The organism is Rhizobium sp. H4 (genome assembly GCF_003013335.1).
Classification (GTDB): Bacteria; Pseudomonadota; Alphaproteobacteria; order Rhizobiales; family Rhizobiaceae; genus Rhizobium; species Rhizobium sophoriradicis.
In genome coordinates this window covers 56,155-170,407 of record NZ_PSOW01000007.1, presented here as the reverse complement: position 1 = coordinate 170,407, position 114,253 = coordinate 56,155, and the positions used below count along the sequence as shown (strand labels likewise).

Below are 114,253 nucleotides of genomic sequence, written 5' to 3'. Positions count from 1 at the left end.
ACCGAGTTCGAACTGCTCACTCCTGAACCGCGAAATGCCGGCGCGGCCAATGAACCGGCCGTCCTCCCCGAGAAGCTTGTATTTGGTCGTGCCATCGCGCGCCTGTTCCTCAAACCAGCCCCGCACCCGCTGTTCCGCCTTCTCGAGGCTCCATGGCGTGTTCCCGGGCAGATATCGCGTCGTCGCCATCGTCGAATGCAGCCGCTGTACCAACGGCGCATCGGCTTGGTCCCACATGACGAAGGTGAGCCGCGGCGTTCGGAGGATCACCCTATCCTCATTCATGGCCTTGCCAGCAAGCCGCCGCTGACCGGGATCTCGACCCCGGTGGTGCCGGGAAAGGTCAACGGCAATCCATCCAGCGAGCGGACGGCGAGATAGGCCCAGGCCTCGGCCTCCATCGCGTCGCCGTCAAAACCCGCCTCCTCCGCGGTCAAAACCTTCGATCCAAGCGCTTCGGCCATGACTGAAAACTCAGCCATCAAGGTGGCGTTAAGCCGCCCGCCGCCGCAGACAATATAGATCGACGGCTTCTCAGGCAGGAAACCGGCGGATTTGACGATCGAGGCGGCAGCGACATGAGCGAGTGTGCGGGCGCCGTCTTCGAGGCTCGCGTCGCCCTGATGAAGCGGCGCGAAATCGCCGCGGTCAAGCGACCGGCGGACATTGCCGCGGAAGAACGGGCTCTCCAGATATCGCTGCGCCAGGGCGGCGACCACCTTGCCGCGTCCGCCGATCTCGCCGCCGGAATCATAGGTTTTGCCGGTCTGCATCTCCACCCATTGGTCGATCAGCGTATTGCCCGGGCCGCTGTCGAAGGCCGATATGCGGCCGTCAGGGCCGATCGAGGTCAGATTGGAGATGCCGCCGATGTTGACGAAGCACACCGCTTCCCCCGCCTGCTGGAATTTTCCCGCGAGTGCGGCGTGATAGGCCGGCACCAGCGGCGCGCCCTGCCCACCATGGCGCACGTCGTTGGCGCGCATGTCGTAGACCACCGATATGCCGGTTCGCCGGGCGAGGTCGCCGCCGTCGCCGATCTGAATCGTCAGTCCTTCGTCGGGCCGGTGAAGCACGGTCTGGCCATGAAAGCCGAGAACATCGACGGCATCGGCTGACAGCCCGAAACGCTCAAGGAATGCCGTAACGGCAATTGCATGCCGCTTGGTCAACTCAAGCTCGATGTCACGAAGTTCCGCGGGTCGCTCGCGCCTATCGGTTAGCGGACGCGCCAGGTCCAGCGCCCGCTTGAGCCGCTCGCGAAATTCGGCCTCATACGGCACGCCCAGGAATGGCCCGCGCTCGATGAAGCCGCGGCCGTCTGTCTTGACTAGCGCGACGTCGATTCCATCCATCGACGTGCCGCTCATCAGGCCGATCGCGGTTCTGATCACGTCCATGAGGCTTGCCTCCCATGCGATTCACGGATGCACTTTTGTAAAAACAGTGCTAAACGCGCCGCGACAGATCAACAACAACGAAGTTGCGCAAGGCCACACGGGACCGAACGCAGACACCAAGAGACGAAAGCCATGTCCGAGTTCAAGTCCGATTTCCTCCGTACGCTGAAAGAGCGCGGCTTCATTCATCAGATCTCTGATGAGCGCGGCCTCGACGACCTGTTCGCCAAGGAAACCGTGACGGCCTATATCGGCTACGACCCGACCGCATCCAGCCTCCATGTCGGCCATCTCACGCAGATCATGATGCTGCACTGGCTGCAAGCGACGGGCCACCGGCCGATTTCGCTGATGGGCGGCGGCACGGGCATGGTCGGCGATCCCTCCTTCAAGGAGGAAGCGCGCAAGCTGATGACGATCGAGACGATCGAGCAGAATATCGCCTCGATCAAGAGCTGCTTCTCGAACTATCTTGATTACGACAAGCCCGGAAACGCCGCGCTGATGATCAACAACGCCGAATGGCTGCGCTCGTTGAATTACCTCGAATTCCTGCGCGATGTCGGCCGCCATTTCTCGGTCAACCGCATGCTGTCCTTCGACAGCGTGAAGACGCGCCTTGACCGCGAACAGTCGCTGTCTTTCCTGGAATTCAACTACATGATCCTCCAGGCTTATGATTTCGTCGAACTGGCCAAGCGCTACGATTGCCGTCTGCAGATGGGCGGTTCGGATCAGTGGGGCAATATCGTCAACGGCATCGATCTCGGTCACCGCATGGGGACGCCGCAGCTCTATGCGCTGACCTCGCCGCTGCTGACCACCTCGTCCGGCGCCAAGATGGGCAAGTCGGCCTCCGGCGCGGTCTGGCTGAACGCCGACCTGCTTCCCGTTTATGACTTCTGGCAATATTGGCGCAACACCGAGGACGCCGATGTGCCGCGCTTCCTCAAACTCTTCACCACCCTGCCGATGGATGAAATCGCACGGCTTTCGGCAATCGGCGGGTCGGAGTTGAATGAAGTCAAAAAGATCCTGGCAACCGAAGTCACCGCGATCCTGCACGGCCGTCCGGCAGCCGAACAGGCTGCGGAGACGGCGCGCAAGACCTTCGAGGAAGGCGGGCTCTCCGAAAACCTGCCTTCCGTCGAGATCCCGGCCATCGAACTCGACGGCGGCATCGGCCTGCTGTCGCTGATGGTCCGCGCCGGCCTTGCCGGCTCCAACGGCGAGGCCCGCCGCCACGTCCAGGGCGGCGCGGTGCGCATCAACGACGAGGCGGTCAGCGACGAACGCCGCCTGATCGGCAGCGACGAAATCACCGCCGACGGCGTCATCAAGCTGTCGCTCGGCAAGAAGAAGCACATCCTGATCCGCCGCGCGGCGTAAGCGGCGGCTTAAATAAAACAGAGACAACGGCCGGCGATTGAGCCGGCCGTTTTCGTTTCGCTGAAGCCGTGGCGAGTCAGAAGATCACTCAACCCCGGACCGAGATATCGCATCCGTTCGTTCGACCACTTGAAAGAAATAGGGTGGCGGATTGACGTCTGTAGCGGGCGGCACGCGTGACCACCAGCTGATTGAGAAGACCGGCGGGGTGACCGTCGCGTCGAGGGGAACCATGAGGATATGGTCGGAGCGGACGGGCGCCGGCCTCAGTCGCGCTCCCTTCTCTGCGGCATAGGAAAACTGGTGGCCAGACGTGATCGCGATCACGGCGGCAAATGCGAAAGAGATTGTCCGAGCACACAGCATGGCATTCTCCGCCGGCCGTCGATTTCCGGCCGAACCCTATTTTACATCAGAACTTGCTAAAATGCTCAAGCGTCGATCACGAATTTGTCGGTCGCGGTTGCGCACCAGCCGTGAACCCTCACCACCCTTCCGGAACCTTTTCCGTCCGGCGGGATTTGCGACCAGATGGATTTGGAGCGCCGGCATGATCAATGACCTCTGGTACAAAAACGCCGTCATCTACTGCCTGTCCGTCGAGACCTTCATGGATGCGAACGGTGACGGCGTCGGCGATTTTCAGGGACTGATGCGCCGTCTCGACTATCTCTCCGGCCTCGGCGTGACAGCGATCTGGCTGATGCCGTTTCAGGCGTCTCCCGGTCGTGACGACGGTTACGACGTCTCCGACTATTACAATGTCGACCGGCGCTACGGTTCGCTCGGCGATTTCGTCGAATTCACCCACGGCGCCAAGCAGCGCGGCATCCGGGTGCTGATCGATCTGGTGATCAATCACACCTCGAAGGATCATCCCTGGTTTCAGGACGCCAGAAGCGATCCGAATTCGCGCTATCGTGAATGGTACGTCTGGTCGGACAAAAAGCCTGCGAATGCGGATCAGGGCATGGTTTTCCCTGGCGTCCAGAAGACCACCTGGACCTATGACGAAAAAGCCAAGGCCTATTATTTCCACCGCTTCTACGATCACCAGCCCGATCTCAACACCTCCAACCCAGAGGTCCAGGCGGAGATCCTCAAGATCATGGGCTTCTGGATCCAGCTCGGCGTCTCGGGCTTCCGGATGGATGCCGCCCCTTTCATCATCGCGACGAAAGGTGCCGAGGTCGCCAAGCCGGTCGAGCAGTTCGACATGCTGCGGAAGTTTCGCGAGTTCCTGCAATGGCGCCTCGGCGACTCCATCGTGCTGGCGGAGGCCAACATCCTGCCGAAGGATAATTTCGAATATTTCGGCGACGATGGCGACCGCATGCAGATGATGTTCAATTTCCAGGTCAACCAGACGCTGTTCTATGCACTCGCGACGGCCGATACCCGCCCGCTGAAGAAGGCGATGGAGGCCACCAAGCCGCGCCCGGCAACTGCCCAATGGGGGCTGTTTCTTCGCAACCACGATGAATTGGATCTCGGTCGTCTGACGGATAAGCAGCGCAACGCAGTATTTGCCGCGTTCGGACCCGAGAGGGACATGCAGCTTTATGACAGAGGCATTCGTCGTCGCCTGGCGCCTATGCTTGGCGGCGACCGGCGCAGGATCGAGATGGCCTACAGCCTGCTATTCTCGCTGCCCGGAACTCCAGTCATCCGCTACGGCGATGAAATCGGCATGGGTGATGATTTGTGCCTGCCGGAGCGCAATTGCGCGCGCACCCCGATGCAATGGTCGACGGAGCCGGAAGGCGGCTTCACCAAAAGCCAAAAACCCATTACGCCGGTCATCAAGGACGGCCCCTACGGCTTCGAACATATCAACGTCGCCGTCCAGCGGCGCGACCCGAACTCGCTCCTGAACTGGACCGAGCGAATGATCCGAATGCGCAAGGAGGCTCCCGAAATCGGTTGGGGCGATTTCTCGGCGGTCGACACAGGCGACGACGGCGTACTGGCGCTGCGGTATGACTGGCGCGGCAATTCGGTGCTGATCCTGCACAACCTGCATCCGCACCCGTCGGAAATAAGCTTCGATCCCGATGTCGGTGAACAGGGGCGAAAGTTGATTGATATTGCCGAGGGTGCGAGCAGCGAGGCGGACGACAAAGGGTGCCATAAGGTCATGCTCGATGCCTATGGCTATCGCTGGTATCGCGTCGGCGGTCTCGACTATCTCCTCAGGCGGAAGGACATTTAGAGCCCTGTCTCACTGGAATTCGAAGATCTGCCGGAAGACGCCCGGCGCGATGATCGACAGCGGATTGATCTGCAGGTTCGGCTGGTCGAACTTGCCGGTGAGCTTGAAGGTGATGCCGATCAGGCCGCGATCGCTGCCGTTGCCGAGGATGACGCCGATCAGCGGCAGTTCGGCGAACAGGCGATTGAGGCCGTAGGCCGGCATGAATGTGCCGGTCATATCCATATTGCCCTTGCGGTCGCGCACCACGCCCTGGAACGTCGCGCCGATCTGGTCGCCGCGCAGCACCCCGTTCTCGATACCGATCATGCCACCGCGCGAAACGATGCGGGCAAAAGCGCGCTGGAAGCGTTGCGACGAAGTGTCGATGTCGCGTTTGACGGCCTCGTTGAGGCTGCGCTGCTCGTTTCCGACGGGTGTGGAGACGATCGAACGCAGGCGCTGTTCGTTGACGATCGAGAAACGGCGCACATCGAGCGAGCCGTCCCAGCCGCCCTGCGCACCCAAGCGGATCGCCAGATTGAGCAGGCCGCCCTGCATGTGCTGGTAGAGATCGGCGAAGCGCGAAACCGCGCCCGCATCACCGCTGGTGATGTTGATGACGCCGCCATCCTTCATCTGGCTGACAACGGCCTCGCCGCTGTCGGTGATGCCGGAAAAATTCAAGGCCTGCAGCTTGTCGCCGCGCAGTGACACCTGCGCCTGGAAATTGCCGACCTTTTCGTCGTTGAAACCGACGACGTTTTTCAGCCTGGCGCGCACCGACACGCCGGTGTTGTCGGAATCGCCGCCCTCGTCGTCGCCCGAGCCCGATTTCAATCGCGCGATGACCGGCCGCGCATCGGCGCTGGTTCCTGAAACGGAGACGTCGAAATTGCCCTTGCTGCGCTTCACCGACAGGGCGAAATCGTCGAGCGAGGAGAGCCTGACGCTGTCGAAATCCGCGGAGATCAGGCCCGTCTTGCCGACGTTCAGCGATCCAGTGGCGCCGAAACCGTCACCCTTCAGCCGGAAATTCTTGATCTGAGTATTTTCGGGCGGACCGGACATCTCGAATTCCGCGGATGCGGCAATGCCGCTGCCTTTCGACCAGCCGATCCAAGGCAGGTCGAGCATCGATTTGGTGAGGTCGAGCTGAACGTCTTGCCGGTCGTCGTCTATCCGTGTCAGCACCATCTTCAGGTTACCCCTGACGATATCGGAAAGCCCGGGCATCACCTTGCTGCGCTGATCATCCGAGAGCGTCGCCGTGATCACGCGCTGCCGCTCCACGCCAGACGACGCTTCGACCGGCTCGGTCAGATCGATATCGGCGGGAATGCCGTCGATCTCGCCCTTGGCATCGAGCGTGATCTGCTTCGGATCGCCATTCAGCATGCCGCTGACATTGCTGATCGTGCGGCCGGAAAACGGCTTGGCCAGATCGACGTCGACGAGCTTCATGGCAGCCTTCCACTCGGCCGGCGGCGGGTTCTGCGACGACAACAGGCCGAAATGCGCCTTCACATTCGCGTCGATATGTCCTTTGAAATCGTCGGGCGTAAAGCCGGCGCGCTGCAGCACCCGGATCGGTTTGTAGGTCAGGAGCTCGCCGACGGCGTCCGCTGCACCGGAGACTGCAAGATCGATATCGGCCATCAGCGGTTTGTCGTAGGCGGAAGGTATGACGAAGGTTCCCTGCCCGAGACCGACGGACCGGCCGGAGGGGAAATAGGAGGTGCCGCTCTTGATCGAAATCGTGGCAACCGGGCCGGTCAGATCGAAATGCGCCGCCGTATCGCGCACCGGCGGAATGTCGCCGGCCACGTTCATCCGCGCGCCGGCAATGTCGAAGCCGATGCGGATCTGGTTGGCGTCGAGCTTCAATCCCTTGCCGCCGGCTGCCTCGTCAAGCCGTCCGAACGGAATGAAGACGGATATGGCGGCGTCGGTGACGGTGCCGCCGAAGAGATTGCCATGCACCCATGTGCGCACCTTGGGCGCCATCCAGAACGGCCAGAGTTGCTTGATCGCCGTCGTCTGCAGCTCTCTGGACTGCCCGGCAAAGCTGATTTCCGGCGACTTATCGCCGAGCCTGACGTGCAACGCCCCGTAAAGCGCGCCGAGCGGGCTGGAAACGGTCATGTTGGGGAACAGGAATTCCCGGCCGGCGACCATATAACGCCCGGTCGCCTGAATATCGAAGGAGAGCGGCTGTTCGCCGGAGCCGCCAGGCGCGGCGGTACCGCCGCTGACAAGCAGGTCGATGCCGAAGCCCTTGCCGGCCTGCGGGTCGAGCTTGTCGAGATCGATCAGCGCGCCGTTGATGGGAACCGTGGTCGCGCCGAACCGGGCGTTCGACTTGGCGATCTCGAGTGTCTGCTTGGCGAAATCATAGGCGAGGTTGATCTGCCCGCCCGAAAGCTCCTGCGGATCGCCATCCGCATAAATCAGGCCGGGATCGATATCGACCGTTGCGGCAAGCGCCGGCTGCACGCCCTCGCGTTGCCTGGTCGCCGACACTGTCAGGTCGACGAAGGCGCTGAGCCCCTGCCGTATTACGCCCTGATCGTTGCGTTTCAAAGCGAAGGGCGTGAGGTCGGCGTGCTTGAGCGTCGCCATCACCTTCGACACCTGGCCGCCTTCCTTCTCGGCCAGAACGTCGAGCTCCGCCGCCTCGCCGTTGAGCGCAACCTCACCTCTCAATTGCAGCGAGGATGGCCCGGCATGCGCAAAGACGAGATTGTCGACGACGAGCGACAAGGGGCCGTTTGCGGTATCGGCGAATTTGATGTCGATCCCCGAGATGCGCACGGAATTGGTCGAGCCGCGTGTCACGATGCTGTCGAACATGTCGAGCTGCGAGAAGATCCTCTCCATCGCCGCCGGCATGGCGTCGATGCGCAAATCGTCGAGCTTGACGGGATTGCCGGAGGGCAGAAGCGCGGTGTCGAGGGCGATATCCTCCGCTTCGATATCGGCGACGGCGATACGGCCGCGGAAAAGCTGCAGCGGATCGAGCCCGAGCCGCACCGAACCCGTCGTCGACAAGTGCTGGCCGCTCTGTTGGTCGATCATATTGACGTTGCGCGCTTCCAGCGCCAGCCGGAAGTCAGAGGTGAAGCGGATGACGGTGGAGCCGACCTCGGCGCGGTAGCGCGGTCCGGCCACACCGTTCAGCGCCGCCTGCGCCTGCTGCGACAGCGGCTTGTCGAACATGCCGCTCTCGACGGTGAAGACGATGGCGCCGAGGATCAGGAGAATCAGTCCCAGAAATCCCAAGGTCACCTTCGCCGTGCGCCGCATCGGCGAACGCGGCGGCGGGCAATGAACAATGATCGGATCCTCGGTCTGGGCGGACGGCAAGCGGTCCAGCGCAACGATATCCTTCTTGCGAAACGTGACCTTTTCGCCGCGGATGGCTGACATGCGCCTTCGGGCTCTCCCTAAATCGAAAGAATTGAACCCGGCCATGCTGGACGGGTTTCCGTCCACTATATAATTCGGGGAGAGACAGTGTCATCCACAAACCCGGCAAAAGAAAGGTTTTCCCAATGGCGGTTCCCGGCATCGGTGCCCTGGCCCCCGATTTCAATCTCCCCCGCGACGGAGGCGGCCGTATCTCGCTTTCCGATTTTCATGGCAAGCCGCTGGTTTTGTTCTTCTATCCGAAGGACGACACCACAGGCTGCACCGCCGAATCGCTGGCCTTCACGGCGCTGGCGCCGGAGTTCGAAGCAGCCGGTGCTGCCGTGATCGGCATGTCGCCCGATTCGGCCGCCTGCCATGACAAGTTCATCAGGAAACACCGGCTTTCGGTGGCGCTCGCCTCGGACGAAGAAAAGACGACGCTGCAGGCCTATGGCGTCTGGAAGGAAAAGAGCATGTACGGCCGCAATTTCATGGGCGTCGAGCGCACCACTTTTCTCATCCGTCAGGATGGTACGATCGCCACAATCTGGCAGAAGGTGAAGGTGCAGGGCCATGCCGAAACCGTGCTCGAGGCCGTCAGGAATCTGGCCGCGTGAGCAATGATTTCGCGATAAGTTCGCTGCGCGGCGGCGCCGTCGACGCCATCCGCTCGGCCGATCTCGACCGCAAGACGGCCCTGGCGCAGGAAAGCGCCACCCGCTGGTTCGCCCGCCGGGTGTCGCTGCGCTCCCCGCTCGACGACGCCCTGCCGGAAAGGCCCGGCCGTCCTGACAAACCGGTGCTGACGCCGCCGACCCAGGTGGAGAAACGGTCGCTGCACACCCTCAAAGGCCGGATCGCCCTGCTGCATGCCATCGCCCATATCGAACTCAACGCCGTCGACCTGGCGCTCGATATCGTCGCGCGGTTCGCGACCGAACAGGTGCCGAACTCCTTTTTCGACGGCTGGATGCAGGTCGCCTTCGAGGAAGCGAAACATTTCCGCATGGTGCGCGCCCGCCTCAACGATCTCGGCGCCGATTACGGAGATCTTCCCGCCCATGATGGGTTGTGGCAGGCGGCCCATTCGACGCGCAACGACCTGACGGCAAGGCTCGCCGTCGTGCCGCTGATTCTCGAAGCCCGCGGCCTTGACGTCACGCCGTCGCTGCAGGCGAAGATGCGCGAGACCGGCGATCTCGAAAGTGCCGCCGTTCTCGATGTCATCTACAACGACGAGAAAGGCCACGTCGCCGTCGGCGCCAAATGGTTCCGTTTCCTCTGCGCCCGCGAGAAGCGCGATCCGGCAAAAGCCTTCCAGGAGCTGGTGCGCGCCAATTTCCGCGGGCCGCTGAAGCCACCCTTCAACGATCTCGCCCGGGCCGAAGCCGGATTGACGCCATCCTTCTACCGCTCGCTGGCGTCGATCAGCCACGCCTGAAACGACGCGCATTTTCGACACGGATGGCGAGAAGGAAAGCATTCATTAACCATAACCGTGTCTAATTTTCCGAAAGAGGCGAAGAGCATCATCGGGAGAGCCTGCGTGAACATCGGACATCAGCACCGGGTATTCGGCAGGCGGGCGCAGGAACACATCCTCATCCTGGCAAGCGGCGACAAGGTGCGCCACATGACGGTCCGGCCATGGATGGCGGCGCTTGCCTTCTGCTTCGTCGGCGTGTTCTCGATCGGCTATCTCCTGGCGACCTCCTACCTCGTGCTGCGCGACGACCTGATCGGCGCCACCATGGCGCGCCAGGCCCGCATGCAGCACGACTACGAGGACCGCATCGCCGCCCTTCGCGCCCAGGTCGACCGCATCACCTCCCGCCAGCTTCTCGACCAGCAGGTGGTCGAGGACAAGGTCGACAAGCTGATGGAGCAGCAGATGGCGCTGACCTCTCGACACGGCAAGCTCGACAATCTGCTCGACCGCGCCGAAAGTTCCGGCCTGACGGAAAAGAACGGCGCCCTGCCCGCGCCGTCATCACCCGTCCAGTCCTTTGCCCCCGATATCAAGGACAAGCGCGCTTCACTCACCGGCGGCATCGAGGCGATCGAGAGACAGCTGGCGAGCGGCGCGCCCGCCGACGCGACGCCCGATAATTCGACGCTTGCCTATGTGCCGTCCGCCGAGACGGTCGGCGACCGCGCCGACCGGATCTTCTCCAAGGTGACGCTGTCGCTGAAGGATGTCGAGCAGGACCAGCGCAACCGCGTCGAGCAACTGACGAGCGACGCCGGCCACGCCGCCAGCGCCATCGAGACCGTGCTGACCCGCTTCAAGATTCCTGTGCCTGAGGAGACGGCCGCCGCCAGGCAGGAGGAGGAGAGCGCCATCGGCGGCCCCTATCTGGAACCCGAGAGCAACGACGACTTCAACAATTCGCTGGCTGCCCTCGACGGCGCGCTGACCCGGCTGGAGGCCGTGCGCAGCACCGCCGAGTCCCTGCCCTTCCGCAATCCCGCCATCGGCAAGGAAGTCACCAGCCCCTTCGGCAACCGCCGCGACCCGTTCCTTGGCCGCCTGGCGCTCCATTCCGGCATCGACTTCCGCTTCTCGCCGGGCGAGAGGATCCGCCCGACGGCGCCCGGAAAGGTCATCGCTGCCGGCTGGACGGGCGGCTACGGCAATATGGTCGAGGTCGACCACGGCAACGGCATCTCGACGCGCTACGGCCATATGTCACAGGTTCTCGTCAAGGTCGGCGACACGGTCGGCCGCAACAATGTCATCGGCCTTGCCGGCAGCACCGGCCGCTCGACCGGCACCCATCTGCACTATGAAGTGCGCCAGAACGGCCAGGCGGTCGATCCAGTATATTTCATGAATGCCGGCCTTAAACTCGCCAGCTATATCAAGTAACAGCCATCAGGTAACCATCGCTTCACTCTGCACGGCGTGCCGCCTCTCTATTTCTTGACTTGCCGGCCATTCGGGGCTATGTCGCGCTGCATTGCGGCATGCAATCCCGCCGACTCGTTCAGAGCTCGGCCGAACCGGAACGGAAACAGTTTTCCCTTTGACGACATTCGCTGACCTTGGCTTGAGCCAAAAAGTGTTATCCGCTGTTACCGACGCGGGCTATACGATCCCCACGCCTATTCAGGCGGGGGCCATTCCCTTTGCGCTCGAACGCCGCGACATTTGCGGCATTGCGCAGACCGGAACCGGCAAGACCGCATCCTTCGTGCTGCCGATGCTGTCGCTATTGGAAAAGGGCCGCGCCCGCGCGCGCATGCCCCGCACGCTGATCCTCGAGCCGACCCGCGAACTTGCTGCCCAGGTCGCCGAGAATTTCGAGAAGTATGGCAAGAACCATCGTTTGAACGTCGCCCTGCTGATCGGCGGCGTGTCCTTCGAAGACCAGGACCGCAAGCTTGAGCGCGGCGCCGATGTGCTGATCTGCACGCCTGGCCGCCTGCTCGACCATTTCGAGCGCGGCAAGCTCTTGATGAGCGGCGTCGAGATCCTCGTAATCGACGAAGCCGACCGCATGCTCGACATGGGCTTCATCCCCGATATCGAGCGCATCGCCAAGCTGATCCCCTTCACCCGTCAGACGCTGTTCTTCTCGGCGACCATGCCGCCTGAGATCCAGAAGCTCGCCGACCGCTTCCTGCAGAATCCGGAGCGCATCGAGGTGGCCAAGCCGGCATCGGCCGCCAAGACGGTGACGCAGCGCTTCGTCGCCTCGCACAGCAAGGACTACGAGAAGCGCGCGGTCCTGCGCGAACTCGTCCGTGCGCAAACCGAACTGAAGAACGCCATCATCTTCTGCAACCGCAAGAAGGACGTCGCCGATCTCTTCCGTTCGCTGGAGCGCCACGGCTTCTCCGTCGGCGCCCTGCATGGCGACATGGATCAGCGCTCCCGGACAATGATGCTGCAGAGCTTCCGTGACGGCAATCTCCAGCTGCTCGTCGCCTCCGACGTCGCCGCCCGCGGCCTCGACATTCCCGATGTCAGCCACGTCTTCAATTTCGACGTGCCGATCCACTCCGAGGATTACGTCCACCGCATCGGCCGCACCGGCCGTGCCGGCCGCTCGGGTGCTGCCTTCACGCTGGTCACCAAGCGCGACACCAAATTCGTCGATGCGATCGAGAAGCTGATCGGTGAAAAGATCGAATGGCTGAACGGTGACCTGAACGCGCTGCCACCGGCCGAAGAAGGCAAGGACAGCGAGCGTCCGCGCCGCAATGGACGCGAGCGCGGCGACAAGGGTGAGCGGGGCGAGAGGGATCGTGGGCGCGGACGCGGCAATCGCGGCGCCGCGAGTCATAAATCTGATAACGACATACAGGATAATGACGTCCAAGTGATCGAAGCAGCACCAGCAAGGGCCGAAGTCTTGAAGAACGAGCGCAAAGCAGAGCAGAAGCCGCAAAACAACGCGCGCAACAATCGGCCCTACCCGGCAAATGACGACAGCCGAGACCGCCGCCGTCATCGCGATCACGACGACGGCCCGACTCCGGTCGGATTCGGCGACGACATCCCCGCCTTCATGCTGATCGCCGGCAGCGCCAAGGTCTGAACATCCAATGGGCAGGCCCGGCCTTGACTTCCCGGGCCTCGGCGTCGGTCTGGTGATCCTGCGAGACGACCAGATCCTCCTCTACAAACGTCTGAATCCACCTGAAGCCGGCTACTGGAACATCGTCGGCGGCAAGGTCGATCACATGGAGCCGGCTGAAGAGGCTGCTCGCCGCGAGGCGGAAGAGGAAACCGGCCTGACGATCGGCCGGATCGAACGCATCGGCGTGACCGAGCAGATCATCGACGCTGACCGCCAGCACTGGATTTCCATCCTCTATCTCGCCCGCGACGTCGAAGGCGAGCCGCAATTGACCGAACCGGACAAGCTTTCGGATTTCGGCTGGTTTCCGCTGAATGGTTTGCCTGAACCGCTGTCCGCCTTCACCAGGGCGGCAATATCGGCCCTGCCCGCCAAGGAACGCGCTTAGCCCTCGGCGCGAAGCGCTGCCTCATAGGCCAGCCTGACCCATTTCGCCATCAGGTCGGGATCGTCGTAGGCCTCTTCGGGAATCGACCAGTAGGGCATCTTCACCGGCTTGCCCTTCTTGCCCTCATAGGCCCATTGCGTGGCGCCGGCGGCGGCAAATTCCGGGGCGCTTGTTTCGTCGGCCTTCAGCAGCATCTCGTCGCGCACTTCGACTGCAACGATGCGCCCGAGGTGATAAATGCCTTTGCCGCCGAACATGCGCTTGATCGTGACAGGGCCGAGCCCCTGAAACATTTCCTCGATCCCGGCATTGTCCATTCTCAGTCCCTCGAATTCCCTGCCAGACGGATCACAGCGTGTGATAATCCCGGTTCATGTAAATAAGCGCCGGGTGCTTCTCGCTGAAGCGGACGGCCGCGACTTCGCCGAAGATGACGTTATGCGTCGGCATTTCCTTGATGTCGGTCACCCGGCAATCGAAGGCGGCAAGCGCATCGGCAAGGACCGGCGCGCCGGTGACGAGCGTTTCGAAACGGGTGCTGGCGAAGCGTTCGTCATCGGCAAGCGACGTGCGTCCGGAGAAAGCGTCGGCGACGCCCTGGTGGTGAGCGCCGAGCGTATTCAGCACGAAGATGCCGCTGCGGAAAAAAATCTCGTTCTTCGGATTGGTGTTGTTGAGGCAGATCAGCACCGAGGCCGGATTATCCGAGACCGAGCAGGCGGCTGTGATGGTGACGCCCCGGCGCATGCCTTCCATCACCGTCGTCACGAGTTGCACATGGCCGGCATAACGGCTCATGGCATCCCGATAAAGGCCGGGGTCGATATGCTGCCTGTTCAACACCTGCTTCTCCGTACGCTTTTCTGCCGACTGCATACATCCATAAATCGGAATCGACTTGAGGACCAAATTACGCGGCTATTCAAAGTGCTGCAGCGTCCTTTGCGTCACCGAAAGGACGCGCTGCGCTGCAGTTCGACTTTCCATCGCGCCAATATGGCGAGCATGGGTTACCTTTTCTACAATAGGACCGCTGAAAAGCATGGAGTTACGCTTGTTTTTCTTTGACGATCGCGGCCTTGCGGATAAAAGGGCATGGACGATGGCTAGGGATCTCCGCCTTTCATGATCAACCTGCGTGGCATAGCAGCCGTTCTGATGCTGCTGGGAGCGGCGGCGCAAGGCCATGCGGCCGGCGTGACGATTGGCGTCGTCGCGCCCCAGAATGGCCCGCTCGCCCTGCTCGGCGCCCAGATTGCCGCCGGCGCCGGTTTCGAGATCCAGCAGTCCGGCAATACGCTCGTCGCCGTCAACGAGCCCTGTGAGGACAATAGCGGCGCGGCAGTCGGCGATGCGCTTGTCGCGGCCAAGGTGCAGATCGCCGTCGGCTTTCTCTGCAGCGACACGCTGGAAGGCGCCCTACCGAAGTTGAAGGATGCCGGCATTCCGGCGATCACCGTCTCCGTGCGCTCCCGCATTCTGATGGAGGATGCGCTGAAAAACGGCTGGCCGCTCTTCCGCATGGCGCCCGCCGATGGCGCCGAGGCGGCAAAGATCAACGAAGTGATCTTGAAGAACTGGGCAGCCGATCCGATCGCCCTGATCGAGGACGGCACCATTCACGGCCGCGAACTGACGGAAGCGGTGCGCAATGCGCTGGAACAGAACGGCCTGAAGCCGGTCTTCACCGATACCTATCGCCCGGGGCAGGAGCAGCAGATCGCTCTTGTCCGCCGCCTGAAACGGGCCGGGGCCACCAGGGTCTTCGTCGGCGGCGACCGCAACGACATCGCCGTCATCGCCCGCGACGCGGAAGCCGAGAACATCCCGCTCTCCATCCTCGGCGGCGACGCCATGCGCGCCGCCGATCAACCGCTGCCGCTCGGGCCCGGCGTGCGCGCCGTCGCCCTGCCCGAATATGCCGTTCTGCCGGAAGCCGCGGGGGCGGCCGAAGCGTTGCGCGCCAAAGGGATCGAGCCGGAAGGTTATGTCCTGCCGTCGCTGGCGGCGGCATTCATTGCCGGCCAGGCAGCCGAAGCCGCGGCTGCGGCCGGCAAGCCCCTCCAGGAGACGCTGCTCGGCACGACTTTCCAGACCCCGGTCGGTGCCGTCGCCTTCACCGGCACGCATGAACTGTCGCAAAACCCGTACCGCCTGCTCGAATGGCGCGGCAACGGCTTTTTTCCACCGGCTGCGCCGACGCAATGAGCGGCGGCCAGCCTTGATTCCGGCGCCGTGCTCGGCTGGCGCCCATACGGAGTAAGACTTGATGACGCTGCCCATTCGCATTGCCCCCTCGATCCTCGCGGCGGATTTCGCCAGGCTCGGCGAGGAAGTACGCAATGTCACCGCGGCCGGGGCCGACTGGATCCACCTCGACGTGATGGATGGGCATTTCGTGCCGAATATCTCCTTCGGCCCCGATGTCATCAAGTCGCTGCGCGCCTATACCGACGCCACCTTCGACTGCCACTTGATGATCTCGCCGGTCGACGACTATCTCGAAGCCTTCGCCAAGGCCGGCTGCGACCGCATCACCGTCCATGCCGAATCCGGGCCGCATCTGCACCGGTCGCTGCAGACCGTCCGTAATCTCGGCAAGAAGGTCGGGGTGACGGTCAATCCGGCAACCCCGCTGAGTGCCATCGAGAACGTGCTCGACGATGTCGACCTCATCCTCATCATGTCGGTCAATCCCGGCTTCGGCGGACAGAAGTTCATTCCGGCGATGGCCGCCAAGATCGCGGCGGCAAAGTCGCTGATCGGTGACCGGCCGATCGAACTTGAAGTCGATGGCGGCGTCACGGTGGAGACGGCGGCGGCAATCGCACAGGCCGGCGGCAACGTCCTCGTCGCGGGCTCGGCGATTTTCAAGGGCGACACGGTCGAGGATTATCGCCGGACGGTTGCCGAGCTGCGACAGGCAGCCGAGGGGGCACGCGCATGAAGAAGCAGCTTTTCATCGCCGGTAGCCTGCTCGTCGCCGCACTCGCCGGCTTGCCCGGTCTGTCACTTGCCGGCGACATTGCCAGCATCCAGCCGATCGGCTTTTCCGCCGACGGCAAGGTCTTCGCTTTCCAGGAGTTCGGCATCAAGGAGGGCAGCAATGTCCCCTATTCCAACACATATTTCATCGATACCGATAAGGGCCAGTATCTCGAGGGCACGCCCTTCCGCACCGAGCTGACCGACCAGGACGCCAATCTTTCCAAGGCGCGGCGGCAGAATCTCACAGCGGCGCGCCGCCAGATGGACAAATACGATCTTCTGACCAACCCCGGCCTGATTGCCGCCTTCAATCCGCCGACCGAACTCGGCTCTCCCGCAAAGACGCTGCGTTACACCACGCTTGCGACCGACGGCCCGCCGAAATCGCCCTATACGCTTTCGCTCGGCGAGTTGCCGATAGCGGTGCCGAAGGACTGCGCGGCGATCGCCAAGCGGGTCCTCGGCTTCAGCCTGCAGATGATCGAGAAGGAAGGCGCTCCGAACCGGCAGGCAGCGCGCCAAGTGCAAACGGTTCCGGCCGAGCGCGCATGTTCGGTCGAATACAGGATCGGCGGCGCCGTCGTCTATCAGCCGGAAGCCGCAAACCAGGTTCATATCGCCCTGGTCCTCGCCTTCGATGCGCAAAGGAACGGCCGCTGGATCGCCGTTCCGGTTCATCCCTGAGGCTGGTTTCCCGACATGAAGCGCCTCAGGGCGGCATGGCCGCCCTACTCCCATCTGATCCTCGGCGCCTTGCTTTGGGCCGTGCAGATGCTCGTCTCCGCCATGCTGGGTCTCTATCTGCGCAACGGCCTGGAGACGAGCCGGCTTGCCGAAGTCGCCACGCTCTATTTCCTCGGTGGCCTGCTCGCCTGGCCCTTCGCTTTGCCGGCCGCCCGCTTCCTTGCCAATGGCAAGCCGCCGGAGGCGCGTTTCGCCGCCTTTTTCGTCACGCTGATCGCTGCCACGATCGCGATGACTGCCTTCCTCTTCGCGATGGAATATCGGATCTTCTATTCGCGCTGGCACGCGCCCTTCGGAAGCGGCATCTGGGTCTTCCAGTTCATCTTCACCAGCATCAGCGCCGTCTATCAGTTCCTGGTGATCGGCCTGCGCCTTTTCCTGCCGCTCGGTCTCGTCTGCCTCGTCGTCAGCAGCTACTATCTTGCCAAACGCATGCGTTGAGATTGCCGCCCGTCTTTGCTACAGGGGCGCTGAAGCAATTCAGCAAAGACGCTAGGCGGCTTTCCCAGGAATTGCGTGAAAACAGAACTTCGACGCTCAAACCTCTTGAAGTGAAGGCAGCCGCCCATGATCCCGCGTTACTCCCGGCCCGAAATGGTCGCCATCTGGTCTCCCGAAACCAAGTTCCGCATCTGGTTCGAGATCGAGGCGCATGCCTGCGACGCGCTGGCCGAACTCGGCGTCATCCCGAAATCGGCGGCAAAGACCATCTGGGAAAAAGGCGGCGCTGCCACCTTCGATGTCGCCCGGATCGACGAGATCGAGGCTGTCACCAAACATGACGTCATCGCTTTCCTGACCCATCTTGCCGAGATCGTCGGCCCCGATGCACGCTTCGTCCATCAGGGCATGACCTCGTCCGACGTGCTCGACACCTGCTTCAACGTCCAGCTGGTGCGCGCCACCGATATTCTGATTGCCGATCTCGACCGTTTGCTCGCGGCACTGAAAACCCGCGCCTTCGAACACAAGGACACCGTCACCATCGGCCGCTCGCACGGTATCCACGCCGAGCCCACAACCTTCGGCGTCAAGCTGGCGCTCGCCTATGCCGAATTCGAGCGCTGCCGCCAGCGTCTCGTCGCCGCCCGCGAAGAAGTCGCGACCTGCGCCATCTCGGGCGCCGTCGGCACCTTCGCCAATATCGATCCGCGCGTCGAAGAACATGTCGCCGAGGCCCTCGGCCTGAAGGCCGAGCCGGTCTCGACCCAGGTGATTCCGCGCGACCGCCACGCCATGTATTTCGCCACCCTCGGCGTCGTCGCCTCCTCGATCGAGCGGCTCGCTACCGAGATCCGCCACCTGCAGCGCACCGAGGTTCTGGAAGCCGAGGAATATTTCTCGCCTGGCCAGAAGGGCTCCTCGGCCATGCCCCACAAGCGCAACCCGGTTCTCACCGAAAACCTCACCGGCCTCGCCCGGATGGTCCGCTCCTACGCCATGCCGGCCATGGAAAACGTCGCCCTCTGGCACGAGCGCGATATCTCGCACTCCTCGGTCGAGCGCATGATCGGCCCCGACGCCACCGTCACCCTCGACTTCGCCCTCTCCCGCCTCGCCGGCGTCATCGAAAAGCTCTTGGTCTATCCGGAGAACATGGAGAAGAACCTCAACAAGTTCCGCGGTCTCGTCCACTCCCAGCGCGTCCTCCTGGCGCTGACCCAGGCCGGCACCTCCCGCGAGGACGCCTACCGCCTGGTGCAGCGCAACGCCATGAAGGTCTGGGAACAGGGCAAGGACTTTTTGGAAGAGCTACTGGCGGATGCGGAGGTTCGCGCTGCGCTGTCCGAGGAGGATATTCGCGAAAAGTTCGATCTTGGGTACCACACCAAGCACGTGGATACGATTTTCCGGCGGGTGTTTGGGAACTCCTGAGGGATCTTCCATGAGGCAAGCGGCGCCCTATGACGCCGCTTGTCGATATATTTCCTACTTGGTTATCCGACGCTCCGCCTCAGCCGCAGGCTGATCGCGACCGGGAAGTAGATGCATGTAACAAGGAGAGAAGGCGCAGACACCATCAAGAGGATTTCCAGCAATGCCAGATCATTCCGTGTGAAATCATCAACGCCGCCTCGCAGCGAAAAGAATATCACGACAACCAAGACTAAAGTCGCAATAAAGATGATGAACCCCCATAAAAATGGTCGCGAATTTATTGAGACAAATTTAATGCGATAAAAGACGAACAATACAAAAACGATTGGCAGCGAATAAAAAAACTTCGCTAACAGCAAACCAAGGCCCAGGTCACCAGATAAAAATGGCAAATGGCCCAATAGCAGTCCTATGAGATAGGCCTGAAAAAACAACTCGACCTGCGGCTCTCTGAGAAAGGAATCGCGCATTTTCCCGAAAAAATAGATTAGACCTGATATGCGTACAAAGCGTAATGAAGAATTCAGCTTTTCTCAAGCGGCCGTTGTTTCATCTTCGAGGCTTTGGCACTCCCAGGGCGTTTGCGCGCCTCGGTCTTTTTCGGCGTAACGGTTTCTGCGGCATCCGTCGTCCTGCACGCCTCCGTCTCGCCCCTGCCCTTGGCAGCCTTGGCGACAAGTCGGTCGAGATGCTTCAACTCATCCTCGTCGAGGTTTTCGATGCCGATGAAGCGGTTTTCGGCGTGGCTCGTCAGGATGATTTCGTTGAGCTTGGCCTGGATCGCCCGCGTGTCGCGCGTCTGGGCGTTCTGCAGCACGAAGACCATCAGGAAGGTGATGATCGTCGTGCCGGTATTGATGATCAGTTGCCAGGTTTCCGAATAGTCGAAGAAAGGCCCAAGCAAAGCCCAAATGATGACGACACTCAGCGCCAGGATGAAGATGACGGGCTTGCCCGCCCATTCCGATGTCTTGGTTGCGAAGCGGGTGAACAGATGTTTCATCGTCACCTCTGAAATCCTCCCTCGAAGCCTACGCTAAGAACTCCGAGGCAGGTTTGAGGTTCCCGGGGAAATCGGAATCGACCCCCGGGAAATAAGGCTCTGTTTAGGCGATCTCCCGCGCAACCAGCTTGCGGTAGAGATGCCAGGTCGCATGGCCGAGGATCGGCATGACGAGCGCAAGCCCGGCAAAGACCGGAATCGTGCCGATGACGAGGAGTGCGGCGACGATCAGACCCCACAGCAGCACCGGCACCGGATTGGCGACCGTGGCCCGGATCGAGGTCACGACGGCGGCGACGGCCCCGACATCGCGGTCGAGCAGCAGCGGAAAGGTGATGACGGAGATAGCCAGCACCACCAGCGCGAAGACGAAGCCGATGAGATTGCCCCAGATGATCAGCTGCAGGCCTTCAGCCGTACCGAAGACCTGGCGGGTGAAATCCGCCATGGTGCGCGGAAACACGTCTCCGAGAAGATTGGTGTAAAGCGTCTGCGCAGTCACCAGCCAGACGACGAAAAGGGCAAAAAGCATCAGCCCGACCGCGACGATCGACGGCAGTGCCGGTGAATGGCGCACTTCGAGTGCATGCGTCCAGGACGTATCCAGGCCTTCTTCGCGCCGGCGGCTGATCTCATAAAGGCCGATCGCCGCGATCGGGCCGATCAGCACGAAACCGGACATCAGCGGGAAAACCATCGGCAGAAGATTGGCGCCGGAGGTCCATAGCGTCAAGAAGATGCCGGCGATCGGATACATCAGGCACAAGAACACATAATGCGAAGGTTTTTCCTTAAAATCGTCGAGCCCGCGCTTTAACGCGTCGAAGACGTCAGCAATGCCAATGCGATTGACGACGGGCCGCGCCAAGCTTTCGCTGGCACCGGTCATGACATGAAATGCCGCCATGGCTTTCTCCTCCTCAGCCGAGACTTAATCGGCGGCGGCACGCATCGGCGGGCAAGCCGATACGAAATCCGCAACCGGCACTGGAGCAATATAACAAATATCAATGCCCGTGTCGCTCTCTCCCTTGACCGCCTCTTGACATCTTCGTCAGGCTTTCTCACATCGGCGGCACTATGAAAGCCTCAGACGCAGATATCCTCATCATCCCCGGCTACACCAATTCCGGCCCCGGCCACTGGCAAAGCCGCTGGGAAGCGAAGCTCAGCACGGCGCGGCGCGTCGAGCAGGCGGAATGGACGAAGCCTGTCCGCGAGGACTGGATCGCTCGCATCGCCGAGGAGGTGAACGCCTCGACCCGCCCCGTCGTTCTCGTCGCCCATTCGCTCGGCGTTCCCTCGGCGATCCACGCCATCCCACTTTTCCGCAACCGGGTGGCGGGCGCCTTCTTCGTCGCCCCGCCCGATGTCACCAATCCCGACATCCGCCCGAAGCATCTGATGACCTTCGGCCCCTACCCGCGCGAGCCGCTGCCCTTCCCGTCGATCACGGTGGCGAGCCGCAACGACCCGTTCGGCAGCTACGACCATGCCGACGATATCGCCAGCAGCTGGGGCTCTTTTCTCGTCGATGCCGGTGAAGCGGGACATATCAATGCCGATTCCGGTCACGGACCCTGGCCCGAGGGCACGATGGTCTTCGCCCAGTTCCTGAGCCGTCTCTCCGCTGCTTGAGGAAAACCGCCTTCTCGTTAATTCAGCAATTGCTTTCTAAGTCTTTCTTAATGGAAAGGCAGCAGACTGCGCCCGAGATGAATAAGCGAGAATGCCCGTGAAGAATGCCCACCCAAAGGCCGAGAACCCGCATGGCGATGCCACAGCGGCTGAGGCCGGCGTCGGCGGGGCAGCCGGCGGTTCCGAGCTGGCGGAACGGGAGAGCCGATGGAACCATGCGCTGGTCGGCTCCGGCCTTGGCGTATGGGATCATAACTACCGCCTCGACCGGAAATATTACTCGCCCACGTGGAAAACCATCCGAGGCATGGCCCCCGACGAGGAGGTCGCCGGCGATTACAATGCCTGGCTGCAGCTCGTCCATCCCGACGACCGCGATTTCGTCGCCCATGCCATCGAGCGCCAGAACGCCGGCGATCCGGATTACCAGGTCTTTCAATACCGCGAGCGCCACAGGGACGGCCACTGGGTCTGGATCGACTGCCGCGGCGCCTGCGTGGAATGGGACGAGAACGGCGTGCCGACGCGAATCGTCGGCACGGATGTCGATATCACCGCCCGCAAGGAAGCCGAGGAGACGCTGTCGCGCTTGTCGCGCCGGCTCGATCTGGCGCTGGAGATCTCCCATATCGGCGTCTTCGAGGCCGATATCGAAAATGATACGGTCGAATGGGACGATCGCCTCATTGCCATTTACGGGCTGAAAGGCGCCCCGCATCAGATCGCGGCCGACGCCTGGGCCAAAAGCCTGCATCCCGACGACCGCGAACGCGTACTGGGCCTCGCCGGCCGCAGCGTTGAAAGCGGCAGCGATTTCCAGCAGGAATATCGCATCATTCGCGGCGACGGCGCCGAACGTATCATTCGCGCTCGCTCCGCCTTCTTCGTCGACGGCAACGGCCACCGCAAGCTCATCGGCGCCAACTGGGACGTCACCGAGGACGTCGCGCTGCGCAATGAGCTGCAGCGCGCCAAGGATCTGACCGAGGCCCGCAACCGCGAACTCGAAGCCGCCAAGGAGAGCATCGAGCGCTTGGCGCTGCATGATTACCTCACCGGCCTTCCGAACCGGCGCTATCTCGACAAGATGCTGGACGAGCGCTCGGCCGAATGCCGCGCCAAGAGCTTTGCGCTTGCGATCCTCCACATCGATCTCGACCGTTTCAAGCAGATCAACGACACGCTCGGCCACCGGGCCGGGGACGCCATGCTGCAGCACGCGGCGAATGTGCTGAGAAACTCCGTCCGTGCCGCTGATTTCGTCGCCCGCATCGGCGGCGATGAATTCGTTATCCTCTGCACCGTCGATCCCGCCTCGAAGAAGATCGGTGGCCTTGCCGAGCGCGTGATCCGCGAATTGCGCAAACCTGTCAGATATGAGGGACACGACTGCCGTTTCGGCGCCAGCATCGGCATCGCCATCGACAGCGGTCCAAAGCTCGACGCCAAGCAGACGCTGCTCGATGCCGATATCGCGCTCTATCGCGCCAAGGGCCTCGGCCGCAACCGCTTCGAATTCTTCTCCGCCTCCGACCGCCGCGACATCGTCTTGGCCAAACATCTCGCCGACGAGATCCTGATCGGCCTCGAACGCAGTGAATTCATCCCCTTCTATCAGCTGCAGTTCGATGCCCGAACCCTCGACGTTACGGGCATCGAAACCCTGGCCCGCTGGCAGCATCCGCGGCGCGGGCTGATGACGCCCGACCTTTTTCTTGATATTGCCGAGGATCTCGACGTCGTTTCGACCATCGACGCGCTGATCCTGGAGCGTGCGCTGGCCGACCGCCGTGCCTGGATCAAGGACGGCTTGTCGATTCCGAAGGTATCGGTCAACGTTTCGGCCCGCCGGCTTGCCGATCCCGATCTCGGCAAAAAGCTCCGCGCCCTGAAGATAGAACCCGGCGCCATCGCCTTCGAACTGCTGGAATCGATCTCGCTGGACGATTGCGACGCGCTGGTCGCGGCCAATCTCAAGAAGCTCCGCAAGCTCGGCATCGACATCCAGATCGACGATTTCGGCACCGGCCACGCCTCGATCGTCAGCCTGCTGCGCCTGAGCCCGACGACGCTGAAGATCGACCGCGAGCTGATCCGCCTGCTGCCGCAATCGGCCGAGCAGCGCAAGCTGGTCGGCTCGATCATCGATATTGGCCGCTCGCTGAACATCCGCGTCATTGCCGAGGGCGTCGAAACGGCGGATCACATCCGCATTCTCGAAGAACTCGACTGCGGCACCCTGCAGGGCTACGCCCTCGCCCGGCCGATGCCGGCGATGCAGATCCCCTCCTTCATCCGTGCCGGAAGCTGGCGCCAGGGGCAGACCACTGCGCGTGCCCTGCAGACGCGTCTTCGCCGCGCACTGCCGGAAAGAGCCGCCAAATAAAACCTGTATAAGCGGCCCGCCATTTCGCCTTCATTCCACCCTATAGGAAAAGGCGCTAGGCTCGTCCTGCAAATTCATTCGATTCTCTTGGCGGTATTCCGTAAAATCCGGAAACCGGGACCGGAAATCCCGAAACGGGGGAAGGAGCGACAGGCGGATTGTGAAACTCACTCTTTTCCTTTAAGGGGACGCCACGAGATCGATCCACTCGCGCCATCCCAAGAGCGCCAACAACAGAGAATGACCACGATGAACCGTCGCCGCCGTATCTACGAGGGCAAGGCAAAGATTCTGTATGAGGGTCCGGAACCGGGCACCTTGATCCAGTTTTTCAAGGACGATGCCACCGCCTTCAACAAGAAGAAACATGAGGTCATCGACGGCAAGGGCGTCCTCAACAACCGCATTTCCGAATATATCTTCAGCCATCTGAACAAAATCGGCATCCCCACTCATTTCATCCGCCGGCTCAATATGCGCGAGCAGTTGATCAAGGAAGTGGAGATGATCCCGCTTGAGATCGTCGTGCGCAACGTCGCCGCCGGTTCGCTGGCCAAGCGCCTCGGCATCGAAGAAGGCGTCGTGCTGCCGCGTTCGATCATCGAATTCTATTACAAATCCGATGCGCTGGACGATCCGATGGTCTCGGAAGAGCACATCACCGCCTTCGGCTGGGCCAATCCGGCCGAACTCGACGACATCATGGCGCTTGCCATCCGCGTCAACGATTTCATGACCGGTCTTTTCCTCGGCGTCGGCATCCAGCTCGTCGATTTCAAGATCGAATGCGGCCGCCTCTTCGAAGGCGATATGATGCGCATCATCCTCGCCGACGAGATCTCGCCGGACAGCTGCCGGCTCTGGGATATCGAAACCCGCGAAAAGATGGACAAGGACCGCTTCCGCCGCGATCTCGGCGGCTTGCTCGAAGCCTATTCCGAAGTCGCACGCCGTCTCGGCATCATCAATGAAAACGAGCCTGTGCGCGGCACCGGCCCGGTTCTCGTCAAGTAAGGCAGGATAGACAAAGTGATCAAGGCTCGTGTCACCGTCACGCTGAAAAACGGCGTTCTCGATCCGCAGGGCAAGGCCATCGAAGGCGCGCTCGGCGCCCTCGGCTTCTCGGGCGTCGGCCACATCAGACAGGGCAAGGTCTTCGACCTGGAGCTCGAGGGCGCCGACAAGGCGAAGGCCGAGGCCGACCTCAAGGCGATGTGCGAAAAACTTCTCGCCAATACGGTGATCGAGAACTACGCGATCGCGATCGACGGATGATCACAGACCTGCCTGCCGGTAGATTTTGAGGATTTAGCGTCATGACGAAAGCAAAGCTGGAGACGGAAGTCTCCAAATATATGAGCTATGTTTTGCGTCATGCGCCGGAGGCCGCAGGCTTGACACTCGATCCGGAGGGCTGGGTGTCGTTCGAGGCGCTCGAACAAGCGGTGGCGTCGAAATATGACGTTTCCCGCGCCGACATTATCGAGATTGTCGAAAACAATCCGAAGAAGCGCTTCACGCTGGCCGACAACAGAATTCGCGCGAACCAGGGTCACAGCGTCGACGTCGATCTCGCGCTGACTGCGGTCGAACCGCCTGCAGCTCTTTTCCACGGCACCTCCGCGATTGCCTGGCACTCGATTGAGCGCGAGGGCTTGAAGAAGATGCAGCGCCACCACGTGCATCTGTCGGCCGATGTCAAAACGGCGAAAATCGTGGCGATGCGCCGCAAGGGCGAATATGTCATCCTGCGCGTCGACGCGGCCGCTATGTTTTCCGCGGGTCATTCTTTCTTTGTCTCCGACAATGGAGTATGGCTCACCGAAAGCGTTCCAGTTCAATATATTTCGCCAGACGCAGGGACCCCATGAAATCAGCTGTCGTTCAACTTCCGGGCCTTAACCGCGACCGCGACATGATCGCAGCCCTGACCAAGATCTCCGGCCGCGAGCCGATGACGATCTGGCAGACGGAAGCCGAAATCCCTGAAGTCGACCTGATCGTCATTCCCGGCGGCTTCTCCTATGGCGACTACCTGCGTTGCGGCGCGATCGCCGCCCGCATGCCGGTCATGCAGGCGATCATCGACAAGGCTGCAAAGGGCGTGAAAGTGCTCGGCGTCTGCAACGGCTTCCAGATCCTCGTCGAGGCAGGCCTGCTGCCCGGCGCGCTGATGCGAAATGCCTCGCTGAAATTCGTCTGCCGCGAGATCAAGCTTGAAGTGGTCAATGCCGAGACGGATTTCACCCGCGCCTACGCGCAAGGCCAGGTCATCCGGTGCCCCGTTGCCCATCATGACGGCAATTATTTCGCCGACGAAGCCACGCTGGCGAAAATCGAAGGCAATGGCCAGGTTGTCTTCCGTTATGCCGAAGGCACCAACCCCAACGGCTCGCTCAACGATATCGCCGCGGTCATGAACGAAAAGGGCAACGTGCTCGGCATGATGCCGCATCCGGAAAACCTGATCGAAGCCGCCCATGGCGGTTCGGACGGCCGCGGCCTTTTCGCCTCGGCGCTCGACGTCATCGCCGCCTGAGCCCCTGCTCGTTGCCTAAAAGCGCGCGCGGTCTTGGGCAACGGCATGCACACGAAAATTCCGTCTGGATCGGAGCAAGATCGATGCGCCATCGCCTCGCAAACCCCGCTTTGTTGACCGCTCTCGCAGCCATGCTCGCAGCCTGCCAGACGCCGGCGCCGACGACAGGCCCCAACCGCGCCGCGCTGCCGACGATGGAACGCGTGGCGCTCGGCGCCAGTGCATGCTGGTTCAAGTCAGGTGACCCCGCTTTTGCAGCCTATAAACTCGCCCCGGAGCTCAACTCCTTCACCGGCCGGCCCCGCATCCTGCTCGTCCACAAGGGCAGCCCGGAAAGCCGGCCGCTGCTTGTCGTTCAGGCCGAGGGAAGCCCGTCGCGTCTCCAGGCCTTCGGTCCGATGATGTCGGAACCGGTCGCCGACCGCATCGTCGCCGACGTCAATCGCTGGTCGGGCGGCAACAAAGCCTGCAGCTGATCGCAGCCGGCGATCCCGATAACGCATTCAGTCCCAGAAGAACGACTTGCCGACTTCGCGTGCGGCTTCGGACTGCGACACGCCGATATCCTTGAGCTCGCTCGTCGTCAGGCCTCTCAGCGCCCGCCGGCCTTCCCGCTTCTGATGCCAGAGAAGAATTGCGGTCCAAATCCGCCCCAAACGCGTCGTCACCTCAGGAGGCGCCGCGGGAAGGACGACCTGCCTCCTATCTTCATAAGAGACAATCGGTACAATTGGCATTTTGATCTCAGGCAAGGCAGACATTCCAGAAATCCTCTCGGTTTGCCACTGGAATTGACTCATACGCTTGACCGATACAATGTGCCAATATATACAATTGTCACCATGACAAATTGGCTTCCTGATCTTTCCCGCGGTTCCGGGCCGGTCTATCTCCGGCTTGCCGACAGCATTGAATCCGCCATCGCGAGCGGCGCCCTACCCGCCGGCAGCAAATTGCCGCCGCAACGCAACCTCGCCTATGATATCGGCGTGACCATCGGCACGATCGGCCGCGCCTATGCGCTGGTGCATGAGCGCGGCCTGGTCGCCGGCGAGGTCGGGCGCGGCACCTATGTGCTGAACCGCTCCGAGACGCAGCCCGGCGAACAGACCGACCCGCTGACTGTCTCGCTCAGTGGCACCCGCGTCCAGGACGCGCCTGCCGACAAAATCCGCTTCGATACCACGGCCGCACCAGATCTCGGCCAGGGCAAGATCATATCCGGCATCCTAGCCGAGATCGGCGAACAGCATCTCGCCGAGATTTCGTCCTATTCCCGCACGTTTCCGCGCAACTGGTTCGAATCCGGTCGTCTCTGGCTTACCCGCAGCGGCTGGACGCCGGATGTCGAAAACATAGTGCCGACGCTCGGCGCTCATGCGGCGGCGGTTGCAGCCATCGCCGCCGTCTCGGCGCCGGGCGACAAGATCGTCTTTGAGGATCTCACCTATACGCAGGTCAGCCGCAGCGCCCGCCTTCTCGGACGCCGCACGCTGACGGTCGATTCAGACGAACAAGGAGTGATCCCGGACGATTTCGAGCGGCTCTGCCAGCAACAACATCCAAAGATCGCCTTCCTGATGCCGACCGTTCACAATCCGACGGTGACGATCATGCCCCTCGAGCGGCGCGCGGCAATCGCCGCGATCGCCAGGAAACACAGCGTCTGGCTGATCGAAGATGATCTCTACGGCGGCATGTCCGACGATGATACGCCACTGCTCGCCTCACTTGCCCCCGATCGCACCTTCCTGGTCAACGGGCTGTCGAAATCGGTCGCCGCCGGCGTACGCGGCGGCTGGGTCGCCTGCCCGCCGCATTTTGCCCAGCGCATCCGGGTGACGCATAAGATGATCACCGGCGGCCTACCCTTCATTCTGGCCGAGACCTGCGCACGCCTCGTCGAAAGCGGCACTGCCCACGAGATCCGCAAGCAGAGCGTCGAGGAACTCTCCCGGCGTGTCCGACTCGTTCGCGAGCAGCTGCAGGGCTTCGATTTTGCGTCACACCCGCATGCGCCCTTCCTCTGGCTGAAATTGCCGGAGCCCTGGATGTCGGGCACCTTCAAGAATGCCGCTTTCCGGGATGGTGTGCTCGTCGACGACGAGGACGAGTTCAAGGCAGCCCGCGGGGAGAAATCCTATCATCGAGTCCGCATTGGTTTTTCCTCGCCAAAGACAGGGCAGGAACTGACCTCCGGCCTGATGATCTTGCGCCGGCTGCTGGAAAATGGCGGATCCGCCTATGATGGTGAAATCTGACCTGTTGCAAATACACGTCATAATCTACAAAAAATGCCTGGGGCTATTCGCAGCCGTTTACCGACTCAATCTGCATGCTACCTCTTCGATATTCTCGCCTGACGCGAATCAAGGGACAGCAAATGAGTGCGGACTTTGGAAGCATCGTGTTGCGTTTTTTGACCACGGCGTTATTCGCAGCGGTAGCCGGCACCGTCGCAGGCTCGGCATCCGCCGGCGAGCAGATATTTGATGAACTGCGTTTCGGGGTCTCGACCTCGCTGCAATCGGGACATTCCCGGGAAGATGGCGTCTTTCCCGAAATCACCGCTCTCTTCGACCCTTTCGGATACGAGCAGGCCGTCGGCTGGCAGCAACAGTTGCTGCGTCCCCGTGTCCATCTCGGCACCTCGATCGGCACCGCGGGTGAAGCCACCCAATTCTTCACCGGCTTCACCTGGACTGTCGATCTCAACGAGAAGCTCTTTGCCGAAGCCGGCTTCGGCGGCGTCATCCACACCGGCGACCTGGACAACAATGATGACGGCCCGGACCTCGGCTGCCGCGTCCTCTTCCACGAATATGCCGGCGCCGGCTATCGTTTCACCCCGCATTGGAACGTAATGGCCCAGATTGCCCACTCCTCGCATGCCAATCTCTGCGACGGCCCGAACGACGGCATGACGCGCGCCGGCATCCAGATCGGCTACAAGTTCTGAGCAATTGCCGCCTTCATGAAAAAAGCCTGCCTGCCCCTGTGAACTGCCCCCGAAGTTGGGTGTCCAACTTTCGGGAGTCAGTTCACTGTGTTGACGGCAGGCTTTTTTCTGTCGCGCGCCGCCGCTACTTAAGCTAAAGACAGCGCAAAACGCGCCAGGGACTTTCCGCTCATGACCATTCCAAACACCATCCCGATCACGCCGGAACTCATCGCGGGCCATGGCCTGAAGCCGGACGAGTACCAGCGCATCCTGGATTTGATCGGCCGCGAACCGACCTTCACCGAGCTCGGCATCTTCTCGGCCATGTGGAACGAGCATTGCTCCTACAAATCCTCGAAGAGATGGCTGCGCACGCTGCCGACCAAAGGGCCGCGCGTCATCCAGGGGCCAGGCGAAAATGCCGGCGTGGTTGATATCGATGACGGCGACTGCGTCGTCTTCAAGATGGAGAGCCACAACCACCCCTCCTACATCGAACCCTACCAGGGTGCTGCGACCGGTGTCGGCGGCATCCTGCGCGACGTCTTCACCATGGGTGCGCGCCCGATCGCCGCGATGAACGCCCTGCGCTTCGGCGAGCCGGATCATCCGAAGACCCGCCACCTCGTTTCCGGCGTCGTTTCCGGCGTCGGCGGCTACGGCAATTCCTTCGGCGTGCCGACGGTCGGCGGCGAGGTCGAGTTCGACGCCCGCTACAACGGCAACATCCTCGTCAACGCCTTTGCCGCCGGCATTGCCAAATCCAACGCCATCTTCCTATCCGAAGCCAAGGGCGTCGGCCTTCCGGTCGTCTATCTCGGCGCCAAGACCGGCCGCGACGGCGTCGGCGGCGCCACCATGGCGTCGGCCGAATTCGACGAATCGATCGAGGAAAAGCGCCCGACCGTTCAGGTCGGCGACCCCTTCACCGAAAAGTGCCTGCTCGAAGCCTGCCTGGAACTGATGCAGACCGGCGCCGTCATCGCCATCCAGGACATGGGTGCTGCCGGCCTCACCTGCTCGGCCGTCGAAATGGGCGCCAAGGGCGATCTCGGCATCCTGCTCGAGCTCGACAAGGTGCCGGTGCGCGAAGAGCGGATGACCGCCTATGAGATGATGCTGTCGGAAAGCCAGGAGCGCATGCTCATGGTGCTGCAGCCGGAGAAGGAAGAGCAGGCCAAGGCGATCTTCGTCAAATGGGGCCTCGATTTCGCCATCGTCGGCAAGACGACCGACGACCTGCGCTTCCGCGTCGTGCACCAGGGCGAAGAAGTCGCCAATCTGCCGATCAAGGATCTCGGCGATCAGGCGCCGGAATATGATCGCCCCTGGCGCGAATCCGGCAAGCCTGCCCCCCTGCCCGCCAACCTCGTCGCCGCACCGAAGAATTACGGCCAGGCGCTGCTGCAGCTCGTCGGCTCGGCCAACCAGTCGAGCCGACGCTGGGTCTATGAGCAATATGACACGCTGATCCAGGGCAATTCGCTGCAGCTTCCGGGCGGCGACGCCGGCGTCGTGCGCGTCGACGGCCATAAGAGCAAAGCGCTTGCCTTCTCTTCCGACGTGACGCCGCGTTATGTCGAGGCCGATCCCTTCGAAGGCGGCAAGCAGGCGGTCGCCGAATGCTGGCGAAACATCACCGCGACGGGCGCCGAACCGCTCGCCGCCACCGACAATCTCAACTTCGGCAATCCCGAAAAGCCGGAGATCATGGGCCAGTTCGTTCAGGCGGTGAAGGGCATCGGCGAGGCCTGCCGCGCGCTCGACTTCCCGATCGTGTCGGGAAACGTCTCGCTTTACAACGAGACCAACGGCGTCGCCATCCTGCCGACGCCGACGATTGCAGGCGTCGGCCTGCTGCCGGACTGGCGCAAGATGGTTCGCATCGGCAGCGCCAACGCCGGCGACAAGGTGATCATGATCGGCCTCGACGGCAGCCATCTCGGCCAGTCCGTCTATCTCAGGGATGTGCTCGACAGCCGCGAAGGTCCCGCCCCCGAAGTGGATCTCTTCGCCGAACGCCGCAACGGCGATTTTGTCCGCTCCGTCATCCGCAACGATCAGGCAACCGCCTGCCACGACATTTCCTCGGGCGGCCTTGCCGTCGCACTGGCTGAAATGGTCATGGCATCCGGCAAGGGGCTGACGATCGATCTCGGCGAATGCAAGGGTGCGCCGCATGCGCTGCTCTTCGGCGAAGATCAGGCGCGTTATGTGCTGACGGTGCCGGCCGATGTGGCGGATTTCGTCTGCGCCAATGCGGAAGGCGCCGGCGTCCCTTTCCGCCGCCTCGGCACGGTCGGTGGCGATGCGCTCGTCGTCGGCGATCTCATTGCGCTGCCGATTCAGCAATTGCGCGATACCCATGAATCGTGGTTCCCTGATTTCATGGAAGGCCGCGGCGAACTCGCCGCGGAATAATGCGCAAGGAGTAACGATCATGGCCATGAAACCCGGCGATATTGAAGACATGATCAAGGCTGGGATTCCCGGTGCCAAGGTGACGATCCGCGATCTGGCGGGCGACGGCGATCACTACGCCGCCGAAGTCGTCGCCGAAGCCTTCCGCGGCAAGAGCCGCGTGCAGCAGCACCAGATGGTCTACGAGGCGCTGAAGGGCAATATGGGTGGCGTATTGCACGCGCTCGCACTGCAGACCTCGGCGCCTGATTGACATTTGCGGTAGCCCACCCTCTCCACATTCCTGTGACGAGCACAGGTGGTAAGAGAGGGCGAATCTGTGCCGGCCTATGAAGCAATGCTGTGATTTGTCTTTGTACACTGACAGCGAGTTTGGCGAGAACACCAACCACGCTCTCCGTCATCCCAGGCCCTGAGCCTGGGATCCATGCGACTGCTGCTGATGCGGTGTGGATGCTCGGCTCAAGGCCGAGCATGACGGAGGGTGGGTTCGGGGCTGTGGTGAACGCCCATTGATCCCGGCACCCTGCCGGCTGGAATTAAGTCGAGTGCCCAAAAAGAAGCCACCAACGCACTCGACGTAAACGCCATACGTCCATCGCTAACGAGGTACTCGGGCCTTCAAGCCGGCAACCTGTCCTGCTCCGGATAAGCAAACACCGAAGCCGGCATCGGTCCTGATGTCATCAGCGTGAAGTCGAAGGGCGCCTTGAGATCCGGCCCCAATACATATTGCCGATGGACGCGCAGCTGATCCTTGCGGATCTTGCGGTAATGTTCGCGCGCCAGCATCTGCTTGACGCGGATCAGGAGCATCTTCGCCGGGGGCGCCTCCGCATGACCGCAGACGGTGACAACCGGCACTTTGTAGAAATTGATCGAATCCGTCAGGCACTGCACATCGAGCCAAGAGATCTCGGGACAGCGGGCGATCAGACCGACACGGGCGCGCAGCAGGCTCGCAGACGATAGCAGCGCGCATTGCAGAATGGCGCTGCCGAGGGTTGCAAATACCACACGTTTGCCCTTGAAGATCTCCGGCTCCCTTTCCAGCAAGATGCCGATGACATGGGCCGCCACATTCGATCCCATGCTGTGCGAGGAGATCACATATTCATCCGCCTCCTCCTCAAGCGCCTTGCGCACCGCGGTGGCCCGGTCTTCCAGCCAGTCGTTGAAATCGGCACGGTGCATGCGGCCGAGCGCCACCGCCATTGCCCAATCGGCAAAGAGATGCAGCGTATGGAAGCGTTCGGAAAACGGCAGGAAAGCGAAGATGAAGAAGCAGAGCGCCAGCGGCCCGCTCCACAGCATGTGCCATAGCGAAAAACCGAGACGATAGGGCGCGACAGCGATCAGCGCCGTCAGCGCAATCGCCAGCCCCGTCAGCAGAAATGGAAAGAGGAAGAACAGGCCGAAGCGCCAGGCATGACGGAAATATCGCCGCATGCCGCCTTCGAGCATGATCTGGGCGCAGCTGCGAAAACCTGCAGCGATCTGGCTCAGCGTATTGCCACTGCGCAGCCTGCGCACGAACATGTCGTGATCGACCATGTGGATTCGGCTCTTCGTCTGCCAAGTGGCAGGAGCAGGGTCTTCCCCGGGCGCCGAACCGGCTGCCCCGGGCGCCATCTCGGCTGCCCCGGGCACCTCGCCGCTGGTCGTAACCTCGAAACTGAGGGGATCGCTGCCGCCGTCCGGCGTCCCGACCTCGAGCGAGTAGCCCCAAACGGCGGAACTCTGCCTGGCTGAGCGCTCGTAGCGCGCCCGGTGGGCAGCGCCGTCAAGCGGCTCGAAGCCCGGAAAATGCAGGACGACCCGCTTTTTTATCAATCTCATTCCGCTCTTTCGGCCGGGCGAATGGCCGGCATGTTCGTGCGATCCGGCTGCTGTGCCGCCGATCTCGGCGAAAAAGCAGGTATGATCTCGAAGGCGTCTTGCTAACCGAAGTCATCAGGAATTCAATAGCCGCCATGTCGTTTCCACCGTGAGCGGAGGGGTTTTGTGGCCGATCTTGTCAAAGAACTGATATCAGGCGTTGTCGACAGCGTATTGAAGGAAATCCTGAAGAAAACCAGCGGCCGCATCACGACGAAGCGCAGGAGGCGTAAGACGCGCCCCGCTGCGACAACTGCTGCCGCCCGAAAGACGACCTCCGCCAAGCGCAAACCCGCCCGCAAACAGGTCAGCAAGCGACGCACAGCCGCCGGTCGCAGCCGCCAACGCCGCAGCTGACGCAACTATCCGACCGCTGAACCCCGACCCTCGGCGACGTCGGAATTGACCGGATGCAGGCCCATCTAGCCCGACAACCGTAACGTGATAGCAACATCGCCGAAGTGGCCTGACCAGATTGGTCTTTTTTTGGTTTAGGCGTCTGGAATTCCTGCTGTCACATGCTATCTAAGGACAACGATTGAAACGGTGGGCCTTTAACCCGCCCGTTGAAAGGATCAGGTCCCATGAGCGGCATTCACGAATTCATCGACAACGAAATCAAGAGCAACGACGTCGTCCTCTTCATGAAGGGCACGCCGCAGTTTCCGCAGTGCGGTTTCTCCGGCCAGGTCGTGCAGATTCTCGATTACATCGGCGTCGACTACAAGGGCATCAACGTGCTCGCCGATTCTGAGATCCGCCAGGGCATCAAGGATTATTCCAACTGGCCGACGATCCCGCAGCTTTACGTAAAGGGCGAGTTCATCGGCGGCTGCGACATCGTCCGGGAAATGTTCCAGGCCGGTGAACTGCAACAGCATCTCCAGGAAAACGGCGTCACCGTTCGCGGCGCCGCCTGACCGGTCACCGGACGTCCGCCCGGTTTCCAAATCTGTTTCTCGAGTCCGAGGCGCTGCGTTGAGCAGCGCCTTGGCCTGTTTATGGGAATTTCATTGTGACAGATTCATCGCAAGCCGTGTCCGCGGGCCGCCTGCCCATGGGCAAGCGTGAATTCATCGCGCTCGCCGCGTTTCTGATGGCCGTCAACTCTCTGGCGATCGATATCATGCTGCCGGCGCTGCAGCAGATCGGGGCGAGCCTCGGCGTCGAGAGCGAAAATCATCGACAATTCGTCGTCTCTACCTATCTGCTCGGTTTCGGCTGCGCTCAGCTGTTCTACGGGCCGCTCTCCGACCGCTTCGGCCGCCGCACGCCGCTGTTGATCGGTCTCGTCATCTACATTCTCTCCGCCATCAGTATCGTTTTCGTCCCCTCTTTTGCCGGGTTGCTCGCCCTGCGCTTCCTGCAGGGCGTTGGTTCGGCCGCAACCCGCGTCATCACCGTCTCCATTGTCCGCGATATCTATGGCGGCCGGCAGATGGCCGAAGTGATGTCGCTGATCATGATGGTCTTCATGATCGTGCCGGTGATCGCGCCCGGCGCCGGCCAGATCGTCATGTTCTTCGGCAACTGGCACCTGATCTTCCTCTTTATTGCCGCCATGGCGACCGGTATCGCCGTCTGGGCTTACATCCGCCTGCCGGAAACCCTGCATCCGCAGAATGTCCGCCCCTTCACCGCCCGTTCGATCTTCGGCGCCTTCAAGCTGGTGCTGACCAATCGCGTCGCGCTCTGCTACACCATCGCCAGTACCTTCATTTTCGGCGCACTGTTCGGCTTTATCAATTCCGCCCAACAGGTCTATGTCGGCATTTATGATCTCGGCGTCTATTTCCCCTTCGCCTTTGCCGGCGTGGCGATCTTCATGTCGTTGTCGTCCTTCTTCAACTCGCGATTCGTCGGCAAGCTCGGCATGCGTCGCCTGTCGCATGGCTCCCTCATCGGCTTCATCGCCATCAACACCATTTGGCTCATCGTCCAGATGGCGAGTTCCGAGCCGATGCCCTTCGCCCTGTTCATCAGCTTTTTCGGCCTGGCCATGTTCCAGTTCGGCTGGATCGGCTCGAACTTCAACTCGCTCGCCATGGAGCCGCTCGGCCATGTCGCCGGCACCGCCTCCTCCGTGCTCGGCTTCATGAGCACGGTCGGCGGCGCCTTGATCGGCGCCGGCATCGGCCAGGCCTTCGACGGCACTGCCCTGCCGATGGTCGCCGGTTATTTCATCGTCTCGATTGTCGGGCTGATCTTCGTGCTGATCGCCGAAAAGGGCCGCCTCTTCCAACAGCAGAACCCGGCCGTCTGAACGGCCGGCCTCGTCTGCATCCGGGATTTCACCACATGACGCCGCATAAACCGCACCAGGAAAACCAGGGCTCCCGCCGCATCGGCATGGGTTTCGGCGAGTTCGTCGTCACCATTGCGATCATGACGGCCAGCATCGCCATGGCCATCGACAGCATGCTGCCGGCATTGCCCAATATCGGCCATTCCCTCGGCGTCACCAATACCAATGACGCCCAGCTGATCATCGGCGTGTTCTTCTTGGGCTTCGGCGTCTCGCAGATATTCTTCGGCAGCCTTTCCGATACGTTCGGCCGCCGCAACATCCTGCTCGGCGGCCTGGTTTGTTACATAATTGGAATGTTTGCCGCCGCAGCCACCGGCAGTTTCGAAATGCTGCTCCTGATGCGTTTCGTTCAGGGCGTCGGCGGTGCAGCCGTACGCATCACCACCATGGCCATCGTCCGCGACTGTTTCGGCGGCCGCGAAATGGCCCGCGTCATGTCCTATGTCATGATCGTCTTCATGATCGTGCCGATCGTCGCCCCATCGGTGGGCCAGCTCATCATCCTATATACCGACTGGCACTGGATCTTTATCCTGCTCGGCGCCGTCGCCACCATCCTGTTCCTCTGGGCTCTTCTGCGGCTGAAGGAATCGCTGCCGCCGGAAGAGCGCCTGCCGCTGTCAGTCAGCTCGGTCACCGACGGCTTCAAGACCGTGCTCACGAACCGCATCACCTCAGGCTACATGATCGGTCTCACCATGTTTACCGGCGTCATCAGCGCCTACGTGATCTCGGTGCAGCAGGTCTTCGGCGAAGTTTACGGCCTCGGCGATTGGCTGCCGATCGCCTTTGCGGCTACCGCCGGCGGCATCGCGGTGGCTAATTTCGCCAACGGCTTCTTCGTCCGCAAATTCGGCATGCGCCGCATTTCGCATGCCGCGCTGCTGATCTTCACGGCACTGTCGGCAGCAGGCTTTCTCATTGCTCTGGCCGGCAAGGCGGATTTCGCCACAGCCTACGGCATCTTCACCATCGTGCTGATGATGTTTGCCGTGATCGCCACCAATTTCACCGCCATCAGTCTTGAGCCGATGGGCAATCTCGCCGGGACGGCGACCGCCATCACCGGCTTCGTCTCGACGACGGCAGGCGCCATCCTCGGCGGCCTGGTCGGCCAGATGTTCAATGGCACGGTGCAGCCTCTCTTCGGCGGCTTCGCGCTCTTCGGCCTGGTGACGATCGCAGCCACCCTCTGGGCCGAGAACGGCAAGCTCTTCACCCATCCCGGAGACAGCCCGCAGCTGGATCCGGGTGCAGCGCATTTCTGACATCGAAATCATTGGCGTCAGCGCGACAGGCATATTCGATGGACGACCGAATTCTGATCAGGCCTTACGCGCCAAGCGATGCAGACGCGACGATCGAGATTTTTCTGCGCGCCATTCGGGAGGTTTCATCGAAAGACTATTTGCCCGCTCAGATCGAGGCTTGGGCAAAGGTGGAAGATCGCAGGCTATGGGCGCAGCGCCGGATAAGCAGACCTGGCTGGATCGCGGAAATCGATGGAGCGCCGGTGGGGATTTCCGACCTGACCGATGACGGATGCCTGGACATGATGTTTGTGCACCCTGAATTTCAGGGGCTCGGTATCGCAAGCCGCCTGTTGAGCAGGGTCGAGAAGGAAGCTCTGAACCTCGGATTCACCCGAATCTATACGGAGGCGAGCCGAACCGCCCGGCCGTTTTTCGAGCGCAGGGGTTTCCGCGTGATAACCGGGCAAACCGTCGAGAAACGCGGGCAAAGCCTGGAAAATTTTCTGATGGAAAAGCTCTACGCGAAGTAGGGTCGAACCGCCGATCCGCGTCGTCGAACGAAGCCGGCATTCCCCGTCGAAGGCTACGGCCGCAAAACAGTGTTCTGCGGCCGGTTTTCATGCGTTCAAACGGTAACCACCTCACGGCGCAGCACCTCCCACGAGGCCTTGTCGGGGGCAATCAGCAGCCCGCCGTCGAGATGGTGTGGCAGATAGGAAGAACCGTCGAAACGGGCGGCATGGGCGCCGGCCTCCTGGGAAATGAGCGTGCCGGCGAGGTGATCCCAGGGCATCAGCTTGTTGTACATGAGGTAATGCACATGGCCGCCCGCAAGGGTGCGGTATTCATGGGCCGCGCAGCGATAGTTGGTGAGGAAGCGCACCTTGGCGAGATTGCCGAGGATCTCGGCCCGCTTCTCCTGCGGCAGGTAGCCGGTGGAGGCCATGCCGACCATCTGGTCGAGCGCGACAGGCTCGGCGGCACGCAGCCGCCGCGCTTCGCCGTCCGGCCGCCGCAGCCAGGCGCCGCCCCCCTTTTCCGCCATCACCCAATCGTCGCCCATCGGATCGTAAACGATGCCGGCAACCGTCTCTCCGCCTGATATGACGGAGGCCATGACGCCGAAGGCCGGAATGCCGGCGGCGAAATTGAACGTGCCGTCGACCGGATCGACCACGATGGCGAGATCCGCGTCTGCCAGCCTGCCAAGCAGCGCCGGCTCGGCCGCGACCGTTTCTTCACCGACGAACAGCGCGCCGGGCCAAAGCCGTTCGGCTTCCGCCTTGATCATCCGCTCAGCCTGCTCGTCGGCCTCGGTGACGAGATCGGTTGCCTCGCTCTTGGCGCGTACGTCATCCCGACCAAGCCGGCGGAAGCGTGGCAGAATCTCCGCCTTCGCCGCCCGGCGCAAGAGATCGGCAAGAGCGGTCACATCGACAGTCGCAGTCATGTCAAATCCTTTCGCGTGTCAAATCATATGCCGATGATTTCGCGGCGGATCAGCTGCCAGCTTTCCCTGTCGGGTGCGGAGATGATGCCGCCCGTCGTCTCGCCGGGCCGATAGGGCGTGCCGTCGAATTTCGCGGTATGGCCGCCGGCTTCCTGATGCGCAAGCACTCCGGCCAGGTGATCCCAGGGCATCAGTTTCGCATGACCGATGAAATGCAGCTTGCCGGAGGCGACCATCCAGTATTCGTAGGCCGAGCAGTTGAAAGCGAAGGTCATCCTGATCTTCGCCAGGTTGGAGCAGATGCGCGAGCGATCCGGGTCGTCCATATGGCCCCAGGAGATGCCGCCGACCATCTGATTCAGGGCGGCGGGCTCCGCCACCTTGAGCCTGCTCGATTGCCCGTCCTGTCGCGTCAGGAAGGCGCCCGCTCCCTTGATCGTCGTCACCGTGTCGCCAAGGACCGGATCATGTATGATGCCGGCGACCGTCTCGCCCCTGACGGTGACCGCCAGCATGGTCCCGAAGACGGGAAGCCCGGCGGCGAAATTGAAGGTGCCATCGACAGGATCGATGACGAAGGCGAGCTCGGCGTCGGCAAGGGCAAGAACGACGGACCGATCGGCGTCATAGGCCTCCTCGCCGACAACGAGGGCTGTGGGAAAACGCTCTTTCAGCGCCGCGGTAATCCTATGTTCGGCGAGCACGTCCGCCTGCGTCACCAGATCGGTCGCTGAGGTCTTTTCCGAAACATCGGCAGCGCCGAGATTGCGGAAACGCGGCATGATTTCGGCGCGTGCCGCCTCCCTGACGCTATCGCCAAGAAAGAGAATATCCTTATCTGAAATGCTCATGCGAAATCCTGTCCTTCATGCAACGACCAGCCTCCCCGCAGCCGGCCTTTCACGAAGGGTCGGCGACTGTCAAGCCGGAAAAGTCGAAGAGCTTCGGATCAAGCAGATGCGAGGGATTCACATGCGCAAGCGCCCGCAGCATCGTGTCTTTTCGCCCCGGCATCCGCCTTTCGATATCGGCGAGCATGTCCTTCATCGCATTGCGCTGCAGCCCGTCCTGCGAGCCACAGAGATCGCACGGGATGATCGGAAACTGCATAGCGGCAGCGAACTTGGCGAGGTCGTCTTCGGCCGCATAGGCAAGCGGCCGCAGCACCATCAGGTCACCCTCGTCGTTCAGAAGCTTCGCCGGCATCGAGGCCAGCCGCCCGCCATGGAAGAAATTCATGAAAAAGGTCTCGAGAATGTCCTCACGGTGATGGCCGAGCACCAGTGCATCACAGCCCTCCTCCCGCGCGATACGGTAGAGATTGCCGCGCCGCAGCCGCGAACAGAGCGAGCAGTAGGTCGCCCCTTCCGGCACCTTTTCCTTCACGATCGAATAGGTATCGCGATATTCGATCCGGTGCCGGACGCCGATCCTCGTCAGGTAATCCGGCAGAACATGTTTGGGAAAGTTTGGCTGGCCCTGGTCGAGATTGCAGGCGATCAGTTCGACCGGCAGCAGCCCGCGCCATTTGAGATCGAGCAGCAGCGCCAGCAGGCCGTAGGAATCTTTGCCGCCGGAAAGGCCGATCAGCCAGCGCTTCTGCCCCTTCAGCATATCGAAATCGTCGAAGGCCTGGCGCACCTGCCTGAGCAGCCGCTTGCGCAGCTTGTTGAAGGAGACCGAGCGCGGCGCGTCGGCAAACAGCGCGTGGCCGCTGGTATCGGCCTCGCCACTCTCCATTTCGTCGGCGATGTTGGCTGCGATATTCATTGCTTCGTCCAATCAAGATTGCAGGCTTGAATTGCGAGCCCGTCTTATCAAGCTGCCTTTAGCAGAAAGTCGCCGGCCAACACAGCATCAATCACCGAACACCGACCAGCCGGTGCGCGCCGCCAGCATCTCCAGCGCCACGGCGCCGAGCTGCGAATTGCCGACCTTGTTCAACCCGGGCGACCAGACTGCGATCGATGCAATGCCCGGCGCAACAGCGAAGATGCCGCCGCCGACACCGCTCTTGCCGGGCAGACCCACGTGATAGGCGAAATCGCCCGAGCCGTCGTAATGGCCGCAGGTCAACATCAGTGCATTGATGCGCCGTGCCCGCTTCGGCGAGACCACCGAATGGCCGGTCATCGGATTGCTGCCACGCGCAGCCAGGAACAGCCCAGCGCGAGCCAGCTGCTCACAGTTCATAGACAGGGCGCATTGATGGAAATAGACGCCGAGCACGTGTTCGACCGGATGGTCGAGATTGCGGTAGGCGCGCATGAAGTTGGCAAGCGCGACGTTGCGATATCCCGTCTGCGTTTCCGAGCGCGCCACCTTGTCATCGATGGTGATCGACTCGTCGTCGGCGAGATAACGCACGAAGCGCAGCAACTCGCCGATCGCCTCGCGCGGCGCATGCCCGGCCATGACGACGTCGGTGACGGCGATCGCGCCGGCATTGATGAAAGGATTGCGCGGGATGCCGCTCTCATGCTCGAGCTGGACGATCGAGTTGAAGGCCGATCCCGACGGTTCGCGCCCGACGCGCTTCCATAGACTTTCGCCGACCTTGCCGAGCGCCAAGGTCAGCATGAAGACCTTAGAAATGCTCTGGATCGAGAAGGCGATATCGGCATCGCCGACACGATAGACCTTGCCGTCGACGGTGACGATCGTCATGCCGAACTGCCGTGGATCGATCTTGGCGAGCTCGGGAATATAGTCGGCGACCTTGCCCTCGCCGACCCGGGGCAGAATATCGGTATAGATACTGTCGAGGATCGCCTGCAGATCCGCCATCGCTTCTCTCCGGATAACAAAAAAGCCGCCCGAAAGAGCGGCTTTTCCATAAGCGAAAACGCCTGGTTCTTCTTAACGCGAATAGAATTCGACGACCAGATGCGGTTCCATGACAACCGGGAACGGAACGTCGCTGAGCGTCGGAACGCGGCCGTAAGTGGCGACCATCTTGTTGTGATCGACTTCGATATAGTCGGGAACGTCGCGTTCGGCGAGGCTGACAGCTTCCAGAACGGTCACCAGCTGCTTCGACTTTTCACGAACTTCGATGACGTCGCCGGCCTTGCAGCGATAGGAACCGATGTTGACGCGCACACCGTTGACGGTGACGTGGCCATGGTTGACGAACTGACGGGCAGCAAAGACCGTCGGAACGAACTTGGCGCGATAGACGATCGCGTCTAGGCGGGATTCCAGAAGACCGATCAGGTTTTCGGAGGTGTCACCCTTGCGACGGGAAGCTTCAGCGAAGATCGCGCGGAACTGCTTCTCGCGCAGGTCGCCATAATAGCCCTTGAGCTTCTGCTTGGCGCGCAGCTGCACACCGAAGTCCGAAAGCTTGCCCTTGCGGCGCTGGCCGTGCTGGCCCGGACCGTATTCGCGGCGGTTCACCGGGGACTTCGGACGGCCCCAGATGTTTTCGCCCATACGGCGGTCAATTTTGTACTTGGACGATTCGCGCTTGCTCATCGTATTTCCTTTCAAAGGTTTATGGCGGCTTGTTACCAAACCGCACGAAGGAAACACGCCCTCCTCTGATCTCTTTCGAGAGCTGACAGGATGTTTCGGTTACGCGAACAGAAACGATCCACGGGACATGTCAAATGAAACACCGGACATTGCTGCCCGGTGCTTGGCGCGGTCTTTAGAGGCCCCTCATGAAAATGTCAACTGCGCCGACGCCCGAAAGCGCCACTATTCCGCAGCGAGCGGCTGATCGCCTGTATCCGGCGCATTGGCATCACCCGGTGCGGTCTGGCAATTCATGTCGGGGAAAGCCACGATACGTTTGCCGGAGAAGTCCGTGTGCACGACGACAATCCCCTGCTCCTCGAAATAGCCGAGCAGACGGCGCGCGCGCCGCGCCGAATGGGTGCCGTAGGCGCGGGCGATGCGGGCGTCGGACGGGGACGGCTCGCCGCAGACGGCGGCCTTGGCGAGCATCAGGAAAACACCCTGCAGGTCGTCGGTGACGCCTGACGACAGCGACAGCGCCGTCGCCCACTCAGCGCTCGCCGCTGTCGCGGCATCGACGCCGGAACGGGAAATCGCCACGCGCCTGCGGAAATCCGGCAGTGCGATCGGCGGTCCCGGCACGCGGCGCATGCGCAGCCGTACCAGAAAATCCTGATAGAGCACGGAATCGGAGCGGAAGGCTGAGGTGGGATCGTCGAGTATCTCGGCAAGAACGCCGGCAAGGCGCTCTTCCCGCTCCTCGGCGGAGATCTCCGGCTGGCTCGCCCGCGGCTCGACCGACGCTGGGGATGCCGCCGGCGTCGAGCGCGAGAGCTCCGCCAAAATGTCGGTGGTCGGCCGCGGCGCCGGCGGCACGCGGCGCACGAGCGGGCGCTGGAATTCCTCCGGATCGGGTGTAAAGATCAGGTCCTCGACATCCTGCGGCGCATCCGGCAGCGGCATCAGCTTCGGGCTGGAGGACCGCGCCGAGGTTTCCACCGCGCCGATCTGGATCGGCAACGGCCGGCGCGACAATGCCGGCCCGAGCGCGACGAAATTGCCGCGCTTCAGGTCTCGAAACATCTCGGCCTGGCGCCGGTCCATGCCGAGAAGGTCGGCTGCACGCGCCATGTCGATATCGAGGAAGGTGCGGCCCATCAGGAAGTTCGAGGCCTCGGCCGCGACGTTCTTGGCGAGTTTGGCAAGCCGCTGGGTGGCGATCACGCCGGCAAGCCCGCGCTTGCGGCCGCGGCACATCAGGTTGGTCATCGCCCCGAGCGACATTTTGCGCGCATCTTCCGAGACATCGCCGCCGACCGAAGGCGCAAACATCTGCGCCTCGTCGACGACGACGAGAACCGGATACCAATATTCACGATCGGCATCGAACATGCCATTGAGGAAGGCGGCAGCGGCACGCATCTGCTGTTCGATGTCGAGGCCTTCAAGCGTCAGCACGCAGGACACCCGATGCTGGCGGATACGGTTGGCGATGCCCGCCAGCTCCGCCTCGGTGCGCTCGCCATCGACGACGATATGGCCGAACCTGTCGCTGAGGGTGACGAAATCACCCTCAGGATCGATGATGACCTGCTGCACCCATTGCGCGGATTGCTCGAGCAGACGGCGCAACAGATGCGATTTCCCCGATCCGGAATTGCCCTGCACGAGCAGACGCGTTGCCAGCAGCTCCTCGATATCGAGCGTCGCCGGGCTGCCGGACGCCAATCCCATATCGATACCAACCTGCAATGCCGATCCTCGCGACGAAAAGACTCACATGAACGAAGCGCCATTCTTCCGAAACGGCAACGCCCCGTCTATCAAAGAATCTGTTGATTTTCAGGGCCGGATTTCGCCAACCCACAGGACAATTCCCGGCCTCAATCGAGAAGCCGATCCATCGCCGTTATCGGCAGCACGAGACGAAGCGCCGCGCCGGAAAGCCGCCGAAAACCGAAGCGCTGGTAGAAGTCTGCCGCACGCTCGTCCTTGGCATCAACAATCATGCCTAGAATTCCGATCTGGCCCGCGGCTGATCGCGTTATCGCGAAGGCATGAACGATCAATGCGTCTCCGAGGCCTCGGCCCTGATATTCACGATCGACGGCAAGCCGGCCCAGTATCAGGAACGGCAATTCCTCATAGGGTCCCGCCTGGATCTTCGGTGGAAGATCTTGACGGGAAACCGAATGAGCGCTCAGCGAGAAATAGCCGGCAATTCGCGCCTCCTCACCTAGAACATAGACGCGTGTCAGACCACGCTTAATATCCTGATTGGCGAAGCGTCTCAGGTAGGTATTCAATGCGTCCACGCCGCAATCGAATCCCTCTCGGTCATGCCGTTTTGGGTCGAGCAATTCAAATTTCATGAGCCGCCGATGATATCGCGATATTTCTTGACGGCATTGATCATACGCTCTGTCGGCTTTGCCGGTTCGTCGAATGCCGCGAAAAAGCCTTCCCAGTCCTCGGCCGTAAAGCGCGTCCGCCCATGTACGGCAATTACGGCCTCGGCCTTCTCGCGAATGCTTTCGCGGATGAATTTGCTCTTGTCGAGATGAAGGTAATTACGCGCAGTTTCCATCAGTTCGAACGTCGGTCGGTCGACGCGGATCTTCAACGTATCGTCTCTGTGAGCATTCTGGGCCATATCAGCTCCTTGTCTTTGTGGGTGCAATTGTACCCACAAATCATCTGGCGTCAAATATAGCTCTATGCTTTTAGGCCGAATCCCTGCATCAGCCGCCGCGTCGCGAAATCCTGCTGGCCTGACGTAAACATGGCGAAGTCGAAATTATCAGGATGCACGGCATCGGCAACCAGCGGAACCAACGTGCGGGCGCGCCGCGCTATTGCTTCGGCCGGATCAAGCCAGTCGACCGGCCAAGGGGCAATCCGCCGGAAAAGATTGGCCATGAAAGGATAGTGCGTGCAGGCAAGCACGACGATATCCGTCTTCTGACCGTCCTTTTCGACGAAACACTGGTCGATTTCGGCAAGCACCGCGTCATCGGAGACGGCGTCGCCACGGATATAGGCTTCCGCCATGCGCGCCAGATTCTCCGAACCGACGAGACGGACATGGCATTGCTGCGCGAAGGACTGGATGAGATCGCGCGTATAGGCCCGCTTCACCGTTCCCGGCGTTGCGAGCACCGAGACGAGGCCGGAGCGCGTGCGCTCAGCCGCCGGCTTGATCGCCGGCACGGTGCCCACGAAGGTCATCTGGGGAAAGGCGGCGCGCAGATCGGCGCCGACGAGGGTGAAAGCGGTATTGCAGGCAATGATGCAGATTTCGGGATCATAGTCATTCAGGAGCTTGCCGAAGAGCCCGATAATCCGCTCTTTCAGCGCCTGTTCCTCCCAGCCGCCATAGGGAAAGCCGGCATCGTCAGCGACATATATAAAGCCTCGCTCCGGCATCAGCACGCGCGCTTCGCGCAGCACCGTCAGTCCGCCGATCCCTGAATCGAAGACGAGGACGGGTTTCAGCTCATTCGTCGGCACTGTCATCGGTGGGCGCTTTCTTGCCGGATCTGGTGGAGCCGCCTTTGCGCGGACTGTTGCGCGTAAAGCGGTCGAGAGAGGAAATGACGCCGCGCAGCACGCTGATTTCCTGTTCCGTGAATGCCCGGCGGGAGAGGACTGCGCGCAGGTTGTCGACCATTTTCGGCTTTTTCGAGGGCGGATGAAAATAGTTGCGCGAATCGAGCGCCTCTTCCAGCTGATCGAACAGACCGAAGAGCTGCTCCTTGGTGGACGGGCGCTGCTCGAGCGCCTGGAACGGCACGGCTTCCAGATCCTCCATGCCCGATTTCATCCACTCATAGGACATGAGCAGCACGGCCTGGGCGATGTTGAGCGAGGCGAAGGCGGGATTGACCGGGAAGGTGACGATCTCGTCGGCAAGCGCCACTTCCTCGTTGGTCAGGCCCCAGCGCTCGCGGCCGAAGAGGATACCGGTCGCCTCACCTGCCCGAAATTTCGTGCGCAGCGTCTCGGCAGCGAAGACCGGCGAGCGCACCGGCTTGTAATTGTCACGGCTGCGCGCGGTCGTGGCATAGACGAAGTTGAGGTCGGTTATCGCCTCGTCCAAGGTGGCAAAGACCCTCGTGCCCTCAATCACGTGGTCGGCCTTGGAGGCTGCAGCCTGCGCCTTCTCATTCGGCCAGCCGTCACGTGGATTGACGAGACGAAGATCGACAAGGCCGAAATTCGCCATGGCGCGCGCTACCATGCCGATATTTTCGCCCATCTGCGGCTCGACCAGAATGATAACCGGCCCTTCGGCCAGAAGTTGACGCTCGCTGTTCGTGCCTGCCATGGTCTTATCCTTGTTTCGAGCGCGCAATAGCCTCGCCCGCCGCAAACGGCAAGACGTCGGCCTGCGGATAGAGCCTTTCCAGCGCCGAACCAATCATTTCGAGCCCCAGCCTGGCGCCCTCGCGCGACAGCGGCAGATGTCGTCCTGTCGTCCGCGATGCCTTGCGCTTGATCAGGAAACAGCTCGAGCCGCGCGGAGCGGCATCGTCGATCAGGGCAAGGTCCGCCGCGATCAGCCTGTTCAGATTGTCGTCGGAGGCCGGCGCTTCATAACTCTTCGCCAGGATACGCGCCCAGTAGGTGCAGGACAGGAAGATCGCCAGCGTCTGGCGGATCTGGCCGGGTCGCGTCACCACCGACCAGGAAGAGCCGAGTGGCCGCGCCGCCACCGTTACATCACGGTAGCAGGCATCGATTTTCTGCGACAGTGCCATCAGCTCGAAACCGCTCTTGCCCTCACCGAGGGCGCCAAGCAGATCGCGCAAAGCCTGGAACCAGCGGGCAAGCGCAGAATCGAGCGCGCCACGTGTGCGTGTGGGAAAGACGATGAAAGCGACCGCCGTTCCGGCCGCCGCTCCGATCATGGTCTCCCCGATCCGCAGCTTCAGCAGATCGAGCGTCAGCACGCCCGTCATGCCGTAAACCAGGCAGAGCACGATCGAGATGAAGAAGGTCATGGACGCATAGGAAACCTGCAGAAAATAGAAGGCGAGGAAAATACAGACGGCGGCAACCGGAATGGCGATATCAGGCTCGCCTGAAATCAGCGTCGCCAGCACAAGACCGATAGCAATCCCGAACACGGTGCCCAGCGAGCGCGACAGCGCCCTCATCGCGGTGTCGCCGCGCGAATTGGTGTTGGTGAAGACGAGGAAGGAAGCCAGCACCGCCCAGAACCAGCGTTCGCGCGACAAGAGCAGCCCGAAGCTCATGGCGATCGCCGACGCGATGGTGATTTGCAGCGCCGCGCGCAGCAGCGGATTGGCAAGCGAAAAGTCGATTGCCTGGGATTGCACCATATCCTTGCTGTCATCGATCTCGGAGAAACCGGAGGCCCGCCCCTCGCCGATCGCCTGCGTCAGTTGCTGCCGCGCCTTGCCGAGCCAGAGAAGCGCCCGCACAGTTTCGCCCTGCGGCTGATCCCCAACGGCGTCGACCATCCCCTCAAATCGTTCGAGCTCCGCCATGTCCTCCTCAATGACGGCGTGGACGAGCGCGAAAGGCGGCGGGCTCTGGAAGCTCAGCACGATCGCGCTCTCGGCGGCAAGATGGGCGTCGAAAAGGCGGATCGCCAGTTCGGCGGCGGGATCGGCGGCGCCATCGAAAACGCCGGCCGACGGGCGCGGAATGAAGGTCTCCGCCATCAGCACCACTTCCTTCAGCCGGTCTTCCAGCTGGCGCAGCTCCTGGCGGTCAGCTTCGCCGATCTCGGCGCCGGCGATAACGGCGAGCTTGAAGAGTATCTGGTTGATCCGGCCGCTAACGCTTTCGAGCGAGCGCAGCAGGTCGCGCCGCCAATCGTCGGGCAGCAGCACCGTCCTCACCAGATGGCCGACAAGTACCGCGACGACGGGGCCGATCGCCACCGCCGGCAGTTCGGCGAGCGGCGGCCGGAAGTAGGCACCCATGAAATAGGAGGTAAACGCGAACATGCCGATGGCAAAACCGCGCGGCCCGAACACCCGTCCGGCCGATGCCAGCGCGATTACCGCCAGGAAGACGAAATCGGAGAGCAAGCGGTGATCCTCGAGCCCCGCCGCAATGCCGACGACGGCAAGGCTTGCGCCACAGCCGAAGAGCCGCGTCACCAACTGGCGGGAATTGCCCTTGTCGCGCACCGCCACGCCGCCTTCGATCGACAGCACGATGCCGAGGCCGAAGGCCGCAGTCGGCAGTGGCAGGAATGCAATGTGGATGACCAGAAGGACCAAAAAGGAGAAAACGATCGTCAGCGTCACCCGCAGCGCCATGCGCAAGCGCGAAAGCGCCGGATCATTGGCAAGCAGCCAGTCGCGAGCCTGAAAGCCGGAAAACAAATGCAGGAACCCCTCGTGCCGCGGAAGGATCGACACATAATGCCATGCCTGACGAAAGAAAACCGCCCGACATCGACTCTCGACGCACGCGAATGTCGCGTGCCTATTGGCCCTTGGCAATCAGCGTCATCGTCGCCTTCAGGGAATTGCGGCCCTGAGTTTCCCTATTCTCGGTGACGATATCGTCGATCACCGGCTGACCGGCCTCCTCGACCACCTCGAAGCGAACGGTCGTATAATCCTTGGCATCCGGCGCGTCCGAACAGGCGGATTTCCTGAAGCGCGCCGTGACCTCGGTCGTTCCGTTGACCGGGGGAGCCGCCTCCATCGTAAGATCCTCCAGCGGGCATGCATCCTGGCCGTTGACGATGACGTCATAGTCGAACGGCGATATGCCGTCGTCGTCGACGGCGGGAAATTGCGCGGCCGCCTGGTATCTGGCGACGAAGTCCTTGCTGTAGAGATGGTCGAGCCGGCTCGCAGCGAAAATGTCGGTCCAGTCGCTGTTGTTATCGGCCCAGTTGCTCTTGGTCGCGTCCATGATCTCCTGCACGGGAGCGGTAGCATCGGCAGCATGGGCAGCACCCGAAAAGCCGATAAGACTTGCGATAACAATGGCGATTGTCTTCATGGTCGAATGTTCCGGGGCGGGCAAATCAAGGCGGACACAGAGCATGATGCCGAAAAGTGTGAGCGGTTTTCGGACAACATCATGCTCTAACTCTTTAATTGAACAGGATTCAGATTTTAGGCCGATCCGCCTAAAATCATCCTGTTCTAGCCAGATTTCAGCGCTTGGCAATGGCGGCAAAAACGCATTGCGAGAACCGTTGCAGCTTTGCGTTCCCGGTTCACAATGCTATAGCGCTCCTCATCACGTCACCCACCCGGGACGCTTGTCCCCCTTCAAGCTCGAACGAGGCAGATACATGAACAAGATCAAGGTCGCCAATCCCGTCGCCGATCTCGACGGCGATGAAATGACACGCATCATCTGGCAGCTCATCAAGGATAAGCTGATCCATCCGTATCTCGACCTCGACATCGACTATTTCGACCTCTCGGTCGAAAACCGCGACGCCACCAACGACCAGGTCACCGTCGACGCCGCCAACGCCATCAAGAAATACGGCGTCGGCATCAAGTGCGCGACGATCACGCCGGATGAAGCCCGCGTCAAGGAATTCAACCTCAAGGAAATGTGGAAGAGCCCGAACGGCACGATCCGCAACATCCTCGGCGGCGTGATCTTCCGCGAGCCGATCATCTGCCGCAACGTGCCGCGCCTGGTTCCGGGCTGGACTCAGCCGATCGTCGTCGGCCGCCACGCCTTCGGCGACCAGTATCGCGCCACCGATTTCAAATTCCCTGGTAAGGGCAAGCTGACCATCAAGTTCGTCGGCGAAGACGGCACGGTCATCGAGAAGGAAGTCTTCAACGCGCCGGGCGCCGGCGTTGCCATGGCCATGTACAACCTCGACGAATCGATCCGCGAATTCGCCCGCGCCTCGATGATGTACGGCCTGATGCGCAAGTGGCCGGTTTATCTGTCGACCAAGAACACCATCCTCAAGGCCTATGACGGCCGCTTCAAGGACATCTTCGAAGAAGTCTACGAGACCGAATTCAAGGATCAGTTCAAGGAAGCCGGCATCACCTACGAACACCGCCTGATCGACGACATGGTTGCCTCGGCGCTCAAGTGGTCGGGCGGCTACGTCTGGGCGTGCAAGAACTATGACGGCGACGTCCAGTCCGACACCGTTGCCCAGGGCTTCGGCTCGCTCGGCCTGATGACCTCGGTTCTGCTGACGCCCGATGGCAAGACGGTCGAAGCCGAAGCCGCCCACGGCACGGTGACCCGCCACTACCGCCAGCACCAGAAGGGACAGGAAACCTCGACGAACTCGATCGCCTCGATCTTCGCCTGGACCCGCGGCCTCGCTCACCGCGCCAAGCTCGACGACAATGCCGAGCTTGCGAAGTTCGCCTCGACGCTGGAAAAGGTCTGCGTCGACACCGTCGAATCCGGCTTCATGACCAAGGACCTGGCGCTGCTCATCGGCCCCGATCAGCCGTGGCTCTCGACCACTGCCTTCCTCGACAAGATCGACCAGAATCTGCAGACGGCGATGGCGTAAGCCAGCCCTTTCGGGATAGCATTGAAACGGCGGGGATTTCCCCGCCGTTTTCATTTTGGGAGAACCGCAGATGACGGCGACCGTGCGTCCGCTCGAACCTTCTGACCGTACCGCTTGGGAGCCCCTATGGAAGGCGTATCAGCGCTTCTACGAGGTGGTCATCCCTGCCGATACCACGGATCTCACCTGGAACCGCTTCCACGATCCTGACGAACCGATGCACGCGCTCGGCGCCTTTGATCAAGACGGCCGCCTCGTCGGCATCGTGCATGCGATCTTTCACCGCTCCTGCTGGCTGCCGCAATGGACCTGCTATCTGCAGGATCTCTATGTCGCCGATACCCAGCGCGGCCTCGGCACCGGTGCCGCACTGATCGATGCGGTCGCCGATCTTGCGCGCGCAAACGGCGCAGGCAGGCTCTACTGGATGACGCACGAAACGAATGCCACGGCGCGGCGGCTGTACGACCGGATCGCCGAACGCTCAGGCTTCATCCAGTATCGCAAAGCTCTCTGACGATCGGACTTGCACAAAGACCTCGCCGCGCTATTGATTCCGGGCGACGGCAATGCCTGACAGAACGGCAACAGGAGGAAGATGTCATGACCGAAGAATTGGTATTCTATACGAACCCGATGTCACGCGGGCGCATCGCGCGCTGGATGCTGGAGGAAATCGGTCAGCCCTATCGCACCGAACTCCTGACCTTCGGCGAAACTATGAAGGCGCCGGAATATCTTTCCGTCAACCCGATGGGCAAGGTGCCGGCAATCCGCCACGGCAACACAGTGGTCACCGAATGCGCGGCAATCTGCGCCTACCTCGCCGAGACCTTCCCGGAAAAGGGGCTGGCCCCAAGACCGGAGGAGCGCGCCCGCTATTACCGCTGGATGTTCTTTGCCGCCGGTCCGCTGGAATCGGCGGTGACGATGAAGGCGCTCGGTTTCGAAATTCCGACGGAGCGCCTGCGAATGGCCGGCTGCGGCGGTTTTGGCGACGTCATGAACACGCTCGAAATGGCCGTTTCCGGCTCGACCTATGTCACCGGCGAGCGCTTCACCGCCGCCGACGTCTATGTCGGCGCTCATATCGGCTGGGGCCTCGGCTTCGGCTCCATCGAGAAACGTCAGGCCTTCGTCGATTACTTCGGCCGCGTCAGCGAGCGCGAAGCCTATAAGCGCGCCAATGCACTGGACGACGAGGCCGGCAAGACGATGCAGGCGGCCTGAGCGTTCAGGCACGATCGAGCACGCGGCGACTCCGCCGCGTCCTCGCGCGAGGTCAGGCAAGCGGCATGTGGATCTCTGTCAGAAGCTCGGTTGGCGGCACGTCACGTGGATTGTTGAGATATTCCTCGAACATGACGCTGTCCTTCAACTGCCGTCCTGATTTGGGTAGCCATTCCGCATAAAGCCACTGATAGGCCTTATGCATGTCGGCATAGGGGCCCTTGTGACGCAATACCGCATAGGTGCCGCCGTCGACCCTGCGCCGCTCGAACGGCGCTTCGGCCGGAACGTCGGCTGAGCTGGTCACACAGGCGATCGAGCGCAGCTGTTCGGCCGGCACGATATCGGGATCGTCGAGATAGACACCGATCATCCGCATGTCGGGCCTGGCGAGGCCGCGGGCGTAAAGCGTGCCGAACAATGTCTCGAAGGCTTTGCCGATCTGCATATAAGAGCCGGTATGGGCGACGCCGATCAGCTCGGTCGGCGCGATCTCACGTATGGTAACGTCGAACATGGTTGGGGTCTTTCCGTTAGGTGAGGGTTCAAAGGCTGTGTGGCTTCCCTCTTTCCGATAGCGGGCCGGCGGCATGCCGTAGACCGACTTGAAAATGCGATTGAAGGATTGGAGATTGGGATAGCCTGATCGTTTCGCAATCTCGCTGACGGCAAGCTCCGTGCCGACGATCTCGCCCGCCGCGCGATGCAGCCTCAGCCGCTTGACGGTGGCCGCCAGCGTCTCGCCATAAATCGCCCGGTAGATCCTGTGCCAGTGATAGCTCGACAGGCAGGCGATCCCGGCAAGGCGCTCCATATCCAGCTCCTCGTCGAGGTGATCGTGGATATAGGCAGAAACCCGTCTCAGACGGCTTTCATAAAGTGCCCATGCCGTTTCGCCATTCATGTCAAACCTCGTGCAAATCGATCGGCTGCAGAGAACCATAGCTCGATTTGACAAATCCTGCGGACTTGCACTGGCGGCGAATCCAACGCTACGCGGCAGAAGAAGCGTCGCTATTGCCGACTACGCCGCCTAACCTCCCTCATTCCTGTGCTCGTCACAGGAATCCAGCCACGGCGCGTCCGCGCCGTGAATGAATCAGTATCTAAAGAAAAAAACTCCTTCGCCCCCAAGGACTTGGGCGCACTGGATGCCTGTGACATCCCTCGGGCGAAGCCCTGAGGATACAGGAATGAGGGAGGTCTGGGAGAACGCCGAGTAAAGAACATTCACAGCCAAGCTAAGGCAGGAGCCGAGCTTCCGCCTTAGAATCAACCGTCAGCTCAGCCGGCGAGAGCCAAGGCCACCGCCTCGATCGCCTCGTCGGCCTTCGATCCATCCGGGCCGCCAGCCTGCGCCATGTCGGGACGGCCGCCGCCGCCCTTGCCGCCAAGGGCGGCAGACGCGATGCGCACCAGATCGACGGCGCTGTAACGCTCGACGAGGTCAGGCGTCACGGCGACGACCGCACTTGCCTTACCGTCATCGGACACGCCGACGAGCGCGACGACGCCGGAGCCGATGCTGGTCTTGCCATCATCGGCAAGGCCCTTGAGGTCCTTGGGATCGACGCCCGAAATAGCCTTGCCGAGGAACTTGACCCCGGCGACTTCGCGCACCGCATCGACCGAGCCGCCCTGCCCGCCGCCCATGGCGAGCTTGCGCTTGGCGTCGGCCAGTTCCTTTTCGAGCTTGCGGCGCTCGTCCATCATCGCTTCGACACGCGAAAGCACTTCGCCCGGCTGCACCTTCAGCGAGGCGGCAAGCGCCTTCACGCGCTCGTCCTGTTCGGCCAGGTATTCGCGCGCTGATTCGCCGGTGACGGCCTCGATGCGGCGAACGCCTGCGCCGACCGCACTTTCGCCGAGAACGCGGATCAGCCCAATCTGACCGGTGGCAGAAACATGCGTGCCGCCGCAAAGTTCGATCGAATAGGGCTTGCCAGCCTTAGCGCCGCGCACACCCTCACCCATCCCGACGACGCGGACTTCGTCGCCGTATTTCTCACCGAACAGCGCCATGGCGCCTTCTGCGATCGCATCGTCGACACTCATCAACCGCGTGGTAACAGGCGAATTCTGCAGCACGATTTCATTTGCCATATCCTCGACGATCTTCAGCTCTTCGGCCGACATCGGCTTGGGATGCGAGACGTCGAAGCGCAGGCGCTCGGGCGCGACTAGCGAGCCCTTCTGAGCGACATGGGTGCCAAGCACTTCGCGGAGCGCCTCATGCAGCAGGTGCGTTGCCGAGTGGTTGGCGCGTAGCCGCGACCGGCGGGCGTGATCGACCGTCAGCACGACCGCATCGCCGTCCTTGACGACGCCGTCGATGACAGTGCCCTGATGCACGAACAGGCCTTCACCCCTCTTCTGCGTATCTGAAATCTCGATCTTGCCGTGGTCGGACGAGATCACGCCGGTATCGCCCATCTGGCCGCCGGATTCGCCGTAGAACGGCGTCTGGCTGACGACGATCTGCACCTTGTCGCCGGCCTTGGCCTCCGCAGCAACGGCGCCGTCCTTGACGATCGCCTGTACCACGGCTTCTGCGGTTTCGGTGTCGTAGCCCAGGAATTCGGTCGCACCGTGTTTTTCCTTAAGCTCGAACCAGATGGTTTCCGTCGCCTTTTCGCCGGAGCCGGCCCAGTGCGAGCGGGCTTCGGCCTTCTGGCGCTGCATGGCATCGGTAAAGCCGGAAATATCAACGCCAATCTCGCGGGCGCGCAGGGCGTCCTGCGTCAGGTCGAGCGGGAAGCCGTAGGTGTCGTAGAGCTTGAAGGCGGTCTCGCCATCCAGCATATCGCCCTTGCCGAGATCCGTGGTGGCATCCGACAGCAGCGACAGGCCACGCTCCAGCGTCTTGCGGAAACGGCCTTCTTCGAGCTTCAGCGTCTCCGAGATCAGCGCCTCGGCGCGTACGAGTTCCGGATAGGCGCGACCCATCTCCTGCACCAGCGTCGGCAGCAGCTTGTACATCAGCGGCTCCTTGGCGCCGAGAAGCTGGGCGTGCCGCATGGCGCGGCGCATGATACGGCGCAGCACATAGCCGCGGCCTTCATTCGACGGAAGCACGCCATCGGCGATCAGGAAAGCCGAGGAGCGCAGGTGGTCGGCGATGACGCGGTGGCTGGCGCTGCCCTCCGCTTTGGCGCCCATCGTCTCTTCGATGGTGCCGATCAGCGTGCGGAACAAGTCGGTGTCGAAGACGCTCTGGACGCCTTGCAGAATGCAGGCCATGCGCTCCAGCCCCATGCCGGTATCGATCGACGGACGCGGCAGCGGGTTGCGAACGCCGGGCTCGGTCTGCTCGAACTGCATGAAGACGAGGTTCCAGAACTCCAGGAACCGGTCGCCATCTTCCTCCGGCGAACCGGGAGGGCCGCCCCAGACGTTCTCGCCCTGATCGATGAAGATTTCAGAGCATGGGCCGCAGGGGCCGGTATCGCCCATCTGCCAGAAATTATCGGAGGTCGGGATGCGGATGATCTTGTCGTCGGAAAAACCGGCGATCTTCTTCCACAGCGCCGCGGCCTCCTCGTCTTCGGAATAGACGGTCACCAGCAGGCGATGCTTCGGCAGGCCGAAGCCTTCGGTCACAAGCTTCCAGGCAAGCTCGATCGCATTCTCCTTGAAATAGTCGCCAAAGGAGAAGTTGCCGAGCATTTCGAAGAAGGTCAGGTGGCGCGCGGTATAGCCGACATTGTCGAGGTCGTTATGCTTGCCGCCGGCGCGCACGCATTTCTGCGAGGTCGTCGCCGTCGAATAAGGACGCTTCTCCAGGCCGGTGAAGACGTTCTTGAACTGCACCATGCCGGCATTGGTGAACATCAGCGTCGGGTCGTTGCGCGGCACGAGCGGGCTCGACGGAACGATCTCGTGGCCGTTCTTCTTGAAATAGTCGAGAAATGTCGACCGGATATCGTTCACGCCGCTCATTCTATGCCCTTCAATGCTGCCGGAGGCAGATAATACAAATCCATCGGCTTTTAACGTTCGCCCCCGCCACTGTCCAGCCGACAAACGAAACCGGCCGCATTCTCATCAGGAATGCGGCCGGCTGAGATATCCGACAAAATCAGGCGCGAAGCTTACATTTCCGCGGCAGAATCGCCGTCATCCGCATCCGGTCCGCCGTTCTGCAGGAAGCGGTCGGCGATCAGACCGGCATTCTGGCGCAGCGCCAGCTCGATCTCGCGGGCGAGATCCGGGTTGTCGCGCAGGAAAGTCTTGGCGTTTTCGCGGCCCTGGCCGAGACGCTGGCTGTTATAGGAGAACCAGGCGCCCGACTTTTCCACGATCCCGGCCTTGACGCCAAGATCGACAAGTTCGCCGGTCTTCGATACGCCTTCGCCATACATGATGTCGAATTCGACCTGCTTGAAGGGAGGCGCCATTTTGTTCTTGACGACCTTGACGCGGGTCTGGTTGCCGATCACCTCTTCGCGCTCCTTGACCGAGCCGATGCGGCGGATGTCGAGGCGCACGGAGGCATAGAATTTCAGCGCATTGCCGCCCGTCGTCGTTTCCGGCGAACCGAACATGACGCCGATCTTCATGCGGATCTGGTTGATGAAGATCACCATGGTATTCGACTTGGAGATCGAGGCGGTAAGCTTGCGCAGCGCCTGGCTCATCAGGCGCGCCTGCAGGCCTGGAAGACTGTCGCCCATTTCGCCTTCGATTTCGGCGCGCGGCGTCAGTGCGGCGACCGAGTCGACGACCAGAACGTCGACGGCGCCGGAGCGCACCAGCGTATCGGTGATCTCAAGCGCCTGCTCGCCGGTATCGGGCTGCGAAATCAGAAGGTTTTGGAGATCGACGCCCAGCTTGCGGGCATAGACGGGATCAAGCGCATGTTCGGCGTCGACAAAGGCGCAGATGCCACCCTTCTTCTGCGCTTCCGCAATGGTCTGCAGCGCAAGCGTCGTCTTGCCCGAGCTTTCCGGCCCGTAGATTTCGATGATGCGGCCCTTCGGCAGGCCGCCGACGCCAAGCGCGATATCGAGCCCAAGCGAACCCGTGGAAATCGTCTCGATTTCGATGACGTTCTCGTTGGAACCGAGTTTCATGATCGAGCCCTTGCCGAACGACCGCTCTATCTGTGAGAGTGCCGCTTCAAGCGCCTTGCTTTTGTCCACCGATTTGTCCTCTACCAGCCGCAATGAATTCTGAGACATCTGATCCACCTTTAGGTTATTGAAGCCGCCCAAGCAATGTCGAGTTTGTACCCTATTTGTTCCATACTCGCAATAGGCGATCAAACGATTGAAAGAAAAAGGTAAAACAGCTCGTGTTCTATATTTGTTTTATCGATGCAAAGCAACGGCTTAGGCCAGATGCGGCGGCTTGGTCGCGTCAGGCGGCACCGTCTCGATTCGCGCTTGCGGGCGTCGGAAGGCGGTTGAAATGAAGAAAAAGATTCTTGTTCTCGGCGGCGCCCATATCGACCGGCGCGGCCGCATTTCTGGGGAAACGGCGCCGGGCGCCAGCAATCCCGGCACCTGGTTCGAGGAGCCGGGCGGCGGCGGCTTCAATGCGGCGCGCAACCTTGCAAGGCTCGGTTTTCAGGTGACGATGATTTCACCGCGGGGCGGCGATCCCATCGGCGAGATGGTCAGCGAAGCCGCCGATTTCGCCGGCATCGACGACCGGCCCTTCGTTTTCCTCGACCGCAAGACACCGAGCTACACCGCGATCATCGAGAGGGACGGCAACCTGGTGATCGCCCTTGCCGACATGGATCTCTACCGCTTCTTCGTGCCGCGGCGTCTATCCATCCGCTGGGTGCGCGAAGCCTTCGCCGCGCATGATCTCATCCTTTTCGATGCCAATCTGCCGGAAGAGACGATCGCGGCAATCGTCGCCAGGGCACGGTCGCTGGCCAAGCCCGTCGCGGCGATCGCAATTTCGCCGGCCAAGGTCGTCAGGCTGAAATCCTGTATCGGCGATATCGACTACCTGTTCCTGAACGAAGCCGAAGCGGCAGCCCTTGCTGGTGAACGGCCGGACAACGCCGGCGGCTGGCCGCCGCTTCTGAAAGAAATCGGCATCCGCAGCGCCGTCGTCACCCGCGGCCAGCGCGAGCTGGTCGCGCTTTGCGGCGGCCGCGCCGTGACGTTGCAGCCGCCGATCGCCGAGACCCTCGCCGATGTCACCGGCGCCGGCGATTCCCTTGCCGCCGGCACGCTCGCCGCCTTGATGCGTGGCCTGCCGCTCGAGGAAGCCGTCCGCCACGGCACCGCGGCAGCAGCGCTGACTGTGCAGTCGCCGCATGCCGTAAACGAAAATCTCACGCCGGATCTGCTGAATGAGGCGCTTGCCCTTGTTCCCCAGATCAGAATTCTGCATTGAAGCGGCCAAATGAAATAATCGAGCATGATGTCGTCGCAAAACCGCCGGCACATTCGGTATCATGCTCTATCGACGACAGGACAAGATCATGACCCAGCCCATCTCCCCCCTTCTGCCGATCGCCTATTCGAAGGAAGTCGCCAGCGCCAAGCAGCGCGGCGCGCCGCTGGTGGCGCTGGAATCGACCATCATCACCCATGGCATGCCCTATCCCGGCAATATCGAGATGGCCCGCAGCGTCGAGGCGATCATTCGCGAACAGGGTGCGGTGCCGGCAACGATTGCCGTCATTCACGGCACGCTGCATATCGGCCTTGAAGCCGGCGAACTGGAGCAGCTCGCCAAAGCGACCGACGTGATGAAGGTGTCGCGCGCCGATCTCGCCTTTGCGATCGCAGAGCGCCGCACCGGCGCCACCACGGTCGCGGCGACGATGATCGCGGCCGCCCGCGCCGGCATCCGCGTCTTTGCCACAGGCGGCATCGGCGGCGTGCACCGCGGCGCCGAGGAAAGCTTCGATATCTCGGCCGATCTCGAGGAACTGGCCCGCACCGGCGTCATCGTCGTCTGCGCCGGCGCCAAGGCGATCCTCGACATTCCGAAGACGCTGGAAGTGCTGGAAACCCGCGGCGTGCCCGTCGTCACCTATGAGAGCGAAGAATTCCCCGCTTTCTGGTCGCGCTCCTCGGGGCTTCGCAGCCCGCTGTCACTGAACAGCCCGGCGGCCATCGCCAACTTCCAGACGACGCGCGAACAGCTCGGCATCAATGGCGGCATGCTGATCGCCAATCCGGTGCCCGAGGCTGACGAGATCCCGCGCGAAGAGATGGAGATCTATATCGAGCGCGCACTCGACAGCGCCGAGCGCGACGAAGTGACCGGCAAGGCGGTGACGCCCTATCTGCTCTCGACCATCTTCGATCTGACGGACGGTCAGAGTCTCAAGACGAATATTGCATTGGTGGAGAACAATGCGCGGCTGGCGGCAGAGATTGCCGTGGCGCTTGGGGAGTGAGGTTGATCGACCGCGGGGATCGCCTTCGCAGACAGGGCGTGCCGAGTAAGCCCCCTCTGCCCTGCCGGGCATCTCCCCCACAGGTGGGGAGATGACAAGTGGCGGAACCTTCCCGCCACATCAACGTTTCGCCGAACTGCGACGCTAATTGTTTGGGGAAGCCCTCGCGTCTAGCCAATCTCCCCACCTGTGGGGAGATGCCCGGCAGGGCAGAGGGGGGCCTGCGCGGCGCGACATCTCACCCGTCCAGCGTCTCCTTTACCACCACAGCAAGCTGTTTCAGCGAAAACGGCTTCGGCAGGAACCCGAATTTCGCATCCGGCGGCAGGTTGCGGGCAAAGGCGTCCTCGGCATAGCCGGAGACGAAGATGAATTTCAGGTCGGGATAGTTCTTGCGCAACTCGCGCAGCAGCGTCGGGCCGTCCATTTCAGGCATGACGACGTCGGAAACGACGATGTCGACTTTGCCCTCGAGCTCTTCCATGATGCTCAGCGCCTCGACGCCGGAGCCCGCCTCATGCACGGTGTAGCCGCGCGTTTCCAGCATCCGCTTGCCGCCACGGCGCACGGCCTCCTCGTCTTCGACGAGCAGGACGACGGCGGAGCCGGTCAGGTCCTCGGGCTGCTGCGCGGCAGGCGCCTCGGGGGGCGTGCCGATTGCGGCAATGGCACTGTCGATCGCGCCGGCTTCGGCAGCAACCGCCGGCTCGGGGATATGGCGCGGCAGGAAGACGCGGAAGGTCGTGCCTTTGCCGACTTCGGATTCCGGCTGGATGTAACCGCCCGACTGCTTGACGATGCCGTAGACCATGGCAAGACCAAGCCCGGTGCCTTTGCCGACATCCTTGGTGGTGAAGAAGGGTTCGAAGATCTTGTCCATGATCTCAGGCGCGATGCCGGTGCCGGTATCGGTGACCTCGACCAGCACCATGTCCTCGGCGGGCATGTAGGAATAGTTGAAGGCGGAGACCTCGTCAGCCGTCAGATTGCGGGTGCGCAGCGTCAGCGTGCCGCCTTCCGGCATGGCATCGCGCGCATTGACGCAGAGATTGATCAGCACCTGCTCGAACTGCGACAGGTCGGTTTTGACGGGCCAGAGATCGCGGCCATATTGCACGTCGAGCTTGACGTTGGTGCCGGAGAGCAGCCGGTCGACCAGCATGCGCAGGTCGCCGACGACATCCGTCAGGTTCAGCACCGAGGGCCGCATCGTCTGCTTGCGCGAGAAGGCAAGCAACTGGCGGACCAGCACGGCGGCGCGGTTGGCGTTGCGTTTGATCTCCATTAGGTCGGCGAAGCTCGCATCGGAAGGACGGGCCTGCAGCAGCAGATGGTCGGACGAAAGCAGGATCGCCGTCAGCACATTGTTGAAGTCGTGCGCGATGCCGCCGGCAAGCGTTCCGACAGCGTTCATCTTCTGCGTCTGCGCCATCTGAGCTTCCAGCGCCTTCTGCTCGGTCACCTCGACAGCATAGACGATCGCCGCCTCCTCCGGCGCCTCGTCGCTCTGGTCGATGACCGCATTGACATAGAAGCGGAAATAGCGCGCCTCGTCGGTCGGCGTGCAGGTGTCGAGCGGCGCGATGTCGCCCTGCCGGTCCTTGGCCGCCGCCAGCGCCGCGGCCAGCTGTGGCCGGTCGCTCTCCTGCACGATGGTTTCGAGTGAGGGTGATTTCTCGAGATCGTCGCGGGACACGACACCGGAAAACAGTTTCAGGAACGGCGCATTGGTGCGCAGAATGCGCCCTTCGCCATCAACCGAGGCGATCGCCATCGGCGTATTGTTGAAGAAGCGCGTGAAGCGCATGGCGGCGGCCGAAGCGGACTGGCCGCTCTCGCTGCTCTTTTCGCGCGCCAGCACGATCGTCCGGCTTTCGCCGGGCGCGCCGTCGCGCATCGAGGTGACGCTGTGGATGATCTGCACCGGCAGGCTCTGGCCGTTGGTCTTGCGCAGATCGAGATCCAGGGTAACGGTCTTTTTCAAGCCGGGTTCGGCCTGCACCGACTGGATCAGCGCCAGCCCCTCGCCCGCCACCAGGTCGCCGATCGACATCGAGCCCGGCAGGAACTTGGTCAGGTCGAGGCCCAGCCACTCGGCAAGCGTTGCATTGAGGTAGAAGATTTCGCCCTTCCGGCCGGCGGAGAAGAAGCCGGCGGGTGCGTGATCGAGATAGTCGATCGCGTTCTGCAGCTCCTTGAAGAATCGCTCCTGATCGTCGCGTTCGGCGGTGATGTCGGTGATCTGCCAGATCTGCAGCGGCTTGGCGCCATTATCCTCCTGCTGCAGCAGCCGCGCCTTCAGCCGGTACCAATGCGCGCCCGAGCTGCTGGAGCCGGGGCCGACGGCGCGCAGCAGACGGAATTCCTCGCGGCCCTCCTTGCCCTCGCGCAGACCGTTGACCAGCCGGTAGAGCGCCTCGTTGGACTCACGATGGCGCGACAGCAGCGTTTCGAGCGTCTGCACTTCGGTCGCCTTGCGCGCCCCGGTCAGCGCGCCGTAGGCAGCGTTGGCATAGATGATCCGGCCCTTGTCGTCGGTGATCAGGGTGCCGTCCGGATGGCTGTTGAGGAAGGCGCGCGCCAGGCTGTCGGACTGGTGCTGCGGCATCACCTCGATGAAGCCGATGACCGAGGAGACCAGGAAGAAGATGCCAACCATGGCGAGCACGCCGAGGCCGCCGAGCACCATCTCGTTGTCGAGTGATCTTTTGAAGACGACGAAGGCACCGGCTGCCGCGATCAGCACGAGCGCCAACAGGAGGATGCGCAAAACCGTGCCAGAACGCCCCCCACGATCCACAAGCGGTGCGTTATAGTCGTCGGCCTGACGCGGTTTCGTCATGTATTCCTCGCATAAGCCCATCCCATTTCATAGCACGAACACGAAGCAGGAATCAGGCACTCTTTCCTTCTTAGCAATTTGCCACGCCGGCAAAAACACCGGCCGCCGGCAAGACTGCTTGAATTCACAGGCTAGAGCGCCATCTGCCTCTCGGGCCGCCGCCGCTGCCCGTGCGCAAGCCGGCAGCCGTCATCCGGCACAATCGGGAATCGCCTTCGTGCGTCGCTGGACAAGACCTTCGGCCCTTGTTTAAGGAACGGAAAAGTCGTCAATATGTGCCGAATGCGAAATGGAGTGAGTGACTATGTTCGATGATCTTGTCGGAGCTTACGGCAGCCGTTTCCTGCTTGCGGCCGGTGGCGTCGGCCTGGCGCTTCTCCTGCTCATCCTCGTGCTCTGGGTGATCCGCAGCCGCGCCCCCTCGCCCTTCGTGCGCGGCGGCCGCAACCGTCAGCCCCGCCTGCAGGTGCTGGATGCTGCAGCCGTCGATACCCGCCGCCGGCTGGTGCTGGTGCGTCGTGACGACGTCGAACATCTGATCATGATCGGCGGTCCGACCGACATCGTCATCGAAAGCCGTATCCTGGCCGAGACGGCCGGACAGCCCGAAAGCGTCAAAGGGCCAGAGCCGGCCGGGGAGTGGCCGTCGAAAGTGTCGAACCCCGAATCATCGGCCGTCTCCGTAAGCCGTCCACCGCTTGCTGCCCGTACCGAGCCGGCCGCCGAGCCCGCCTTCGCGGCCCCAGCCGTCCCGGAGCCTCGGCCTCGCCCCGAACTGCCGGCCCAGCCGGCCGCGCCGCCGCCGGTGGCCACCAGCCCGCTTCCGGCGGAGCCCACAACGGTTCCGCTGTCGGCCGAACGCGACCATTCTCCGCGCCCCGCTCCGCCCCAGCCGCGCCCACCGGAACAACCGGTTGCTCCGCCGGTCGCGCAGCCCGCACCGTATCACGATAGGGCGAGTGCCGCCGAAATCCTTGACGCCGCACGCCAGCGGGTCCTGCCGCAGCAGCGCATCGATCCGGAAGTCTCCGCCCCTGACAGGCCGGCGCCGCGCACCGCGCCCGCGACGCCCGAGGACGAAGCGGCTGCGCAATCGGCAGCGGCGATTCGCCGCGATTTCCAGCGGGTGCTGGAACAGGAAATGGCAAACAATCTGACGGCCGAGCGCATCGTGCCGGCGCCGGCAAACCAGACCCAGCGCCCAGCCGCGCCGCAGCCCGCCAACCTGCCGCGCCGCGATCCCGAGCTTGCCCCGATCACCGGCGCCGACACGGAGCTGCAGAAGGAAGTTGCCCGTATTTTCGGTGAAATGAGCGTCAACCGCGACAAGTGATAGTCGCACCCGCAAGGTTGGTTGCCTGCATACGTGACTTCATCATGAAGTTGCAAAATTGCCGCAATGCCGCGGCTTTTTAGTCCTGGTGTCCTTCGGGCCTCCCCACCGCGTCGATCATTTGTTATCACTGGACGCGAAGAGCTTTGGCGCATCGAGGTCACACTTTGCCTAAGTAAATACCGGTCTCACCCAGTTTCACCCCGTACTGCCGCACAGCGACGCTGGCGGCATGCGACCATGTTCATCGGGTGGTGGCGAGAGACCGGTTTGGCATTGTTAGAATGTGCCATGCGCAGCTCCGCTGCTCAGCTCTTCAACCGCCGACAACATCGCCACACCGCGCCCGCAAGGCTTTCTCATGCACCATCTTGGTGGACTTCCGAACGGAAGACCAAGACGATATGTGCAAGACGCTTCGGGTCCGATGGACCATCACGCCCAAGACAGCCCCCCAGCCATGGATTGCGTGTAGCGGATGCGGAGGCCTCAGAGCTTTCCGATCCAGCGGCAAGATCCGGGTGAATGCCAACGGTCGCAAGCTCGACGCCTGGCTGATCTACAAATGCCTGATCTGCGAAAGGACATGGAACCGGCCGATCTTCGAGCGCCAGACTATCCGCGACATCTATCCGCTGACGCTCGAGGCGCTGCAGTCCAACGACCCGGATTGGATTCGCGCGGAAACCTTCAATCTCGATGGGCTGCGGCGCAAAGCACTGCGCGTTGACGAGTTCGCCGAATTCGACATTGCCAAGGAGATACGGCGCGAGAGCGCAGGCTGGACAAGCCTGGAAATCGAACTGACAGCCCAGTTCGCGACAGCGATACGGCTGGATCGGCTGTTGGCCGGGGAATTGAAAATGTCGCGCTCCCGCCTGCAGGCTCTGCACGCCCGGGGTCTATGTCGAACTGACCCCGGCGGGGTTGACATCATGCGGCGGCGGATCAGGAGTGGCACGCTTGTCACGATCGATCTCGCCATGGAGGCAGAGCGGGAGCGACTGTGGAAACCTCTGGCGGCAGGTGGCCCGCTCTAAATGCATGTCGTCCGGAAGTGTGCAGCGATTCCGGGACGACGACATGCATAAAACAAAAGCCGATGCGCGTCGCTCGAATCAAGTTGATGCGACGCTCATTGATGGGCGGCGCACGAAGAACGATCGACAAGCCGCGAGTAGGCCCGACAAAAAGGCGCCGCGATCAGATCGCGGCGCCCAATATGTCTCTGCCTATATCGAAAATGTCATTCGTCGCGGTAGACCTTTTCACGGCGTTCGTGGCGCTCCTGCGCCTCGATCGACAACGTCGCGATCGGGCGGGCGTCGAGGCGCTTGAGACCGATCGGTTCGCCGGTTTCCTCGCAATAGCCATAAGTGCCGTCTTCGATGCGCTGCAAGGCCGCGTCGATCTTGGAGATCAGCTTTCTCTGGCGGTCACGGGCGCGAAGTTCGATCGCCCTGTCGGTTTCCGACGACGCCCTGTCGGCGAGATCGGGATGGTTTGCGCTTTCCTCGGCCAGATGGTCGAGTGTTTCGCGCGCTTCTCTAAGGATATCGTTTTTCCAGGCGACCAGCTTCGCCCTGAAATAGGCACGCTGGTTTACGTTCATGAACTCTTCCTCTTCCGAGGGAACGTAATTGCTAAGATCGATCTTCTCACTCAACGCGATTCTCCTGAAGAACATCTCATCTGGGCGGGTGTATATCCCAAGCGCTAGCCGCGATTCAAGCCAAATACGACAGGTAAACAGATTTTTAAATCTGTTACAATTTTAAGCTAACGGCCTATTTTGTCATGGTTATTCCGGCTGTCGTTTTTGGCTTCGCCCTCAAAACGCCGTGTTGTCAGCCACGTTTTAGGCAGTTGCGGCATGGCTGGCGATTGACGGCTGCCGACCGCAGCCGCTACTGAAAAGACCCGCCCGATCCTGGATTTGCCCGTGACCGTACCGCTGCCTCCGCCCAATCGCATCTACCTCCTGCGTCATGCCGAGGCCGCCTGGGCCGAGCCCGGACAGCGCGATTTCGACCGGCCGCTCAACGAAAAAGGTTATGGCGATGCCGAGATCATCGCCGACAAGGCAGCCGACAAGGGCTACCGTCCGGATCTTCTGATCAGTTCGACGGCGCTGCGCTGCCGCGACACCGCCGATGCCGTCCACCGGGCGGTCGGCAGCGGCCTCGACGTGCGCTATGTCGATGCGCTCTACAACGCCACCGTCGACACCTATCTCGAAATCGTCGACGCGCAGGATCAGGCGGCCGTCATGCTGGTCGGCCACAATCCGACCATGGAGCAGGCGCTGGAGGCACTGATCGGCCCCGAGGCGATGGTCAGCGCCCTTCCCGGCGGCTTTCCGACGGCAGGCCTTGCCGTGATCGATTTCGATGTGTCCGTCACTGCCTGGCGCCTGACCGATTTCGTTGTCGTCTGAAGTCGTCGGAGCAATTGGAAGAGCGGCAGATAATTTCGTTTTCTGCGGGAAAGGGAAATGCGTTCGCGCCACTTCTTTTGCGGACAACGTCGCCTTCCTATATTGCCGGCAGTCATCAATCGGAATCGCGCCTTGCCGCCACGCCTGACATCCCTTGCGGACGACGCCCGCATCGCCTTCGACAATCTCGCCGACCGGGCGACCGGCCTGGTCAATCCGACCTTAAGGCTCGGCGTCACCGGCCTCTCGCGATCCGGCAAGACGGTTTTCATCTCCTCGCTTGTCCACAATCTCCTGCATGGCGGCCGACTGCCGCTGTTCGAGCCGGTGCAATCGGGGCGCGTTTCCGCCGTGCGGCTCGAGCCGCAGCCTGATGATGCCGTGCCCCGCTTCCAATACGAGGATCATATCCGGGCGCTGGTGAAGGACCGCATCTGGCCGGATTCGACCCGCGCCATTTCCGAGTTGCGCATCACGCTCGATTATCAGAGCGCCAGCGGCTGGAATCGCCTGTTCTCGCCCGGCCGGCTGTCGATCGATATCGTCGATTATCCCGGTGAATGGCTGCTCGACCTGCCGCTGCTCGGCAAGGATTATCGCACCTTCAGTGAGGAGACGATCGCGCTGGCGCAAACCGGCGTCCGCTCCGCCTTGTCGCAGGGATGGTTGGCGCTGACACGTGCCGCCGATATAAATGCCGGCGCCGACGAGATGGTCGCCCGCGAACTTGCCACCGCCTTTGCCGATTATCTCAAGGCCTGCAAGGCCGACGAACGCTCGCTCTCCACCTTGCCGCCCGGGCGCCTGCTTCTGCCCGGCGATCTCGACGGCTCGCCGGCGCTGACCTTCGCTCCGCTCGCCTTGCCGCCCGACGGACGTCCCGATCGCGGCTCGCTCTGGGCGATGATGGATAGGCGATACGAAGCCTATAAGTCGGTGGTCGTCAAACCCTTCTTCCGCGAGCATTTCGCCCGGCTCGACCGCCAGATCGTGCTGGTCGACGCGCTGCAGGCGATGAACCGCGGCCCCGAAGCCGTTCAGGATCTGGAACGCGCACTGACCGATGTGCTCGCCTGTTTCCGCCCGGGCACCAATTCGCTGCTCTCCTCGCTGCTTGGCCGCCGTATCGACCGCGTATTGGTCGCCGCCACCAAGGCCGATCATCTCCATCATGAGAGCCATGACCGACTCGACGCATTGACCCGCCGCCTCGTCGATCGCGCCATCGCCCGCATCGGCATGGCCGGCGCCGGCATCGATGTGATGGCGCTTGCCTCCGTGCGAGCAACTCGAGAGGCGTCGGTCAAACGTGACGGCCATGACCTGCCCGTCATTGTCGGGACGCCGATGGCGGGTGAAACCATTGCCGGCGAGCGCTTCGACGGCCAGAGAAAGACCGCGATCTTCCCCGGCGACCTGCCGCAGGATCCGGAAGGGCTGTTTGACCGTATCGCCTCGGGCGACAACGGTGGAACCCTGCCCGAAGTCAATGTCGTCAGGTTCCGTCCGCCGCATCTCGAGGAAACCGGCGGCGGCATCAAGCTGTCGGTGCCGCATATCCGCCTCGACCGCGCCATGCAGTTCCTGTTCGGAGACCGTCTCGCATGAGCAAGCCCCCGTCCGATCCGCCGCGCCGCCCACCCGCAGCCTTCGCTTATGAAGATGAGGCATCCGAGCCGCGCGATAGCGGCCGCCAGCAGCAAGGCCGGCGCAAACCCGAAAGCTTCTCTGAGAATATCCTCGTGACGCCCGACGAGGATGACCCCTTCATCAATCCTGAAGGGGATCTGAGCGCGCTGCCGGTCGCGACGCCACGCAAGCGGCGTACCTCCTTCGGCAAGATCGCCGCCGGCGCCTTCGGCATCCTGCTGTCGCTCGGCATCGGTCTCTGGACCGACCGGCTGATCCGCGATCTCTTCACCCGCGCCGACTGGTTGGGTTACGCAGCCCTTGGTGTGCTCGCGATCGGCATCCTCGCCGTGTTTGCCCTCATCATCCGCGAGACCGCGGGCATGATGCGCCTTGCCGCCGTGCAGACGATCAAGGCCGAAGCGGAAGCCGCGATTCTCGAAACCCGGCCGGCGAAGGCGCGCGCCGTCGTTGCGCGCCTTACCACGCTGCTTGCCGCCAACCCCGAGACATCGAAGGGACGTGCGACGCTGAAGGCGACCGAGGGTGAGGTCATCGACCCCCCGCATCTGATTGCCTTGGCCGAACGAGAACTGCTCGCCCCGCTCGACCGCAAGGCCCGCGCCCTCATCGTCAATGCCTCCAAACGTGTGTCGATCGTCACCGCCGTCAGCCCGCGCGCGGTCGTCGATTTGCTGTATGTACTTTACGAGGCCGTCCGCCTCATCCGCGCCATGGCGGAACTCTACGGCGGCCGTCCCGGCACGTTCGGCATGTTCCGCCTGCTGCGCGACGTGCTGGCGCATCTGGCGGTCACCGGCTCGATCGCCGTCGGTGACAGCCTCGTCCAGCAGGTGCTCGGCCATGGGCTGGCCTCGAAGCTCTCGGCCCGACTCGGCGAAGGTGTCATCAACGGCTTGATGACCGCCCGGATCGGAATCGCAGCGATGGATCTTTGCCGCCCGCTGGCCTTCCGCGCCCTGAAACGGCCGGGAATCGGTGATTTCATCGGCGATCTCACGCCTTCCATGTCACCGCGCAGCAACAATCCTTAATCGACGAAGCAATTCCGTACCTTTCGCCTTCCCCAGCGTGAAGTCGTAAAATAGTATTTGCCTCAACAGGTTAGCGGCAGGATATTAAAATCCTTACGGCATGGAACGCCTGTAATCCCTTGCATTTCGGCACAGTCGAAAGGAAGGATTAACCATTCTTCGGCAAAACTTGGCACCAGTTCGTGAGTGGTGTTTGCCAAGGAAAATCCATGTATTCGCGCAAGTTTCTCTTCGTATGCGGCCTCGCCGCCGCGGCATTGTCTCCGGTCGCAGATGTCGCTCCGGCAGCCACCGCCGCAACCCGTGACAAGGCCTTCTTCGAATCCGTCGCGGGCTCCTGGAAGGGCCCCGGCGAGATCGTCGCCGGTAAGTACAAGGGCACGAAATTCACCTGCAACCTGATCGGTGAGCCCACTGGCGACAGCAATGCCGGCATCAAACTCGATGGCACCTGCCGCGTCGGCGTCTTCAAGCAGCCGATGACCGCTGTCATCTCCCAGTCAGGCTCCAGCTATAAAGGCAAGTTTCTCGATGGCGCCGCCGGCAAAGGTCTTGACGTCGTCTCCGGCGCCGTCACCGAGGATACCGTCGTGGTCGGCATCAACCGCGCCAAGCTGAACGGAGCAATGATCGCCCGCGTGCGCGACGACAAGACGATGAACGTCACCGTTTCTGTCAAGGTCGAAAGCCAGATGATCCCTGTTATCGGCCTGACATTGACGCGTCAGGTCGACGAAATGGCCGTCGGCTCCATCCAGTAGACAGAACGCATAACGGATTTTCCTGAAGCGGCGGGTTTCCCGCCGTTTCGCGTTTCAGGATCCCGGCTTCAGGCGCTCCGCCACCACCAGTCGCCGCTGTCATCGGCGACCTCGATGCCCGTCACGTCGGCGTCGAGCAGCCAGTCGCTGACCGGCCGCCCCCTGACGAGAAGGCTTGGCGCGATATCGGCAAGCGGCATCAGCACGAAACCGCGCTCCGTCATCCGCGGATGCGGCAGTTCCAGCCGCGGCGCGTCCTGGACGACGTCGCCATAGGTCAGCACGTCGATATCGAGCGTGCGCGGCCCCCAGCGTTCGACACGCTCGCGTTTCATCTCGCGTTCGATCGACAGGCAGAGATCGAGCAAAGCTTCCGGAGGAAGCCAGGTTTCGATGGCGGCGCAGGCGTTGAAGAAGAAGGATTGGTCCGTCTTGCCCCAGGGCGGCGTGCGATAGAGCCGTGACACGGCGGTAATACGGCACTCGTCGTGCCCGTCGAGCCTTTGCAGCGCCGCCGCCATCGCCTTTACCGGCTCGCCGATATTGCCGCCGAGGCCTAGGGTGGCGGATCGCAATGCGGCCTCAGGCAAAGTGCTCAACGCTCACCTGCACGAAATCGAGCACGCCGGGCACCGGCGCGTTCGGCTTGCGCACCGTGATCTTCGCCCGCCGGACCTGCGGAAACGTCTCGCAGAGCCCCTTGGCGATATCGAGCGCCAGGGCCTCGATGAGATAGCGCCGCTTGCCGGTGACGATCTGCTCGATCACGGTGAAAGCGATGCCGTAATTGACGGTATCGTCGATCGAGTCGCTTTTCAGCGCCTCGCCGGCGACGACATCGAGCTCGGCATCGACAAAGAAGCGCTGGCCGAGGAATTCCTCCTCGTCATGCACGCCGTGGCGCGCAAAGAAGGCGCAATTCTGCAGCGTGATCGTGTAGGTGGTCATGTTGGCCGCTTCCTCTCGAATTCCTGGCGCGCATTCAGCATAGCATCGGCGATATCAAGCGCATCCCTGTTGATTGCGACATTGTGCACCCGGAAAACCGCAGCTCCTTGGAGGCGCAGCAGCACGCTCGTCGCAGCCGTCGCCACGTCCCGGTCCGGCGCATCCCGCCCTGTCACAGTGCCGAGAAAACGTTTGCGTGAGGTACCGGCAAGCAACGGCCGGCCAAAGCGCGAAAGTTCGGAAAACCGCGCCATCAGTTCCAGATTCTCCTCCGCCGTCTCCTTGGCGAAGCCGAAGCCCGGATCGAGCACGATGCGGTCGCTGTTGACACCTGCCGCAGCGGCGATCGCAAGCGAGCGTTCGAGAAAATGCACCTGGTCGGCGATCACATCGGCAAGTTTGATCCGGTCGCGGCCGGTATGCATGATGCAGAGCCCCGCCCCTGTCGCCGCGGCCAATTCCGCGATGCCGCTCTCCTTCTGCAGTCCGGAGACATCGTTGACGATATGGGCGCCGGCGCTGACCGCAAGCCGCGCCGTCTCGGCGCGATAGGTGTCGATGGATATCAGCGCCTGGGTGCGGCCGCGCAGCGCCTCGATCACCGGCAATACCCGCGCCTGCTCCTCCGAAGGGCTGACCGATGCTGCGCCCGGCCGGGTCGATTCGCCGCCGATGTCGACAATCGCGGCGCCATCGCTCACCGCCTGCAGCGCGTGTTCGACGGCGGCATCGACGGTTTTGAAGCGTCCGCCATCGGAAAAGGAGTCCGGCGTCACATTAATGATCGCCATGATGAGAGAACGACGGCCGAGTTCGATCTCCCGGCCATGGCCGACACGCCATAAACTGCCTTCGAGCCCTGTCACCAGACTTGTCCTATTGATGACGAAAAAAGCCGCCATCCGATATTGCGCTTGCGGTGGCTATGCCCCAAGCTCCTGTCGATTTCAACATGGGTTGCGTTCAGAATGCCGCTTGCAGTGCGTTATATGGTCCTTCCTGTCGCCTTTTCCATTGCTCTGTCTCTCAGCGGCGAAGCTGCAGCCGAAGTGATCGCAACGAAAAGCTATTCCTATTTCGACATCCGCGGCAAAACCGCGGAGGAGCTCGACCAGGAACTCAGCCGGCGCGGCCCGACGGCGAGCGGCTCGTCGGCGCGCCATCCCGGCGCCACCAAGATCCGCTTCGGCGGCGAGGCCACCTATATTCAGGATGACGGCCGCTGCCGCGTCGGCAACGTCAAGGTCACGGTCCACACCCAGATCATTCTGCCGCGCTGGAACAGCCGCCGTGGTGCCAGCAAGGAACTGTCGATGATCTGGGACGCGTTGTCGAGCGACATCAAGCGCCACGAGGAGCGCCATGCGGAGATCGCCAGAGATCAGGCCCGCGCCATGGAGCGCGCCATCCGCGCCCTGCCGCAGCAGCGCAGCTGCGAGGCCATGCAGGAGCTCGTCTCCAACGAGTCAGCTCGCGGTATAGAGGAGCACGATCGGCTGCAGGCGCGATTCGACCGGGTTGAGGCGGTCAATTTCCAGAAGCGCATGTTGCGATTGCTGAATAATCGAATCAAAGGTCGAGCCGGCGCAAAATAAGGATTTTTCAAGCTGCTTGCGAGCGGAAAAACTTAGCTGCGCAACGAAACTTGTGCGAAACTTGCGCGCTCCCCAGCGTCTTAATGGTCATTTTTCATCCTGGCAGACTCAACCGGAACGCGTTAATATGAACGCATTCGAAAGTTCAGCTACGGCATCTGGACTTCCTCGCTGGGTTCTCCTGGCGCGTTCCGAAGCCGCGGATGGTCCTCCCTCATCCGTAGGTAATGCGCCCGCCTCGCCTCGCTCGCACCAGCGCGCGAGGCGTCTTTTTTGTGGTTATAGCGGCGAAAGGCCGACCTCAGGCCTGGCGTTCAGGCACGTGCACTATGAGCCCGTCATAGGCGGCCTTCATCCGGATCTGACAGGAGAGCCGCGAGGTGGGGCGCACATCGAAAGCGAAGTCGAGCATGTCCTCTTCCATCGCTTCGGGCTGGCCGACCTTCTCCGTCCATTCTTCGTCGACATAGACGTGACAGGTCGCGCAGGCGCAGGCGCCGCCGCATTCGGCCTCAATGCCGGGCACCGAATTGCGCACGGCATTTTCCATCACGGTGGAGCCTTGATCGACGTCGAGGTCGAAGCGCGTGCCGTCGAAGGCGACGATGGTAAGTTTGGGCATCAGGACTATTTCCGGTCTTGAAATGGGTGGGCGGCTCTACTTCCGACAATTCGACGCATCAGTCAACATTGCGAAATTCGCCATAACCTCGCAGATCGGGCCGTCGCCCGTCGTCTTCAATGCGTCATATCGGAGGTCGCAAAAAGACCCGTGGTTCCGCAATGGAACAGCGGCCTGCTGCCTAATTCCTTAATTAATGGCCGTTCAAACTGCTACAGGTCTGAAAAGACGCGCGGCGCTGTGGTTCGAACAACGGTGAAAGAGAGATCAGCCGCGGCAGAGCTTCAGGATGAAATTCTCCGCGTCGAGGACGGCAGCGCCCAGCGCCGCCATCGCACCGGCATCGCCGCCGGTCTCCTCGATGACTTCCGCCGTCTGCGACACGCGGAATGCGCCGACCGAACTAGCCGCGCCTTTCAGCCTGTGCGCGGCGGCGCCGACACGGACGGTTTCGCCGCTCGCAATATCCTGAAGACAGGCGCGGGCTTGGCGGGCAAACATCTGAAGGACTTCGATTTCCAGCGTCTTGTCGCCCATCGTCTGCTTCGCGAGGTGAACCAGGTCGATCGGCCGGACCTTCGAGGGACAAGGTCCCTTTGCATTGTCCGGCGCCTCGAATACGATATTCAATGCTGCCATCTGGGCCGCCATCTGCCAATTCTCCGTCTCACGTCGTCCGCACTTGCAACAGTTCTGCGTCACGAGGGTGGCCATCCCGTTAAATTCCGGCACAGCGGGCGCGGAAATCTCGGCATATGGTTAACGTCCGTTAAATATCCCTAAATTATTGGTTTTTAAGCCGGCTCTCGGATTCAAAATTGTTAACAACGAGTTAACGAGCTGGAAATCTCAAGCCTTCATTAATTGTGTGACGAGCCCAGATGTGTCACTACGATACTGGTGGAGCGGGTTTATGGTACGCGCCTTTGCCGAGTGAGTGGATAATGGTAGTGTTTTGATACCTTCCGTTTGAAAAAGCGGCTATCTACTCTGAAATGACATGCTTATCCGTCCGCGGTTGGGATGGAGGGCATAACGGCAAAGTTGTTCCGGGATAAGGCGGAAGCCTGGGCAGCGCTGGCGGACCGGCCGACAGTAACGAGGCGTAACCGAATGGCGAATAACAAATACAATGAGTCGATAGAGGACAAGGCGTTCAAGGCATTGGACGAGGCGCTCCAGATCGATTTCGGCAAGGATAATGTGCCGTCTCGCCGCGGCGACGCGCCTGAGGCGCCGGAGGGGAATGTGTCTGATCCATCGAATGCGCGTAATCAGCAAACCCAGGAAGAAATGCAGCGCCGCAACCGCCGCAGCGCCAATGGCGAGCAGGCTTCCAGGGCTCCGGCCTTTGCGCCCGCCAATGATGCCAGCCGCAATACGCCCGCCTCGATCCTGAAATCCTTCGACGGCGCCTCCAGCCGCTCGGCAATGCGCACCGCCACCCTGTTTTCCGTGCTCTGGGTGATGGCGGGCCTCGGCCTGATGTCGCTGCTTTACGCGCCGCAGATCTGGCAGATCCGTTCGATTGCCGACCTCGTCGCCCTGCCCGGTGTCATTGCCGGCCTGGTCGGCATCATCATTCCGGTGATGATGTTCTATGCGTTTGCGGTCATGATCTCCCGCGCCCAGGATATGCGCAACGCCGCCCGTTCCATGGCAGAGGTGGCATTGCGCCTGGCGGAGCCGGAAACCATCGCCTCCGAACGCATCATGACCGTTGGCCAGGCGGTGCGCCGCGAGGTCTCGGCCATGAATGAAGGCATCGAGCGCACCATTGCGCGTGCTACCGAGCTGGAAACGCTGGTCCATTCCGAAGTCAACGCGCTGGAACGCTCCTATGCGGACAACGAATTGCGCGTGCGCGGCCTTGTCCATGAACTCGGCTCCGAACGCGAGGCGATCGTCAACCATGCCGACCGCATCCGCACCTCGATCGGCAGCGTCCACGATCAATTGAAGGAAGAATTGTCGCTGGCGACCGAAGAGATCGCCGTGCGTCTCGCGACGTCGGGCGAAGCCTTCGCCTCGCTGATCGACACGCGCGCAGCGACGATCCTGGAAAAATCGGACAGCGCTTTGCAGTCGATGGGCAGCCTGCTTGCCGCCAAGACCGACAGCCTGCTCCAGACGCTCAACGCGTCCGGCTTTGCGCTGGCCACCGAATTCGACAACCGCCTCGAAGCGCTCACCGTCAATCTCAACGAGCATGGCGAAAAACTGCTCAGCCAGTTCGAGACGCGCGCCTCGACCATGGACAGCAGCACCGAGAAGCTCAACGCAGCACTGAACGAGCGCACGCATCAGCTCAACGAAATCCTGATCGCCCGCACCCGCGAGATCAACGAAAGCCTGACATCAGGCGAACGCACCATCGGCGGTACGCTCGACGACGTCTTGTCGAAACTGAACAGCGCGCTTGACGAAAAGGGCGCAAGCTTCCGCCAGAGCCTGCAGAGCACCGCCGACGACGCCGTCATGGATCTCGACCTTCGCTCCGGCTTCTTCGAGGAGCGGCTGCAGACGACCGTCGCTCAGCTTTCGACCGCCTTCGATGAGCGCGTCGCCGAATTCACCAGCGCTTTCGACAAACGCACCGGCTCGCTCGACACGAAGCTGATGGAAAGCCTTGCCCGCATCAACGAGACGCTGACCGGCGGCTCGGATTCGATCGATGGCATCCTTAATTCCGGCATCGACCGCATCGGCTCCTCGATGACGGATCACTCGCTGGCGCTCGCCACCGCCCTCGCCACCAGCCACGAAGTGCTGGAAAACACGCTCGGCACTCGCAGCGAGGAAATCACCACCGCGCTGACCAGCCGCACCGGCGAGCTGACCTCGGCGCTGCAGAACGCGACGTCCGACATCTCGCTAGCGCTTGCATCAGGCACTTCCGACCTGCAGAACAATCTCCAGGCTCGCTCAGCCGAGTTCCGCGACACGCTGCGCGCCACCACCACCGAGCTGACCGCCGCCGTCGCCGCCGGCACGCAAGAGGTGACCACCGCCTTCGGCGGCCGCGCCGAGGCGTTGAGCGGCGTGCTCACTGCACGCACTGCCGAAATCAGCGAGGCGCTCGGCGCTGCGCATGGACGCATCGACAGCGTCATGGCAGAGCGCGGCGGCGCGCTCGTGGATGCGCTGACCAGCCATCACGGTCGTTTCGAGGAAGCGCTGTCCACTCGCTCCGACGCGATCATCAACGCTGTCGCGGGCACCCACGACCGTCTCGCCGAAACGCTCGACGAGAAGGCCATGGCGCTTGCCATTTCGTTGAACGAGAGCCAGGCCCGGATCGAAGATACGCTCGAAACCCGTTCCGCCACCCTGCTGAACGCGGTTTCCGGCACGCATGACCGACTGTCGGAGACGCTCGACGAGAAGGCAATGGCGCTCGCCATCTCCTTGAACGAAAGCCAGAGCCGCCTCAAGGACACGCTCGAAACCCGCTCCGCAGCCTTCCTCAATGCCGTGTCCAGCACGCATGAGCGGCTGTCGGAAACACTTGATACGAAGGCAGCTGCGCTGACGACGTCCCTCGACGAGAGGCACGCGCGCATCGAGGATGCGCTCGGGACACGCGCGGAAGCCCTGCTCAGCACCATAGCCGGCACGCGTGACCGCCTTGCCGAAACGCTTGATGAAAAGGCTATGACGCTTGCCATTTCCTTGAACGAAGGCCAGGCCCGTATCGAGGACACGCTGGAAACCCGCTCCGCAGCCCTGCTGAACGCTGTCTCCGGCACCCACGACCGCTTCGCCGAGGCGCTGGACGGTAGGGCGTCGGCTATTGCCGCCTCGCTGAGCGAGACCCAGGCGCGTATCGAGAATACGCTCGAAACCCGCTCCGCCGCCCTGATGGATGCGGTTTCCGACACGCATGACCGCCTCGCCGAAACCTTGGACGAAAAAGCGATGGCGCTTGCCATCTCGCTCAACGAGAGCCAGGCTCGCATCGAGGATACGCTGGAAAGCCGCTCCGCGGCTTTGCTGAATTCCGTTTCCGGCACCTACGACCGTTTCTCCGAAACAATCGACGAGAAGGCGATGACGCTTGCCATCTCGCTCAGCGAGAGCCAGGCACGGCTCGAAGACACATTGGAGACCCGGTCCGAGACCTTCCTCAAGGCCGTGTCGGGCACGCCGGAGCGTATCGCCGAAATGCTCGACCAGAATACATCGGCGCTCACCGCTTCCTTGAACGAAGGCCAGCGGCGACTGCAGGACACGCTGGAGACCCGCTCGGAATCCTTCCTCAATGCGGTTTCCGCCACCCATGACCGGCTGTCCGAGACACTTGACGATCGGGCGATGGCGCTGGCCATCTCGCTGAACGAGAGCCAGAGCCGCCTCGAGGAGACGCTGACATCGGGTGCCGATGCGATCACCAACGCCGTCTCCGGCACGCATGAACGCCTGAACGGCGTGCTCGACCAAAAGGCCACCGCGCTGGCCGCCTCATTGAACGAAGGCCAGGTCCGCATCGAGGAAGCCCTGGGACACCGAACCGCGGCGATCATCGGCGCCGTGACGGCAAGCCACGACCGGCTCACCGATACGCTCGACGAAAAGACCATGGCGCTCGCCATTTCGCTCGACGACAATCAGAGCCGCTTCGACAGCGCGCTCGAAGCCCGCAGCAATTCCATCATGGAAGCCGTCGCCAGTGCCGAGGCGCGCGTCGCCGGCGCCTTTGCCGACAAGACCGATGCGATCCATAACGCTTATGCCGACAATCAGCAGCGGCTCGAAAATGCGCTTTCCCAGCACAGTGCGACCCTCTCGGGCGTTCTCGATGCCGGCGGCGCCCGCTTCGAGGATATCGTCGGCGGCTTGACCGGCCGCATCGAAGGCCGCCTGAGCGATGCCCATGCGCGGCTCGGAGGTCTTGCCGAGGAGGCCGCGGCGCGCATCGAGAGCGGACTGGATTCTGCCCATGAGCGCATCCGCACGACGCTGGAGGATCGCGCCAACGCCATCGACCTGTCGCTGAACCAGGCCCATACGTTGATCAGCGATACGCTGACCGAACAGGCGACCAGCATCGGCACATCGGTGGCGACGACCGTGAGCATGCTCGAGATGTCGCTGGAGCAGCGTGAAGCCTCGATCCGTCAGGCGATCGATGCCGGCGCTCAGACATTGGAAGATCGCATGCATGCCGGCGCCGGCCAGATCGCCGGCCGCTTCCAGGAGGCGGCAAACACAATTTCGAACTCCGCCCAGAACCTTTCCACCCATCTCGACCAGTCGGTTGCAAACCTTGCGGGCAGTCTTGAAGAAACCGGTTCTCGCATGGAAGCCGGCCTGACGGCGATCGAGAGCCGCATCCGTGACGGCGTCGGCGGCGTTGCCGACAAGGTTGAAGCTGCCAGCAGCCAGCTGTCCGGCGTGCTTGCCGACGGCATATCCCGTCTCGGCGCTCTTGGTGACGACACCACCCGACGCATCTCGGCGACGCTCGAAGGCAGCGCCGCAAATCTCACCCAGGCGATCGACAGCCGCACCGCGAATCTGGCCGAGACCCTGGACAGCCGCACGACCACGCTGGCGGGCGCCATTGAGGGCCGCACGGCAAGTCTCGGCGAAACTCTCGACCGCGGCAACGAGCGCATCGAGGAACGCCTCTCGACGATGGATCGCGCTTTGACTGTCGGCCTCGAAGCCGTCAACCGAACCATCGAAGGCAAGGCCGCCGGCCTCGCTTCGACGCTACGCAGCGCCGTGGCAGAAGCCGCCCAGGGAATGGAAGGCGAAGCGACGAGAACCACCGAACTGCTCGGCAAGACCGGCCAGCAATTCGCTGAGGAACTCAATGCAAAAAGCGACGAATTCACCCGCACCATGGATGAACGTTCGTCGCAGATCGTCACCCGCGTCGCCGAAGCCCAGAACCGCCTGGCAACCCAGGCCGCTGCCGTCGCCCAGACTTTCTCGGAAGCCGGCAATGCCATTGTCAACAAAGTCGCCGAGGCCGAGACCATCGTCGGCACGCAGGTCAACGCCATTTCCAAGGCCCTGTCGGATGCCGGCCAGTCTCTCGAAGCGCGCGGCAATGCCATCCGCACGACGCTGTCGGGGGCCGGCAGCGAGATTTCCGCCACCATGGCGGATGTCGACCGGGCGCTCGAAGCCCGCAGCAGCGCCATCCGCACAAATCTCGAGGAGCGCAGCCGCGAGATCGATACCACCCTCTCCGATATCGACCGGGCGCTCGAAGCGCGCGGCAACTCGATCCGCTCGACGCTCGAGGAACGCACCCGCGACCTCAACTCGATGCTATCAGGCCGCTCTGTCGAATTGACCCGTATCCTCGACGAAACGGCCCGCCCGATCATCGATCGCTACACCGATGCCGGTGAGCAGGCTGCCGCCCGCATCACCGCCGCCGCCAACCTGAGCGCCGACCGTCTGCGCGCCGAAAACGAAGCGCTCGCCAGCGCCGTTGCCGCCCGCACCGAGAATGTCGCCAATGCCGTCAGCGCCATCGAGAGCAGCCTGGTCGGCAATGTCAACGGTCTGGTCCAGCGCATGTCGGAAAGCAGCGCGGCGATGGCCATGATGATGAACCGCGCCGCCGAGCAGTTGACGAGCGTCGACGGACGTCTCGGCGAAACCACGACGCGCTTTGCCGACTCCGCCACCAAGGCCGCCGAAATGGTCAATGCCTCGACCCGGCTTCTCGAAGGCAAGGTCGACCGCCTCTCCGACATATCAGGCCAGACATTGGCCCAGGTCGGCGGCATCATCGGCCGCTTCGACGAACATTCCAAGGTTCTGACCCAGGCCTCACAGCTTCTGGGTGCCGCCCAGTCCAACCTTGCCTCGACGCTCGAGGAGCGTGAAGGCGCGCTGCAGGCGCTCTCGGTCAGCCTGGTCCAGCGCTCCGACGAGATCGAAAAGACCATGCAGGGCCTCGGCGGCATGATCGAGACCGTGTTCGAGCGGGCCGAGCAGCGCTCTAACCAGGTCACCGGCAATCTACGCCAGGGCGTCCAGTCCTCCTTCGCCGATATCGGCCGCATTCTCACCGAAACCGAGAAGCGCGCCCAGGAGGCGGCCGAGACGATGCGCCAGGCGATCACCCGCGCGGGCGAGGAAGCCAACACGACGATCGACGGCACTTTCGCCAATGTCGAGCGCCGTTCCGGCGACCTCTCCAATCGTATTCGCGGCGGCCTCACCGCCTCGTTGTCGGAAGTCGAGCGCATGCTCGGCGAGGCCGGCCGCGCCTCCGACGGTGCCGCTCAGCACATGCGCGAATCGCTGCGCGAGGCGATCGAGGATGCCGTTGGACGCTTCTCCGGCGCCACCGAGGATATTCGCCGCTCCGCCGCCGACATTCGCAGCGAGCTTGACGCCACCCGCGCCGAACTGAAGCGCGGCGCCTTCGACTTGCCAGAGGAAGCCAAGGAAAGCGCCTCGGCCATGCGCCGCGCCGTCGCCGAGCAGATCAAGGCGCTTCAGGATATCTCCCAGCTCGTCGGCCGCTCCAGCCAGCAGCTTGAAATCTCCCAGCCCGTCGCCCGCTCGCTTGCCCAGGCACAGCCGGCGCCGCGCCCCGCCCAGCCGGCCGCTCAACCGCCGCAGCCGGCGGCACCGCCGCCGATCGAAGCGACGGGGCTGCGCGGAACGATCGCGCCCTCCGCTCCGGCTGTCGCCGCTCAGCGCGCCGCCCCGCAGCCGGCCCCCGCTCGCCAGGAAGCAGCCCGTCAGGAACCGACCCGGGAAGGCGGCGGCTGGATCAGCGATCTTCTGCGCGGCGCTTCGCGTGACGAGGCCGCGGACGAGGCGCCTGCCCGGGCTCCGGCTCGGCCGGCGGAAACCCCCGCACCGGCCGCACGCAGCAACGACAGCCGCAATCCGCGCCACGTCGTAGAATCGCTGAACTCGCTCTCCGTCGATATCGCCCGCGCCATCGACCACGATGCCTCGGTTGATCTCTGGCGCCGCTACCAGCGCGGCGAGCGTGACGTCTTCACCCGTCGTCTCTACACGCTGAAGGGCCAGCAGACCTTCGACGAGATCAAACGCAAATACGACCGCGAGCCGGAATTCCGCACCGCCGTCGACCGCTATATCGGTGATTTCGAAAAGCTGCTCGCCGATGTCGCCCGCACCGACCCGAACCAGACTGTCACTCAGTCTTATCTGACCTCGGATACGGGCAAGGTCTACACCATGCTCGCCCATGCAGCCGGCAGGCTCCGCTAAGCCTGTCCGATAGCCGTGATTAAAAGCCGCCTGAACGTCTCAGGCGGCTTCACTTATGTGAGCGGTTGATCTGCTCCTCTGCCATGGAACCGCGAAGCAAATGACCAAGGCCCTCCTGATCATCGATGTGCAGAATGCAATTCTCTCCGGCAAGGCCAAGCCGGAGCGGCAGTCTCTCGTCGATTCAGCACTGGATCAAACCGTCGCTCGCCTCGCATCGCTCCAGGAGCAGGCGAGACAGGCAGGCGCGCCGGTCGTGCTGGTCCAACATGACGGCGACAGCAGTCATCGGTTGGCGGTCGGCACGGTGGGATGGGCACTGCGCCGGGAGATCGCGCCGCGGGAAGGCGAAGTCGTCGTCCGCAAGCAAAGCGCCGACTCCTTCTTCGAGACCGATCTCACACAACGCCTGAACGAACGGGCGGTCACCCATCTCGTCATCGGCGGCTGCATGTCGCAATTCTGCGTTGACACGACCGTCAGGCGCGCCGTTTCGCTCGGCTATGATGTGACGCTGGTGGCGGACGGCCATACCACAGGCGATACTGCGACCCTCACCTTCTCCGAAATCGTCGCCCACCACAACGAAACGCTCGACGGGTTCGACGCAGGTAATGCGGCGGTGAAAATCCGTCCCGCGGCCGATATAGCCTTTTCATAAAGCACGGGCAGCAACCGACGATATCAAATCGGAAGCAGGTGCTCGGTCCTGAACCTGACGATCAGCGCCTCGACGATCTCCGGCACATCCCTCGCAGCCGTATCGACAATGATCGGCGTCTCCCCCCAGTCGTCATATATTCGCTCGACGACTTCTTGCCAGACCTTCCACATCCGTTTTCCGTGTCTCGACCCGGCGGCGATGTTCGGTTTTGTCGGAACAGATCACCTCGACCTCGGCCGCGATCACGCCGGAGCGCTGAGCGACCGCCAGCCATGCCTCGCGGGTTATCGTCAGCGGGTTGACCGAATCTGCGATCACGACCCTGCCGAGCGCCAGATTATCCTCCGCAATGCCGTAGGCCACGACATAACCTGCCGGGCCGATGTCAGTGGAAGGGTCAACCGACGTTCTGATCGCCTGCTCGATCGTGTCGACCCTCACATATACGGCTCCGAGCCGTCTCGCGAGGGCGCGCGAAATAGTCGTCTTTCCACTACCCGGCAAGCCGCCGAAGATCACCAGCATCGTCTCTCGCCCGTTTGCGAATGCGCAGCGAAGCCGGACTGACAAGTCCAGCGTCGTCCATCACTTCTTTGTAGAGGAGATGCGTCGCAAGGCAAGCAGAAGTAGTCTTCCAACGCGAGCCGGCGCCTTTGCAGCCCGCCCTGTCCTATCGATCGGCTACCATGCCCCAATTGTAAACGCACCGATCGAGACCGATGGCGATTTCCAGCACGAGGACATCGTGGTCGACGGCCGCTCCCTTCTTCGGCTGCGACCGGTAGCGCTGCGGAAAGTCTTTGCGGCGTGAGATCGAGCAGACCTCCATCCACTTGTCGCCAATGTCGACTTCGATGTCCATCGTCACCTCGGAATAAGCCGGCAGCCGGTCGGAGGGCACGACCCGCGTCGGCAGATGGATCAGCGAGGCTATCATGCGGCGCACCGGTTCGAGGCAGGCAGCGTGATAGTCGTTGCCGCTGTCGGCGGTGAAGGCGCATTGAAATTCGAGCTGCCAGAACTCCTTCAGCCGCATATGTTTCGTCGGCTGCTCCTGTTCGCGGCGATAGGACCGGCCTGCCTGCCAGACGCAGAGCGGCAGCCGTATCTTCGAATGATTTCCGAGAATATGCTGCATATAGGCATAGGTCGACGGCGTGGTCTCCGGCCTCAGCACCAGCCCGGCATCGCCGGCGGAAAGCTGTTCTTGAACCCAGATATCGGTGTTCGAATAAGCGCTTGAAACCAGCGACCGCGGCATCAGCGTCGGCGCCTCGACCCTTCGCACATCCCAGGCCGGATTGACCGATTTGAGAAAACGGCCGACCTCTTGTGAGAAGAAGTCGATCATATGATCGCGCAGATGGATCTCGCGCTCCTCCCAATGGACGAGCGAATTGACATGATAGATATTGAGCACGGCGCCTGTCTCCCTGGCAACCTTGATTGACGTGGTGAGGGGCTTTACGTCCGGCAGCGCGCCGGAACGCCCGCAGCGCCCGACGTCACAGCTGGACGCGAAGACCTCGTCCGCCAAGAGCGCGCACGACCCCAGCCTGCAGGCAGGTGCTGATAGCGTGGAAAATAGGCGCGCTCTTCATGCTCATGAGGAGTTTCTATGGGCTATGCGCGCCATTGTCAAAATCGAAGACGACGGGACAAAAGCAATCAGCTGTGGATAGGGGATTTTTTATTGCCGCCTGTCCTTCATTTCGTCACAAACTTTCTCGATCGGCTTGCGTTTAGCCAAAGGCTCACCCGGCCGTCTAGAGACAGAGACAGTAATCCGATGACCAAGATAACCACCCGCCTCCGCGCCACCGCGCTCTCGTCTGCCTTGCTGATGTGCGCAGTCGCTCAGGCCGAGGCCGGCCAAGCAAGCTTCGTCCTAGATGTACAGTCCGGCCAGGTGCTCGAAGCCTCCAATCAGGACGATCTCAACTATCCGGCGTCGCTGACCAAGATGATGACGCTCTATCTCGCTTTCGAGGCATTGCACGACGGACGCCTCACCTGGGATCAGAAGCTCACCATGTCGGAAAATGCCGAGAGCAAGGAGCCCTTCAAGCTTGCCGTCGGCGCCGGTCGCAAGGTAACCCTGCGTGAAGCGGTCGAAAGCATCGTGGTCTTGTCTGCCAACGACTCTGCCGTGGCGATCGCCGAACAGCTCGGCGGCTCCGAACAGGCTTTCGCCAGAACGATGACCGACAAGGCGCGCCAGCTTGGTATGAAGGACACGGTCTTCAAAAATCCCTCGGGCCTTCCCGATCCGGAGCAGGTCACAACGGCGCGTGACATGGCGACCCTCGGCGTCTCGTTGATGCGGGACTTCCCCGAGGAGTTCAAACTCTTCTCCATGCGCGGCTTCCAGTTCCGCGGCATGAAACTGCGGGGCCACAACAACCTGATGTATCGCTATGACGGCGTCGACGGCATCAAGACCGGCTATACCGACGCATCCGGCTATAATGTCGTGACGTCGGCGCTGAAGGGTGGCCGGCGCGTGGTTGGGGTCGTCATGGGTGAAAAGACTGCTGGCCTGCGTGACGACAAGATGGCCGGACTACTGGACAGCACCCTGTCATCGACCGCTACTGCGTACACCACACCGGGCAGCCAGCCCGGAGCGACGATGACGGATTCGCAACCGACGAAATAGGCCGCTATCTATTTGAACGCCACTTCCAGGTGTTGCCGGTCTTGCGCAATTACCCTGCAATTCGTTTCGAAGCCTTCTCCTTTAATGGCAAGAACGAATTCAGCAGGAATGCCCGATGTATTCGAAACCAAGATACCGGCGCTCTCCGAGCCGATGGACTTGACGGTGCAGTCGATGGTCGAGCGCCGATCGTTGAACAGGATCGAACCTGCCTTCAGCACCCGCCGGCGAGCGCCGATCGCGTGATCGGCGTGAATGGAGCTCCAAGATACGCAGCGATTCCGGCCGCCGTGTTTGGCCTGATACATGGCGGCATCCGCCTGCCCCAGCAAGGTCTCGATGTCCTTGCTGACGATAGAGAGCGCCGAGCTGCCCAGACTCGCCGTGACGTGCAGGACACCATAATCGCTGCGGACGGGCTGCGAGGCGATGGCGGCTCTGATCTTTTCGGCGACGGCGACTGCACCCTCACGGTCGACATGCGGCAGCACGACGGCGAATTCCTCCCCGCCGATCCGTCCGAACAAATCACCGGCGCGAAGGTCGCCTTGCAGGCGGATGCCACCGCCTTGAGGACTGCGTCTCCGGCGGCATGTCCATGCCTGTCGTTCACCTGCTTGAAATGGTCGATGTCGAAGACGATACATGACAGGTCGTGCTGGTGCCGCAGGGCGAGCGAGATAAGCTGATCGGCCTCCTGCTTGAAGGCGCGCCGGGTCATCGCCTCGGTCAGGCTGTCGGTAGCGGCCGACTGCATGAGATCAATGCGGTCCATCGCCGCCCCCGCGAGTTCCAGGAGAATGCTAAGGTCTCTGCTGCCGAACGATCGTGGCTGGCGGTCGATCGCGCAAACTGTTCCGATCATATGCCCGGCCTTAGTTCTGAGCGGCACACCGGCATAAAACCGGATATGATCCTCGCCGGTCACCGCGGAATGCTTTAAAAATCGTGCGTCCTTGGTGGCATCCTGCACGATGACAGGTTCGTCACAGTCGACCACGCAGCGGCAGAACGTATCTTCCAGCGACACCTCGTCGGCCGCGAGGCCGGAACAGGCCTTGTACCACTGCCGGTGCCCGTCGATCAGGGATATGATGCCGATGTCGATGGAAAAGATCTGCTTTATCAGACGGACGATCCGCTCGAAGCCTTCGTCCCTCGGCGTATCGAGGAGATCGAGTTGCTGCAGCGCAGCCAAACGGTCGTTTTCGCGCTGGATCGCCTCCGGCGACGACTTCCCGAACACTCGTGCAACCACCATGCAGCGTGCCTCCTGATAGCGTTAACATGATGGGTTCCACAAATTCGTGAAAAATTTGAATACGGCGGCGGCCCCAATCACAGGGGACGAGATTTTTTCCGAATTGGCAACTCTTGATTTGGAGCCAGCGATTGCCAAACGCCATCTCAGATTGAGCGCAGCGTCCAGTTGACGATCTCCGATACAACAGCGGCGAAGGCGCGGTCGAGACCCTTGACGAAAGCGACATTGTCGCCGCCGGCCGGCGCCATGGCGCGGAACACCTTCTGGGCGCGCACGGTGCCGTTGCGGTCGTTGAGAATCTTGGCGGAGATTTCGACCACCGCCTGATTGCCGTTCGAAGCATCGATCTCGAACGAGCGGATGTCGGTGACGATCTGGTAGTCGATCGCCAGCCCCTGCCCCGGCATGCCGACGCCGCCGACCTTGCCGGAATTCTCGAAGGCTTCCACCAGTTTCGACTGCACGATGCGCGGCAGCCTGTCGCCCCACTGCGCCCGCGAAAGATATTGAATTTCCGAAGGCGAAACGCGGATGACGATCTGCTCGCTGTCCAGCGCCTTCAGCGCCGTCGGACCGGCAATCAGGATTTGGCGGGTTTTGGCTGCGGGTCCGTCGCCGTCGACGGCGCCCGCCAGGTCATAGGTGTCGTTCTTGGCCGCGGTGCCGCACCCGGAAAGGATCAGCGCAGTCAGCGGCAGCGCGATCACCGTTCCCCTGATCCATGAACGGCGCGACAACAGATGCGATGCGACCATATTAGGCTATCCCTGACTTACCCTATTAGCGCCGCGTCCGGCCGTCATACTGCTTGACCGTGTCCCCACCGAAGATCAGGCGTTGCGGATTGCGGTCAAAGTTGGTGATCGTCTCGTTCAGATTGTTCACTGTTCCGCGCATGTCGTTGACGAGAGTCTGCACGTCGCGCAAGCCGCCGCTCGAGAACTTCTGCAGATTGTCGGCGATCGGCCCGATTCGCGCATTCAGATTGTCTGCGACTTTCTTGAAGGATTCCAGCGTTTCCCGCGCTTGCGCGAACATCGATTGTGTATTGTCGGTCCCGAGCAGCGCATCGACCTTGATGAGAATGCCGTCGATGCGGGTCGAGGCTGAATTCAGCTTGTTGGCAAGCTGCGATACGTCCTGGATCGTCTGGTCGATATCTTTCTGGCGTCCCGAAACCGTGTTGGCGACATCGCGGATCGAAGCGACAGCGGCGCGCGCATCCTTGGTCGCCTGCGAGATATCGTCGACCGACCCCTTGAGCTTGGCGGGATCGATCTGGGCGACGAGTGTATCGACGCGGTCGAGTGTGGCCTGCGCCTGCTTGCCGAAATCGTTGAATGTGGTGGCCGTCTCGTCGAACTTCTGGATCGCGCCCCTGAGATCGCCTGAGGCATCAGCGACGTTGGCGGTAATCTTCTCGGCATTGGAGACGATATTGTCGATCTTCTGAGCGTCGACAGCCTTGACGAGCGATTCCACCGCTTGAAGGGTCGAATCGACCCGGCCGGAGACCGCCTTCACCGTATTGGAGAGCTCACCGACGCTCTGCAGGAAGGCGTCGATATTGTCGGAATTCTTGGCAAGCGCGTCCGAGAATGTCTCCGCATTCTTGAAGGTCTGGGTCAGCGGAGCGCGCGAATCCTCGATGAAACCCTGGAGTTCGCCGACGGCGTCGTTGGCGCGGTCGAGGATCTTGTCGGCGGTGGCGAGAAGATTGGTGACGCTCGACTGGTCGGCGACGATGACGGCACGTTTGTTATTGTCGATCGCATGTTGGAGGATGCTTTCCTCGCCCTTGCGACCGCCCGAGAGTTCGATATAGGCAGCCCCGGTCAGGCCCTGGATTTCAAGGGCGGCCTTGGTCGACGGGTAGATCGGCGCATCGGTGCGCACCTGGGTGAAAGCCAGCGAATATTGCGGATCGTCGGCATCGATCGACAATGTCTGCACAGAGCCGATCTGGATACCGTTGAAGCGCACCGGCGAGCCGACGCTGAGGCCGTTGGCCGAACCCGGAATCCGCACGATCAACTCGGTCATCGGGCCGCCGCGGCCATATTCGGCCATCCAGTAGACGAAGCCGAAGGCCGCCGCGATCACCAGCACCGTGAAAAAACCGACAATCGTGTAATTGGCTTTAGTTTCCATCTATCCGGTCACTTCCCGCCGCTGCCGTGCCGCGCGCCATTGTCCTGCGGCACGATCGACCGCGCCCGCTTACCTCTAAAATAGGCCTGCACCCATGGATCGTCATAGGCCAGCATGTCGTCGATCGTGCCTTCCACCATTACCCGCTTCTTTCCGAGCACGGCAATACGGTCACAGACGGAAAACAGGCTGTCGAGATCGTGTGTTACCATATAAACGGTCAGTCCCAGACTATCCCGCAAATTGGCGATCAGTTCGTCGAACTCGGCCGCCCCGATCGGATCGAGACCTGACGTCGGTTCGTCCAGGAAGACGAGATCCGGATCGAGCGCCAGGGCGCGGGCAAGGGCGGCGCGCTTGATCATGCCGCCTGAAAGCTCGGACGGATATTTGTCGGCGGCATCGGCCGCCAGTCCCACCATGCGGATCTTCAGATGCGCCAGTTCGTCCATCAGTGAGCGCGGCAGATCGAGATATTCGCGCATCGGCACCTGGATGTTTTCCTTGACCGTCAGCGACGAAAACAATGCACCTTGCTGGAACAGCACGCCGAGCCGCATGTCGAGCGCGTTGCGCTGCGGCTCGTCGAGTTCGTCGAAGTCCTGACCGAGGATCTTGATCGTGCCCGAGCGGCGCGGCAGTAGCCTCAGCACCGTGCGCATCAGCACCGATTTGCCGGTGCCCGACGCGCCGACGAATCCAAGGATTTCGCCGCGATAGATATCGAGGTTCAGATTGTCGAGCACCACCTTCGAGCCAAACCCGACGGTGACGTTGCGCGCCGAAAGCACGACATCCCTGCCCTGTCCTTCGCTTTCGATCGCTTGCTCGTTCACGCGGTCCGCCATGCTAGAAGTTGATCGCTGCATAGAACATCGCAAAAAGCCCGTCCATCAGGATGACGACGAAAATCGCCTTCACGACAGAGGCCGTCACGTGCTGGCCGAGCGATTCGGCGCTGCCGCCGACCTTCAGCCCTTCGACGGCGGCGACGATACCGATGACGAGCGCCATGAACGGCGCCTTGATCATGCCGGACAGGACGGTCGACAGTGTCACCGCCTCGTGCAGGCGCGCCAGGAAGTTGGCGAAGGTGATGCCGGAATAGCCCCAGGCGACGGCCGCCGCACCGGCAAGCGAGGCGAAGTTCGCCAAGACCGTCAGCAGCGGCAGCGCGATGGTCAGCGCCACCAGCCGCGGGAAGATCAGCACGCCGATCGGGTTCAGGCCCATCACCTTCAGGGCGTCGATCTCCTCGCGCATCTTCATCGAGCCGATTTCGGCGGTGATCGCGCTGCCGGAACGGCCGGCGATCATGATCGAGGTCAGCAGAACGCCGATTTCGCGCAATTGCAGGATGCCGACGAGATCGACGACGAAGACTTCCGCGCCGAAATAGCGCAACTGGAAGGCGCCCTGCTGGGCGATGATCGCCCCGATCAGGAATGACATCAGCAGGATGATCGGAACGGCGCGAACGCCCATATGGTCGATCTGATTGACGATGGAGGCCGGCGAAACGCCGCTGCCGCGGCCGAATTTCATCTGCGCGCCGCGCACCGCCGAGCCCAGGATATACATGGCGGCGGCGAGATTGTCCCAGACGTCGTAGGCCATTTTGCCGATCGGCGCGAGAATGCGCGCGGCAAGTGAGATCTTCTCCCTCGGCTCCTGCTCCGGTTTGGGCGACTCCTCGGAAAACATCGCCAGCATTTCGTCGATATGCGGATTGGTGCCTTCGAAGCCGACCGTCCGCCCGGCCGCCTCCGCTTCCTTTTTCAGCCGGCACAGCAACCAGATGCCCGCCGTATCGATGTCGGTAATCTCCGACAGATCGACCGTCAGGTTACCGGACTTTTGGTGCAGGAGCTTTTCGAAATCGCGCAACACAAGATGCACATAGGCGCTGCGCCAGTTGCCGCTAAGACGCACACGCTGTCCCGAACCTGCGGACTGGTCGTCCACGGCAAGCGAGGCAGCGTTGCGATTATCGGCGTTCAAGATACTTGTGTCTTTCAAGGCTTACAGCGACAGTGCCGACTCGCGAAGCGGTTCGTCGCCCGGCGCGTCAATATACAGAAGCAACGTGCAATTTCCATGCTCGCAGGACAGCAATAATGCCGCGCATCCTTGATATCCAGATGAATTCCTTTCCGATTGCCGGGAGCTTTACCATCGCCCGCGGCGCAAAGACGCAGGCTGAGGTCATCACCTGCACGCTGACGGACGAAGGGGCTGAGGGGCATGGCGAATGTGTGCCCTATCGCCGCTACGGCGAAACGATGGAGAGCGTTCTTGCCCAGATCGAAGCCGCGCGTCCGCTGATCGAGGCAGGCATCTCGCGGCACGACCTGCTGTCGGCGATGCCGCCCGGCGCTGCGCGCAATGCCGTCGATTGCGCCCTCTGGGATCTGGAAGCCAAACAGATGAGCCAAAGCGTCGCGTCTCGACTGGGCATTGCCGATCCGAAACCGCTGACGACAGCCTATACCATCTCGCTCGGCGAACCGGAGGTGATGGCGGCCCAGGCGCGCGAACATGCCGGCCGCGCCCTGCTCAAGGTCAAGGTCGGCACCGGCGACGATGAAAGCCGCATCCGCGCCGTCCGCGCGGCCGCGCCCGAAGCCGCAATCATCCTCGATGCCAATGAAGGCTGGCCGGAAGCGGTGCTGGAACGTCACCTCAACATCGCCGCGGAGGCGGGTGTGACGCTCGTCGAGCAGCCGCTGCCGGCTGGCCGCGACGCCTTGCTTGCCGAGATCCGCCGCCCGCTGCTCGTCTGCGCCGACGAGAGCGTCCACCATACCGGCGATCTCGCCAGCCTTGCCGACCGCTATGACGCGATCAATATCAAGCTCGATAAGTCGGGCGGCCTCACCGAGGCCCTGGCGATGAAGACAGAGGCCGAGCGGCTCGGCTTCTCGATCATGATCGGCTGCATGGTCGGCACCTCGCTTGCCATGGCACCGGCGGTGCTGCTCGCCCAGAATGCCGATTTCGTCGATCTCGACGGTCCGCTGCTGCTCGCCCGCGACCGGCAGCCCGGCCTCCGTTACGCTGCCTCCCTGGTTTTTCCGCCCGAAAGCAGCCTCTGGGGCTGAAGGTAATAGGCTGCGATGACGATGCCGAGGCCACAGAGCGCGACCAGCGCCATGACGTAATAGCTGACGACGCCCAGCCAGGCATAGAGATAACCGGACGCCAGGGTCATCAGCGCCATCGCCATGCCGACATAGAAGAAATAGGCGCCTTGCGCCGATGATTCCTGCGTTTCCTGTACCGTCGCCACGATCCGCCGCTGCACGCCGGTATGTACGAAGGCATAGGTGAAGCCGTGGAAACATTGCAGCAGGAAGAAACCGGCAAAGCCCGTGTTCATGGGAAAGAGGATCCAGCGGCAGACGCTGACGGCGCAGCCGAAGCGGATCAGCGTCCAGGCATCGAAGCGCCGGTTAAGACGCTTCGAAAGAAAGAACACCGTCACCTCCGAGGCAACGCCGGCGCTCCAGAGCAGGCCTATTTCGGTGCCGGAAAAGCCGAGCTGATGCCAGTAGATCGACGAAAAAGTGTTGAGCACCCCATGGCTCGACTGCTGGATGGCCACGCCGATCAGAAGCAGCAGCAGATGCGGCTCGCGCAGGCCGCTGCCGGTGGCCGCCGGAATGTTTATCGGCTGGCCGCGCCGCCGCGTCGGCCCGATGCGCGGACAGAAGATCGCCATGACGATCGTCATGGTAAAGCCGAACACCATGACGATGAGCACCATCCCGCCGCCCCAGCGGCTGACCAACTGCCCCCCGACCAGCGTCGAGGCGATGAAGGCGATCGAACCCCATACGCGCATCGACCCGTAATCGAGCCCCCAGCGGCGCACGCCCGAGATGACGATCGATTCGACGACCGGCAGATACGGCGCGAAGGTGGCGCCCTGCAGCGCATAGACGATCGTCACCGGCCAGAAACTTGTCGTCCAGTAAAGCGCGATCGCCGTCAGCAGCGACAGGCCACCCGACCACAGCAGCACATCGGCGCGTTCCTTCAAGCGGTCGGCGATCATGGCGACGATGGGCGCCACCAGCACCCGGACCACCATCGGTATGGCAAGGATGATGCCGATCTCATGGTCGCTGAAACTGTGGGTCGCGAGCCAGACGGGGAAGAACGGCAGAACGATGCCGTTGACCAGCAACGGCGCACAATAGGAAAGCGCGCTGAGCAGCCGGAAGCGCGGCGGCGCTCCCTCACTCGTCGGGGAATGGTGAACGGGAATCATGGGGGGACCTGAAGGAAACTGACGTTGTCCTACCACGGCCACCCCGGATACGACTATTGCGAGAAATAGCCCTGCTGAAACGTTTTAGAAAATAAATAGGGTCTGTCGCCTGACGGAACCGGCTAAATTCCTGGAAAGTACCGGCGCGGGCGCGCCGGCACGAAATAATCAGCCGAAATCAGGCAGCCTGGGGTGCCAGCTCCGCCTCTTCGCGCTCGACCGCGGTCAGCGCCGGCACTGTGCTGGCGAGCGCCCGCCAGGTGATCAATTCAAACGTGCCGTCCTCGTGCTCGGCGACCGCCGTGCAGCTTTCGACCCAATCGCCGGTATTGATGTAGCGGATGCCGTCCATGTCCTGGATGATCGCGTGGTGGATGTGACCGCAGATCACCCCGTCGGCACCGCTCTTGCGCGCCTCTTCGGCGACGACGCGCTCGAATTCCCCGATGAAATTGACGGCATGCTTGACCTGCAGCTTGGCCCAGGCCGAGAAAGACCAGTAGGGCATACCGAGGCGGCGGCGCACGGCCGCCAGCAGGATGTTGATGCGGATCGCCGTATCGTAGGCCCAGTCGCCGAGATAGGCGAGCAGGCGGGCATTGCGAACGACGACGTCGAACTCGTCGCCATGCAGGATCAGGTATTTCTTGCCGTCGGCGCCGTCATGCATCATCCGCTCGACGACCTCGATGCCTCCGAAATGCATGCCCGGAAAATCGCGCAGGAACTCGTCGTGATTGCCGGGGATATAGACGACGCGCGTGCCCTTGCGTGCCTTGCGCAAGAGCTTCTGGACGACATCGTTGCAGACCTGCGGCCAATACCAGCTGCGCTTCAGGCGCCAGCCATCGACGATGTCGCCGACGAGCACGATCGTATCGGCTTCGTGGTAGCGCAGGAAGTCCAGGAGGAAATCAGCCTTCGCGGCCTTCGAGCCGAGATGCACATCGGAAATGAAGAGCGTGCGGAAATGTCTGGGTTCCATCATGTCTATCACGAGCTACGGCTCATGCCCCATCTTTCATATAGCCTTCCAAAACCAGACTCGTGTTTCAGGAAGATGACAGACTGGGGAAAAGGCCTGCACCGCTAGTTATCCCAACGGCAATAAGTCAATCGTCGGGGCAGGAATCGCCTTCCTGCAATGTTGCCCCGCGCATCGCTCGCGTTCATGATGCGGCGATTCCACGTCCGACAATGCGGGGACGGCTGATGCGCCTTTTTCTCGTTCGCCACGGCGAATCCCTCGGCAACATCGATGAACGGGCCTATCGGCAGTTCGGCGACCACAGCGTGCCACTGACGCAATGGGGCTACCGGCAGGCTTTGGAGGCCGGCTGCGTGATCACATCCTATCTGCGGGGATTGCCCGACAACGGATTTCAGAAGCTGCGCATCTGGTACTCGCCGTTTCTAAGAACACGACAGAGCAAGGACGCTTTGCTCGATGCCCTTCCGGAAGATTTCGTCGGCGATGTCAGGGAAGATTATCTGCTGCGCGAGCAGGATTTCGGCCTCTTTACCGAAATCTACGACCATGCCGAGAGGAAACAAAAATTTCCCGAGGAATTCGAAAAATGGGCGCGGCTGCGCAGCAATAGCGGCAAGTTTTATGCGCGTCCACCCGATGGCGAGAGCCGGGCGGACGTCGCTCAACGGGTGCGGCTCTTCCTCCAGACGGTGATGCGCGACGGCGAGAACGACGACCATAACATCGCCATTGTCGGCCATGGCGTTACCAATCGGGCGGTCGAAATGAACTTCCTGCACCACCCTGTCGAATGGTTCGAGCGCTCCGACAATCCCGGAAATGCCGACATCACGCTGATCGAGGGCACGCGCTCGCAAGGCTATGCGTCGATCCTGCTGCACCGGGCGGCCGACCGGCTGCCTGGACATGAAGGCGATCTGCGCGATGCCCATGGTGCCGATGTCACGCTCGCGCCGAGGCTTGGAGGCTAGTTAGCTGAGTGGAAAGATGAGGCTCGGATCCATTTCATCTTTCCGATGTCTGCTCAAGCTGGCGCGCACAACTAGTCCCTCCCCCCGTGTGGGGAAGGGTTTTGACAGTCGCCTGACTGCACCAATCAGGCGGCCCGCACAGCCGCCAGCGGTTTCACATTCTGGTTCATGCGGAACAGGTTGTTCGGATCATAGCGCAGCTTGATTTCAGCGAGACGCGCATAATTGGCGCCATAAGCCATCTCGACCCGATCCGTCTCATCCTCCGGCATGAAGTTGATATAGGCCGTACCCACAGCATGCGGCTTGGTTGCCTCGAAGAGCTCGCGCGCCCAGCCAATGCAGCTTGCATCCATTCCCGCTTCCCGCCAGCGCGCATGCACGTTCATGACAAAATGCGAGCTGCGCTGCGGAAAGGCGGTGGCTTCGGTGGGAATACGGCCGGCGGCCCCACCGACATGGCCGATGAATATTTCGCATTCCGGCCCCGGCAGCTTGCGCACGGCGTTGAGCAGGACGTCGATCGCCGCATCCGAGAGGGAAGCGAAATCCTGGCTCTTCCAGTAATTGCGCGCGCCAGCTGTCAGAAGCGGATCGAATGCCTGCTGCCAGCCGGTAAACGGCACCGGACCGACGACATCGGCAATCGGTTTGCCGATCGCCCGCAATCTGGCCGTCGCCTTTTCCCCCGCCGTTATATCTCCGCAATAGCACATGGCGAGGACCACGATCTCCTTACCGTGCCATTCGGCCGGCAGGAAAGGCAGCGGCGGCGCCTGGCGCATCACCACCCAGCAGGTCAGTTCATCGGGTGCCGCGTCCAGCGCCTGGCGATACTCCCGCAGCACCTTCTCCGCATCAGCGAAGGGATGCACGACCAGCCCCGCAAGAACCTCGGAATGCAGCGGGTTGAGCTGGAATTCGAAGGAGGTGACGACGCCAAAATTGCCGCCGCCGCCACGCAGCGCCCAGAAGAGATCCGGCCTTTCCGTTTCGCTCGCTTTGACCAGTTCGCCGTCGGCCGTCACCACATCCACCGAAACCAGATTGTCGAGGGTCAGCCCGAATTTCCGTGTCAGCCAGCCGAAACCGCCGCCGAGCGTCAGGCCGGCGATGCCGGTCGTCGAATTGATGCCTGTCGGCAGCACCAGCCCGAAGGCCAACGTTTCCTTGTCGACGTCGCCAAGCGTGGCGCCCGGCTCGACTCTGGCGCGGCGTATCTCGGGATCGACCCGGACCGACTTCATCGTCGACAGATCGATGACGATGCCTCCTTCGCACATGGCGTTGCCGGCAATGCCGTGGCCGCCGCCGTGCACCGAAACGAGCAGATTGTTGTCGCGGGCAAACCGTACCGCGCGCACGACGTCGGCCGCCCCGGCGCAACGCGCGATCAACCCAGGCCGACGGTCGATCATCGCGTTCCAGATCGCCCGAGCCTCGTTGTAATCCGTATCCTTGCTGGTCAGAAGATTGCCGCGAAATCCAGCGGCAAAAGCATCCATGGCCACGTCATTGACCATCGTCTGCCCGCTTTGCAGGGTCGTCAGGTTCAAATTGTCCATGATTTCCTCCCTGCGACCGGCGCCCCGCACCGTCGCGGCCGGCATATTGCGCCCGCAGTGGTCGCCAAACAAGTTTTCCAAAAGGATTAGCTCGTTGCCACCGCCGCGATGAGGCTCCACGCAAAAGAAGGTTTTAGGTGTGCCGTGGATACCCCCTCTGCCCTGCCGGGCATCTCCCCCACAGGTGGGGAGATTGAATGGGCGCGATGGCTTGCTCAAGCAATTACCGCACGAATATGCCGATGCGTAGAGAGGGAACGATGATCCAGCCTCCTGCCGATCTCCCTCCTTGTGGGGGAGATGCCCGGCAGGGCAGAGGGCGGTATCCACGGCATACCCTCTCGACGAAAACTTCGTCCATCCCCCATTTCCATACTGTCGCCAGTATCCGATTGATGTATGGAGGGAACTCCAGAAAAAGACGTGCACGGAGGCGGCAATGGATCACCAGGATAAATCCAAGACGGACAAGAACCTGACGAGCGGCGATCTCGACGAGCAGGCGCTGTTCTTCCATCGCTATCCCCGCCCCGGCAAGCTGGAGATCCAGGCGACCAAGCCGCTCGGCAACCAGCGCGACCTCGCGCTCGCCTATTCGCCGGGCGTTGCCGCCCCCTGCCTTGCCATTCGCGACAACCCCGAAACGGCGGCCGACTACACATCCCGCGCCAATCTCGTCGCCGTCATCTCCAACGGCACCGCCGTGCTCGGCCTCGGCAATATCGGCCCGCTGGCTTCGAAGCCGGTCATGGAGGGCAAGGCCGTGCTCTTCAAGAAATTCGCCGGCATCGACGTTTTCGACATCGAGATCGACGCGGCGAGCGTCGAACAGATGGTCTCGACCGTCAGCTCCTTGGAGCCGACCTTTGGCGGCATCAATCTCGAAGACATCAAGGCGCCGGAATGTTTCGAGGTCGAGCGGCGTCTGCGCGAGAAGATGAAGATCCCGGTCTTCCACGACGACCAGCACGGCACGGCAATCATCGTCGCCGCCGCGATCTTGAACGGGCTCGAACTTGCCGGCAAGGCGATCGAGAACGTCAAGATCGTCGCATCCGGCGCGGGTGCCGCCGCCCTTGCCTGCTTGAACCTGCTGGTAACCCTCGGTGCCAAGCGCGAAAACATCTGGGTCCATGACCTCGAAGGCCTGGTCTATGAGGGCCGCACCGAGTTGATGGATGAGTGGAAGGCCGTCTACGCCCAGAAGAGCGATACGCGCACACTTGCTGAAAACATTGGCGGCGCCGATGTCTTCCTCGGCCTTTCCGCCGCCGGCGTCCTCAAGCCGGAACTGCTGGCACAGATGGCCGACAAGCCGCTGATCATGGCGCTTGCCAATCCGACGCCGGAGATCATGCCGGATCTCGCCCGCGCCGCCCGTCCGGATGCGATGATCTGCACCGGCCGCTCGGATTTCGCCAACCAGGTCAATAACGTCCTCTGCTTCCCCTATATCTTCCGCGGCGCGCTCGATTGCGGCGCTGAGACGATCAACGAGGAAATGAAGATGGCGGCCGTGCGTGCCATCGCAGCGCTTGCCCGCGAAGAGCCGTCCGATGTCGCCGCCCGCGCCTATTCCGGCGAGACCCCGGTCTTCGGCCCGGATTATCTGATCCCCTCGCCTTTCGATCCGCGCCTCATCCTGCGCATCGCGCCGGCCGTCGCCAAGGCCGCCGAACAGAGCGGTGTCGCCCGCCGCCCGATCCAGGATTTCGACGCCTATTTGGATCAGCTGAACCGCTTCGTTTTCCGCTCCGGCTTTGTCATGAAGCCGATCTTCACTGCGGCCAAGGCCGCCGAGCGCAAGCGCGTCATCTTCTCCGAAGGCGAAGACGAGCGCGTGCTGCGCGCCGCCCAGGTGCTGCTTGAGGAAGGCCTGGCCAAACCGATCCTGATCGGCCGTCCGCAGGTCATCGAAACGCGGCTCAAGCGCTACGGCCTGCGCATTCGGCCGCTGCAGGATTTCGAGGTGATCAATCCGGAAGACGACCCGCGCTTCCGCGAATATGTCGATCTCTATTTCTCGCTCGTCGGCCGCCGCGGCGTCATTCCCGAAGCCGCCCGCACCATCGTGCGCACCAACACGACGGTCATTGGCGCGCTGGCGCTGAGGCGCGGCGAGGCCGATGCGCTGATCTGCGGCCTCGAAGGCCGCTATGAAAAGCATCTGCGCGATGTGCGCCAGATCATCGGCAAGCGCAAGGACGTGCGCGATTTCTCCGCGCTCAGCCTGATGATCTCGCAGCGCGGCGCCACCTTCTTCACCGACACCTACGTCACCTTCAATCCGAGCGCCGAAGAGATCGCCGAGGCGACGGTGATGGCGGCCGAGGAAATCCGCCGTTTCGGAATCACCCCGCGCGCTGCCCTCGTCTCGCATTCCAACTTCGGCTCGCGCGAATCCGAAAGCGCCACCAAGATGCGCAATGCCCTGCAGCTCGTGCGCGACGCCGCCCCCGATCTCGAGGTCGATGGTGAAATGCACGGTGAAAGCGCCATCTCCGAAGCCCTGCGCAAGCGCGTCATGCCGCACACGACGCTGCACGACGAGGCGAACCTGCTGGTCTTCCCGAACCTCGATGCCGCCAACATCACGCTTGGCGTGGTCAAATCGATGACGGATGGACTGCATGTCGGACCGATCCTGCTGGGTGCCGCCATGCCCGCCCACATCCTCGCGCCCTCGGTCACCTCCCGCGGCGTCGTCAACATGGCGGCATTGGCCGTCGTCGAGGCATCGCAGCCGGCTTAAGCCGGCTGCTAGCAACCCGGCAATATCAGGCAGCCCGGATCGACAGGCGCCCTTTATCCGCGAGCGCATCGGCGCGTTCGTTGCCGGCAATACCGGAATGGCCTTTGCACCAGGTAACGGTCACCAGGGCGTTCTGGGATAGTTGAAGATCGACTGCCTTCCACAGTTCCGCATTGTCGATCGTTCGCCTTCGAGCATTTCCATTCGGGCTGCTCTTCTTCCAGCCGTTGTTTTTCCAGATATGTCGCCGGCTGTTGCAGCCTTTGACGGCATAGACGGAATCGGACCAGATGGTCGCAGCTTCGCCGGCTGCTTCGCTATTGATCCAGATTGCGGCCTTCAGGACGGCGGTCAATTCCATCGAATTATTGGCCGACTCCTGGACGCCACCGAATCCGGAGGCGATCTCCACTGCATCGCGATAGGTGACAAATGCCCAGCCGCCGTGTTGGGAACCGGGTTCGTAACAACCGTCTACGAAGATGTGAAGGCCGTGTTGAGCTTCGCGCATCCGGCCGGTTGCTCCAGGCAAGCTAAGTTCGTTAAAGATGCCTATCATTCTCGCCTCGCTCCCGCCTTTGCTACGCTCGCCGCCCAGACCAGCGCCTATCGCGACGGTCTGCGCGCCGCTTGACGCGGAATGCACCCCGTCGATTGTGTCGACCATTGACGATAGTAGCGGCAGTGGTGCCTATTGCCGAGGGGGGAACTATGGGGCAGCGTGGATCATGGACAATCCGTTGAGCAACGCCGGTAAGCGCGATCGAACCGTAACCGTACGTCGTATTCTCAAGGTCAATCATGCTGGCGAATTCGGCGCAATACGCATTTATGGCGCACAGATCTGGATGGCCCGTAGGCTGTTTCCCGACATCGTTCCTGCACTCCGCGATATGCGAGATGACGAGATCAAGCATTGCCGCCTGTTTCGCGACGCGATGCCGTCCAGGAAGGCCAGGCCATGCCGCGTCATGGCATTCTGGAGCCTCGGCGGTTACCTGCTGGGTTTCCTGACTGCCCTCGGTGGACGTAACATGGTCTGGATCTGTACCGAGGCGGTTGAAAGCACTGTTCACCGTCACCTTGAGGATCAATTGGCCTTTCTGGCGGCCGGAGACCCCGAGCTTCATGGCCTTATTGCCTCCATTCAAGAGGATGAATTGGCTCATCTCAGGGAGGCCGAGAAAAACCAGACCGCACGCGGAATGAGCCACACACTGCTCCTGCCCGTCATCGCCGCACTCACCGATTTGATGATCTGGCTCTCGACATGGGGAGACTCAAGCTGGATGCACGCCGAAATGGCGCGCTCGAAGCAGATCTGACAGTCCGCGACCGGATCTGTCCGCGAGCGACGTCTGGCGCGACGCGTGGAATCGCCGGCCTCTGCTGGATAAGATCGCGAAAATACGCTAAGAATTTCTCTGAGCTTATTAAGAGAAACACGCTAAGAGGAAACGCGCGGCGAAGTGACGTCGCATTCGACCACCAACCGTTTGCTCATTCCGGGACGACGCCGTGAAACGCCGAAACCTGTCTTTTGTGCTTCTCGTTGCCTTCGCGACGCCCGTCGCCGCGCAGACGAGCGCCATCTGCGACGACCTGCGCGGTCGCCTCGCCGACCTGCCGCGATCGATCGGCAACGGCAATGGTCTGGAAGCGCGCCAGTTTGCTGGTGCCATCGCCGAGCAGAACCTCGAGCTGCGCAAGGTCCGCAACGACCTGCGCAGCTACGGTTGCACCTCGGGCAGCATGGTGGTGATCGGCGGCGAGAATGCCGATTATTGCGACGAGCTCTCGCAGGCCGAAGCCCGGATGATCGACAATATCCGCTATCTCCAGGATCGTCGCGCCGAACTGCGCAGTCAGGGCGGTGATGACGGCGGGCGCCGCGAACTGATGGCAGCTCTTGAGCGCAATGGCTGCAACAGCGAGAATTTCTACGCCCCGTCCGATCGCAGCGCCAACGATCCTGCCCCGAGCATCGAGGAACAGGCGATGCGCGGCGATACCTTCATTCCGCTCGGCGGCGGTGAAGAGTTCGATCCGCGTTATGACCTGCCGCGGGCCGAGATGATGTCGCCGGTCAGCACCATCTGCGTGCGCAGCTGCGACGGCGGCTTCTTCCCGATCAGCTCGAACGCCATTTCGGTCGATTTCGGCCGCGATGCTGAGACCTGCGCCAAGATGTGCCCCGGCATCGAGACCGAGCTTTTCTATCGCGACGTAAGGAGCACGGAAGCCGCGAACATGATTTCGGTGGCAACCGGCACACCCTACAGCGCTATGCAGAACGCCTTCGCCTATAAGAACCGCGCGCCCGGCGAGAAAAATGCCTGCGCCTGCAATCTCGCCGCCTATTACGAAGAGATGCGCGGCAAGCAGGCCCTGAGCGAACCGCAGCAGCAGAGCTCGATCACGACGATCCGCACCAATCCGCCGGCGAAAGATACCGCGGCTGCGCCAACGGCACCCCGGCCGTCAGTCCCGGAGCGTCCCTATGACCCTGCGCAAAACAAGGTCCGGCAGGTTGGCCCGCAATTCCTCGCAGGCGACCAGGGTTCGATCGATCTTGCCAACCCGGCAACACCTGGCCCGCAGCCGCAACAGCAGTGACCGCTACGGCTCGCTCCGTCCCCAGCCATCGTGGAAGACGAGCTCCTCGAGCGGTAGGCGCTGGCGCCAGCCTTTGACGGAAAGCTCCGGCTCGTCATACAGCCGGTCAACGAAGCCTGCGCAGAGCCAGGCGACCACCTCTATATGATCGGGTATGCCGAGAATGGTTTTCAGCTCGCCTTCGCGAAAGATGCTGACCCAGCCGATGCCGATTCCTTCGGCGCGCGCCGCAAGCCAGAGGTTCTGGATGGCGCACACCGTCGAATAGCTATCCATCCGCGGATTGTGCGTGCGGCCCAGCACGACGCTGCCGCTGCGCGTGGGATCGCAGGTAACGCATATGCCGAGCGGCGCCTCGACGATGCCTTCGAGCTTGAGAGAGCGGTACGCCTGCCGCCGCTCGCCGTCAAACATCAGTGCCGCCTCTTCGTTGGCCTGTGCAAAAGCGTCCCGGATGCGCGCCCGCACGGCTTCGCTCTTCACCAGGATGAAGTTCCACGGCTGCATGAAGCCGACGGAGGGGGCGTGATGGGCGGCCGTCAAGAGCCGCGCCACGACATCGTCCGGCAAGGGATCGGGCAGGAACTGGCTGCGCACGTCGCGTCGCGTCATGATCGCGTGATACACGGCCTCGCGTTCGGCCAGAGAAAAACCGGATGCCGCCGACATGGCATCCTCATCAAAGGGTCGCATCGTCAAATCCCCAACAACGCAACCGCCCGCCGTCCGCGCGGGTTGGGTCTATCTTGCCAGGCCGGTCTTCTGACTCGGCGTCATCCGTCTGCCGCAGCCTTCCCGGCAAAAGCCAGTGGCATGATGAAGCGGCAGGCGTCGGCCTTACAGCGTTGGGCACGTTCCGGTCTTCCACCGGATTCCCGATTCTCCCGCGCGAAAGCGGGCACCTGACGAAGCATCTATTTCAGGAAAGCACTTCGCGGGCAAGCGCCGGCAGCACAGCGATTTGCCCGCTGACGGGCCAGTGCACAGCCAGCAGCTGGTCACGACCACGCTTGCAAATGCATTGAAGAAACTTGCCGCCAGAAGACGGATTGCTGCACGCCGGAGCCCTCTTTCAGGCCGCCAGATTCTGCGTGACAACGGGAGGCCGCCACGCTAAACACGCCGCATGTCGATCACTTCCGTCTACGCCTCGCGATTTTATTGGTACCGCTGCTCCCAGCGGATGCGGGTCCATGCGTAACTGAAGTCGACGCGACGACAACCCGAACAGCCGCTAGTCTACCTGGCGGCTTTTTTGTTTCCGCACGGTATGACCAAACAGGAGCCACACCGTGTCCGATACCATCGACGATCTGCGTATCCTCGAAATCACCCCACTGACCAAACCCGCCGATATCCTCGCGGAAATTCCCCGAACCGCTGACGTCAGCGAGACGGTGACCAGTAACCGCAATGCGATCCATAAGATTCTGGAGGGAAAGGACGACCGCCTGATCGTCGTCATCGGCCCCTGCTCTATCCACGATCCTGCCGCCGCCCGCGAATATGCCGAGCGGTTGGTGCGACAGAGGCAGCGCTTCTCCGGTGATCTCGAAATCGTCATGCGCGTCTATTTCGAAAAGCCCCGCACCACGGTCGGCTGGAAGGGTCTGATGAACGACCCGCATCTCGATGGCAGCTACCGCATCGAGGAAGGGCTTCGGATTGCCCGGCGCCTGCTGCTCGACATCAATGCGATGGGCCTGCCCGCCGGTGTCGAATTCCTCGAGACGATCACGCCGCAATACATTACCGACCTCGTCAGCTGGGGGGCGATCGGCGCCCGCACGACCGAAAGCCAGATCCATCGCCAGCTCGCCTCCGGCCTCTCCTGCCCGATCGGCTTCAAGAACGGCACGGATGGCGGCGCACGCGTCGCGCTCGATGCCATCCTCGCCGCCTCGCAGCCGCATCACTTCCCCGCCGTCACCAAGGACGGGCAGGCTGCCATTGCCTCAACAAAGGGCAACGAGGACTGCCACATCATCCTGCGCGGCGGCAGGCGGCCGAACTATGAAGCGGCCGATGTTCAAGCTGTCGTCGGCGAAGCCGTCAAGCTCGGTGTTCTCCCGCGCATCCTTATCGATGCCAGCCATGCCAACAGCAACAAGGACCCGATGAACCAGCCGCATGTGGTCAAGGACGTCGCCGCACAGATCACCGCAGGCAATCGCCACATCAAAGGCATGATGATCGAGAGCAACCTCGTCGCCGGCCGCCAGGATCTCGTCCCCGGCAAGCCGCTCGTCTACGGCCAGTCCATCACCGACGGCTGCATCGATTGGGATATGTCGGTCGCCGTGCTGGAAGACCTCGCCGTTTCCGCCCGCGAACGGCGCAAGGCGGCGGCCGCAGCTTAACCGGCCGGGAAGTATCTGACATAGGCGAATTCTTCGCCGTCAGGAGACCAGCAGGGCACGTTGATCGTGCCCTGCCCGCCGAAAAGCTCGAACAGTGTCTTCAGATTGCCGCCGTCCATGTCCATCAGCCGCAGCCGCACATCGAGATCGCGCGGATGGTCGAAAACGCTGGGGTCGTAGGACAGGATCAGCACCTTGTCGTTCTTGGGCGATGGATGCGCGAACCAGTTGCCGTAATTGTCCGAGGTCACCTGTTCGAGGCCGGTGCCATCGGGATGGATGCGCCAGATCTGCATCAGGCCGGTGCGGCTGGAGTTGAAATAGATCCATTGCCCGTCGGCGGAATAATCCGGCCCATCATTGCGGCCCTCGCCATGCGTCAGCCGCGTTTCGGCGCCGCCGTCGACGGAGATCGTATAGATGTCGAAGAGATCGTCGCGGATGCCGCAATAGGCGAGCTGGCGGCCATCAGGCGACCAGCCATGCCAGTAGGATGGCTGGTTCCGGGTGACGAGCCGCGGAGTTCCGCCGTCGATCGGCAGGATATAGATCGCTGACTTGCCGAACTCGCTCTTGTCGGAAATGACGATCTCGGTCCCGTCGGGCGAAATGCCGTGATCATTATTGCAGTTGACGGCAAAGCCGGTATCGACCTGAACAACCTCGCCGCCATCGAGCGGAAGCCGGAAGAGCAGCCCGTCACCGTTCAGCAGCAGATAGGAGCCGTCGGGAGCATAATTCGGCGCTTCCACCAGCCGATCTGTCTGCCACACCTCACGCGCCCTGCCCGTCCTGACATTGTAGATCTCGACCGAGCTGCGCATCAATGCTCCTCCTGACCTCTCGATCGTGCTAGCGATCCCGATCATCCTAACGATCTCGATTGGGTAACGGTCTCGATCGCTTCAGCGATCACGGAACCGGTTGGTGATGGGATAACGCCGGTCGCGGCCGAAATTCTTCTTGGTGATCTTCACGCCCGGCGCCGACTGCCGACGCTTGTATTCGGCCAGATAGAGCAGGTGCTCGACGCGGTGAACGGTCGCCACATCATGGCCGCGTGCGACGATCTCTTCGACAGCCATCTCCTTCTCGACCAGGCATTCGAGGATATCGTCGAGAACAGGATAGGGCGGCAGCGAATCCTGGTCCTTCTGATCGGGACGCAGCTCGGCGGACGGTGCCTTGTCGATGATGTTCTGCGGGATCACCTCGCCCGACGGCCCCAGCGCACTCGGCGGCACATTCTCGTTGCGCCAGCGGGCCAGCGCATAGACCTGCATCTTGTAGAGGTCCTTGATCGGGTTGAAGCCGCCGTTCATGTCGCCATAGAGCGTGGCGTAACCGACCGACATTTCCGATTTGTTGCCCGTCGTCACCACCATCGCGCCGAACTTATTGGAGATCGCCATCAGGATGACGCCGCGCGCGCGGCTCTGCAGGTTCTCCTCGGTGATGCCGCTCTCCGTGCCCTCGAAGAGATCGGAAAGCGCACTGCTGAAACCCGTCACCGGCTGCTCGATCGGCACGATGTCGTAGCGGCAGCCCAGCGCCTTGGCGCAATCGGCCGCGTCCTTCAGCGAATCCTCCGATGTATAGCGGTAGGGCAGCATGACGGTGCGCACCCGCTCCTCGCCGAGCGCATCGACGGCGATGGCCGCGCAGATCGCCGAGTCGATGCCGCCGGAAAGGCCGAGCACGACGGTCTTGAAGCCGTTCTTATTGACGTAATCGCGAAAGCCGAGCAGGCAGGCGCGGTAATCGGCCTCCTCATCCTCGGGGATACGCGCCATCGGCCCTTCGGCGCAGTGCCAGCCGCTTTCGCCGCGCTTCCACGTCGTCACCGCAAGCGCCGTCTCGAACTCGCTCATCTGGAAGGCAAGCGACCTGTCGGCATTGAAGGCGAAACTCGCGCCGTCGAAGACGAGCTCGTCCTGGCCGCCGAGTTGGGCGGCATATATCAGCGGCAGACCGGTCTCGATCACCTGCTTCAGCACCACCTGATGACGGATATCGACCTTGCCGCGGTAGTAGGGAGAACCATTCGGCGACAGCAGGATTTCCGCGCCGCTTTCGGCCAGCGTCTCGCAGACGCCGAGCTCACCCCAGATATCCTCGCAGATCGGAATGCCCAGGCGCACTCCGCGGAAATTGACCGGCCCCGGCATGGCACCCTGATGAAAGACGCGCTTCTCATCGAACTCGCCGTAATTTGGCAGATCGACCTTGTCACGCACCGCGACGACCTTGCCACCGTCGAGCACAGCGACGGAGTTATAGCGCCCGGTCTCGTCCTGCCGGGGAAAACCAATGACGACCCCAGGTCCGCCGTCGGCGGTATCGGCGGCCAGGTTCTCAACTGCCTTCCAGCAAGCGCGGATGAAGGCCGGCTTCAGCACCAGGTCCTCCGGCGGATAGCCGGAGATAAACAGCTCGGTCAGGACGAGCAGATGCGCACCCTCCCGGGCAGCATCGGCGCGGGCCTCGCGCGCCTTGGCAAGATTGCCGGCCACATCACCGACCGTTGGGTTGAGCTGGCCGATGGCGATGCGGAAGATTCCAGAAAGAGCGTTTTCCTGTGTCATGTCATTTATTTAGCCTGCGCCTTCCGTTACCGCAACACGTTCGCTGTCAAAGCGTTGCATCGCGTCGACGAAATTTTTGTGAACGGCTGCATCAAAACCTTGCGACACCGATCCGCATTGCAATTTCATGGCGGAGCAGAATACTGGCGCCGAAATCCACTGCATCGATAACGGGCATCGGAAAAAGGCCATGAATAATCTTTCGAACTTCGTGCACCATCATTTCGGCAAGCCGGCCGATGAACTCGGCGCGGTCGAAAAACACGTGCTGGCGAAAACGCATGAGCGCAAGATCATCTCGACCGACGTCAATGCCGCCTTCTCCGCCGAAGCTTCGTTCGGCGAGCGTGTCGCCGACGGCATCGCTCGTGTCGGCGGCTCCTGGTCCTTCATCATTGCTTTCCTCGCCTTCCTCGCCGTCTGGACCGTGATCAACACCGTCGTTCTCGCAAGCGGTGCCTTTGACCCCTACCCCTTCGTTTTCCTCAATCTGATCCTTTCGATGCTCGCAGCCATCCAGGCGCCGATCATCATGATGTCGCAAAACCGCCAGGCCGAACGCGACCGCTTCGAGGCCGCCAAGGATTATGAAGTCAATCTGAAGTCCGAGCTCGAAGTACTTTCGCTTCACCAGAAGATCGACATGAGCGTACTGACCGAGTTGAAGGCGCTGCGCGAGGATGTCGCTCGCCTGACCGCCGCTCTTGCTGCGAGAAGCTAAGCTCGGGACTCATTGATTAGAAAGCGAGAAAGACGTTTGCAGCCCTTGGAAATCCATCTGATCCGGGGGAAGATCATCCCACTCTAGCTTTTTGGGGAACTCTGATGGACAACCACGAACCGTTTTTACGCGAGGCGATTGCGCTCTCGAAATCCGCGATGGCAAAAGGCGACGAACCGTTTGGCTCGGTACTGGTAAGGGATGGCGACGTCATCCTGCGCGCCGAAAACAGCGTCTTCACCGGCCACGATATGACAAACCACGCCGAGATGAACCTGGTTAAACTAGCGGCGAAGCACTACGATCCGGCATTTCTCGCGGACTGCACGCTCTACACCAGCACCGAGCCATGCGCCATGTGCTCCGGGGCGATCTACTGGTCGGGTATCGGACATATGGTGTTTGCTTGCTCCGAAACCCGGCTCGGCGAGATTGCCGGGATCGGGTTGAACGTGCCCAGTCGGGCGGTGTTGCAGAGCGGCGCGCGGGCCGTCACCGTGGTCGGCCCGACAAGCCTCGAAGACGAAGCCGCCGAAGTCCACCAGGAATTCTGGCCCAAGCACCTGGGCAAGGTTTAGGTTCAGGGCTCGTTCAGCCAGACGATGGCGGCTGGGATGCGGATGGCTGACAAGAAGGTGTGGACGTATCAGTCGAGCGGCCGGAATGAATAGGTCCTGAGCCTAGACGGGATACCTGTCATATTGCGGCAGTCCGTCTGATATCTCATAGAAATCGCCCTTGTCGGCGCAGTAGATGTGGTGACTGAAGACAAGGCCGCTCGGTTCGTCGAAGCTTCCGGCCAGGACCGAAACCTCCACCGCTTCGTCTCCCTGCCAGAACAGCGCCGATCCGCAATTCGAACAGAAGCCGCGCTGCGCTTCGCCGCTCGACCGATACCACCGCACCGTATCGGCGTCTTCGACCGAAAGAGCCGTGCGCGGCACGTTGACCGCGGCATAGTAGAACCCCGTCTGCCGGCGGCATTGCGAGCAGTGGCAGCCGACGACGGGGCCGAGCTTGCCCGTAATCGAATATCGCACGGCGCCGCAAAGGCAGCCGCCTGTATGCCGTTCGGTCATGACCACTCCTCCATTTTTCAGAACGTTGCCGCCCTTCGGATCCTGCGTCAAATCCATTCCGTTCAATGAAAGATCAGAAATCTTGAAGCTCGCTGACATCGAGGGACAACCCTCTGGTGTTGCCCATCGACAACACCCGCCGACCTCCTAACCGTCCCCGCGTTGAATTGATGCCGGTTCGCGGTGATACTGAGGGCTCAACCATTCAAGCCTGGGAGACTGACATGAGAGCGACCCTGTCCAAACAGAAAGGAAACATCGCCCACAAGGACATTCTGCCTCATGAATATTCCGTTCTCCCGCGCGAGGAAAAGCTCGCGACGCCATAACGCCTTCCTCAAATTCCTCCTCAACGACCCCGCCGCCGATCGCAGCCGGCGCTGGTTGCGCATGCGAAAATTTCTCTCCTACTACCGCCCGCATCTGCCTCTGTTGCTGGCGGATCTGCTTTGCGCCATCCTCGTCGCAGGCACGGCGGTGGCCCTTCCGCTCTGCGCCAATATCGTCACCAGCCGGCTTCTGGCCCTGCCCGATGCGCCGCAGGCCTTCACCCAGATCCTTGTGATGGGCGGCGTCATGCTGGCCGTTCTGGCGGTCCAGATCGCCGCGGTCTTTTTCGTCGATTATCGCGGCCACGTCATGGGCGCCCGTATCGAGGCGACGGTCCGGCGGGAGCTCTTCGAGCACTGCCAGAAACTCTCCTTCAGTTTCTACGACCGCCAGCGCACCGGCCAGCTGATGAGCCGCATCACCAACGACTCCCTGTGGCTGGGAGAGCTCTTTCACCACGGCCCCGAGGATCTCTCCATCGCCGTGCTGAAATATGGCGGCGCCATGCTGGTGCTGTTCTTCATCGATCCGCCATTGGCCGGCCTTATCCTGCTGCTGACCCCTGTGGCAGTGACTTATGCCCTTTATTTCAACCGGCGCATGAACAGCGCGCTCGAAGCCAGCAAGCGGCAGATCGCTGCCGTCAACGAGCGGGTCGAGGACGCTCTGGCAGGCATTCGTGTCGTCCAGTCATTCGCCAACGAGGCACTGGAAAGGCAGCGCTTCGACGTACAGAACCAGCGCTTCCTGCAAAGCCGCGCCGATGGCTACCGCAGCGAGGCCTGGTTTTCGGTCGGCACGGAAACCTTCGCCCAGCTCGTGACGATATTGGTGATCATCGTCGGGGGATTGCGTATCCTGTCGGCGGATCTCACCGTTCCGGACATGCTGACCTTCCTGCTTTGCGTCGCCGTGCTGGTCGATCCGGTGCAGCGACTCGCCAATTTCGTGCGGCTCTGGCAGGAGGGCTATACCGGTTTCATCAGGGCCATGGAAATCCTGGAAATTGCCCCTGATATCACCGACCGGCCGGCCGCCCGGCCGATGCCGGCACCAAGGGGCGAGATCAGTTTCTCCGACGTCTCCTTCGGCTACGAGGCCGATGGCCCGCGTGTACTGGACCGGCTGTCGCTGACCATCGCCCCCGGAGAGTTCGTCGCTTTGGTCGGCCCTTCCGGCGTCGGCAAGAGCACGCTCTGCGCCCTCATCCCGCGCTTCTACGATGTCGCGGCCGGGACGATCCGGATCGACGGCACCGATGTAAGAGATGTAACACTGGCCTCGCTCCGGCGCCATGTCGGGGTAGTGCAGCAGGATGTCTACCTCTTTGCCGGCTCGGTTGCGGAAAACCTGCGCTACGGCAGGCCCGACGCCAGCGATGCCGAGCTGGAAGCGGCGGCCCGGGCCGCCAATGCGCACGACTTCATCATCGCCCTGCCCCAGGGCTATGATACCGATATCGGCCAGCGCGGCGTCAAGCTCTCCGGCGGCCAGCGCCAGCGCATCACCATCGCCCGCGCCTTCCTCAAGAATCCTGAGATTCTGATCTTCGACGAGGCGACCAGCGCGCTCGACAATGAAAGCGAACGGGCGGTGCAGCAGGCGCTGCTGAGCTTGGCGAACGGCCGAACCACCCTGGTCATCGCCCATCGCCTCTCGACCGTCCGCCATGCCGACCGCATCCTGGTCCTGACGGGCGACGGCATCGTCGAACAGGGGACGCATGACGATCTGATGGCGCAAGGCGGCGTTTACGCCAATCTGCACAGCGTTCAGGCCAGCATCTGAAGACAATAAAAAACCCGGCATCACGCCGGGTTTTCGTCATTCCTTTCGGCTGTCTCAGCCGTTGGCGACCATGCGCTTCTCGTCGCGGCCGCCCTTCATGCGCTCGGCAAGCAGGAAGGCCAGTTCGAGCGCTTGGTCGGAGTTGAGGCGCGGATCGCAATGGGTGTGGTAGCGATCCTGCAGGTCGTCGGCGGTGACGGCGCGCGCACCACCAGTGCATTCCGTCACGTCCTTGCCGGTCATCTCGACATGGATGCCGCCCGGATGCGTGCCTTCAGCGCGATGGATCTGGAAGAAGCTTTCGACTTCGGAAAGAATCCGCTCGAAGGGACGAGTCTTGTAGTTGTTGAGCGTGATCGTGTTGCCGTGCATTGGGTCGCAGGACCAGACCACCTTGCGCCCTTCGCGCTCGACGGCGCGGATGAGGCGCGGCAGGTTTTCGGCGACCTTCTCATGGCCGAAACGGCAGATCAGCGTCAGCCGCCCGGCTTCATTAGCCGGATTCAAGATATCGATCAGCTGCAGCAGATCATCGGCCTGCAGCGAGGGGCCGCACTTAAGCCCGATCGGGTTCTTGATGCCGCGGCAATATTCGATATGCGCATGGTCGGCCTGACGCGTGCGGTCGCCGATCCAGATCATGTGGCCTGATGTGGCGTACCAGTCGCCCGAGGTGGAGTCGACGCGGGTCAGCGCCTCCTCGTAGCCGAGCAGCAGCGCCTCATGGCTGGTGAAGAAATCGGTCTCGCGCAGGCTCGGGTGGTTTTCCGAGGTGATGCCGATCGCCTTCATGAAATCCATGGTTTCGCTGATGCGGTCTGCAAGCTTGCGGTAACGCTCACCCTGCGGGCTGTCCTTGACGAAACCGAGCATCCACTGATGCACGTTTTCGAGGTTGGCGTAACCGCCCATCGCGAAGGCGCGCAGAAGGTTCAGAGTCGCGGCCGACTGGCGGTAAGCCATCGCCTGCCGTTCCGGGTTCGGAATGCGCGACTCCTCGGTGAACTCGATGCCGTTGATTATGTCGCCGCGATAGGCCGGCAACGTCACGTCGCCCTGCTTCTCGACATTCGACGAACGCGGCTTGGCGAACTGGCCGGCGATGCGGCCGACCTTGACGACCGGCAACTGTGCGCCGAAGGTCAGGACAACAGCCATTTGCAGGAAAGCGCGGAAAAAGTCGCGGATATTGTCGGCGCCGTGTTCGGCGAAGCTCTCGGCACAGTCGCCGCCCTGCAGCAGGAAGCCGTCGCCTTCGGCGACACTGGCGAGATGCTTCTTCAGGCGGCGCGCCTCACCGGCAAAAACGAGCGGCGGATAGCTGGCGAGCGTGGCCTCCGTTGCCGCCAAAGCGGCTGCATCCGGATATTCGGGAACCTGCAGGATCGGTTTCTGCCGCCAGCTGCTCGGGGTCCAATTCTCTGCCATCTCACTCACCTGTTCTCGCCCCAGTTCCTGGAATGCGGCCTACCCTTGATAATCCGGCGGCTTATAGACCTTTAGATCCGGCTTGCAAAGATCAATCGCCCAAAGCGTCTCGTCTGGCCGCCGCAGTCGGCCATTTCCCGGTTAAACCGGCATATACCATGTCGCTTTCCCCATATTTTAGACTTTGCAGGTAGAACCGAAAGGAGTTTCACATCGGGGACATGGCATGGCGATCCTTCCGTCCGGTTTCATATCGGACCGCTCGGGCAATTTCGGCATCATGACGGCATTGCTGATGGTGCCGCTCCTTGGCACGGCGGGCATTGCGGTGGATTTCGCTCACGCCATGAGCCTGCGCACCCAGCTCTTTGCCGCCGCCGATGCTGCCGCCGTCGGTTCAATCGCCGAAAAATCCGGAGCTGTCGCCGCCGCGATGACGATGAGCGGCAACGGCACGATATCGCTTGGCAAAACCGACGCCCGCAACATCTTTATGTCCCAGATGTCAGGCGAGCTGACCGGGGTTCAAGTCGATCTCAGCATCGACGTCACCAAGGCTGCCAACAAGCTGAACTCACAGGTTTCATTTGCGGCGACCGTGCCGACCACCTTCATGCGCGTTCTCGGCCGAGACTCGATCACTATCTCTGGCACGGCGACGGCTGAATATCAGACCGCCTCCTTCATGGATTTCTACATACTGCTCGACAACACCCCATCGATGGGCGTCGGCGCCACCGCGAAAGACGTTTCGATGATGGAAAAGAACACCAGCGATAGCTGCGCCTTCGCCTGTCACGAAACGCAGAACAGCAACAACTACTACAATCTCGCCAAGAAGCTCGGCGTCAGCATGCGCATCGACGTCGTGCGCCAGGCGACCAAGGAACTGACGTTGACCGCGAAGGCTACGCGCGTTTCCACCAATCAATTCCGCATGGGCGTGTACACCTTCGGCACCAAGGCCGAAGACGCCAAGCTCACAACCATATCCACGCCGACCGACAATCTCGACCAGGTACGAACCTATACCGACGCCGTCGATCTGATGACCATTCCGTATCAGGGCTACAACAACGACCAGCAGACGAGCTTTGACAACGCGCTGACGCAGATGAAAGACATCATCACCACCCCCGGCGACGGCAGCACATCCACGACACCGCAGAAGATCCTGTTCTTCGTCTCGGACGGCGTCGGCGACAGCGAGAAACCGAAGGGCTGCACCAAGAAACTCACCGGGAAGCGCTGCCAGGAGCCGATCGACACCTCCTTTTGCAAGCCGCTGAAGGACAAGGGCATCAGGATTGCAGTACTCTACACGACCTACCTGCCTCTGCCGAAAAACGGCTGGTACAATACCTGGATCAGCCCCTTCCAGAGCCAGATCCCGACAAAGATGCAGGAATGCGCCTCGCCGGGCCTTTATTTCGAGGTGACCCCGACCGAAGGTATCGCCGATGCCATGAAGGCGCTGTTCCTGAAGGCCATCCGCGCGCCGCGCATTACCAGTTGAGAATTTTGCTTAGACGCGCTTCCCGTCGCGGATACGGTAGCTCGGCGCGTACATGGTGACGAGCTCTTCGGCCGCGGTCGGATGCAGCGCCATCGTCTGGTCGAAATCATCCTTGGTGCAGCCGGCCTTCAGCGTGACGCCGAGCAGCTGCGCCATTTCCCCGGCGTCGTGGCCGAGGATGTGGGCGCCGACCACCTTCCGGCTCGCCGCATCTACGATCAGCTTCATGATCATGCGTTCGGCACGGCCCGAAAGCGTGGCCTTCAGCGGCCGGAACTGGGCACGATAAACCTCGAGTTCGCCGTAACGCTTGCCCGCCTCCTCTTCCGAGAGGCCGACCGTGCCGATTTCCGGCTGCGAGAAGACGGCGGTCGGGATCAACTCGTAGTCCGGCCTCGTCGGATTGTTCTTGTACTCGGTTTCGATGAAGCACATTGCCTCGTGGATCGCCACCGGCGTCAGCTGTACCCGGTTGGTGACATCGCCGAGGGCATAGATGTTTTCAATGTTGGTACGGGAATAGTCGTCGACGATGATGGCGCCGCGCTCGTCGACAGCGACCCCAGCCGCCTCAAGACCGAGCCCCTCGGTGTTGGGATCGCGTCCGAGCGCCAGCAGGACGACGCCTGCCTGCAGCGTGCCATTATTCATCGTCTCCAGAGTGAGCCCGCCCTCGCCTTTGGAGACCTTCTGCAGCGTGTCGTGGCAGAGAATGCGTATGCCCTTGGCGACCATCGCCTCGTGCAGTCCGCGCCGCAGATCCTCGTCGAAACGCGACAGGATTTCGGCGCCGCGATAGATCAGCGTCGTCTCGACGCCGAGACCGTGAAAAATATTGGCGAACTCGACGGCGATATAACCGCCGCCGGCGATTACGATTGATTTCGGCAGCTCCTCGAGATGAAAGGCCTCGTTGGAGGAAATGCAGAACTCGTGACCGGGAAGCGCGACATGTGGATTCGGCCTTCCACCGGTGGCGATGACGATCGTTTTTGCGGTCACCGTCTGCCCTGTTTTCGCAAGCCGGACCGTATGAGAATCGACCAGTTCGGCGCGCGTTTCCAGGATATCGGCATTGGCGCCGGCGAGCCCCTTCTTGTAGAGGCCTTCCAGCCGCGCAATCTCGGCATCCTTTGCCGCCACCAGCTTCTTCCAGTCGAAGCTGCTTTCGCCGACCGTCCAGCCGAAGCCCTTCGCATCCTCGAAATGCTCGTGAAATTGGGAGGCATAGACGAAGAGCTTCTTCGGCACGCAGCCGCGGATGACGCATGTGCCGCCATAGCGATATTCCTCGGCGATCGCCACCCTCTTGCCAAGCGAGGCGGCAACGCGGGCGGTGCGCACGCCTCCGGAACCGCCGCCGATGACGAAGAGGTCGTAGTCGTAGGAAGACATGAGGAACTCCGGAAGGGAATCGCAGGAAGGGACGTTCCTGATATAGGGGCGATCCTTATGAAAACAAAAGCCCCGCTCCTGCCTCTTCCAAGTCTCCATCGCCGAATCATGGTCTGAACCGGTGAGCGTTTAGGATTGAGCTCGTCACCGTTTACGGGTGACCCGGTCACCGTTTACGGTTGACCCGGCCGGTTGAGGCTGGCAGGGCAATGCTTGAGACGCAAAAGGATGCCGGAGCAAAAGATGGATCAAACTCTGTTCGCCAAGCTATGCAAGGCCGGCAAATTCAAGGAGGCGCTGAATCTCGCCATCGAGGGCCACGAAGACGAGAAATTCACGCCGAGCCGCTT

At 61.9% G+C, this 114,253-nt stretch carries 102 protein-coding genes, 2 pseudogenes and 1 riboswitch (2 of these 105 running past the window's edge); of the genes and pseudogenes, 54 read left to right on the top strand and 50 right to left on the bottom strand.

Translation table 11 applies throughout. The features are described 5' to 3' along the window. On the bottom strand, window positions 1-285 hold the 5' portion of the coding sequence (locus C4N04_RS13010) for a GNAT family N-acetyltransferase (protein WP_106796172.1). 252 nt of this gene lie to the left of the window's left edge; only the first 285 of its 537 coding nucleotides appear in the window; its start codon is at window positions 283-285; its stop codon lies beyond the left edge, outside the window. Further along, window positions 282-1,400, bottom strand: a complete 1,119-nt coding sequence (locus C4N04_RS13005; RefSeq protein ID WP_106796171.1) for an anhydro-N-acetylmuramic acid kinase — start codon at window positions 1,398-1,400, stop codon at window positions 282-284. Before C4N04_RS13005 ends, C4N04_RS13010 begins: the two co-directional genes overlap by 4 nt. Before the next feature lie 132 nt (window positions 1,401-1,532). Between C4N04_RS13005 and tyrS the strand changes: the two genes are divergently transcribed. Then, entirely contained in the window at window positions 1,533-2,789 is a 1,257-nt protein-coding gene (gene tyrS / locus C4N04_RS13000) for a tyrosine--tRNA ligase (protein WP_077989209.1), read from the top strand. A gap of 84 nt (window positions 2,790-2,873) precedes the next feature. Here tyrS and C4N04_RS32120 read toward each other — a convergent pair whose 3' ends face one another. Beyond that, window positions 2,874-3,155, bottom strand: coding sequence for a hypothetical protein (locus tag C4N04_RS32120; RefSeq protein ID WP_106796170.1), 282 nt, complete (start codon window positions 3,153-3,155; stop codon window positions 2,874-2,876). A 184-nt stretch (window positions 3,156-3,339) separates the two neighbouring features. Here C4N04_RS32120 and C4N04_RS12990 point away from each other — a divergent pair, with 184 nt between their 5' ends. Continuing rightward, entirely contained in the window at window positions 3,340-5,001 is a 1,662-nt protein-coding gene (locus C4N04_RS12990) for an alpha-amylase family protein (protein WP_106796169.1), read from the top strand. 9 nt (window positions 5,002-5,010) lie between these two features. Here C4N04_RS12990 and C4N04_RS12985 read toward each other — a convergent pair whose 3' ends face one another. Continuing rightward, window positions 5,011-8,409 carry a DUF3971 domain-containing protein gene (locus tag C4N04_RS12985; RefSeq protein WP_039619949.1) on the bottom strand — a complete coding sequence of 1,133 codons (3,399 nt, stop codon included), beginning with the start codon at window positions 8,407-8,409 and terminating at the stop codon, window positions 5,011-5,013. 125 nt (window positions 8,410-8,534) lie between these two features. Between C4N04_RS12985 and C4N04_RS12980 the strand changes: the two genes are divergently transcribed. The 5 genes from C4N04_RS12980 to C4N04_RS12960 all read left to right on the top strand — a co-directional run bounded on the left by C4N04_RS12980 (window position 8,535) and on the right by C4N04_RS12960 (window position 13,365). Further along, on the top strand, window positions 8,535-9,008 hold the full coding sequence (locus tag C4N04_RS12980) for a peroxiredoxin (RefSeq protein ID WP_009983859.1): 474 nt from the start codon (window positions 8,535-8,537) through the stop codon (window positions 9,006-9,008). Further along, entirely contained in the window at window positions 9,005-9,832 is an 828-nt protein-coding gene (locus tag C4N04_RS12975; RefSeq protein ID WP_038689184.1) for a ferritin-like domain-containing protein, read from the top strand. The genes C4N04_RS12980 and C4N04_RS12975 overlap by 4 nt, the downstream gene beginning before the upstream one ends. Window positions 9,833-9,937: 105 nt before the next feature. Next, a complete protein-coding gene (locus C4N04_RS12970; protein ID WP_106796168.1) occupies window positions 9,938-11,260 on the top strand; it encodes a M23 family metallopeptidase in 1,323 nt (440 codons plus the stop codon). 157 nt (window positions 11,261-11,417) lie between these two features. After that, on the top strand, window positions 11,418-12,935 hold the full coding sequence (locus tag C4N04_RS12965; protein ID WP_038689188.1) for a DEAD/DEAH box helicase: 1,518 nt from the start codon (window positions 11,418-11,420) through the stop codon (window positions 12,933-12,935). A 7-nt stretch (window positions 12,936-12,942) separates the two neighbouring features. Then, window positions 12,943-13,365 carry an NUDIX domain-containing protein gene (locus tag C4N04_RS12960; RefSeq protein WP_038689190.1) on the top strand — a complete coding sequence of 141 codons (423 nt, stop codon included), beginning with the start codon at window positions 12,943-12,945 and terminating at the stop codon, window positions 13,363-13,365. On the opposite strand, the gene C4N04_RS12955 is transcribed toward C4N04_RS12960, so the two are convergent. Then, entirely contained in the window at window positions 13,362-13,682 is a 321-nt protein-coding gene (locus C4N04_RS12955; RefSeq protein WP_038689192.1) for a TfoX/Sxy family protein, read from the bottom strand. The two genes, C4N04_RS12960 and C4N04_RS12955, sit on opposite strands and share 4 nt — an antisense overlap. Before the next feature lie 31 nt (window positions 13,683-13,713). Then, on the bottom strand, window positions 13,714-14,208 hold the full coding sequence (locus C4N04_RS12950; protein WP_077989212.1) for a flavin reductase: 495 nt from the start codon (window positions 14,206-14,208) through the stop codon (window positions 13,714-13,716). A gap of 282 nt (window positions 14,209-14,490) precedes the next feature. Between C4N04_RS12950 and C4N04_RS12945 the strand changes: the two genes are divergently transcribed. From C4N04_RS12945 to purB, 5 genes are all read left to right on the top strand, one after another. Then, window positions 14,491-15,573 (top strand): ABC transporter substrate-binding protein, encoded by a 1,083-nt coding sequence (locus tag C4N04_RS12945; RefSeq protein WP_077989213.1) that lies wholly within the window; start codon window positions 14,491-14,493, stop codon window positions 15,571-15,573. 61 nt (window positions 15,574-15,634) lie between these two features. Next, window positions 15,635-16,312 carry a ribulose-phosphate 3-epimerase gene (rpe, locus tag C4N04_RS12940; RefSeq protein ID WP_096761781.1) on the top strand — a complete coding sequence of 226 codons (678 nt, stop codon included), beginning with the start codon at window positions 15,635-15,637 and terminating at the stop codon, window positions 16,310-16,312. Beyond that, complete coding sequence (locus C4N04_RS12935) at window positions 16,309-17,037, top strand: DUF2259 domain-containing protein (RefSeq protein WP_077989215.1); 729 nt, start codon at window positions 16,309-16,311, stop codon at window positions 17,035-17,037. The genes rpe and C4N04_RS12935 overlap by 4 nt, the downstream gene beginning before the upstream one ends. Before the next feature lie 15 nt (window positions 17,038-17,052). Beyond that, complete coding sequence (locus C4N04_RS12930) at window positions 17,053-17,538, top strand: hypothetical protein (protein ID WP_106796167.1); 486 nt, start codon at window positions 17,053-17,055, stop codon at window positions 17,536-17,538. Between the two features lie 126 nt (window positions 17,539-17,664). Further along, window positions 17,665-18,972: an adenylosuccinate lyase gene (gene purB, locus C4N04_RS12925; RefSeq protein WP_077989216.1), complete on the top strand. Its 1,308-nt coding sequence runs from the start codon at window positions 17,665-17,667 to the stop codon at window positions 18,970-18,972. A 62-nt stretch (window positions 18,973-19,034) separates the two neighbouring features. Here purB and C4N04_RS12920 read toward each other — a convergent pair whose 3' ends face one another. The 3 genes from C4N04_RS12920 to C4N04_RS12910 form a co-directional block, all read right to left on the bottom strand. Next, window positions 19,035-19,445 carry a hypothetical protein gene (locus tag C4N04_RS12920; RefSeq protein ID WP_009989950.1) on the bottom strand — a complete coding sequence of 137 codons (411 nt, stop codon included), beginning with the start codon at window positions 19,443-19,445 and terminating at the stop codon, window positions 19,035-19,037. Window positions 19,446-19,498: 53 nt separating this feature from the next. Further along, a complete protein-coding gene (locus C4N04_RS12915) occupies window positions 19,499-19,978 on the bottom strand; it encodes a low affinity iron permease family protein (protein WP_077989217.1) in 480 nt (159 codons plus the stop codon). 103 nt (window positions 19,979-20,081) lie between these two features. Next, the gene (locus tag C4N04_RS12910) at window positions 20,082-20,885 is read right to left on the bottom strand and encodes a DUF2189 domain-containing protein (protein WP_010060723.1); all 804 of its coding nucleotides are present in this window, start codon (window positions 20,883-20,885) and stop codon (window positions 20,082-20,084) included. A 173-nt stretch (window positions 20,886-21,058) separates the two neighbouring features. On the opposite strand from C4N04_RS12910, the gene C4N04_RS12905 reads away from it, so the two are divergent. The 7 genes from C4N04_RS12905 (at window position 21,059) to C4N04_RS12875 (ending at window position 27,017) form a co-directional block, all read left to right on the top strand. Then, complete coding sequence (locus C4N04_RS12905) at window positions 21,059-21,616, top strand: alpha/beta hydrolase (protein WP_010060721.1); 558 nt, start codon at window positions 21,059-21,061, stop codon at window positions 21,614-21,616. A gap of 91 nt (window positions 21,617-21,707) precedes the next feature. Next, window positions 21,708-24,002, top strand: coding sequence for an EAL domain-containing protein (locus C4N04_RS12900; RefSeq protein ID WP_106796166.1), 2,295 nt, complete (start codon window positions 21,708-21,710; stop codon window positions 24,000-24,002). Between the two features lie 249 nt (window positions 24,003-24,251). Next, window positions 24,252-25,016, top strand: a complete 765-nt coding sequence (gene purC, locus C4N04_RS12895; protein ID WP_004676256.1) for a phosphoribosylaminoimidazolesuccinocarboxamide synthase — start codon at window positions 24,252-24,254, stop codon at window positions 25,014-25,016. A gap of 15 nt (window positions 25,017-25,031) precedes the next feature. Beyond that, entirely contained in the window at window positions 25,032-25,277 is a 246-nt protein-coding gene (gene purS, locus C4N04_RS12890; RefSeq protein ID WP_038689209.1) for a phosphoribosylformylglycinamidine synthase subunit PurS, read from the top strand. 41 nt (window positions 25,278-25,318) lie between these two features. After that, on the top strand, window positions 25,319-25,873 hold the full coding sequence (locus C4N04_RS12885; protein WP_077989219.1) for an RNA 2'-phosphotransferase: 555 nt from the start codon (window positions 25,319-25,321) through the stop codon (window positions 25,871-25,873). Continuing rightward, the gene (gene purQ, locus C4N04_RS12880; RefSeq protein ID WP_077989220.1) at window positions 25,870-26,541 is read left to right on the top strand and encodes a phosphoribosylformylglycinamidine synthase subunit PurQ; all 672 of its coding nucleotides are present in this window, start codon (window positions 25,870-25,872) and stop codon (window positions 26,539-26,541) included. The genes C4N04_RS12885 and purQ overlap by 4 nt, the downstream gene beginning before the upstream one ends. 83 nt (window positions 26,542-26,624) lie before the next feature. Then, complete coding sequence (locus tag C4N04_RS12875; protein WP_038689213.1) at window positions 26,625-27,017, top strand: hypothetical protein; 393 nt, start codon at window positions 26,625-26,627, stop codon at window positions 27,015-27,017. A gap of 27 nt (window positions 27,018-27,044) precedes the next feature. On the opposite strand, the gene C4N04_RS12870 is transcribed toward C4N04_RS12875, so the two are convergent. Then, entirely contained in the window at window positions 27,045-27,302 is a 258-nt protein-coding gene (locus C4N04_RS12870; RefSeq protein WP_010060226.1) for a DUF1127 domain-containing protein, read from the bottom strand. 81 nt (window positions 27,303-27,383) lie between these two features. Between C4N04_RS12870 and C4N04_RS12865 the strand changes: the two genes are divergently transcribed. From C4N04_RS12865 to C4N04_RS12850, 4 genes are all read left to right on the top strand, one after another. Continuing rightward, entirely contained in the window at window positions 27,384-28,802 is a 1,419-nt protein-coding gene (locus tag C4N04_RS12865; RefSeq protein WP_106796165.1) for a PLP-dependent aminotransferase family protein, read from the top strand. Window positions 28,803-28,924: 122 nt separating this feature from the next. After that, window positions 28,925-29,500, top strand: a complete 576-nt coding sequence (locus C4N04_RS12860) for an acyloxyacyl hydrolase (protein ID WP_096761787.1) — start codon at window positions 28,925-28,927, stop codon at window positions 29,498-29,500. Window positions 29,501-29,671: 171 nt separating this feature from the next. Beyond that, window positions 29,672-31,903 (top strand): phosphoribosylformylglycinamidine synthase subunit PurL, encoded by a 2,232-nt coding sequence (purL, locus tag C4N04_RS12855; RefSeq protein ID WP_038689219.1) that lies wholly within the window; start codon window positions 29,672-29,674, stop codon window positions 31,901-31,903. A 19-nt stretch (window positions 31,904-31,922) separates the two neighbouring features. Next, on the top strand, window positions 31,923-32,156 hold the full coding sequence (locus C4N04_RS12850; RefSeq protein WP_004676237.1) for a BolA family transcriptional regulator: 234 nt from the start codon (window positions 31,923-31,925) through the stop codon (window positions 32,154-32,156). 368 nt (window positions 32,157-32,524) lie between these two features. Here C4N04_RS12850 and C4N04_RS12845 read toward each other — a convergent pair whose 3' ends face one another. Next, the gene (locus C4N04_RS12845; RefSeq protein WP_077989224.1) at window positions 32,525-33,742 is read right to left on the bottom strand and encodes a hypothetical protein; all 1,218 of its coding nucleotides are present in this window, start codon (window positions 33,740-33,742) and stop codon (window positions 32,525-32,527) included. Window positions 33,743-33,907: 165 nt separating this feature from the next. Between C4N04_RS12845 and C4N04_RS12840 the strand changes: the two genes are divergently transcribed. From C4N04_RS12840 to C4N04_RS12820, 5 genes are all read left to right on the top strand, one after another. Continuing rightward, window positions 33,908-34,138, top strand: coding sequence for a hypothetical protein (locus tag C4N04_RS12840; RefSeq protein WP_009994515.1), 231 nt, complete (start codon window positions 33,908-33,910; stop codon window positions 34,136-34,138). A 227-nt stretch (window positions 34,139-34,365) separates the two neighbouring features. Next, on the top strand, window positions 34,366-34,701 hold the full coding sequence (grxD, locus tag C4N04_RS12835; RefSeq protein ID WP_009994514.1) for a Grx4 family monothiol glutaredoxin: 336 nt from the start codon (window positions 34,366-34,368) through the stop codon (window positions 34,699-34,701). 137 nt (window positions 34,702-34,838) lie between these two features. After that, a complete protein-coding gene (locus C4N04_RS12830) occupies window positions 34,839-36,044 on the top strand; it encodes a multidrug effflux MFS transporter (protein WP_077989225.1) in 1,206 nt (401 codons plus the stop codon). Window positions 36,045-36,079: 35 nt separating this feature from the next. Then, a complete protein-coding gene (locus tag C4N04_RS12825) occupies window positions 36,080-37,357 on the top strand; it encodes a multidrug effflux MFS transporter (RefSeq protein WP_039619983.1) in 1,278 nt (425 codons plus the stop codon). A 38-nt stretch (window positions 37,358-37,395) separates the two neighbouring features. Then, complete coding sequence (locus C4N04_RS12820) at window positions 37,396-37,872, top strand: GNAT family N-acetyltransferase (RefSeq protein ID WP_009985787.1); 477 nt, start codon at window positions 37,396-37,398, stop codon at window positions 37,870-37,872. Window positions 37,873-37,967: 95 nt separating this feature from the next. Here C4N04_RS12820 and C4N04_RS12815 read toward each other — a convergent pair whose 3' ends face one another. The 12 genes from C4N04_RS12815 to C4N04_RS12760 form a co-directional block, all read right to left on the bottom strand. After that, on the bottom strand, window positions 37,968-38,792 hold the full coding sequence (locus C4N04_RS12815) for an inositol monophosphatase family protein (RefSeq protein WP_106796164.1): 825 nt from the start codon (window positions 38,790-38,792) through the stop codon (window positions 37,968-37,970). A 23-nt stretch (window positions 38,793-38,815) separates the two neighbouring features. Continuing rightward, window positions 38,816-39,643, bottom strand: a complete 828-nt coding sequence (locus C4N04_RS12810) for an inositol monophosphatase family protein (RefSeq protein WP_106796163.1) — start codon at window positions 39,641-39,643, stop codon at window positions 38,816-38,818. A gap of 49 nt (window positions 39,644-39,692) precedes the next feature. Continuing rightward, window positions 39,693-40,562 carry a tRNA 2-thiocytidine(32) synthetase TtcA gene (ttcA, locus tag C4N04_RS12805; protein WP_096769510.1) on the bottom strand — a complete coding sequence of 290 codons (870 nt, stop codon included), beginning with the start codon at window positions 40,560-40,562 and terminating at the stop codon, window positions 39,693-39,695. A gap of 87 nt (window positions 40,563-40,649) precedes the next feature. Next, a complete protein-coding gene (locus C4N04_RS12800) occupies window positions 40,650-41,579 on the bottom strand; it encodes a glutaminase (RefSeq protein WP_038689233.1) in 930 nt (309 codons plus the stop codon). A gap of 72 nt (window positions 41,580-41,651) precedes the next feature. Further along, window positions 41,652-42,269, bottom strand: a complete 618-nt coding sequence (rpsD, locus tag C4N04_RS12795; protein WP_009994534.1) for a 30S ribosomal protein S4 — start codon at window positions 42,267-42,269, stop codon at window positions 41,652-41,654. A 225-nt stretch (window positions 42,270-42,494) separates the two neighbouring features. Next, on the bottom strand, window positions 42,495-44,006 hold the full coding sequence (locus C4N04_RS12790) for an ATP-binding protein (RefSeq protein WP_106796162.1): 1,512 nt from the start codon (window positions 44,004-44,006) through the stop codon (window positions 42,495-42,497). Window positions 44,007-44,137: 131 nt separating this feature from the next. Then, window positions 44,138-44,569: a GNAT family N-acetyltransferase gene (locus C4N04_RS12785; protein WP_245316923.1), complete on the bottom strand. Its 432-nt coding sequence runs from the start codon at window positions 44,567-44,569 to the stop codon at window positions 44,138-44,140. Between the two features lie 53 nt (window positions 44,570-44,622). Continuing rightward, the gene (locus tag C4N04_RS12780; protein WP_039620000.1) at window positions 44,623-44,907 is read right to left on the bottom strand and encodes a DUF1778 domain-containing protein; all 285 of its coding nucleotides are present in this window, start codon (window positions 44,905-44,907) and stop codon (window positions 44,623-44,625) included. 62 nt (window positions 44,908-44,969) lie between these two features. Continuing rightward, window positions 44,970-45,770: a glutamate racemase gene (murI, locus tag C4N04_RS12775; RefSeq protein ID WP_106796160.1), complete on the bottom strand. Its 801-nt coding sequence runs from the start codon at window positions 45,768-45,770 to the stop codon at window positions 44,970-44,972. Further along, window positions 45,751-46,581 (bottom strand): RNA methyltransferase, encoded by an 831-nt coding sequence (locus tag C4N04_RS12770; protein ID WP_106796159.1) that lies wholly within the window; start codon window positions 46,579-46,581, stop codon window positions 45,751-45,753. Before C4N04_RS12770 ends, murI begins: the two co-directional genes overlap by 20 nt. A 4-nt stretch (window positions 46,582-46,585) precedes the next feature. Next, entirely contained in the window at window positions 46,586-48,622 is a 2,037-nt protein-coding gene (locus tag C4N04_RS12765; RefSeq protein WP_199852464.1) for an FUSC family protein, read from the bottom strand. A 97-nt stretch (window positions 48,623-48,719) separates the two neighbouring features. Beyond that, window positions 48,720-49,247 (bottom strand): hypothetical protein, encoded by a 528-nt coding sequence (locus C4N04_RS12760; RefSeq protein WP_106796157.1) that lies wholly within the window; start codon window positions 49,245-49,247, stop codon window positions 48,720-48,722. A gap of 298 nt (window positions 49,248-49,545) precedes the next feature. Here C4N04_RS12760 and C4N04_RS12755 point away from each other — a divergent pair, with 298 nt between their 5' ends. From C4N04_RS12755 to C4N04_RS12745, 3 genes are all read left to right on the top strand, one after another. Beyond that, on the top strand, window positions 49,546-50,757 hold the full coding sequence (locus C4N04_RS12755) for an NADP-dependent isocitrate dehydrogenase (RefSeq protein ID WP_038689249.1): 1,212 nt from the start codon (window positions 49,546-49,548) through the stop codon (window positions 50,755-50,757). A 70-nt stretch (window positions 50,758-50,827) separates the two neighbouring features. After that, the gene (locus C4N04_RS12750) at window positions 50,828-51,274 is read left to right on the top strand and encodes a GNAT family N-acetyltransferase (protein WP_077989232.1); all 447 of its coding nucleotides are present in this window, start codon (window positions 50,828-50,830) and stop codon (window positions 51,272-51,274) included. Window positions 51,275-51,360: 86 nt separating this feature from the next. Continuing rightward, window positions 51,361-51,987, top strand: coding sequence for a glutathione S-transferase family protein (locus tag C4N04_RS12745; RefSeq protein WP_106796156.1), 627 nt, complete (start codon window positions 51,361-51,363; stop codon window positions 51,985-51,987). A 52-nt stretch (window positions 51,988-52,039) separates the two neighbouring features. Here C4N04_RS12745 and C4N04_RS12740 read toward each other — a convergent pair whose 3' ends face one another. The 3 genes from C4N04_RS12740 to recA form a co-directional block, all read right to left on the bottom strand. Beyond that, a complete protein-coding gene (locus C4N04_RS12740) occupies window positions 52,040-52,891 on the bottom strand; it encodes an AraC family transcriptional regulator (RefSeq protein ID WP_106796155.1) in 852 nt (283 codons plus the stop codon). Window positions 52,892-53,271: 380 nt separating this feature from the next. Further along, window positions 53,272-55,926 carry an alanine--tRNA ligase gene (alaS, locus tag C4N04_RS12735; RefSeq protein ID WP_077989234.1) on the bottom strand — a complete coding sequence of 885 codons (2,655 nt, stop codon included), beginning with the start codon at window positions 55,924-55,926 and terminating at the stop codon, window positions 53,272-53,274. Window positions 55,927-56,078: 152 nt separating this feature from the next. Continuing rightward, the gene (gene recA, locus C4N04_RS12730; RefSeq protein WP_009997055.1) at window positions 56,079-57,167 is read right to left on the bottom strand and encodes a recombinase RecA; all 1,089 of its coding nucleotides are present in this window, start codon (window positions 57,165-57,167) and stop codon (window positions 56,079-56,081) included. A gap of 229 nt (window positions 57,168-57,396) precedes the next feature. Between recA and C4N04_RS12725 the strand changes: the two genes are divergently transcribed. Both C4N04_RS12725 and C4N04_RS12720 read left to right on the top strand, forming a co-directional pair. Beyond that, on the top strand, window positions 57,397-58,341 hold the full coding sequence (locus C4N04_RS12725; protein ID WP_077989235.1) for a carbohydrate kinase family protein: 945 nt from the start codon (window positions 57,397-57,399) through the stop codon (window positions 58,339-58,341). A gap of 88 nt (window positions 58,342-58,429) precedes the next feature. Then, window positions 58,430-59,356: a pseudouridine-5'-phosphate glycosidase gene (locus tag C4N04_RS12720; RefSeq protein ID WP_077989417.1), complete on the top strand. Its 927-nt coding sequence runs from the start codon at window positions 58,430-58,432 to the stop codon at window positions 59,354-59,356. Window positions 59,357-59,594: 238 nt separating this feature from the next. Here C4N04_RS12720 and C4N04_RS12715 read toward each other — a convergent pair whose 3' ends face one another. After that, complete coding sequence (locus C4N04_RS12715; RefSeq protein WP_077989236.1) at window positions 59,595-62,198, bottom strand: PAS domain-containing sensor histidine kinase; 2,604 nt, start codon at window positions 62,196-62,198, stop codon at window positions 59,595-59,597. Between the two features lie 304 nt (window positions 62,199-62,502). Here C4N04_RS12715 and C4N04_RS12710 point away from each other — a divergent pair, with 304 nt between their 5' ends. Together C4N04_RS12710 and C4N04_RS12705 are read left to right on the top strand one after the other, a co-directional pair. Then, window positions 62,503-63,531 carry a flagellar biosynthetic protein FliO gene (locus tag C4N04_RS12710; protein ID WP_179363767.1) on the top strand — a complete coding sequence of 343 codons (1,029 nt, stop codon included), beginning with the start codon at window positions 62,503-62,505 and terminating at the stop codon, window positions 63,529-63,531. Between the two features lie 404 nt (window positions 63,532-63,935). Further along, a complete protein-coding gene (locus tag C4N04_RS12705) occupies window positions 63,936-64,571 on the top strand; it encodes a DUF1062 domain-containing protein (protein ID WP_106796154.1) in 636 nt (211 codons plus the stop codon). A gap of 206 nt (window positions 64,572-64,777) precedes the next feature. Here the strand turns inward: C4N04_RS12705 and dksA are convergent, their stop codons facing one another. Continuing rightward, window positions 64,778-65,197 (bottom strand): RNA polymerase-binding protein DksA, encoded by a 420-nt coding sequence (dksA, locus tag C4N04_RS12700; RefSeq protein ID WP_008525884.1) that lies wholly within the window; start codon window positions 65,195-65,197, stop codon window positions 64,778-64,780. 276 nt (window positions 65,198-65,473) lie between these two features. Here dksA and C4N04_RS12695 point away from each other — a divergent pair, with 276 nt between their 5' ends. The 4 genes from C4N04_RS12695 to C4N04_RS12680 all read left to right on the top strand — a co-directional run bounded on the left by C4N04_RS12695 (window position 65,474) and on the right by C4N04_RS12680 (window position 69,413). After that, window positions 65,474-65,968, top strand: a complete 495-nt coding sequence (locus C4N04_RS12695; RefSeq protein ID WP_039620024.1) for a histidine phosphatase family protein — start codon at window positions 65,474-65,476, stop codon at window positions 65,966-65,968. A gap of 132 nt (window positions 65,969-66,100) precedes the next feature. Then, window positions 66,101-67,576: a YcjX family protein gene (locus tag C4N04_RS12690; protein WP_106796230.1), complete on the top strand. Its 1,476-nt coding sequence runs from the start codon at window positions 66,101-66,103 to the stop codon at window positions 67,574-67,576. After that, window positions 67,573-68,652 carry a TIGR01620 family protein gene (locus tag C4N04_RS12685; protein WP_106796153.1) on the top strand — a complete coding sequence of 360 codons (1,080 nt, stop codon included), beginning with the start codon at window positions 67,573-67,575 and terminating at the stop codon, window positions 68,650-68,652. The genes C4N04_RS12690 and C4N04_RS12685 overlap by 4 nt, the downstream gene beginning before the upstream one ends. Window positions 68,653-68,861: 209 nt before the next feature. After that, window positions 68,862-69,413 (top strand): hypothetical protein, encoded by a 552-nt coding sequence (locus C4N04_RS12680; RefSeq protein ID WP_038689266.1) that lies wholly within the window; start codon window positions 68,862-68,864, stop codon window positions 69,411-69,413. Between the two features lie 68 nt (window positions 69,414-69,481). Here C4N04_RS12680 and folK read toward each other — a convergent pair whose 3' ends face one another. The 3 genes from folK to folP are packed head-to-tail and all read right to left on the bottom strand — an operon-like array spanning window position 69,482 to window position 71,227. Beyond that, the gene (gene folK, locus C4N04_RS12675) at window positions 69,482-70,003 is read right to left on the bottom strand and encodes a 2-amino-4-hydroxy-6-hydroxymethyldihydropteridine diphosphokinase (RefSeq protein ID WP_096761801.1); all 522 of its coding nucleotides are present in this window, start codon (window positions 70,001-70,003) and stop codon (window positions 69,482-69,484) included. Beyond that, window positions 69,996-70,361: a dihydroneopterin aldolase gene (gene folB, locus C4N04_RS12670; RefSeq protein WP_009986496.1), complete on the bottom strand. Its 366-nt coding sequence runs from the start codon at window positions 70,359-70,361 to the stop codon at window positions 69,996-69,998. The genes folK and folB overlap by 8 nt, the downstream gene beginning before the upstream one ends. After that, window positions 70,358-71,227 carry a dihydropteroate synthase gene (gene folP, locus C4N04_RS12665; protein WP_106796229.1) on the bottom strand — a complete coding sequence of 290 codons (870 nt, stop codon included), beginning with the start codon at window positions 71,225-71,227 and terminating at the stop codon, window positions 70,358-70,360. Before folP ends, folB begins: the two co-directional genes overlap by 4 nt. 102 nt (window positions 71,228-71,329) lie before the next feature. Here folP and C4N04_RS12660 point away from each other — a divergent pair, with 102 nt between their 5' ends. Next, entirely contained in the window at window positions 71,330-71,956 is a 627-nt protein-coding gene (locus tag C4N04_RS12660; RefSeq protein WP_077989241.1) for a DUF922 domain-containing protein, read from the top strand. Window positions 71,957-72,257: 301 nt separating this feature from the next. Here the strand turns inward: C4N04_RS12660 and C4N04_RS12655 are convergent, their stop codons facing one another. Further along, on the bottom strand, window positions 72,258-72,578 hold the full coding sequence (locus C4N04_RS12655; RefSeq protein ID WP_009993280.1) for a 2Fe-2S iron-sulfur cluster-binding protein: 321 nt from the start codon (window positions 72,576-72,578) through the stop codon (window positions 72,258-72,260). Window positions 72,579-72,845: 267 nt separating this feature from the next. Further along, entirely contained in the window at window positions 72,846-73,229 is a 384-nt protein-coding gene (locus C4N04_RS12650) for an Hpt domain-containing protein (protein WP_010060336.1), read from the bottom strand. A gap of 462 nt (window positions 73,230-73,691) precedes the next feature. Between C4N04_RS12650 and C4N04_RS12645 the strand changes: the two genes are divergently transcribed. Together C4N04_RS12645 and C4N04_RS12640 are read left to right on the top strand one after the other, a co-directional pair. After that, window positions 73,692-80,795, top strand: a complete 7,104-nt coding sequence (locus C4N04_RS12645) for a hypothetical protein (RefSeq protein ID WP_106796152.1) — start codon at window positions 73,692-73,694, stop codon at window positions 80,793-80,795. A 100-nt stretch (window positions 80,796-80,895) separates the two neighbouring features. Then, window positions 80,896-81,456 carry a cysteine hydrolase family protein gene (locus C4N04_RS12640; RefSeq protein WP_096769497.1) on the top strand — a complete coding sequence of 187 codons (561 nt, stop codon included), beginning with the start codon at window positions 80,896-80,898 and terminating at the stop codon, window positions 81,454-81,456. 23 nt (window positions 81,457-81,479) lie between these two features. Here the strand turns inward: C4N04_RS12640 and C4N04_RS12635 are convergent. Both C4N04_RS12635 and C4N04_RS12630 read right to left on the bottom strand, forming a co-directional pair. Further along, window positions 81,480-81,984, bottom strand: a pseudogene (locus C4N04_RS12635) (AAA family ATPase). A gap of 145 nt (window positions 81,985-82,129) precedes the next feature. Further along, window positions 82,130-82,879, bottom strand: a complete 750-nt coding sequence (locus C4N04_RS12630) for an aminoacyl--tRNA ligase-related protein (protein ID WP_106796151.1) — start codon at window positions 82,877-82,879, stop codon at window positions 82,130-82,132. Between the two features lie 369 nt (window positions 82,880-83,248). Here C4N04_RS12630 and C4N04_RS12625 point away from each other — a divergent pair, with 369 nt between their 5' ends. After that, window positions 83,249-84,118: a D-alanyl-D-alanine carboxypeptidase family protein gene (locus C4N04_RS12625; protein ID WP_010057976.1), complete on the top strand. Its 870-nt coding sequence runs from the start codon at window positions 83,249-83,251 to the stop codon at window positions 84,116-84,118. Between the two features lie 8 nt (window positions 84,119-84,126). Here the strand turns inward: C4N04_RS12625 and C4N04_RS12620 are convergent. The 5 genes and pseudogenes from C4N04_RS12620 to C4N04_RS12600 form a co-directional block, all read right to left on the bottom strand. Further along, window positions 84,127-85,379, bottom strand: a pseudogene (locus C4N04_RS12620) (sensor domain-containing diguanylate cyclase). Between the two features lie 146 nt (window positions 85,380-85,525). Then, window positions 85,526-86,137: an ABC-type transport auxiliary lipoprotein family protein gene (locus C4N04_RS12615; protein ID WP_009992459.1), complete on the bottom strand. Its 612-nt coding sequence runs from the start codon at window positions 86,135-86,137 to the stop codon at window positions 85,526-85,528. Window positions 86,138-86,162: 25 nt separating this feature from the next. Beyond that, window positions 86,163-87,533, bottom strand: coding sequence for an MlaD family protein (locus tag C4N04_RS12610; protein ID WP_096769492.1), 1,371 nt, complete (start codon window positions 87,531-87,533; stop codon window positions 86,163-86,165). 8 nt (window positions 87,534-87,541) lie between these two features. Next, complete coding sequence (locus C4N04_RS12605; RefSeq protein WP_038689284.1) at window positions 87,542-88,381, bottom strand: ABC transporter ATP-binding protein; 840 nt, start codon at window positions 88,379-88,381, stop codon at window positions 87,542-87,544. Window position 88,382: 1 nt separating this feature from the next. Then, the gene (locus tag C4N04_RS12600; RefSeq protein WP_199852461.1) at window positions 88,383-89,552 is read right to left on the bottom strand and encodes an MlaE family lipid ABC transporter permease subunit; all 1,170 of its coding nucleotides are present in this window, start codon (window positions 89,550-89,552) and stop codon (window positions 88,383-88,385) included. Between the two features lie 98 nt (window positions 89,553-89,650). Here C4N04_RS12600 and dgcA point away from each other — a divergent pair, with 98 nt between their 5' ends. Beyond that, window positions 89,651-90,634, top strand: coding sequence for an N-acetyl-D-Glu racemase DgcA (gene dgcA / locus C4N04_RS12595; protein WP_077989249.1), 984 nt, complete (start codon window positions 89,651-89,653; stop codon window positions 90,632-90,634). Here the strand turns inward: dgcA and C4N04_RS12590 are convergent. After that, window positions 90,586-91,806 carry an MFS transporter gene (locus C4N04_RS12590; protein ID WP_009996814.1) on the bottom strand — a complete coding sequence of 407 codons (1,221 nt, stop codon included), beginning with the start codon at window positions 91,804-91,806 and terminating at the stop codon, window positions 90,586-90,588. The two genes, dgcA and C4N04_RS12590, sit on opposite strands and share 49 nt — an antisense overlap. Window positions 91,807-91,984: 178 nt before the next feature. Further along, window positions 91,985-92,794, bottom strand: coding sequence for a UDP-2,3-diacylglucosamine diphosphatase (locus C4N04_RS12585; RefSeq protein ID WP_009996812.1), 810 nt, complete (start codon window positions 92,792-92,794; stop codon window positions 91,985-91,987). Between the two features lie 224 nt (window positions 92,795-93,018). On the opposite strand from C4N04_RS12585, the gene C4N04_RS12580 reads away from it, so the two are divergent. Beyond that, entirely contained in the window at window positions 93,019-93,768 is a 750-nt protein-coding gene (locus tag C4N04_RS12580; RefSeq protein ID WP_039620053.1) for a phosphoglycerate mutase family protein, read from the top strand. Window positions 93,769-93,893: 125 nt separating this feature from the next. Here the strand turns inward: C4N04_RS12580 and C4N04_RS12575 are convergent, their stop codons facing one another. Next, window positions 93,894-95,333: an FAD-binding oxidoreductase gene (locus C4N04_RS12575; protein ID WP_086156457.1), complete on the bottom strand. Its 1,440-nt coding sequence runs from the start codon at window positions 95,331-95,333 to the stop codon at window positions 93,894-93,896. 439 nt (window positions 95,334-95,772) lie between these two features. Here C4N04_RS12575 and C4N04_RS12565 point away from each other — a divergent pair, with 439 nt between their 5' ends. Next, entirely contained in the window at window positions 95,773-98,085 is a 2,313-nt protein-coding gene (locus C4N04_RS12565; RefSeq protein ID WP_038689294.1) for an NADP-dependent malic enzyme, read from the top strand. Between the two features lie 25 nt (window positions 98,086-98,110). Here the strand turns inward: C4N04_RS12565 and C4N04_RS12560 are convergent, their stop codons facing one another. Next, entirely contained in the window at window positions 98,111-98,644 is a 534-nt protein-coding gene (locus C4N04_RS12560; protein WP_077989421.1) for a ribonuclease H, read from the bottom strand. Window positions 98,645-98,813: 169 nt separating this feature from the next. Between C4N04_RS12560 and C4N04_RS12555 the strand changes: the two genes are divergently transcribed. Both C4N04_RS12555 and C4N04_RS12550 read left to right on the top strand, forming a co-directional pair. Continuing rightward, complete coding sequence (locus C4N04_RS12555; protein WP_106796149.1) at window positions 98,814-99,410, top strand: demethoxyubiquinone hydroxylase family protein; 597 nt, start codon at window positions 98,814-98,816, stop codon at window positions 99,408-99,410. 193 nt (window positions 99,411-99,603) lie between these two features. Then, the gene (locus C4N04_RS12550; RefSeq protein WP_077989252.1) at window positions 99,604-100,701 is read left to right on the top strand and encodes a DUF2865 domain-containing protein; all 1,098 of its coding nucleotides are present in this window, start codon (window positions 99,604-99,606) and stop codon (window positions 100,699-100,701) included. Window positions 100,702-100,704: 3 nt separating this feature from the next. On the opposite strand, the gene bluB is transcribed toward C4N04_RS12550, so the two are convergent. After that, window positions 100,705-101,394 carry a 5,6-dimethylbenzimidazole synthase gene (bluB, locus tag C4N04_RS12545; RefSeq protein ID WP_077989253.1) on the bottom strand — a complete coding sequence of 230 codons (690 nt, stop codon included), beginning with the start codon at window positions 101,392-101,394 and terminating at the stop codon, window positions 100,705-100,707. Window positions 101,395-101,435: 41 nt separating this feature from the next. Next, window positions 101,436-101,622, bottom strand: a riboswitch (cobalamin riboswitch). Window positions 101,623-101,993: 371 nt separating this feature from the next. On the opposite strand from bluB, the gene C4N04_RS12540 reads away from it, so the two are divergent. After that, window positions 101,994-103,061: a 3-deoxy-7-phosphoheptulonate synthase gene (locus C4N04_RS12540; RefSeq protein ID WP_009994771.1), complete on the top strand. Its 1,068-nt coding sequence runs from the start codon at window positions 101,994-101,996 to the stop codon at window positions 103,059-103,061. Here the strand turns inward: C4N04_RS12540 and C4N04_RS12535 are convergent. Together C4N04_RS12535 and C4N04_RS12530 are read right to left on the bottom strand one after the other, a co-directional pair. Further along, complete coding sequence (locus C4N04_RS12535) at window positions 103,058-103,885, bottom strand: TolB family protein (RefSeq protein ID WP_106796148.1); 828 nt, start codon at window positions 103,883-103,885, stop codon at window positions 103,058-103,060. The genes C4N04_RS12540 and C4N04_RS12535 overlap by 4 nt on opposite strands. Window positions 103,886-103,966: 81 nt before the next feature. After that, window positions 103,967-105,646 carry an NAD+ synthase gene (locus C4N04_RS12530; protein ID WP_106796147.1) on the bottom strand — a complete coding sequence of 560 codons (1,680 nt, stop codon included), beginning with the start codon at window positions 105,644-105,646 and terminating at the stop codon, window positions 103,967-103,969. A gap of 190 nt (window positions 105,647-105,836) precedes the next feature. Here C4N04_RS12530 and C4N04_RS12525 point away from each other — a divergent pair, with 190 nt between their 5' ends. Together C4N04_RS12525 and C4N04_RS12520 are read left to right on the top strand one after the other, a co-directional pair. Continuing rightward, window positions 105,837-106,367 carry a DUF1003 domain-containing protein gene (locus tag C4N04_RS12525; RefSeq protein ID WP_077989256.1) on the top strand — a complete coding sequence of 177 codons (531 nt, stop codon included), beginning with the start codon at window positions 105,837-105,839 and terminating at the stop codon, window positions 106,365-106,367. Between the two features lie 104 nt (window positions 106,368-106,471). Next, complete coding sequence (locus C4N04_RS12520; protein WP_096761820.1) at window positions 106,472-106,945, top strand: nucleoside deaminase; 474 nt, start codon at window positions 106,472-106,474, stop codon at window positions 106,943-106,945. Between the two features lie 102 nt (window positions 106,946-107,047). On the opposite strand, the gene C4N04_RS12515 is transcribed toward C4N04_RS12520, so the two are convergent. Next, window positions 107,048-107,446, bottom strand: coding sequence for a GFA family protein (locus tag C4N04_RS12515; RefSeq protein ID WP_038692594.1), 399 nt, complete (start codon window positions 107,444-107,446; stop codon window positions 107,048-107,050). Between the two features lie 282 nt (window positions 107,447-107,728). On the opposite strand from C4N04_RS12515, the gene C4N04_RS12510 reads away from it, so the two are divergent. Then, on the top strand, window positions 107,729-109,564 hold the full coding sequence (locus C4N04_RS12510) for an ABC transporter ATP-binding protein (RefSeq protein ID WP_106796146.1): 1,836 nt from the start codon (window positions 107,729-107,731) through the stop codon (window positions 109,562-109,564). 54 nt (window positions 109,565-109,618) lie between these two features. Here the strand turns inward: C4N04_RS12510 and C4N04_RS12505 are convergent, their stop codons facing one another. Continuing rightward, entirely contained in the window at window positions 109,619-110,992 is a 1,374-nt protein-coding gene (locus C4N04_RS12505) for a 3-deoxy-7-phosphoheptulonate synthase class II (protein WP_038689310.1), read from the bottom strand. A gap of 226 nt (window positions 110,993-111,218) precedes the next feature. Between C4N04_RS12505 and C4N04_RS12495 the strand changes: the two genes are divergently transcribed. Next, window positions 111,219-112,508 (top strand): VWA domain-containing protein, encoded by a 1,290-nt coding sequence (locus C4N04_RS12495; RefSeq protein ID WP_106796145.1) that lies wholly within the window; start codon window positions 111,219-111,221, stop codon window positions 112,506-112,508. Between the two features lie 9 nt (window positions 112,509-112,517). Here the strand turns inward: C4N04_RS12495 and gor are convergent, their stop codons facing one another. Further along, on the bottom strand, window positions 112,518-113,903 hold the full coding sequence (gor, locus tag C4N04_RS12490; protein WP_106796144.1) for a glutathione-disulfide reductase: 1,386 nt from the start codon (window positions 113,901-113,903) through the stop codon (window positions 112,518-112,520). A 243-nt stretch (window positions 113,904-114,146) separates the two neighbouring features. Here gor and C4N04_RS12485 point away from each other — a divergent pair, with 243 nt between their 5' ends. Then, window positions 114,147-114,253, top strand: the start of a protein-coding gene (locus C4N04_RS12485; protein ID WP_039620082.1) for a hypothetical protein. 112 nt of this gene lie beyond the right edge of the window; 107 of the gene's 219 nt are visible here — the first part of the coding sequence; the start codon lies at window positions 114,147-114,149; its stop codon lies beyond the right edge, outside the window.

Bases quoted from the DNA above. Each gene is read 5' to 3' on its own strand.
- C4N04_RS12905 (WP_010060721.1), top strand. From the start codon at position 21,059: ATGAAAGCCTCAGACGCAGATATCCTCATCATCCCCGGCTACACCAAT.
- C4N04_RS12745 (WP_106796156.1), top strand. From the start codon at position 51,361: ATGACCGAAGAATTGGTATTCTATACGAACCCGATGTCACGCGGGCGC.
- C4N04_RS12680 (WP_038689266.1), top strand. From the start codon at position 68,862: ATGTATTCGCGCAAGTTTCTCTTCGTATGCGGCCTCGCCGCCGCGGCA.
- C4N04_RS12605 (WP_038689284.1), bottom strand. From the start codon at position 88,381: ATGGCGGACCGCGTGAACGAGCAAGCGATCGAAAGCGAAGGACAGGGC.
- C4N04_RS12705 (WP_106796154.1), top strand. From the start codon at position 63,936: ATGTGCAAGACGCTTCGGGTCCGATGGACCATCACGCCCAAGACAGCC.
- C4N04_RS12870 (WP_010060226.1), bottom strand. From the start codon at position 27,302: ATGTCTGCCTTGCCTGAGATCAAAATGCCAATTGTACCGATTGTCTCT.
- purB (WP_077989216.1), top strand. From the start codon at position 17,665: ATGATCCCGCGTTACTCCCGGCCCGAAATGGTCGCCATCTGGTCTCCC.
- C4N04_RS12615 (WP_009992459.1), bottom strand. From the start codon at position 86,137: ATGGTCGCATCGCATCTGTTGTCGCGCCGTTCATGGATCAGGGGAACG.
- alaS (WP_077989234.1), bottom strand. From the start codon at position 55,926: ATGAGCGGCGTGAACGATATCCGGTCGACATTTCTCGACTATTTCAAG.
- C4N04_RS12590 (WP_009996814.1), bottom strand. From the start codon at position 91,806: ATGATTCCCGTTCACCATTCCCCGACGAGTGAGGGAGCGCCGCCGCGC.
- C4N04_RS12580 (WP_039620053.1), top strand. From the start codon at position 93,019: ATGCGCCTTTTTCTCGTTCGCCACGGCGAATCCCTCGGCAACATCGAT.
- C4N04_RS12535 (WP_106796148.1), bottom strand. From the start codon at position 103,885: ATGCGCAGCTCGGTCGAGATCTACAATGTCAGGACGGGCAGGGCGCGT.
- rpsD (WP_009994534.1), bottom strand. From the start codon at position 42,269: ATGAGCAAGCGCGAATCGTCCAAGTACAAAATTGACCGCCGTATGGGC.
- C4N04_RS12935 (WP_077989215.1), top strand. From the start codon at position 16,309: ATGAAGAAGCAGCTTTTCATCGCCGGTAGCCTGCTCGTCGCCGCACTC.
- C4N04_RS12770 (WP_106796159.1), bottom strand. From the start codon at position 46,581: ATGGCAGGCACGAACAGCGAGCGTCAACTTCTGGCCGAAGGGCCGGTT.
- C4N04_RS12920 (WP_009989950.1), bottom strand. From the start codon at position 19,445: ATGCGCGATTCCTTTCTCAGAGAGCCGCAGGTCGAGTTGTTTTTTCAG.
- C4N04_RS12875 (WP_038689213.1), top strand. From the start codon at position 26,625: ATGCGCCATCGCCTCGCAAACCCCGCTTTGTTGACCGCTCTCGCAGCC.
- C4N04_RS12495 (WP_106796145.1), top strand. From the start codon at position 111,219: ATGGCGATCCTTCCGTCCGGTTTCATATCGGACCGCTCGGGCAATTTC.
- C4N04_RS12980 (WP_009983859.1), top strand. From the start codon at position 8,535: ATGGCGGTTCCCGGCATCGGTGCCCTGGCCCCCGATTTCAATCTCCCC.
- C4N04_RS12910 (WP_010060723.1), bottom strand. From the start codon at position 20,885: ATGGCGGCATTTCATGTCATGACCGGTGCCAGCGAAAGCTTGGCGCGG.
- C4N04_RS12760 (WP_106796157.1), bottom strand. From the start codon at position 49,247: ATGAAGACAATCGCCATTGTTATCGCAAGTCTTATCGGCTTTTCGGGT.
- C4N04_RS12725 (WP_077989235.1), top strand. From the start codon at position 57,397: ATGAAGAAAAAGATTCTTGTTCTCGGCGGCGCCCATATCGACCGGCGC.
- C4N04_RS12685 (WP_106796153.1), top strand. From the start codon at position 67,573: ATGAGCAAGCCCCCGTCCGATCCGCCGCGCCGCCCACCCGCAGCCTTC.
- C4N04_RS12755 (WP_038689249.1), top strand. From the start codon at position 49,546: ATGAACAAGATCAAGGTCGCCAATCCCGTCGCCGATCTCGACGGCGAT.
- C4N04_RS12640 (WP_096769497.1), top strand. From the start codon at position 80,896: ATGACCAAGGCCCTCCTGATCATCGATGTGCAGAATGCAATTCTCTCC.
- tyrS (WP_077989209.1), top strand. From the start codon at position 1,533: ATGTCCGAGTTCAAGTCCGATTTCCTCCGTACGCTGAAAGAGCGCGGC.
- C4N04_RS12955 (WP_038689192.1), bottom strand. From the start codon at position 13,682: ATGGACAATGCCGGGATCGAGGAAATGTTTCAGGGGCTCGGCCCTGTC.
- C4N04_RS32120 (WP_106796170.1), bottom strand. From the start codon at position 3,155: ATGCTGTGTGCTCGGACAATCTCTTTCGCATTTGCCGCCGTGATCGCG.
- C4N04_RS13005 (WP_106796171.1), bottom strand. From the start codon at position 1,400: ATGGACGTGATCAGAACCGCGATCGGCCTGATGAGCGGCACGTCGATG.
- C4N04_RS12900 (WP_106796166.1), top strand. From the start codon at position 21,708: ATGCCCGTGAAGAATGCCCACCCAAAGGCCGAGAACCCGCATGGCGAT.
- C4N04_RS12930 (WP_106796167.1), top strand. From the start codon at position 17,053: ATGAAGCGCCTCAGGGCGGCATGGCCGCCCTACTCCCATCTGATCCTC.
- C4N04_RS12520 (WP_096761820.1), top strand. From the start codon at position 106,472: ATGGACAACCACGAACCGTTTTTACGCGAGGCGATTGCGCTCTCGAAA.
- purL (WP_038689219.1), top strand. From the start codon at position 29,672: ATGACCATTCCAAACACCATCCCGATCACGCCGGAACTCATCGCGGGC.
- C4N04_RS12985 (WP_039619949.1), bottom strand. From the start codon at position 8,409: ATGTCAGCCATCCGCGGCGAAAAGGTCACGTTTCGCAAGAAGGATATC.
- C4N04_RS12505 (WP_038689310.1), bottom strand. From the start codon at position 110,992: ATGGCAGAGAATTGGACCCCGAGCAGCTGGCGGCAGAAACCGATCCTG.
- C4N04_RS12820 (WP_009985787.1), top strand. From the start codon at position 37,396: ATGGACGACCGAATTCTGATCAGGCCTTACGCGCCAAGCGATGCAGAC.
- C4N04_RS12650 (WP_010060336.1), bottom strand. From the start codon at position 73,229: ATGGCGGCCCAGATGGCAGCATTGAATATCGTATTCGAGGCGCCGGAC.
- gor (WP_106796144.1), bottom strand. From the start codon at position 113,903: ATGTCTTCCTACGACTACGACCTCTTCGTCATCGGCGGCGGTTCCGGA.
- C4N04_RS12740 (WP_106796155.1), bottom strand. From the start codon at position 52,891: ATGAATGGCGAAACGGCATGGGCACTTTATGAAAGCCGTCTGAGACGG.
- grxD (WP_009994514.1), top strand. From the start codon at position 34,366: ATGAGCGGCATTCACGAATTCATCGACAACGAAATCAAGAGCAACGAC.
- C4N04_RS12830 (WP_077989225.1), top strand. From the start codon at position 34,839: ATGGGCAAGCGTGAATTCATCGCGCTCGCCGCGTTTCTGATGGCCGTC.
- C4N04_RS12850 (WP_004676237.1), top strand. From the start codon at position 31,923: ATGGCCATGAAACCCGGCGATATTGAAGACATGATCAAGGCTGGGATT.
- C4N04_RS12810 (WP_106796163.1), bottom strand. From the start codon at position 39,643: ATGAGCATTTCAGATAAGGATATTCTCTTTCTTGGCGATAGCGTCAGG.
- C4N04_RS12655 (WP_009993280.1), bottom strand. From the start codon at position 72,578: ATGCCCAAACTTACCATCGTCGCCTTCGACGGCACGCGCTTCGACCTC.
- C4N04_RS12945 (WP_077989213.1), top strand. From the start codon at position 14,491: ATGATCAACCTGCGTGGCATAGCAGCCGTTCTGATGCTGCTGGGAGCG.
- rpe (WP_096761781.1), top strand. From the start codon at position 15,635: ATGACGCTGCCCATTCGCATTGCCCCCTCGATCCTCGCGGCGGATTTC.
- C4N04_RS12960 (WP_038689190.1), top strand. From the start codon at position 12,943: ATGGGCAGGCCCGGCCTTGACTTCCCGGGCCTCGGCGTCGGTCTGGTG.
- C4N04_RS12530 (WP_106796147.1), bottom strand. From the start codon at position 105,646: ATGACACAGGAAAACGCTCTTTCTGGAATCTTCCGCATCGCCATCGGC.
- C4N04_RS12800 (WP_038689233.1), bottom strand. From the start codon at position 41,579: ATGGCGGATCTGCAGGCGATCCTCGACAGTATCTATACCGATATTCTG.
- ttcA (WP_096769510.1), bottom strand. From the start codon at position 40,562: ATGAATATCGCAGCCAACATCGCCGACGAAATGGAGAGTGGCGAGGCC.
- murI (WP_106796160.1), bottom strand. From the start codon at position 45,770: ATGACAGTGCCGACGAATGAGCTGAAACCCGTCCTCGTCTTCGATTCA.
- C4N04_RS12845 (WP_077989224.1), bottom strand. From the start codon at position 33,742: ATGAGATTGATAAAAAAGCGGGTCGTCCTGCATTTTCCGGGCTTCGAG.
- C4N04_RS12825 (WP_039619983.1), top strand. From the start codon at position 36,080: ATGACGCCGCATAAACCGCACCAGGAAAACCAGGGCTCCCGCCGCATC.
- C4N04_RS12510 (WP_106796146.1), top strand. From the start codon at position 107,729: ATGAATATTCCGTTCTCCCGCGCGAGGAAAAGCTCGCGACGCCATAAC.
- C4N04_RS12610 (WP_096769492.1), bottom strand. From the start codon at position 87,533: ATGGAAACTAAAGCCAATTACACGATTGTCGGTTTTTTCACGGTGCTG.
- C4N04_RS12715 (WP_077989236.1), bottom strand. From the start codon at position 62,198: ATGACGAAACCGCGTCAGGCCGACGACTATAACGCACCGCTTGTGGAT.
- C4N04_RS12780 (WP_039620000.1), bottom strand. From the start codon at position 44,907: ATGGCCCAGAATGCTCACAGAGACGATACGTTGAAGATCCGCGTCGAC.
- folB (WP_009986496.1), bottom strand. From the start codon at position 70,361: ATGACCACCTACACGATCACGCTGCAGAATTGCGCCTTCTTTGCGCGC.
- C4N04_RS12815 (WP_106796164.1), bottom strand. From the start codon at position 38,792: ATGACTGCGACTGTCGATGTGACCGCTCTTGCCGATCTCTTGCGCCGG.
- C4N04_RS12990 (WP_106796169.1), top strand. From the start codon at position 3,340: ATGATCAATGACCTCTGGTACAAAAACGCCGTCATCTACTGCCTGTCC.
- C4N04_RS12865 (WP_106796165.1), top strand. From the start codon at position 27,384: ATGACAAATTGGCTTCCTGATCTTTCCCGCGGTTCCGGGCCGGTCTAT.
- C4N04_RS12750 (WP_077989232.1), top strand. From the start codon at position 50,828: ATGACGGCGACCGTGCGTCCGCTCGAACCTTCTGACCGTACCGCTTGG.
- C4N04_RS12860 (WP_096761787.1), top strand. From the start codon at position 28,925: ATGAGTGCGGACTTTGGAAGCATCGTGTTGCGTTTTTTGACCACGGCG.
- C4N04_RS12585 (WP_009996812.1), bottom strand. From the start codon at position 92,794: ATGATGGAACCCAGACATTTCCGCACGCTCTTCATTTCCGATGTGCAT.
- bluB (WP_077989253.1), bottom strand. From the start codon at position 101,394: ATGCGACCCTTTGATGAGGATGCCATGTCGGCGGCATCCGGTTTTTCT.
- purQ (WP_077989220.1), top strand. From the start codon at position 25,870: ATGAAATCAGCTGTCGTTCAACTTCCGGGCCTTAACCGCGACCGCGAC.
- C4N04_RS12575 (WP_086156457.1), bottom strand. From the start codon at position 95,333: ATGGACAATTTGAACCTGACGACCCTGCAAAGCGGGCAGACGATGGTC.
- C4N04_RS12885 (WP_077989219.1), top strand. From the start codon at position 25,319: ATGACGAAAGCAAAGCTGGAGACGGAAGTCTCCAAATATATGAGCTAT.
- C4N04_RS12515 (WP_038692594.1), bottom strand. From the start codon at position 107,446: ATGACCGAACGGCATACAGGCGGCTGCCTTTGCGGCGCCGTGCGATAT.
- C4N04_RS12720 (WP_077989417.1), top strand. From the start codon at position 58,430: ATGACCCAGCCCATCTCCCCCCTTCTGCCGATCGCCTATTCGAAGGAA.
- C4N04_RS12555 (WP_106796149.1), top strand. From the start codon at position 98,814: ATGGACAATCCGTTGAGCAACGCCGGTAAGCGCGATCGAACCGTAACC.
- C4N04_RS12660 (WP_077989241.1), top strand. From the start codon at position 71,330: ATGCCGCTTGCAGTGCGTTATATGGTCCTTCCTGTCGCCTTTTCCATT.
- C4N04_RS12625 (WP_010057976.1), top strand. From the start codon at position 83,249: ATGACCAAGATAACCACCCGCCTCCGCGCCACCGCGCTCTCGTCTGCC.
- C4N04_RS12525 (WP_077989256.1), top strand. From the start codon at position 105,837: ATGAATAATCTTTCGAACTTCGTGCACCATCATTTCGGCAAGCCGGCC.
- dgcA (WP_077989249.1), top strand. From the start codon at position 89,651: ATGCCGCGCATCCTTGATATCCAGATGAATTCCTTTCCGATTGCCGGG.
- C4N04_RS12565 (WP_038689294.1), top strand. From the start codon at position 95,773: ATGGATCACCAGGATAAATCCAAGACGGACAAGAACCTGACGAGCGGC.
- C4N04_RS12645 (WP_106796152.1), top strand. From the start codon at position 73,692: ATGGCGAATAACAAATACAATGAGTCGATAGAGGACAAGGCGTTCAAG.
- recA (WP_009997055.1), bottom strand. From the start codon at position 57,167: ATGTCTCAGAATTCATTGCGGCTGGTAGAGGACAAATCGGTGGACAAA.
- purC (WP_004676256.1), top strand. From the start codon at position 24,252: ATGAACCGTCGCCGCCGTATCTACGAGGGCAAGGCAAAGATTCTGTAT.
- C4N04_RS12915 (WP_077989217.1), bottom strand. From the start codon at position 19,978: ATGAAACATCTGTTCACCCGCTTCGCAACCAAGACATCGGAATGGGCG.
- C4N04_RS12710 (WP_179363767.1), top strand. From the start codon at position 62,503: ATGTTCGATGATCTTGTCGGAGCTTACGGCAGCCGTTTCCTGCTTGCG.
- C4N04_RS12560 (WP_077989421.1), bottom strand. From the start codon at position 98,644: ATGATAGGCATCTTTAACGAACTTAGCTTGCCTGGAGCAACCGGCCGG.